At 34.4% G+C, this 115343-nt stretch carries 81 protein-coding genes, 1 tRNA gene and 1 pseudogene (2 of these 83 cut by a window edge); 53 read left to right on the forward strand and 30 right to left on the reverse strand.

What is annotated here, in order from left to right:
- The 7 genes from BW936_RS02055 to BW936_RS02085 all read left to right on the forward strand — a co-directional run.
- On the forward strand, positions 1 to 3643 hold the 3' portion of the coding sequence (locus BW936_RS02055) for a PAS domain S-box protein (protein WP_076546656.1). The gene continues 170 nt to the left of window position 1, outside the view; only the last 3643 of its 3813 coding nucleotides appear in the window; its start codon lies off the left edge, out of view; it ends in the stop codon at positions 3641 to 3643.
- Positions 3627 to 4046 (forward strand): response regulator, encoded by a 420-nt coding sequence (locus BW936_RS02060; RefSeq protein ID WP_076546657.1) that lies wholly within the window; start codon positions 3627 to 3629, stop codon positions 4044 to 4046. Before BW936_RS02055 ends, BW936_RS02060 begins: the two co-directional genes overlap by 17 nt.
- 159 nt (positions 4047 to 4205) lie before the next feature.
- Positions 4206 to 5066, forward strand: a complete 861-nt coding sequence (locus tag BW936_RS02065; protein WP_076546658.1) for an MBL fold metallo-hydrolase — start codon at positions 4206 to 4208, stop codon at positions 5064 to 5066.
- Positions 5067 to 5103: 37 nt separating this feature from the next.
- A complete protein-coding gene (locus BW936_RS02070) occupies positions 5104 to 6753 on the forward strand; it encodes a S8 family peptidase (protein ID WP_076546659.1) in 1650 nt (549 codons plus the stop codon).
- 16 nt (positions 6754 to 6769) lie between these two features.
- Positions 6770 to 8623: a M1 family metallopeptidase gene (locus BW936_RS02075; RefSeq protein ID WP_076546660.1), complete on the forward strand. Its 1854-nt coding sequence runs from the start codon at positions 6770 to 6772 to the stop codon at positions 8621 to 8623.
- Between the two features lie 73 nt (positions 8624 to 8696).
- Positions 8697 to 9080, forward strand: a complete 384-nt coding sequence (rnpA, locus tag BW936_RS02080) for a ribonuclease P protein component (RefSeq protein ID WP_076546661.1) — start codon at positions 8697 to 8699, stop codon at positions 9078 to 9080.
- A complete protein-coding gene (locus BW936_RS02085; RefSeq protein ID WP_076546662.1) occupies positions 9061 to 10689 on the forward strand; it encodes a S41 family peptidase in 1629 nt (542 codons plus the stop codon). The genes rnpA and BW936_RS02085 overlap by 20 nt, the downstream gene beginning before the upstream one ends.
- A gap of 6 nt (positions 10690 to 10695) precedes the next feature.
- On the opposite strand, the gene BW936_RS02090 is transcribed toward BW936_RS02085, so the two are convergent.
- Positions 10696 to 11568 (reverse strand): 3-keto-disaccharide hydrolase, encoded by an 873-nt coding sequence (locus BW936_RS02090; protein ID WP_076546663.1) that lies wholly within the window; start codon positions 11566 to 11568, stop codon positions 10696 to 10698.
- Between the two features lie 198 nt (positions 11569 to 11766).
- Between BW936_RS02090 and BW936_RS02095 the strand changes: the two genes are divergently transcribed.
- Positions 11767 to 13272, forward strand: coding sequence for a S10 family peptidase (locus BW936_RS02095; protein ID WP_076546664.1), 1506 nt, complete (start codon positions 11767 to 11769; stop codon positions 13270 to 13272).
- A 5-nt stretch (positions 13273 to 13277) separates the two neighbouring features.
- Here BW936_RS02095 and BW936_RS02100 read toward each other — a convergent pair whose 3' ends face one another.
- Complete coding sequence (locus tag BW936_RS02100) at positions 13278 to 13907, reverse strand: hypothetical protein (protein WP_076546665.1); 630 nt, start codon at positions 13905 to 13907, stop codon at positions 13278 to 13280.
- Positions 13908 to 14009: 102 nt separating this feature from the next.
- Positions 14010 to 15203, reverse strand: a complete 1194-nt coding sequence (locus BW936_RS02105) for a C40 family peptidase (RefSeq protein ID WP_076546666.1) — start codon at positions 15201 to 15203, stop codon at positions 14010 to 14012.
- A gap of 56 nt (positions 15204 to 15259) precedes the next feature.
- On the opposite strand from BW936_RS02105, the gene dcm reads away from it, so the two are divergent.
- Both dcm and BW936_RS02115 read left to right on the forward strand, forming a co-directional pair.
- Positions 15260 to 16489, forward strand: a complete 1230-nt coding sequence (gene dcm / locus BW936_RS02110) for a DNA (cytosine-5-)-methyltransferase (RefSeq protein WP_076546667.1) — start codon at positions 15260 to 15262, stop codon at positions 16487 to 16489.
- Positions 16490 to 16639: 150 nt separating this feature from the next.
- On the forward strand, positions 16640 to 17014 hold the full coding sequence (locus BW936_RS02115; RefSeq protein WP_076546668.1) for a hypothetical protein: 375 nt from the start codon (positions 16640 to 16642) through the stop codon (positions 17012 to 17014).
- Positions 17015 to 17062: 48 nt separating this feature from the next.
- Here BW936_RS02115 and BW936_RS02120 read toward each other — a convergent pair whose 3' ends face one another.
- Positions 17063 to 17506, reverse strand: a complete 444-nt coding sequence (locus BW936_RS02120) for a GNAT family N-acetyltransferase (RefSeq protein ID WP_076546669.1) — start codon at positions 17504 to 17506, stop codon at positions 17063 to 17065.
- A gap of 109 nt (positions 17507 to 17615) precedes the next feature.
- Entirely contained in the window at positions 17616 to 18047 is a 432-nt protein-coding gene (rpiB, locus tag BW936_RS02125; RefSeq protein WP_076546670.1) for a ribose 5-phosphate isomerase B, read from the reverse strand.
- A 646-nt stretch (positions 18048 to 18693) separates the two neighbouring features.
- On the opposite strand from rpiB, the gene rnr reads away from it, so the two are divergent.
- The 3 genes from rnr (at position 18694) to BW936_RS02140 (ending at position 22466) form a co-directional block, all read left to right on the forward strand.
- Complete coding sequence (gene rnr / locus BW936_RS02130; protein ID WP_076546671.1) at positions 18694 to 20886, forward strand: ribonuclease R; 2193 nt, start codon at positions 18694 to 18696, stop codon at positions 20884 to 20886.
- A gap of 182 nt (positions 20887 to 21068) precedes the next feature.
- Positions 21069 to 21746: a head GIN domain-containing protein gene (locus tag BW936_RS02135; protein ID WP_076546672.1), complete on the forward strand. Its 678-nt coding sequence runs from the start codon at positions 21069 to 21071 to the stop codon at positions 21744 to 21746.
- A 6-nt stretch (positions 21747 to 21752) separates the two neighbouring features.
- Positions 21753 to 22466 (forward strand): LysE family translocator, encoded by a 714-nt coding sequence (locus tag BW936_RS02140; protein ID WP_076546673.1) that lies wholly within the window; start codon positions 21753 to 21755, stop codon positions 22464 to 22466.
- An 11-nt stretch (positions 22467 to 22477) separates the two neighbouring features.
- On the opposite strand, the gene BW936_RS02145 is transcribed toward BW936_RS02140, so the two are convergent.
- The 6 genes from BW936_RS02145 to BW936_RS02170 all read right to left on the reverse strand — a co-directional run bounded on the left by BW936_RS02145 (position 22478) and on the right by BW936_RS02170 (position 31081).
- A complete protein-coding gene (locus tag BW936_RS02145) occupies positions 22478 to 22984 on the reverse strand; it encodes an OmpH/Skp family outer membrane protein (RefSeq protein WP_076546674.1) in 507 nt (168 codons plus the stop codon).
- Positions 22985 to 23222: 238 nt separating this feature from the next.
- Entirely contained in the window at positions 23223 to 24059 is an 837-nt protein-coding gene (locus BW936_RS02150; protein ID WP_076546675.1) for a class I SAM-dependent methyltransferase, read from the reverse strand.
- Positions 24060 to 24121: 62 nt separating this feature from the next.
- Complete coding sequence (mnmG, locus tag BW936_RS02155) at positions 24122 to 25990, reverse strand: tRNA uridine-5-carboxymethylaminomethyl(34) synthesis enzyme MnmG (protein ID WP_076546676.1); 1869 nt, start codon at positions 25988 to 25990, stop codon at positions 24122 to 24124.
- A gap of 5 nt (positions 25991 to 25995) precedes the next feature.
- Positions 25996 to 26415 carry an rRNA maturation RNase YbeY gene (gene ybeY / locus BW936_RS02160; protein ID WP_076546677.1) on the reverse strand — a complete coding sequence of 140 codons (420 nt, stop codon included), beginning with the start codon at positions 26413 to 26415 and terminating at the stop codon, positions 25996 to 25998.
- A complete protein-coding gene (locus BW936_RS02165) occupies positions 26408 to 29869 on the reverse strand; it encodes a DUF4175 family protein (protein ID WP_076546678.1) in 3462 nt (1153 codons plus the stop codon). The genes ybeY and BW936_RS02165 overlap by 8 nt, the downstream gene beginning before the upstream one ends.
- A 195-nt stretch (positions 29870 to 30064) precedes the next feature.
- On the reverse strand, positions 30065 to 31081 hold the full coding sequence (locus BW936_RS02170) for a fibronectin type III domain-containing protein (RefSeq protein WP_076546679.1): 1017 nt from the start codon (positions 31079 to 31081) through the stop codon (positions 30065 to 30067).
- Between the two features lie 434 nt (positions 31082 to 31515).
- Here BW936_RS02170 and gltX point away from each other — a divergent pair, with 434 nt between their 5' ends.
- Positions 31516 to 33024 carry a glutamate--tRNA ligase gene (gltX, locus tag BW936_RS02175; protein WP_076546680.1) on the forward strand — a complete coding sequence of 503 codons (1509 nt, stop codon included), beginning with the start codon at positions 31516 to 31518 and terminating at the stop codon, positions 33022 to 33024.
- A gap of 29 nt (positions 33025 to 33053) precedes the next feature.
- Here gltX and BW936_RS02180 read toward each other — a convergent pair whose 3' ends face one another.
- The 3 genes from BW936_RS02180 to BW936_RS02190 form a co-directional block, all read right to left on the reverse strand.
- Complete coding sequence (locus BW936_RS02180) at positions 33054 to 33449, reverse strand: ACT domain-containing protein (RefSeq protein ID WP_076546681.1); 396 nt, start codon at positions 33447 to 33449, stop codon at positions 33054 to 33056.
- A gap of 112 nt (positions 33450 to 33561) precedes the next feature.
- The gene (gene rlmF, locus BW936_RS02185) at positions 33562 to 34533 is read right to left on the reverse strand and encodes a 23S rRNA (adenine(1618)-N(6))-methyltransferase RlmF (RefSeq protein ID WP_076546682.1); all 972 of its coding nucleotides are present in this window, start codon (positions 34531 to 34533) and stop codon (positions 33562 to 33564) included.
- 42 nt (positions 34534 to 34575) lie between these two features.
- The gene (locus tag BW936_RS02190) at positions 34576 to 35154 is read right to left on the reverse strand and encodes a PepSY domain-containing protein (RefSeq protein WP_076546683.1); all 579 of its coding nucleotides are present in this window, start codon (positions 35152 to 35154) and stop codon (positions 34576 to 34578) included.
- Between the two features lie 360 nt (positions 35155 to 35514).
- Between BW936_RS02190 and katG the strand changes: the two genes are divergently transcribed.
- Both katG and BW936_RS02205 read left to right on the forward strand, forming a co-directional pair.
- Positions 35515 to 37758, forward strand: coding sequence for a catalase/peroxidase HPI (gene katG, locus BW936_RS02195; RefSeq protein WP_076546684.1), 2244 nt, complete (start codon positions 35515 to 35517; stop codon positions 37756 to 37758).
- A gap of 640 nt (positions 37759 to 38398) precedes the next feature.
- A complete protein-coding gene (locus BW936_RS02205) occupies positions 38399 to 39328 on the forward strand; it encodes an SPFH domain-containing protein (RefSeq protein WP_076546685.1) in 930 nt (309 codons plus the stop codon).
- A 279-nt stretch (positions 39329 to 39607) separates the two neighbouring features.
- On the opposite strand, the gene BW936_RS02210 is transcribed toward BW936_RS02205, so the two are convergent.
- On the reverse strand, positions 39608 to 41284 hold the full coding sequence (locus tag BW936_RS02210; RefSeq protein WP_076546686.1) for a glutamine--tRNA ligase/YqeY domain fusion protein: 1677 nt from the start codon (positions 41282 to 41284) through the stop codon (positions 39608 to 39610).
- Positions 41285 to 41509: 225 nt separating this feature from the next.
- On the opposite strand from BW936_RS02210, the gene BW936_RS02215 reads away from it, so the two are divergent.
- The 6 genes from BW936_RS02215 to BW936_RS02240 all read left to right on the forward strand — a co-directional run bounded on the left by BW936_RS02215 (position 41510) and on the right by BW936_RS02240 (position 63475).
- On the forward strand, positions 41510 to 43756 hold the full coding sequence (locus BW936_RS02215; RefSeq protein ID WP_084181957.1) for a T9SS type B sorting domain-containing protein: 2247 nt from the start codon (positions 41510 to 41512) through the stop codon (positions 43754 to 43756).
- A gap of 7 nt (positions 43757 to 43763) precedes the next feature.
- Positions 43764 to 45980 (forward strand): PorP/SprF family type IX secretion system membrane protein, encoded by a 2217-nt coding sequence (locus tag BW936_RS02220; RefSeq protein WP_076546687.1) that lies wholly within the window; start codon positions 43764 to 43766, stop codon positions 45978 to 45980.
- 1448 nt (positions 45981 to 47428) lie between these two features.
- Positions 47429 to 61930, forward strand: coding sequence for a T9SS type B sorting domain-containing protein (locus BW936_RS02225; RefSeq protein WP_076546688.1), 14502 nt, complete (start codon positions 47429 to 47431; stop codon positions 61928 to 61930).
- 17 nt (positions 61931 to 61947) lie between these two features.
- The gene (locus tag BW936_RS02230) at positions 61948 to 62898 is read left to right on the forward strand and encodes a PorP/SprF family type IX secretion system membrane protein (protein ID WP_449405327.1); all 951 of its coding nucleotides are present in this window, start codon (positions 61948 to 61950) and stop codon (positions 62896 to 62898) included.
- Between the two features lie 44 nt (positions 62899 to 62942).
- Positions 62943 to 63314: a dihydroneopterin aldolase gene (gene folB / locus BW936_RS02235; RefSeq protein ID WP_076546689.1), complete on the forward strand. Its 372-nt coding sequence runs from the start codon at positions 62943 to 62945 to the stop codon at positions 63312 to 63314.
- Positions 63315 to 63401: 87 nt separating this feature from the next.
- Positions 63402 to 63475: transfer RNA gene (locus BW936_RS02240), tRNA-Cys, on the forward strand.
- A 49-nt stretch (positions 63476 to 63524) separates the two neighbouring features.
- Here the strand turns inward: BW936_RS02240 and BW936_RS02245 are convergent.
- Both BW936_RS02245 and BW936_RS02250 read right to left on the reverse strand, forming a co-directional pair.
- A complete protein-coding gene (locus BW936_RS02245) occupies positions 63525 to 63923 on the reverse strand; it encodes a DoxX family membrane protein (RefSeq protein WP_076546690.1) in 399 nt (132 codons plus the stop codon).
- 6 nt (positions 63924 to 63929) lie between these two features.
- Entirely contained in the window at positions 63930 to 65090 is a 1161-nt protein-coding gene (locus BW936_RS02250) for a DNA polymerase III subunit (RefSeq protein ID WP_076546691.1), read from the reverse strand.
- A gap of 124 nt (positions 65091 to 65214) precedes the next feature.
- Here BW936_RS02250 and BW936_RS02255 point away from each other — a divergent pair, with 124 nt between their 5' ends.
- The 3 genes from BW936_RS02255 to BW936_RS02265 all read left to right on the forward strand — a co-directional run bounded on the left by BW936_RS02255 (position 65215) and on the right by BW936_RS02265 (position 69164).
- A complete protein-coding gene (locus BW936_RS02255) occupies positions 65215 to 66405 on the forward strand; it encodes a phosphoglycerate kinase (protein ID WP_076546692.1) in 1191 nt (396 codons plus the stop codon).
- A gap of 119 nt (positions 66406 to 66524) precedes the next feature.
- On the forward strand, positions 66525 to 68156 hold the full coding sequence (locus tag BW936_RS02260; RefSeq protein WP_084181958.1) for a LysM peptidoglycan-binding domain-containing protein: 1632 nt from the start codon (positions 66525 to 66527) through the stop codon (positions 68154 to 68156).
- A 12-nt stretch (positions 68157 to 68168) separates the two neighbouring features.
- Positions 68169 to 69164, forward strand: coding sequence for a DUF4837 family protein (locus BW936_RS02265; RefSeq protein WP_076546693.1), 996 nt, complete (start codon positions 68169 to 68171; stop codon positions 69162 to 69164).
- A 113-nt stretch (positions 69165 to 69277) separates the two neighbouring features.
- Here the strand turns inward: BW936_RS02265 and BW936_RS19695 are convergent, their stop codons facing one another.
- From BW936_RS19695 to BW936_RS02275, 3 genes are all read right to left on the reverse strand, one after another.
- Entirely contained in the window at positions 69278 to 69454 is a 177-nt protein-coding gene (locus tag BW936_RS19695; protein ID WP_167368343.1) for a DUF6747 family protein, read from the reverse strand.
- Positions 69455 to 69793: 339 nt separating this feature from the next.
- The gene (locus tag BW936_RS02270; RefSeq protein ID WP_084181959.1) at positions 69794 to 71914 is read right to left on the reverse strand and encodes an OmpA family protein; all 2121 of its coding nucleotides are present in this window, start codon (positions 71912 to 71914) and stop codon (positions 69794 to 69796) included.
- A gap of 334 nt (positions 71915 to 72248) precedes the next feature.
- Positions 72249 to 72434: a twin-arginine translocase TatA/TatE family subunit gene (locus tag BW936_RS02275; protein ID WP_076546694.1), complete on the reverse strand. Its 186-nt coding sequence runs from the start codon at positions 72432 to 72434 to the stop codon at positions 72249 to 72251.
- Positions 72435 to 72628: 194 nt separating this feature from the next.
- Between BW936_RS02275 and BW936_RS02280 the strand changes: the two genes are divergently transcribed.
- Genes BW936_RS02280 through purD form a run of 19 tightly spaced genes read left to right on the forward strand, consistent with a single transcriptional unit; the run spans position 72629 to position 92653 of the window.
- Positions 72629 to 73501 carry a M23 family metallopeptidase gene (locus tag BW936_RS02280; protein ID WP_076546695.1) on the forward strand — a complete coding sequence of 291 codons (873 nt, stop codon included), beginning with the start codon at positions 72629 to 72631 and terminating at the stop codon, positions 73499 to 73501.
- Between the two features lie 6 nt (positions 73502 to 73507).
- A complete protein-coding gene (locus tag BW936_RS02285; protein ID WP_076546696.1) occupies positions 73508 to 75004 on the forward strand; it encodes a GH3 family acyl-acid amido synthetase in 1497 nt (498 codons plus the stop codon).
- A 52-nt stretch (positions 75005 to 75056) separates the two neighbouring features.
- Positions 75057 to 76739 carry a DUF6909 family protein gene (locus tag BW936_RS02290; protein ID WP_076546697.1) on the forward strand — a complete coding sequence of 561 codons (1683 nt, stop codon included), beginning with the start codon at positions 75057 to 75059 and terminating at the stop codon, positions 76737 to 76739.
- Positions 76740 to 77735 carry a hypothetical protein gene (locus tag BW936_RS02295; RefSeq protein ID WP_076546698.1) on the forward strand — a complete coding sequence of 332 codons (996 nt, stop codon included), beginning with the start codon at positions 76740 to 76742 and terminating at the stop codon, positions 77733 to 77735. It abuts the gene before it with no gap.
- 3 nt (positions 77736 to 77738) lie between these two features.
- Positions 77739 to 78743, forward strand: a complete 1005-nt coding sequence (gene rfbB / locus BW936_RS02300) for a dTDP-glucose 4,6-dehydratase (RefSeq protein WP_076546699.1) — start codon at positions 77739 to 77741, stop codon at positions 78741 to 78743.
- A 4-nt stretch (positions 78744 to 78747) separates the two neighbouring features.
- Complete coding sequence (rfbA, locus tag BW936_RS02305) at positions 78748 to 79608, forward strand: glucose-1-phosphate thymidylyltransferase RfbA (RefSeq protein WP_076546700.1); 861 nt, start codon at positions 78748 to 78750, stop codon at positions 79606 to 79608.
- Positions 79605 to 80150: a dTDP-4-dehydrorhamnose 3,5-epimerase gene (rfbC, locus tag BW936_RS02310; RefSeq protein ID WP_076546701.1), complete on the forward strand. Its 546-nt coding sequence runs from the start codon at positions 79605 to 79607 to the stop codon at positions 80148 to 80150. The genes rfbA and rfbC overlap by 4 nt, the downstream gene beginning before the upstream one ends.
- Complete coding sequence (gene rfbD, locus BW936_RS02315; RefSeq protein ID WP_076546702.1) at positions 80147 to 80920, forward strand: dTDP-4-dehydrorhamnose reductase; 774 nt, start codon at positions 80147 to 80149, stop codon at positions 80918 to 80920. The genes rfbC and rfbD overlap by 4 nt, the downstream gene beginning before the upstream one ends.
- Before the next feature lie 55 nt (positions 80921 to 80975).
- Complete coding sequence (locus tag BW936_RS02320) at positions 80976 to 82262, forward strand: oligosaccharide flippase family protein (RefSeq protein WP_076546703.1); 1287 nt, start codon at positions 80976 to 80978, stop codon at positions 82260 to 82262.
- Complete coding sequence (locus BW936_RS02325; RefSeq protein WP_076546704.1) at positions 82259 to 83251, forward strand: nitroreductase family protein; 993 nt, start codon at positions 82259 to 82261, stop codon at positions 83249 to 83251. Before BW936_RS02320 ends, BW936_RS02325 begins: the two co-directional genes overlap by 4 nt.
- Entirely contained in the window at positions 83248 to 84351 is a 1104-nt protein-coding gene (locus BW936_RS02330) for a polysaccharide pyruvyl transferase family protein (protein WP_076546705.1), read from the forward strand. Before BW936_RS02325 ends, BW936_RS02330 begins: the two co-directional genes overlap by 4 nt.
- Positions 84352 to 84380: 29 nt before the next feature.
- Positions 84381 to 85466 carry a glycosyltransferase family 4 protein gene (locus BW936_RS02335; protein WP_076546706.1) on the forward strand — a complete coding sequence of 362 codons (1086 nt, stop codon included), beginning with the start codon at positions 84381 to 84383 and terminating at the stop codon, positions 85464 to 85466.
- A gap of 29 nt (positions 85467 to 85495) precedes the next feature.
- Entirely contained in the window at positions 85496 to 86890 is a 1395-nt protein-coding gene (locus BW936_RS02340) for a hypothetical protein (protein ID WP_076546707.1), read from the forward strand.
- On the forward strand, positions 86868 to 88019 hold the full coding sequence (locus BW936_RS02345; RefSeq protein ID WP_076546708.1) for an O-antigen ligase family protein: 1152 nt from the start codon (positions 86868 to 86870) through the stop codon (positions 88017 to 88019). Before BW936_RS02340 ends, BW936_RS02345 begins: the two co-directional genes overlap by 23 nt.
- 28 nt (positions 88020 to 88047) lie before the next feature.
- Positions 88048 to 88515 carry a PssD/Cps14F family polysaccharide biosynthesis glycosyltransferase gene (pssD, locus tag BW936_RS02350; RefSeq protein WP_076546709.1) on the forward strand — a complete coding sequence of 156 codons (468 nt, stop codon included), beginning with the start codon at positions 88048 to 88050 and terminating at the stop codon, positions 88513 to 88515.
- Position 88516: 1 nt separating this feature from the next.
- Entirely contained in the window at positions 88517 to 88999 is a 483-nt protein-coding gene (pssE, locus tag BW936_RS02355) for a PssE/Cps14G family polysaccharide biosynthesis glycosyltransferase (RefSeq protein ID WP_076546710.1), read from the forward strand.
- A 2-nt stretch (positions 89000 to 89001) separates the two neighbouring features.
- A complete protein-coding gene (locus BW936_RS02360; protein WP_076546711.1) occupies positions 89002 to 90354 on the forward strand; it encodes an exopolysaccharide biosynthesis polyprenyl glycosylphosphotransferase in 1353 nt (450 codons plus the stop codon).
- Positions 90355 to 90361: 7 nt separating this feature from the next.
- A complete protein-coding gene (locus BW936_RS02365) occupies positions 90362 to 91339 on the forward strand; it encodes a UDP-glucuronic acid decarboxylase family protein (protein ID WP_076547938.1) in 978 nt (325 codons plus the stop codon).
- A 42-nt stretch (positions 91340 to 91381) separates the two neighbouring features.
- Positions 91382 to 92653: a phosphoribosylamine--glycine ligase gene (purD, locus tag BW936_RS02370; RefSeq protein WP_076546712.1), complete on the forward strand. Its 1272-nt coding sequence runs from the start codon at positions 91382 to 91384 to the stop codon at positions 92651 to 92653.
- Positions 92654 to 92709: 56 nt separating this feature from the next.
- Here purD and BW936_RS02375 read toward each other — a convergent pair whose 3' ends face one another.
- Positions 92710 to 92931, reverse strand: coding sequence for a DUF6341 family protein (locus tag BW936_RS02375; RefSeq protein WP_076546713.1), 222 nt, complete (start codon positions 92929 to 92931; stop codon positions 92710 to 92712).
- A 40-nt stretch (positions 92932 to 92971) separates the two neighbouring features.
- Between BW936_RS02375 and BW936_RS02380 the strand changes: the two genes are divergently transcribed.
- Genes BW936_RS02380 through BW936_RS02390 form a run of 3 tightly spaced genes read left to right on the forward strand, consistent with a single transcriptional unit; the run spans position 92972 to position 95582 of the window.
- Positions 92972 to 93901, forward strand: coding sequence for a DUF6427 family protein (locus BW936_RS02380; RefSeq protein ID WP_076546714.1), 930 nt, complete (start codon positions 92972 to 92974; stop codon positions 93899 to 93901).
- A gap of 39 nt (positions 93902 to 93940) precedes the next feature.
- Complete coding sequence (locus BW936_RS02385; RefSeq protein WP_076546715.1) at positions 93941 to 94543, forward strand: DUF4254 domain-containing protein; 603 nt, start codon at positions 93941 to 93943, stop codon at positions 94541 to 94543.
- A 34-nt stretch (positions 94544 to 94577) separates the two neighbouring features.
- Complete coding sequence (locus BW936_RS02390) at positions 94578 to 95582, forward strand: glycosyltransferase family 9 protein (RefSeq protein WP_076546716.1); 1005 nt, start codon at positions 94578 to 94580, stop codon at positions 95580 to 95582.
- Here the strand turns inward: BW936_RS02390 and BW936_RS02395 are convergent.
- From BW936_RS02395 to BW936_RS02425, 8 genes and pseudogenes are all read right to left on the reverse strand, one after another.
- Positions 95579 to 96196 (reverse strand): TetR/AcrR family transcriptional regulator, encoded by a 618-nt coding sequence (locus BW936_RS02395; protein WP_076546717.1) that lies wholly within the window; start codon positions 96194 to 96196, stop codon positions 95579 to 95581. The genes BW936_RS02390 and BW936_RS02395 overlap by 4 nt on opposite strands.
- 249 nt (positions 96197 to 96445) lie before the next feature.
- Positions 96446 to 97501 carry an arsenosugar biosynthesis radical SAM (seleno)protein ArsS gene (gene arsS, locus BW936_RS02400; RefSeq protein ID WP_076547939.1) on the reverse strand — a complete coding sequence of 352 codons (1056 nt, stop codon included), beginning with the start codon at positions 97499 to 97501 and terminating at the stop codon, positions 96446 to 96448.
- Between the two features lie 320 nt (positions 97502 to 97821).
- Positions 97822 to 98157, reverse strand: a complete 336-nt coding sequence (locus BW936_RS19330; RefSeq protein WP_081819435.1) for an arsenosugar biosynthesis-associated peroxidase-like protein — start codon at positions 98155 to 98157, stop codon at positions 97822 to 97824.
- A 234-nt stretch (positions 98158 to 98391) separates the two neighbouring features.
- Positions 98392 to 99057, reverse strand: a pseudogene (locus BW936_RS02405) (metallophosphoesterase family protein); the annotation flags it as partial.
- A complete protein-coding gene (locus tag BW936_RS02410) occupies positions 99012 to 100352 on the reverse strand; it encodes an SLC5/6 family protein (protein ID WP_076546719.1) in 1341 nt (446 codons plus the stop codon). The pseudogene BW936_RS02405 and the gene BW936_RS02410, both read right to left, overlap by 46 nt.
- 53 nt (positions 100353 to 100405) lie before the next feature.
- Entirely contained in the window at positions 100406 to 101830 is a 1425-nt protein-coding gene (locus BW936_RS02415) for a SusD/RagB family nutrient-binding outer membrane lipoprotein (RefSeq protein ID WP_076546720.1), read from the reverse strand.
- Positions 101831 to 101840: 10 nt separating this feature from the next.
- On the reverse strand, positions 101841 to 105044 hold the full coding sequence (locus tag BW936_RS02420; RefSeq protein ID WP_076546721.1) for a SusC/RagA family TonB-linked outer membrane protein: 3204 nt from the start codon (positions 105042 to 105044) through the stop codon (positions 101841 to 101843).
- A gap of 50 nt (positions 105045 to 105094) precedes the next feature.
- Positions 105095 to 105781: a TIGR04282 family arsenosugar biosynthesis glycosyltransferase gene (locus tag BW936_RS02425; protein ID WP_076546722.1), complete on the reverse strand. Its 687-nt coding sequence runs from the start codon at positions 105779 to 105781 to the stop codon at positions 105095 to 105097.
- 373 nt (positions 105782 to 106154) lie between these two features.
- Between BW936_RS02425 and BW936_RS02430 the strand changes: the two genes are divergently transcribed.
- On the forward strand, positions 106155 to 107669 hold the full coding sequence (locus BW936_RS02430; RefSeq protein WP_076546723.1) for a Do family serine endopeptidase: 1515 nt from the start codon (positions 106155 to 106157) through the stop codon (positions 107667 to 107669).
- A gap of 170 nt (positions 107670 to 107839) precedes the next feature.
- Complete coding sequence (locus BW936_RS02435) at positions 107840 to 108613, forward strand: patatin-like phospholipase family protein (protein WP_076546724.1); 774 nt, start codon at positions 107840 to 107842, stop codon at positions 108611 to 108613.
- 58 nt (positions 108614 to 108671) lie between these two features.
- On the opposite strand, the gene BW936_RS02440 is transcribed toward BW936_RS02435, so the two are convergent.
- Positions 108672 to 109721, reverse strand: coding sequence for a ferredoxin--NADP reductase (locus BW936_RS02440; RefSeq protein WP_076546725.1), 1050 nt, complete (start codon positions 109719 to 109721; stop codon positions 108672 to 108674).
- A 240-nt stretch (positions 109722 to 109961) separates the two neighbouring features.
- On the opposite strand from BW936_RS02440, the gene BW936_RS02445 reads away from it, so the two are divergent.
- From BW936_RS02445 to BW936_RS02460, 4 genes are all read left to right on the forward strand, one after another.
- Positions 109962 to 110309 (forward strand): YciI family protein, encoded by a 348-nt coding sequence (locus BW936_RS02445; protein ID WP_076546726.1) that lies wholly within the window; start codon positions 109962 to 109964, stop codon positions 110307 to 110309.
- 5 nt (positions 110310 to 110314) lie between these two features.
- A complete protein-coding gene (locus tag BW936_RS02450) occupies positions 110315 to 111553 on the forward strand; it encodes an RNA polymerase sigma factor (protein WP_076546727.1) in 1239 nt (412 codons plus the stop codon).
- A gap of 119 nt (positions 111554 to 111672) precedes the next feature.
- The gene (locus BW936_RS02455) at positions 111673 to 115167 is read left to right on the forward strand and encodes a T9SS type B sorting domain-containing protein (RefSeq protein WP_076546728.1); all 3495 of its coding nucleotides are present in this window, start codon (positions 111673 to 111675) and stop codon (positions 115165 to 115167) included.
- 105 nt (positions 115168 to 115272) lie between these two features.
- A protein-coding gene (locus BW936_RS02460; RefSeq protein ID WP_076546729.1) for a DUF5687 family protein crosses the window boundary here: on the forward strand, positions 115273 to 115343 show its start. 1399 nt of this gene lie beyond the right edge of the window; 71 of the gene's 1470 nt are visible here — the first part of the coding sequence; its start codon is at positions 115273 to 115275; the stop codon falls past the right edge of the window.

The following is a 115343-nucleotide window of genomic DNA, read 5'->3' on the forward strand; positions in this document are numbered from 1 at the left end:
CCTACAAAATGTATTAGGGCAAAGTTTTAATGCCACACAAACCTTAGCCTTTATAATTGAACACTATGGTATACCAAACAATTTTGATAGTGTAGCACAACTACTTTTAAATAGCAATAAAGCTATTGATGCACTAGAGCTGGTAAATAAAGAAGGGGTAATTACCCATGTTTATCCAAAAAAAGGAAATGAAGTCATTGGAATGAATATCTTAAATGATCCAGATAATAAGTTTGGTGCTAAAACTACACTTGAAAGACAAGATTATTTCACCGCAGGACCTATTTATTTAAAACAAGGCGGTTCAGGCATCATTGGAAGAAGACCCTTATACAAAAAAGGACAATTTAACGGTTTTGTAGCCGCGGTTGTACGCTTATCTACAGTAATAAATGCTGCTAGGTTAAACGCTACCGACAATAAGCAATTCTCCTATCAATTAGTGAAGATAAATCCAGATAAAACGGAAGAAACCTTCTATGCATCTAAAAGTATCTCTAAAGAAGGTGTTACAACCTTACCGCTAACTACCAGTAAAGGAGAATGGAAACTTTATGTGTATTTAAACAATGACAAAACCAGTTCAAGTACCATTTTGTTTGGTGTTTTAGGCTTATTACTTTCTATGGTTTGTGGTGTTCTTTCCTGGTTTCTCATACGGCAACCTGTTAAATTGAATACTTTAGTTAAAGAGAAAACAGCACTTTTAAAAGATAGTACAGATCGGTATAAATCATTAATTGACGGAGCTTCTGATGGGATATTTTTAAATGATTTTCGTGGAAATATCTTAGATGTAAATCCATATGCCATAAAAATGTTCGGTTATACTAAAGAAGAATTCCTTAATAAAAAATTAATTGAACTTATTACTACAGAAGAAACGGTAAAACGACCAATTCGTTTCTCTGAAATGCGTAAAGGAAAAACCATACGCTCTGAACGAAGATTAATTAAAAAAGACGGTACCCTATTTTATGGAGAAGTAAGTGCTAAAATGCTAGATAATAATACAATAATAGGTATTGTTAGAGATATTACAGAAAGAAAAGAATTAGAGCTTATTGCTGAAGAAAACTTAATAAAGTTCAGTAAAGCATATAACAATAGATTTGTAGGCATGGTCATAAAAGACCACAACAATAATTTTGTTGATGCTAATCCATATTTTCTAGACTTAATAGGATATTCCCTTGAGGATATTAAAGGTAGGTCCATTAATGAACTAGGCCTAATCGATAAAGAGGATACTTCAAAAACAAATACAGCAGGCCATACACTTTCAAACTCTAAAAAAGTAGATAAAATTGAAGTTGACCTCATCGCAAAAGATGGGGATACATTACATTTAATTGCATCGATAGAACCTTTTGAATATTTAAGCGAGACATTTACGTTGAGTATGTACGTTGACCAAACCAAGGCAAAGCGATCAAACCTAGAAATCATTCAGAGCGAGAAAAAATACAAACAATTTACCGAAAGAATCTCTGATGCATTTGTGGCATTTGATCAACATTGGTGTTTTACTGATATTAATGCAAAGGCAGCAAAAATTGCTGGTTTGGACCCTAATGAAATATTAGGCAAAAATATTTGGCTTGAATTCCCAACATTTAAGGATTCTGAAGCATATGCTATTTTTAAAGGAGCTATGATCAAGCAAGTTTATACACATTTTGAACAATACCATGAACATGTTGATTTATGGATTGAACATCATCTTTACCCTTCCCATAATGGTCTTTCTATATTTTTTAGAGATATCACACATAAAAAAAGAGAGGAACAAGAGAAACAACAATTAATTTCGATTATAGAGAATAGTCCTGGTTTTATGGGGTTGGCCACACTTACTGGCGAGCCTCTGTTTTTAAATGACGCTGGTAAAAAAATGATTGATTTACCCAGTAATTATGACATAACTAACTCTAAGATCTTTGATTATTTTGAAGAAAATTATAAAGAAATTATACTCAATGAACATCTACCAGCTATAATGAAAAAAGGGTTATGGACAGGTGAGGTTCCACTTAAAAACCTTAAAACTAATAAAATTATTCCTTTAGAATTTTCTGCTTTTCTAATTAAAGATAAGAAAACAAATAATCCAATAGCCATAGGGTCTGTTGGTTTCGATCTTACTGAGCGCAAAAAAAACCAAAGAGAAATTCTTGAACTAAAAAGTAAAATGGATGCCGCTGTCCGTATTGGTAAAATTGGATATTGGCATTGGGACATGAACGGTACCATTGTAGAATGGTCTAAAGAAATGTACGCTATACATGAAATAAACCCAAATACCACCATAACACCAGATTTGGTCAGGGAAAGTATTTATTATGAAGATCTGCATTTAATGAATAATATTTTAGAAGCCAGCAAAGGGGAAGACCATTCCAAGCCAGGAATTTATAGAATTCTTTTAAATGATAAAACATTTAAATATGTTCTCGCTACATCTGAAGTGGTTTATGATATTGATGAAAACCCAATAGTTTATAGAGGTACTGCTATGGACATTACCCAAAATGTTCTTTCAGAATTAGCATTAAAAGAAAGTCAAGAAAAATTCTCTAAAGCTTTTGATAACAAGTTTGTTGGAATGTTAATTATAGATGAGAACGATAAAGTAATAGAAGCCAATACTACCGTTAGTAACCTTTTGGATGTAAAAAAAGAAGATTTAATTGGAACAAAAATAATGGATTCCAATATTGTACATTTAAATGAATTTTATTCCAAAAAAAGACACAAAATTATAGCAGAACTCCAAGAGAAAGGTAAAATAAGCAATGAAGAGTTTAAGCTTACCCTAAAAAATGGTCAGGAAAAAACCTTTTTGGTCTTTAAAGAAATTTTAAAAATAAAGGATGAATTAAAAGTCTTGGTTACCTTGATCGATGATACGAAAAGAAAAGAAACTGCTGAAATTTTAGCTTCTCAATTCTTAGAATTACAAAAAACCAACTCAGAGCTAGATAGTTTTGTCTATAGCGCTTCGCATGAATTAAGAGCTCCTTTATCCTCTGTGTTAGGTTTAATCCAATTAATACAAATGGAAGATGTTGACCCAAAACTGTATCAGCATTTAAGTATGATGGAAAAATCTATTGAAAGATTAGATGATTTTATCAAGGACATTATTGAATACTCTAGAAATAAACACATCGCTATTAATCTAGAACCCATAAATTTTACTACCTTAATTGAACTTTCAATTGAAAATTTATGGTATTTAGATAACACCCGTAAAATAAACATAGAAATAAATGTAGATGACAACATACATTTTGTCTCGGATAGTAAGAGAATTTCAGTTTTATTGAATAATTTTATATCTAATGCCATAAAATATCATGATATTAGTAATGATAATGCTACTATTTGGGTAAATGTAAAAACCACTAAAAAAGAGGCAGTCTTAATTATTAGAGACAATGGTGTTGGCATAGCAGAAGACCAACTAGAAAAGATATTTGAAATGTTCTATAGGGTATCTTCTAAAGTTATAGGGTCTGGAATTGGGCTATTTATTGTAAAAGAAGTATTGTCTAAATTGAAAGGAACCATTGATGTACAATCTATAATAAATGAAGGTTCAACCTTTACTATAAAAATACCAAATGAATCAAGTAGATAATACTATGGCCAAGGATATAAATATTTTATTAATTGACGATTCGGATGTGGATAATTTCATAAACAAAGCCATTATTTCGAAAGAAGATAATATTTCTCAAATTACTACCATGTCCTCTGGGCGTGAAGCTCTAGCTCATTTAAAGCATATTATTGCTACTACTGATGTGTACCCCGATATTATTTTCTTGGATATTAAAATGCCCGGCATGAGCGGTTTTGAATTTTTGGATGAATATATCACATTGCCCAATGATCTTACCAATCACTGCAAAGTTTATATTCTTAGTTCCTCAATGGATAACTTAGATTCCGAAAAAGGGAAAGAATACTCTGTGGTTAAAAAACATTTAACCAAACCGTTAGCACATCATGCTATCAGTAATTTATTGAATGACGACTAATTTCAGCCAATAATTATAATTTAAAAATGATTACTACTATTTATTAGTAATTTTATATATACACTACTTTACCCTAAAACGTCTTATAATCTATAGGTTAAATGATAATACTTTCTTAATAATCCTAAGATTACATACACTTTTATTATTTTGCCCTTTATGAAAATTTATCCTGTTGAAACCGGTAATTTTAAATTGGATGGCGGTGCTATGTTCGGTGTAGTACCAAAGACCATCTGGCAAAGAACAAACCCGGCAGACGATAATAATTTAATTGACGTAGCTGCTAGAAGCCTCCTAATTGAAGATGGCGATAGGTTAATTTTGGTTGATACCGGTATGGGCAACAAACAATCTGATCGGTTTTTTGGTTATTATTACCGCTGGGGAGATTTTACAATAGATGCTTCATTAAAAAAGCATGGTTTTCATAGAGATGATATTACAGATGTCTTTTTAACGCACCTTCATTTTGATCACGTTGGTGGGGCAATTCAATGGAACAAAAATAGAACCGGATATGAACCTGCTTTTAAAAATGCAAAGTTTTGGACCAATGAAAAACATTGGAAATGGGCAATAGAACCCAACCCAAGAGAAAAAGCTTCTTTCTTGACCGAAAACTTAATACCAATGAAAGAGAGTGGTCAATTATCTTTCATAAATTATTCTGGAGAAAGTTTCCTCAAAAACAGTACGTTAGGTTTTGACATTCGTTTTGTAGATGGTCATACAGAAAAGCAAATGTTACCACAATTTTCATATCAAGGAAAAACAATAGTCTTTATGGCAGACTTGATACCGACGGTTGGTCATATTTCACTACCCTATATAATGGGGTATGATACTAGACCTCTCATGACATTGACTGAAAAAGAAATATTCTTGAATGAAGCTGCTGATCATAATTACTACCTTTTTTTTGAGCACGATGCGCATAATCAACTTTGTACCTTAAAACACACAGAAAGAGGGGTTCGTTTAAATCAAGTATATACATTCAACGAACTCTTCAAATAATTATAAATAATAAACATTAATTAATAGTTGCCCATATATGACAAATTCATATTTAAAATCGATTTTTGCCCTTTCAATAGCTACAATATTAACCGGGTGCGGAAGCACTAAAACTGTTGGAGGAAGCGGGTTAATTCTTACTCCAGTAGAAAATATAGATGCTACTCCTTTAAAAATTTCTGATCTTACTACCAGTGAAAAAAATAACTGGGGACATTTAGACCTAGTTACCGATACTATACCGGGTATGAGCGTTGATAAGGCTTATGCAGAAATCATCAAGAACAAAAAAGGAACTAAAACAATTGTTGCCGTTCTTGATTCCGGTATTGATCTAACCCATGAAGATCTTGTTAATGTACTATGGACCAATACTAAAGAAAAAGCCGGTAATGGTATTGACGACGATGGTAACGGCTACATTGACGACATACATGGTTATAATTTCTTAGGCGAATCTTATAATGAACAGTTAGAATACGTTCGTATGCTTCGTTTAGGTATAGGTGACGCTGCTACCTTAGCAAAAGCAAAAACCAAATTAGATACCAAATATAATGAGGCTTTAGAGGGTAAACAACAATACGAATCTATATATCAGGCTGTTAAAAATGCAGATGCCGATGTAAAAAAATACTTAAAAAAAGAAACCTATACCAAAGAGGATTTAGCCAGTATTAATGCCTCTGATGAGACTATGCAACGTAATGTTGCCATTCTAAACCAAATGTTCGGTATTAATGAAACCATACCTGGTGTACTTGAGGATTTAACTAACGGACTAAAATATTACACAGAACAACTTAACTATAATCTAAATATAGATTTTAATGGTAGGGCACCTGTTGGTGATAATGCCTATGACCTTACAGATGTAGATTATGGCAACGGAAACCCTAAAAACAGAATTGACGATGAAAGTCATGGTACGCATGTTGCAGGTATAATTGCTGCAGAACGTAATAATGGTAAAGGTGTAAACGGTGTTGCCAATAATGTAGCTATTATGAGCATTAGAGCCGTACCTAATGGTGACGAATATGATAAAGATATTGCTAAAGGAATTCGTTACGCGGTTGATAATGGTGCACGAGTAATCAATGGAAGTTTTGGTAAGTCTTTTTCCCCTAATGCTGATTGGGTGTACGACGCCATAAAATACGCTGCAGATAAAAATGTCCTTTTTGTACACGCAGCCGGTAACGATGGTGCTGACCTAGATAATCCTGTTAATGCCAACTTCCCAAACGATCAAATTAATAACGGTCCTGAAATTGCCGATAACGTTATTACTGTAGGTGCCTTAAACCCAAAATATGGTTCTGAATTGGTAGCGAGCTACTCTAACTATGGGAAAATAAATGTTGATATTTTTGCCCCGGGTACAGACATCTATTCTACATACCCAAACAATGATTACGAGTATTCTCCAGGTACTTCTATGGCCGCTCCCGGTGTTGCCGGTGTTGCTGCTTTGGTAATGTCTCAGTACCCAAGTTTAACGGCCGCAGAAGTGAAAAAAGTTATACTACAGTCTGGATTACCAATTAAAACAAAAGTAGTATTGGGTAAAAACACAGGTAAAAGTGGCTCCTTAAACGAAGTATCCACTTCTGGAAAAATTGCAAATGCCTACAATGCACTAATTTTAGCAAGTAAAGTTGCTGCAGGACAGGTTAAACTATAATACTTATATTATTCATATGACTAGATCATTTTTTACGTTTCTAACAGCAATTTTCTCTATTGGCTTGTTAGCACAAAACAAAACCGATTACTGGCAACAACATGTAGATTATACCATGAATGTTGATATGGATGTAAAAACCTTTCAATATACGGGTACTCAAACATTGGTTTACACCAATAACTCTCCAGATGAGTTAAAACGTGTTTATTTCCATTTGTATTTCAACGCCTTTCAACCGGGTAGTGAGATGGATATTCGTCTGCAAACCATTGCAGATCCAGATAATAGAATGACCACCCCTGACAAGAAAAGTAGAATAGCTTTACTTACCGATAGTGAAATAGGATACTTACACGCTACCTCTTTAACACAAGATGGAAGCAAGGTTTCTTTTTCTGAAGAAGGTACCGTATTGGTGGTTGATTTGGCTAAGCCAATAGCAGCTGGTACAAAGTCTACTTTTAACATGGAATTTGAAGGTCAAGTACCCCTACAAATTAGACGTTCTGGTAGAAATAGTGAAGAAGGTGTTGCCTTGTCCATGAGCCAATGGTATCCAAAATTGGCGGAATATGATTTTGAAGGTTGGCACGCAGATCCATATATTGCTCGTGAATTTCAAGGTGTTTGGGGAGATTTTGATGTAAAATTGACCATTGACAAAACGTATACTGTTGGCGGCACTGGTTATCTACAAAACCCTAATGAGATAGGTCATGGATATGAAACACCAGGCACTAAAATCAAAAAACAAAAAGGCAAGACATTAACTTGGCACTTTAAAGCTCCAATGGTTCATGATTTTATGTGGGCTGCAGATCCAGAATATATTCATGATATTCAACAAGTGCCCAACGGACCAGTGCTTCATTTTCTTTATAAAGACGATGCTAAACTTGTAGAGAACTGGAAAAAGCTTCAACCTAAAACTATTGAGGCTATGCAGTTTTTCAGTAAGAATATAGGTACATATCCATATGATCAATATTCAGTTATTCAAGGTGGTGATGGTGGTATGGAGTATGCAATGTCAACACTTATTACAGGTAATAGAAAGTTTGGTAGCCTAGTTGGTGTTATGGTTCATGAAATGGCACACTCTTGGTTTCAACATATTTTAGCTACAAACGAAGCAAAACATGAGTGGATGGATGAAGGGTTTACCTCTTTTATATCTAAGCTCTGTATGAGTGAAATTATGGACTACGAAAAAGAGAATCCTTTCGAGAGCACTTATAAAGGCTATAGAAACCTAGCACTTTCTGGTAAAGAACAACCACAAGGCACGTATGCCGATCGTTATGCGCTTAACTTCGCCTACGGTATTTCTGCCTATAGTAAAGGTTCTATATTTTTATCTCAATTAGGTTATGTTATCGGGCAAGATAAACTGATGGAAACCATTCGTCAATATTATGAAGAGTTTAAATTTAAACACCCTATACCTAATGATATTAAACGCGTTGCAGAGAAAGTATCTGGTTTTGAATTAGATTGGTATCTAACAGACTGGACGCAGACTACAAATACTATAGATTACGGAATTAAAAAAGTTGCGGTATCAGAAAACAACACTAAGGTAACTTTAGAACGTATTGGTTTAATGCCAATGCCTTTGGATATTTTGGTTGTCTACAATGATGGAACCAGAGAAACTTTTTATGCTCCTCTAAGAATGATGCGCGGAGAAAAAGAAAACCCTTATGATGGTGTTAAAAGAACTGTTATTAATGATTGGGCATGGGCTTATCCAAGCTATGATTTTGAAATCAATAAACCAATGTCCTCTATACAAGCAATTGTTATTGACCCTTCTCAGTTAATGGCAGATGTTAATTTAGAGAACAATATTTGGCAAGCAGAATAGTTTCTTTAACCAAACTTTAAGATCTTTATGCCCCCAACTTGGGGGCTAATTTTTTTAAAAATCTTCTTTTGTAATGGATACATCCTTCGGTAAAAAGGAAAAACTGAAAAGTAAAATTCTCATTACCCAATTGTTTCAAGCGGGTAAGGGTATTTCTGTTTATCCGTTAAAATTAATATATCTATCCGTAGAGGAAAAAGAAGTACAGATTAAAACCGCAGTTACAGTATCTAAGCGCAATTTTAAAAGCGCTGTAGACAGAAATAGGATTAAACGTTTGCTAAGAGAGTCTTATAGACTCAACAAAGCACTGGTTTTTAACAATACAGAAGCAAACTTTGCGTTTCTATTTTTATACCTTGGTAAGGATATGCCCACCTTTGAGCAGTTAGATCATAAAATGAAGCTCGTTTTAAAAAAGTTTAAGCTACAGATTGATGAAAAAAATAGTAAGTAAAAAAGTACTTGTACCCATAATTGCCATCGCTTTTCTGTTTGTAGGAAGTAGTTACAAAAGTGACTTTTTCGAAATAGCCAAACAGATTGAAATCTTTACCACCTTGTTCAAAGAATTGAACATGAACTACGTGGATGAAACCAACCCGGCAGAATTAATGGATACCGCCATTAAAAACATGCTTGAGGAACTGGATCCTTATACCAAATTTTTAAACGAACAAGATGTTGAAACGTATCGTATAAACAACGCTGGTGAATACTCTGGTATAGGTGCTATGGTACGTTCTTTTGATGATAAGTTGTTAATTATAGAACCACATCAAGGATATCCGGCTGATAAAGCGGGGTTGAAAGCGGGTGATGAAATTATACAAATAGGAGATATCAAAGTTTCAGATTTTGAAGATAATGCCAGTGAGCTTTTAAAAGGGGCTAATGGATCTACCATTAACGTTACCTATAAAAGACAAGGAAAATTGAACACCACCAGTATAACCAGAGAAGGGATAGAAGTAGACGCAGTACCTTTTTTTAAAATGATCGATAACAAAACCGGATACATCGTTCTTGCTAAATTTAACGCTAAAGCAACAGAACAGACCAAATCTGCTTTATTAGATTTAAAAGGAAAAGGTGCCGAAAAAATTATCCTAGATCTTAGGGACAACCCTGGCGGATTATTATCTGAAGCTATTAACGTAACCAACCTCTTCGTTCCAAAAGGAGAATTGGTAGTGACCACAAAATCTAAAGTAAAAAAATTCAACCGAGAATACCATACCAACAACCAACCCATAGATGAAGAAATTCCGTTAGTGGTTTTGGTAAACGGTAGTAGTGCCTCTGCAAGTGAAATTGTTTCGGGTAGCTTACAAGATCTAGATAGAGCAGTAATAATGGGTGCTAGAAGTTTTGGAAAAGGTTTGGTACAACGCCCTCTCAAATTAACGTACGGAACACAATTAAAGGTTACTATTTCTAGATATTATACTTCTTCTGGTCGCTGTATACAATCTCTAGATTATTGGAACAGAGATCAAAGCGGTAAGGCTGTACGTAATACAACCTTCAATGATTTTACTACCCGTAATGGAAGAAAAGTACAAGATGGTGGTGGTATTTTACCAGACATTGAAGTTACTACCTCTAAAACAAATGATCTTACACTTGCATTACTACAAAATAATGTGATTTTTGATTATGCTACCAATTACCATTATACACATAAGTATAATGATGTTAACGAATTTAAATTCACAAATACTGATTTTAACGCCTTTAAAAACTACGTGAAACAAAGTAATTTCTCTTTTGAGACCAAGGCAGAACAAGCCATTAAAAAAGCGCTTACAGGCGATGAAAACGACTTTTTAGGCTCTGATGTAAAAGATAGTTACAAAACCCTGTTAGCAAACATTGAAAAAGGCAAAATCAACGCATTAGACAAATACCAAAGCGAAATTCAAAAGAATCTAGAAGATGAAATTGTAAAGCGCTATTTCTACCGAGATGGTTTATACCAATATTACCTAAATAATGATGATGCCATTTTAGCGGCTACTGAATTGTTAAACAACAACTCCAAGTACAATGCTATTTTAAAATAACTACCTTTAGTAGGTACAAGCTTCATTATCCGATACTTGGTAATACGCCTTAAAGTTACTTGCTTTTGGGTCTGTACATCCTTTTAAATTTCTAATTTTAATATTTCTAAAATCAATTGGCTGTCCTTCACTTTGTAGGGCTATAAAACCTTCTGTTAACAACTTGCCGTCTTGTTTCATTTTTGGATCATACCCTTTGGCTACACCACCACCAATTTGAGGTTTTGTGTATTCTAATACTGTTTTTCCGTTAATGATATGTTTAACCAATGAATCATGGTATACGATTAACTCTGCCGTTACCCATTGATCGCCATAATACGTGTTAGAGGTTGAGTTTATGCAATGTCTTGGGTCTATCTTACCCTCAAAAACCACATCGGTACCAGGTGAACACATATTGCCTGTAGGCCGTTCTTTACCTTCTTCAATCCCAGCTAAAAATTGCATTTCAACACTTATAGGCCAATCTTGTTCTTTTAACATTGTTCTTGGATCTTGTGAATGAAACATTATTCCACTATTAAGAATAGTATAACCAGGTGCACCTTTGTACAGTTCACCAATAAAACGATATTGCATTGTTAAATGAAAATCTGAAAAGGGTTTATCATAATACAAATGAGCATACCTGTTGTTGAACTCTCCTTCATACTTATCATACCTTACTTTCACCATATTATCTTCTGCCCTAAAGGTATCTGCATAGTTATCTCCAACCTCATAATGATGGACTTTGGTAGTCCATCCGCTTAAATCATTTCCATTGAACATGGTTTCCCAACTATCATTTGTTTCTTGTGATTGGATGACTCCGCATCCTACAAACAATAAAAGAGATGATCTTAGAAAATAGGATTTAACAAGTGTTGTTTTCATGTTGATTATGTTAGGTTGAATATATCTTTTAATAGTGCAACTAATGTAAAAAATACTATGCTAAATATACCCAATGTTAAGATATTTTATAAGATTCATTCTTGTAGAACATACTCCACTGAATAACAATACATCTGTTCATTTATAATCGTTACTTTTAGAGTACAAACTAATAAAACCACAAAAATCCTTATTTACATGAGAAATCTACTTTTACTAGTAAGTTGTCTTTTACTTCTTCAGATCTCGCAAGCTCAAGTGTCAAAAAAGGAATCTAAAAGAAAACAAATACCAAAGGCCCAATCTTTTGTAACCAAGCATAAGGGTATTTATGGTGGTAAAACTATTGATTATACTACAACGGCTAAAGAAACTTTCTTAACTAATAAAGAAGGAGATTCTATTGCTACATTTTGGTCTGTTGCCTACACCAAAACTAATATGGGAGATGTTACCAAAAGACCGGTAACCTTTGTTTTTAACGGCGGTCCCGGATCTGCTTCTATGTGGTTGCACATGGGTTTCTTTGGTCCAAAGATTGTAAAGGTAGATTCTGATGCCAAATCTGATGATGGTGCTGCACCATACCACTTGGTAAACAATGAACATGGTCTGTTAGATATTACAGATCTAGTATTTATTGATCCCGTAGGAACCGGATATAGCAGACTTGTAGGAAAAGGCGAAGAAAAAGATTTCTACGGTTTAAAAGAGGATGTAGAATCTTTTGCCCTATTTATTAGAAAATGGGTGACCGAAAACGAACGTTGGTTTTCACCTAAATATTTAGCTGGAGAAAGTTATGGAACTACCCGTGCCGCTGCTCTAGGAAAGGCTTTAGAAGGTTCTGGCCAAAATATGGCCCTCAATGGTATGATACTTATATCACAAGCACTGGATTATGCCGGCTCTACTTCTATTTCTAATAATATTACTTCATTTATTACTTATTTACCTAGTATGGCGGCCACTGCATGGTATCATAAAAAAGCAGGACAGGGAAAATCTTTAGATAGCTTTATTCAAGAATGTAGAGATTTTACATACAATACCTATATCCCATCTTTATATAAAGGCAATTCTTTAAGTGATGTAGAAAAAGATACCTTGGCTAAAAAACTTTCTTATTTTACAGGATTGGACAAAACGTATATTCTACAATCTAATTTGAGAATTTTAATGGGCCGTTTTCAGAAAAAACTATTAGAAGATAAAGGTTTGGCCATTGGCAGACTGGATGGAAGATTTATGGGCAACGAAGAAGATAAAGTAGCTGAAAATCCGCATTTGGGAGATCCTGCTAGTTATCAAATTAGTGCTGCATATACGGCTAGCTTAAACCATTATTTTGCATCTGAATTAAAGGTAAAAATGGATCGACCTTACATTACTTCTGGTGGTGGATCTAATTGGAGATGGAGAACGGTACCCGATGGTAAATATTGGGAGCCTATGCCTGTAAATACTGCACCCGATCTTGGTGAAACTATGCGTAGAAATACCGCAATGAAAGTAATGGTAGCAAGCGGTTACTATGATTTAATTACTCCGTTTTTTGATGCTGAATATACATTTGATAGAAACGGAATTCTAAAAGAACGTGTACAAATGAAATATTACCAGGCAGGTCATATGATGTATACACATGAACCAGATTTTATGAAATTGAATAAAGATATACGGGAGTTTATTACGGCAGACTAATGCTATTATTTTTTAATAATTTGTACTTGCTGATCTTTACATTTTAAATTATAAAAATTAACAATTTCTCTAACATGTTTTTTCTTGTATTGCTTATCCTGAATTTTCTGCACCAATGCCGGGCAATCAGAAAAATAAGATGAAGCTGCATTCTTGAAATTTTTACTAAAAAGCTGGTTAGACCCTAAGTGTGTAATTTTACCACGTACTCCTCTTCTAACATATAGGTTTTTAATATTGTAATTATTGCCGTGCGCTATGTTCACTTGATCATTTGAACTACCAACAAACATTGGTGCGGCATATCCAGTTTGTTCAAGAACATATAAATTGACCGTGCCAATTTCTAGTTCCCTAACTATATTAAAATAGCCTTTAGTAGTTTCTAAATATATATACGTAGAAGGTTTTTCCCTATCATTTATCACTACCTGTTCTAAATCTTCAAAATCATATTTAATTGCTTTATCCCCTTTAAACTTTTTAAATTTTACTTGATCTCCATGTATAAGTTTAGCTAAACCTTGAAGTTTATTACCATCTTTAAAATATAATGTTGCTGCATTGTTTTGGGCAATGGTAATAAAAGTTCCTATAAAACAGGAGATTAAAACTAAGAGTGTGCTTTTATTCATAGCATGAAAATAATAGATAATAATCCTAAAACGGGTAGCTTATTACTATGTTATAATTTTTATCTTAAAATCGATGAAAAACCTTTTATATAATTGAAAAAATTAATCGTTGATTGGCATTGAAATATTTAAATTTTGAAGCAATGGATCTTCTTCATTTAATAAACGCTGTGTTCTTAAATACCTACCTACATTGAATGCATCATAATTTGGTGAATCTTTATCTACGCTGCTTACACGTACCATTTCAGATGAATGTATAAATTGATTATCACCGATCCACATACCCACATGAACTACTTTTTCTGAAGTAGTTTCTGTAGCTTTTCTTCCAAAGAACAATAAATCTCCTTTTTTTAATTTACTGAAATCAGCCACTGAATCTATTGGCTTACCGGCATGTACCTGCTGTGAAGCATCACGTGGAATTACCATTCCGTTCAAATAAAAAATAGTTTTTGTATAACCACTGCAATCAACACCTTTTGTAGAAGTACCTCCCCATAAATAAGGTACTCCTATTAGTGTTTTAGAGGTTGCTATAAGTGAATCTGCATTAAAGTTTAAATTTGAAACCCACTTACTATATTCTTCTGCTTCGTCTTTTGAAATGTATGCTTGTCTACCATCTGGAAATTCAATTTTATAAAATTCTTCATCGCTGCTTACTAGTTTTAACAAGCTTCCGGCAACAATGTCAGATATTCTATTGTTTGTCTCTTTAGAACTAAATGCATGCCCATACGTATTTGTGTAAATGATTTTATCTGAGCTACTCCAATTTTCAATATTCTGGGTATTCATTAATTGAATTCCGCCCGCATCTACCCATGCCAAATACTTATCTGGTGTTTGTATCAAATACCAATCTCCTTCTTTTTTTAGAACCTTAACAACGGTACCTAAAATAGCCTGGGTAGCCAGTTCCGCAGCATGTTTAGGGTTACTTCTAAGATTGGCGGCAGAAATGTTAATAACTGCTTTGGTCTTACCTTCTAATTCATTTGCAGGCAAAATTTTTATATCATTGGTAACAGCAATTCCTTTTTCCTTTAAATAACTAATTAAAGAATCTATAGCTAACGGTAAATTGGTTTCACCTACCAAAGTAAAACCAGATGGACCATCTAATACTTCTAAATTAAAAAGTGCAGTACGTTTATCTGGTGCAAAAGCATTCCTTATAGATTCAATTTCTTTGACCAGCACTTTCTTTTCATCCATATGAAGCCCACATGCCGTATTTAAAACAATCAAAATCAGTATAAAAGCCCTCTTTAATAAAATTCTCTTCATCCGTAAAACAATTTCTAATAGTATTAGCCTTGTGAAATTATGTAATTTTATCGCAAATGAAAAAATTAAAAGTCATAGAACTTTTTGCTGGTGTCGGTGGATTTCGCTTAGGGTTAGAGGATACCGAGAACTACAAGGTAGTTTGGAGCAATCAATTTGAACCTAGTACAAAAACACAACATGCTTCAACGGTCTATGAGGCAAGATTTGGTTCCGAAAATCACAGAAATCAAGATATTTCTGAAGTACCTACCAAAGATATACCAGATGCCGATATTTTAGTGGGCGGTTTTCCTTGCCAAGATTATTCTGTTGCGGCTACACTAAACAATTCTAAAGGGCTTATTGGTAAAAAAGGAGTTTTATGGTGGAGTATCCATAGAATTTTATCGGAAAAGAAAAATCCGCCTAAATACTTATTTCTTGAAAATGTAGATCGATTATTAAAATCTCCATCTAACCAAAGAGGTAGAGATTTTGCTATTATGCTTAAAAGTTTAGATGACTTAGATTATGCCGTAGAGTGGAGGGTTATTAACGCTGCAGATTATGGAATGCCACAAAGACGTAGACGTATTTTCTTTCTAGGCTATCATAAATCTACACCCTTGTATAAACAATTTAAAAAAATTAAAGTTGAAGATTGGATTTTTAATAAAGGTACTATAGCAACGGCTTTCCCAATAACAAGCACTTCTATAAAAATGATTTCTTTTGGTATTACCGAAGACCTTGTATCACTATCCAAAAATTTTAATTTAGATAAAAAATTATCTCCATTTCAAAATACAGGAGTATTTATTAAGGGAAAAGTACATACCGTAAAAACTACTGCAAGCTATATTGGTAAAAGAACTGTCTTGGCAGATGTTTTACAGAAAGGACAAATTCCAGCAGAATTTTATATTCCTGAAGAAGAGCATGATAAATGGTATTATCTAAAAGGTGCCAAAAAAGAAACCCGAACTTCTAAATCTGGTTTTACCTACCACTATAATGAAGGTAGCATGATTTTTCCCGATGCGCTGGATAACGCTTCAAGAACAATTATAACAGGAGAAGGTGGTAAAAGTGCATCACGTTTTAAACATGTTATCAACACTGAAAAAGGATTACGAAGATTAACTCCCGTAGAATTGGAACGTTTAAATATGTTTCCGGATGATCATACCTTACTGGAAGGAATTTCTAATACCAAAAGAGCCTTTTTTATGGGAAATGCTTTGGTGGTAGGAGTAATTAAAAAAATAGGTGAAGTGCTCTCAGATAATATAAAGACCACTTAATACAACTTTCTCTTTTATAGTAGTATAGCATATATTTCCCTGTCATTTCATTTTAAAAAAATAGTTTTTCTAATTCCATATTTAACTCAACTTATTGTTAATCAACGTTTAAAATTAGGAATTGTCCTTTTTTTTGTTATTTTACTAGGTATGGTAAAAGTAGAAAAGTCAGAAAACGTAGAATTTTTAGAAAAGTCAATTCAGCATTTAGAAGCTACCGGTTTCGAGAATATCAAAGCTGATATTGAAGGTTATGAAACTCCAAAATCATACGCAAGAAAAGGAAAAGAAGATAACGTTACACCAGACATTGTTGCCATAAAAAATGGCAGAAAATACTATTTTGATATAAGCTTAAAATCTACAAAAACCAGGTTACTTAAATCTAAATGGTTGTTTTTGGATACTTTAAGTAGAATGAATTCCAATAGATTTAGAATTATAACTACCAAAGGGCATTATAAGTTTACAGATAACATGTTAGAGGATATTAACCTAAGTAACAAAACGCCTATCAAAATTTAAAAAGATAAATAAAACATATAAAAAAAGACTGCCTATGACGGTCTTTTTTTATTTTCTGATCATGGCTATATGTGGTATACCATCTTCCAAATACTCATTGCCAATAGCCTTAAAACCTAAAGCTGTATAAAACTTGATTAGGTATTTTTGAGCTGAAATTTTTATTTCATTTTCATTAAAATGTTCTTCTACAGCCTTAATAGAAGCTTGCATGATAATTTTTCCGTAACCAAATTTTCTATACGCTTCATGCACCGCTACTCTACCTATACTGGCTTGGTCAAAATAATAGCCTGGTTTAAATATACGCGTGTAAGCTACTACAGTATTATTTTTATATCCTATGACATGAATAGCTTTATCATCTTTACCATCTAAATCTTGATAAACGCAATCTTGTTCCACTACAAAAATTTGGCTTCGTAACTGCAACACATTATACAGTTCGTCAATATTAAATTCCTTGAAACTTTTTACCTTAATATCTAACATGAAATTGTTCAATTAACTAGTTATGTTCATATCTATCATACAATAACTAATTGATTAATATATGGTTATAATAACTATTTTAGGTTATCAACATTATTGTAATAACTAACTATTGAAGCGGAATCTTTATAATTCTACGTTCATGCCTACCACCATCAAAAGAAGTGTTTAAAAAGGTAGATACCATTTCAAGTGCTTGGGGCATTGCAATATACCTAGCGGGTAGGCATAATATATTTGCATCGTTATGTTCTCTTGCTAATTTGGTGATTTCTTTGGACCAACAAAGGGCAGCTCTCACATTTTGCTGTTTATTAGCGGTCATAGAAGCCCCATTACCACTACCACAGATTAAAATACCAAAATCTGCCGTACCATTTTCAATATCTAGGGCCACTGGGTGTGCAAAATCTGGATAATCAACACTATCAGTGCCATCAGTACCATAATTAATTACTTCAACTTGTTTAGATTTCAGTAAACCTATAATAGCCAACTTATAGTCTGTACCAGCGTGGTCGTTACCAATAGCTATTTTCATATGTGTAGTATTTAAAGGTTAAGAATTCATGCTTTTATTCCGTGGGGACGGAACAAAAACATGATAAAGGTACGATAATCAGACACTCACAACAAAAAAGTAAGGCTTCACAACAATTGTTATCAACTAACTAATAATAATTGTTAATTAGTATGTTATAAGCAAGATTACTCAATGCATAAATTGTTTAGAAAAAGATGCTTAAAAATTTGGTTATTACAGTTAACATCTGCTTACACTTTTAATCTTCTGAACACGAATTTAAATGTTAGAAACTATTAGAGGATTTTCATCAAATTAATACTCCTAGTTAACATTAAAATTACATTTAGTTATTAATAAATTCATGTTAATAGCACTTATAAACTATGTTTAATAACTTCTCAAAATACTGATTTTCAATTATAGATTAGTAAAACTTATTGTCAACAAGTATTAGTATCTCATAAAGACAAGTAAAATAGAAATAAGTTATTCTAGATATTAACAAGCTATAATAACCATTAATTTTTAATTTAATTTAAAAGAAAAAAAGTCTAATATGATATATATGTTAATAACAACTAGTTTACTTAACTTTTCAATAAGAAGTTGAATAACAGCTACTGGATTATAATTCGTAATTTTCCAATAAATTAAAAGTTGAATGTCAAAGAAGAATAAGAAGGCGAAGAACCATAGAAAGATCGAAATTACAAGAGGAATCTTTACTGTTCTTGAAAAAGAGCCAAATAAAAGTTTCAATTATAAGCAGATTGCTGCTAAATTAAATATAACCGATGCTCAAGATAGAAATACCCTTATTAAAAGGTTAACGGAGCTCAAAGAGAAAAAAAGAATTCAAGAAGTTGATAGGGGTCAGTACAAAGTACTAGAAAATACGAAATCTTATCATGAAGGTACTGTAGACCTTACAGGCAAAGGAAATGCATATATTATTATTGATGGTATGGAGGATGATATTTTTATTCCTGCCAATAATATAAATAAGGCTTTTCATAAAGATAAAGTAGAAGTTTATATTTATCCAAGAAAAAAAAGTAAAAAGCTTGAAGGTGAAATAGTTAAAGTACTAGAAAGATATAAAACAACTTTTGTAGGTATTGTTGATATGCAAAAGACTTTTGCATTTGTAAGACCGTCAGATTTTAGAATGTATACGGATATTTTTGTTTCAAAAGATAAATTAAACGAAGCAAAAGATGGAGAAAAGGTGTTAGTTGAAATTACAGATTGGCCAGATGATGTAGATTCTCCCTTTGGTAGAGTAACTGAAGTTTTAGGCATACCTGGGGAACATGATACAGAGATTCATTCTATTTTAGCGGAGTATGGTTTACCCTATTCTTTTCCTGCAGATGTTCAAAATTTTGCTGATGAAATTGATACCAGTATTAAAGAGGAAGAAATTAAAAAACGTAGAGACTTACGTAATGTACTTACCTTTACTATTGATCCAAAAGATGCCAAAGATTTTGATGATGCCCTATCTTTTCAAAAACTAGAAAATGGTAATTATGAAATAGGTATTCATATTGCAGATGTATCACACTACTTACAAAAAGATACGATTTTAGATGATGAAGCTTATGAAAGAGCAACATCTGTGTACTTGGTAGATAGAGTGGTACCTATGTTACCAGAGGTACTTTCTAATAATGCTTGTTCCTTAAGACCTAATGAAGAAAAATATACGTTTTCTGCCATTTTTGAACTGGATACAAATGCGATAATAAGAAATCAATGGTTTGGAAGGACTGTAATAGATTCTAATGAACGTTTTGCATATGAAGAGGCTCAATATATCATTGAGAACGGTACTGGTGACATACCAGAGGATATATCTATTAGAGAGGCTGCTTATACGGTTTCTAAGGATGTTGTGGAGGCTACGCTAGAAATGGATAGGCTTGCTAAAATTATGCGCTCTAAACGTATGGATCAAGGTGCGCTTTCTTTTGATAAAGTTGAAGTACGTTTCAATCTTGATGAGAATAGTGAGCCGATCGGAGTTTATTTCAAAGAATCTAAAGATGCCAATAAACTGATTGAAGAGTTTATGCTTTTGGCAAATAGAAAAGTTGCCGAATTTATAGGTAAACAAAAACCAAAAAAGACTTTTGTTTATAGAATTCACGATGATCCAGATCCAGATAAGTTAATGGCTTTGAACGGGATCGTTTCTAAATTCGGTCATAAATTAGATTTTAAGGATAAGAAATCTATAAGTTCTTCTTTAAATCAATTATTGCAAGATATAAAAGGTAAAAAAGAACAGAATATGGTAGATACGCTTACCATACGTAGTATGAGCAAAGCTATTTATACTATAGATAATATTGGTCATTATGGATTAGCTTTTGATTATTATACCCATTTTACTTCGCCAATTAGAAGATATCCAGATATCATGGTTCATAGGTTATTACAGCACTATTTGGATGGTGGTAATTCTGCTAATGCTGAAGAATTTGAAAAGAAATGTAAACATTCTTCAGATATGGAATATTTAGCGTCTAGTGCTGAAAGAGATTCTATAAAGTATATGCAGATTAAATTTATGCAAGATCATAAAGATGAAGAATTCCGTGGAGTTATTAGTGGTGTTACTGAATGGGGAATTTATGTTGAAATCATTGCTAATAAATGTGAAGGTATGATCCGTATTAGAGACATCAAAGGAGATTATTATATCTTTGACGAGAAGCAATATGCTATTGTTGGTGAACGTACCAAGAAAAAATATACCTTAGGTGACGAGATAACGGTAATGGTTAAAAGTACCGATTTGATCAAAAGGCATTTAGACTTTGCCTTAATTCCAGATAGCAACAAATAATTTGGAATAGAATTTGCTCTGCTATGGCTGAATTAAATAAACATTTTAATTTTAAAGTATTTATACGATAGTTCATAGTTTAGTAAACCAATGCAGGTGTAAAAATGTTATTTATGTTATAAATGTAATAACTATTGGTACTGTATTTGGTTTATTTGGTTATTAAAATTACACAGAAAAGAATGAAACAAGTTTTAGTTTTAATGTTTCTCTTAGGATGTCTTTGGGTAACTGCGCAAGATATTAAGGTAACCCAGAACTTAGATTCTTTTAAGGAGTTAAAGGTTTTTGATGGTTTGTCTATAAATCTTATTAAATCTACAGAAAATAAAGTTATCATTACTGGTGAAAATACTGGGAAGGTAGCTATTGTTAATAACGAAGGTGTTTTAAAAATAAGAATGCAAATAGGTAAAATATTTAGTGGCTATAAAACCTTTGTAGACTTATATTATGCTGGTGATATTGTTGTAATTGATGTTAATGAAGATGCTAGAATTGTTACAGAGGAAGTTATTCAACAAGATATCTTAGAATTAAAAGCACAAGAAGGTGGTGAATTGATTGTGAGTGCAGTGGTAGAGCAAATGTTGATAAAGTCTGTTTCTGGAGGTATAATTAAAACCGCTGGATCCTCTAATGTTCAAGATGTTCAGATTAATACAGGTGGTGTTTATGAAGGCAAAAATTTTGAAACCAATTTTTCTACTATTAACGTAAATGCTGGATCTAGAGCTGAAATCTTTGCTAAAGATTATGTGAAGGCTACAGTTAAAGCAGGTGGTGAAGTGTTGGTATATGGTAATCCAGATAAGGTAGAAGAGAAAACAGTATTTGGTGGTACTATTAAAAGAATGTAAGTATACATGTTAGAAGATATTCAAACGGCAATTCCCTTAGGTTTTTTCCTAAGTTTTATGGTTGGGCCAGTGTTTTTTGTCTTATTACAAACTAGTGCTGTTAAGGGGTTTAGAGCTGCAGTTACCTTTGATATAGGCGTATTATTAGCGGATATTCTTTTTATACTGGTTGCATATTTTAGTAGTTTTCAATTATTAGAAAATTTAAGTAATCAGCCGGGTCTCTATGTATTTGGTGGTGTTATACTTTTGATTTATGGTTTGGTGACTTTTTTCAGAGTTGACAAAAAAAAGATTCCTGTAGATTCTAAAAAGATTAAAAAATCGGATTATTTTGGTCTTTTTGTAAAGGGATTTTTACTCAATTTTATAAATATAGGTGTATTAGTTTTTTGGTTGGGAATTATTATAATAGTAGGTCCTACGCTTGATAATCAACCCAATCGTTTCTTTACGTTTTTTGCAACTGTACTACTCTCTTATTTCGTTACAGATATTTTTAAAATTCTTTTAGCGAAACAATTAAAGCGTAAGTTAACGGCAAAAAGAATTATTTATATAAAAAAAGTTATTGGAATTATATTGGTAATCTGTGGTATAGTTTTAATAATTAAAGGATTTCTGCCTAAAGATAAATTTAATATTGAACATGAATTAGAACGGTTTGAAACTAATGCTATAGAAAAAAAAAAGCCGGTCATTGACCGGCTTTTTACTTAGCAATGTTGAATTTATTTCTTGTACTTATCATTAAGTATTTTTACGATTTCATCAGTAAGGTCATTAGCATCTTTTCCGTAAAGTACGCTACCACCGTCACCGCCACCTAGAATATATGAGTATCCGTTAGTTACACCGTAAGCTTTAATTTCTTCTTTTACTTTAGAAACAATGCTATCCATTTCTGTTTGGCCTTCCATTTGTAATTGTTGGTCTTGTTGTTGAAGTTGTTGACCAATCATTTGTCCTCTTTGTTGCATTGCTGCATATTCTTCTTGAGCTTTTGATTGAGACATTTTTTGTGCTTTAGCTTGAAAAGCTTGTGCCTCTGATTGAAAAGCTTGTGAAATACTGTCTCTTGTTTTAGCCAATGCATCAGCTTTAACTTTAAACTTTGATTCAACATCAATTTTCTGTTGAAATTCATCCATCAATTTAACGTTATCTACGTATCCAATTTTTTCTTGTTGACAAGATGCAAGTAAGGTAATAGCAATAATTAAAATTAGGTTTTTCATTTTTTCATTTTTATGTGATGCAAAAGTAATAAAGCTTTTAGAATGAAAATATTTTAATATTTAGATAAAACACCATTAATTAGTAGAAATAGTAAAATGTTATGGTAATTAATTATATGATTGTTTTTACCTATTAATAAAGATTATTTTAAAGGATTTTTAAGGCTGTTTTAATTTATTGATGATATAATACTCAAGATTAATATATAAGAGTCTTAAATCGCTTTAAAACGTATATTTACTTATTTTTAAGTACATATATAAGGGAAGAATACTCTCCTGATGATTTTGCTCTCCAATTTGAGATAAAACCTCTATAAAAAGCTTTTAGGTAATTTGATGTTTCATTTTTATATTTTTCAGATAATAGGGAAACATAGTAAGAATCAAAAAACATAGGAATAGTTTCTGTAACGGTTAATTGTTCTTTAGCGAAAACTTCTTTAATTGCTTTTTGTGAAAAATGCCATAAATGTCTTGGTGTATCATACGCTGCCCAATATTGTTTATAATATTGAGCATCGTAAGATTTGTAGTTAGGTACGGCAATAATTAAGGTACCATTTTTTTTAAGAAGCGATTTTATTTTTGAAATTTGTTCTTCTAAATTCGGTAAATGTTCAAGTACATGCCATAGGGTAATTACTTCAAATTTTTGTTCATCTAATTCGGTTAGGCTTTTAAAAGTAGTTATATTTTTTGCGATAGCTTTTCTTCTAGCGTATTCGTTCACCTCTACTCCTATGGTTTTCCAATTTTTATTTTTAGCGTTGTATAGAAATTCACCTGTACCACATCCAATATCTAATAGACCTTTCCCTTGATTTGCATGTTTGTTTATGAGGTGTACTTTTTTATTTAGAGTATATTTTTTAACGAATTGATATATTTTTTCAAGTAAGGTATTGCCATTATCTGAATGAGAAATATAATTATTAGGATCGTAGTATTTGTCTAAATCTAAAGGGATAGGTTTTGTAACTAACATATCCGTTTTAGAATCATATTCTAATTCAAAGGTTTCATGAGTTACTAGATAATCCTTAGTTACTAAATGAGAAATTTTGTTTGGCATTTTTGAGTAGTAATGTTATTTAAGAAAAAAAATTTCTATTGTTCCACGTGGAACAATTTACCCTACCTTCCAAGATAAACTAAAAGTACGCTGATATCACTTGGTGTAACTCCGCTAATTCTTGATGCTTGAGAAATGGTAACGGGTTGAATCTTTGTCATTTTTTCTCTTGCCTCATAAGAAAGTGATTTCAGTTTAGAATAATCAAAATTTTCTGGAATCTTTACCGCTTCCAATCTATGAAGTTTATCAGCATTTAATTTTTCTTTCGCTATATAACCAGAGTATTTTATCTTTACTTCTGCTTGTTCTAAGATTTCAGGGTCAAAATTATTTTCTTTTACAAAAGTAGAAACATCATCTAATTGTAGCATATGATCCATAGTAACATTAGGTCTTGAAAAAGCTTTGTACATTTTATCTGATTGTTTTACTAGAGAAGAATTAATGCTTTCAAAAATTGGATTAATATCTTTTGGTAATACACTAGTTTCTCTAAAGAAATTAACAAGTGCTTCAGATTGTTCTAGTTTTTCTTCCATTCTTTTCATTCTAGCGTCGGTGGCAAAACCTATGGAATGACTTAAAGGAGTTAATCTTAAATCTGCATTATCTTGTCTTAGCAAGGTTCTATATTCTGCACGTGATGTAAACATTCTATAAGGTTCTTCAGTTCCTTTTGTAATTAGGTCATCTATTAATACACCAATATAGGCTTCGTCCCTTTTTAAAATTAATGGGTTTTCTTCATTTAATTTTAGGTGTGCATTAATACCAGCCATTAAACCTTGGGATGCTGCTTCTTCATATCCCGTGGTTCCATTTATCTGTCCTGCAAAATATAAATTTTCAACTAGCTTGGTTTCTAAAGTATGTTTCAATTGTGTTGGTGGAAAGTAATCATACTCTATAGCATAACCTGGTCTAAAGAATTTTACTTTTTCAAAACCTACTACGGAGCGTAGTGCTTTAAATTGAACATCCTCTGGTAAGGAGGTAGAAAATCCGTTTACATAAACTTCTACAGTTTCCCATCCTTCTGGTTCAATAAACATTTGGTGACTGTCTTTATCTGCAAACCTGTTTATTTTATCTTCAATAGACGGGCAGTATCTTGGTCCTAAACTTTTAATTCTACCGTTGAACATGGGTGATCTTTCAAAACCTTCACGCAACAAATCATGAACTTGTGCACTCGTATGGGTCATGTAACAATTACGTTGATGTGCTAAGGGTTTTGTATTGGTGTATGAAAATTTCTCGGGGATGGCATCACCAGGTTGTACTATCATTTTTGAATAATCTAATGATCTGCCGTCTACTCTTGGTGGAGTTCCGGTTTTCATTCTACCGCTTTCAAATCCTAATTCAACAAGTTGTTCGGTAATTCCTGTGGCAGCTTTTTCTCCTGCCCTACCTCCACCAAATTGTTTTTCTCCAATGTGTATCAATCCATTTAAGAAAGTGCCGTTGGTCAAAACAACAGCTTTAGATTTTATAGCTATACCTAAAGAGGTTTTTACACCAACAATTTTATGGTTTTCTATAAGTAAACCTGAGACCATTTCTTGGTAAAAATCTACATTGGGAGTGCGTTCTAACATTAATCGCCACTCTTCTGCAAAGCGCATTCTATCGTTTTGGGTTCTTGGACTCCACATTGCAGGACCTTTAGATTTATTCAACATCTTAAATTGAATAGCAGATTTGTCAGAAACAATTCCGCTGTATCCACCAAGGGCATCTATTTCTCTAACAATTTGTCCTTTTGCAATACCACCCATTGCTGGGTTGCATGACATTTGACCAATGTTTTGCAAATTCATGGTTACCAAAAGGGTTTTTGAACCCAAGTTTGCAGCTGCTGCTGCCGCTTCTGCACCGGCGTGTCCTCCGCCAACTACAATTACATCATATTCTTCTCCAAACATATCTTCTATTGTTCCACGTGGAACAGCTGTATTTTTTCTTCTTCTTTAGCGCGCATTTCGGCAGTAGCTGTATCCGATTTATCCGAATAGCCCATTAAGTGTAAAACACCATGAACCATTACACGCTTTAATTCATTTTCAAAAGAGACATTAAAATCTTCTGCGTTTTCTTTTACACGATCTATAGAAATGTATAAATCTCCAGATACATTTTTACCAGATACATAATCAAAGGTTATAATGTCCGTTAAATAATCATGTTGTAAATAATCTTGATTTATTTTAAGCAAGTATTGATCATCGCAGAAAATGTAGTTTAATTCTTGAACTGAAAAACCTTCGGTTTTGCAAGAATTTATAATCCATGAATCAAAATGTGTTTCTTCTACTATCTTAAAATCTGTTAGGTAGTTGTAATTAATCATTTGCTTTAAAGTACTCTTTAACCTTTGTTTGAAAATTTTGCCGCAAAGGTAAGCTTTGCCTATTTAAAATTTCTACTTCATTATGATAATTCTCTAATAATGAGGGTTTAGTAGTAATAGGATTTGTGAAGTCTTTGGTATTTCTATTACTTTCTCGCTCAGATTTCTCTCCTTGCTTTAATGCAGCGTCTTCTAGCTTCAATAATTCGTACTGTATTGTGTTGGCTTTGTTGATGGTACGTTGGGTTATTCCGTTTTCCAATAAATCATTCTCAAAATCCTCCATCTGTCTAATTAGTTTTTTACCCAATTGTTGATCTCCGCTATTGATCATGTTTTCTAGTTGCTTTTCTAGCTCATGGCGAATTTTTTGTTGGCTTTGGTAGATTTCATAAATTTCTTTTAGTTCTGTTTCGCTCATTTGTCTATCTCCCTGTGAGCCATTTTCATTGGATCCACTTTTTCCATTTCCATTTCCGTTTTCTCCTCCTTCACCACTATCGCCGTTTTTGCCATTTTTTCCGTTCTTTCCACTCTGACCATTTTCTCCTTCGCTACCGTTTTCTCCAGATTTTCCATTAGAACCTTGCTTTCCATTTTCGCTTTGTTTTCCACCTTCACCACTTTTTCCTTCTTCACCAGATTTGCCTTGTTGTCCCATTTTCTCACCAAGTTTTTGTTGCCCTTTAATGATATCCGGTAATTGAAAACCACCTTCACTTTGTCCGGATCCTTCTCCCATTTGCATACTCTCATTCATATTGTCCATAACCTTGGCAAGAAAATCTGCAAGGCTGTTTGCAGCGGTCAAAACATATTTTTGATGAGAAATTCCTTGAAACATTTGTCCGTCCGCCATTGTTTCTAAAGATTTATCTATATTATAATACACCTCAGTAATCTGTTCGTTCACAAATTCTGAGAGTTCTGCTTGCCTTAGTGATAGTGCAAAGAGACTATCATCAACATGTTCAAATAATCCTTTTAGTTCGTTTTGGTCGCGCACCGTTTCAGAATATTGACTAGCATCTTGGTCTTCTCTTGAGCTTAGCCTATCGTATAATGTTTCTTGTTTAAAGGAGAAGATGATAAGATTATCTAAAATTTGTCTTAGCATTTCTGCATCCTCGGCAACAGAAGAACCACCCCCACCACCAGCTGAAGATTTACCAAGTTGCTCACTCATTTCTTTCATTTTATCAGCTGCTGATTTTTGCTTCTTATTGGCATCAGAACTAGTTGGTTTATTTTGCTCTTGAGAGCCATGTTTTTGAAGTTGTTGTAGTGCTTCTTTTTGATCTTCTTTTATCCCCTGTTTTTTGTTTTCTTCAATGTTTAAATCAATTGGTTTTTTAAGCTTTTCATTGTCCATTTTTAGAGCATCTATCTCTTTAGAAAGTTCATTGAATTTTTTATTTAATTCTCCTTGCTTTTCCGCGGTATTTTCTTCATTAGTTTGTTTAGAAAGTTCTTCTTGTTGCTTAGCTAATTCTTCTAAATCTCTTGCAAGTTGAGATGCTTTTTCTGTAACATAATACCGTTTGGTTAATTCTAATAACTGCTCTAAATTACGTTGGCTGTTTTGCTGCTTTTTCCCCAATTCTTCAAGTTTTTTAGTAAGCTCTTCTTTTTTAATTTTATCAGCTACTTTGTTAAGTTCTTCAAGGAGTTGTTGGTTTTTTTGCGCTTGTTCTTCTTGCCGCTTTAGACGCTCTTGTAACAATTGGTTTAATTTGTCATCTTTATTTTCTTTACTTAGATTTTCTTTAAGTTCTTTACTGAACTTTTGCATGAGTTGTTCTTGCTGTTTTTGCTTTTTTAGATAATCTTTTATTTGATATTTGTCATTAAAATTTAGACGGTTTTTTTCTTTCTGACTCTTATTTATTTCTTCTAAAGATTGCTTTTGTTCTTTTGCTTTTTCTAAAGATTTATCTAAGTCTTTTATTAGAGATTGTTGCGATTCTAAATCCTTATTTTTAAGTTGATTGTTATCTAGTAATACTTGTTGGTATATTTGACTTTTTACAGTCTTACCATTATGTACGGCATCGTTGTCTGTTACCCCAAAATAGAAGCCATAATTTTTACCTTCTTCCAGTTCTAAGCCAGACGGAAAAGTGTAATAAAACTGTTGGTAACTAGAGGTAGGTTTTACAAGTGAGACTTTTGTTTTGGCGTTTTCGTTCTCTACTTCAAAATATACAATATCAATTTTTGTAAGTCCATAATCATCTGTGGCGCTACCGGTGTAATAAGAAACATTTGGATGTAGGCTATCAAGAACTTGGTTTACTTTTATAGTAGGATATGCGTCTTTTATGACCTTGAAATCATAAGTCAACTTTTCATAATCTTCAACATTTTTATTTGTAGTCGTTAATTGATAATTGAAATCTTTATAAATCCGCTTTTCTAATGTAAAGTTGTTATTTTCTTTAAGAAAAGACAAAATGGTATCCTCACTTATAATATTTATCTTATCTGTATGTTCTCCTTTTATGTTCCAAGTAACTTTAGTTCCTTCTGGTATTACGGCATTCCCTGTACTTTTTATGGTTTCATTACTTTTTTTTAAGTAGCTAGGGTAGGTTAGATTCATGGTAAAATCTATTATTGAAGGGGTTACTAAGGCTACTAAGGTGTATTCCCTTGATTTTACTTCGTTTGCAGAGAATTTAAAACGTGTGGTTTTAATTGGTGGTACAAATGTATATTCATACAATCCACTATTTTCTTGCAATAAAATTGGTTTACCATCTATCTCAATGTAGACATTTTCTGGTTTTATGTTACCTGTAGTGGCTACTTGTATGGTAAATGGTTGATCTTGTAAGGTGTTTAAATGGTTTGACAATATTTTAAATTGGAAAGGTGCCGGTTTTTCATAGGCCAATTTATAATTAACGACACGTTCATAGCTTCCAAAAAAGGTATTCCAATTTCCAGAAATATATAATCCTCCAATTATTAATAACGGTATGATCGCATACTTTATATTTTTGAAGGCATCTTTTAAATTTATGGCATTTAAAAAGGGAATGGGATCTAACTGTTTTGATCGCTGATGAATACTTGCCAGTAAAAGTTCAGATTTTTCGGTATCATTAGCTAAGTCCAATAAGTTAATGAGCTTATCTCCTACTTCAGGAAAATGTTTGCCAATCATGTGGGCAGCATCTTTTTTTCCTATGCCTTTTTTTAGTTGTAGTAAATAGAATATGGGAGTTAAAATATATCTAAAAAGCAGAAAGAGCTCTACCAAGATAAAAATACTAAAAAGGACCATTCTTCCTGTGGTGTCCATCCAAAGGAAAAATTCTACACTTAGTATTACTAAGAAAAACAATAATCCGAAGGCAAAAAATAATAATATACCTTTTAGTAGAACTTGAGAATAGTGTTTTTGAATAAATTGATTTAACCGCTGTAATATGTGTTGATAGTCTTGCAATTTTTCTTTTTTATACCAAGATAACGGTTAAAAAGACGGGTTGGTAGGAATTATCTGTTAAAAGGATCTCTTAACATCTAATAAATGAGGTGAATACTATAGGCTATTACTTCATTTATTTAAAAAAGTAAAGGGTGAAATCTGCATATTATTTACAGATTTCACCCTTAAGTGAATTTTAATTTTTACTCTTTTTTAATTTGTTTCTAATGTAATCTCATAGTTTAATTGATATACTACTCCGTCAACCTCTATAAGAATATAACCTGTTTTATCAGCTGCTAATGCGTTGTAATTTTCATTACTAAGTACACTACTGGATAGTGCCGAAGTATAAGTACTATAATTGCCTATTTCAAAATCTACAGCAACCCATTTGTTAATTTCAAAATTGGCTAATTCTTCTGAGAAAGTAACGTTTAATTGTCCCGGGAAGTACTGACTTTCTGGAGTAATTAATTTTGCCGCTGTTACCGTTATAGTTGGGTGTACAGGATAAGTGTTGGTGGTGGTGAAAGAAGCTGTTGATTGTTTAGTTTTAAAGGTATTTAGGGTTCTTGCGGTTACTACCACTTCATAGTCGGTATCCCTTTCAAGATCAGTTATATATTTTGTGGTACCATATCTAAAACGGTTTTCAGAAGGATAATCTACACCGTTAATTGTTAACAAGTATAAAACGGTATTACCGTCTGCAGATGTAGAAGGCGTCCATCTTATGGTAGCTGATGTTGCAGTTATGTCCGAAATTGTAATTTCTTCTTCTGTTTCTGCCCCACTATCACTAATGGCTACAACTTTAATTGTGTGTTCCTCTCCTTCAGTAACTACCATGGTAAAACTTGTAGTTTCTGTTGTGTAAGAACCGTAGGTCTCATGGTATTCCCCATTTATAAAAATTTTGTAATAATAATCAGATCCATCTTCAACAGTAGGTGTTTGCCAGTTAATACCAACTACGTCACATGTAATTTGTTCATATGAAATTGGAAAAGCAGATGGCGCTGTTCCTAATGTATGAAACTCAGAAGAATTAATACGCTCTTCTGCTTCTTCTGTAGATGCACTAACTTTTACTGCGTAGGTAGTATTCATCTCTAATTCATTAACAGTAAATTCTAATTCTGTAAGGTTTTCAGCTATAAGTTCCTCATTTAAAAATACACTGTAGGCAACCGTACTTTCCTTGGAAGCCGTAACTTCACTCCACATAATTTTAGCACTTGTTTGTGAAATTTCCTGGAACTCAATTTCAAAAGTTGACAGCGTAATTTCCTCGGGAATGTTTTCTACTTCAGGTATAGAATCGTCTGTAGAATCTGAGCTACATCGGTAATTAATACCATTAAAAATACGTAAAGGAATTTTAAATTATTTTTCATTTTTCTTGATTTAAGGTTTTTCATTAACGTCACTTAAATAGTATTCTTATACTTTTTTTTTATTTAAAAAATGCTTTTGTTTTTTGCTTCTCAACAAGTGTATTTGCTTGTTTTTTTGGGAAATAGAATTTTATACTAATCTTAATGAGAACTAGGTTCTTGAAGGTTAGGTATGTATGGGAAATTTTATACGATGTTATATTTCAATAAATTTATAATCCGCTGTAGATATATGGCTAAAGGTGTTTTTTATACCTTTGTGGCATGACAAAGAAAGTTCGTGTTCGTTTTGCTCCTAGTCCTACAGGACCATTACATATTGGAGGTGTTCGCACTGCCCTATTTAATTATTTGTTCGCTAAAAAACATGGCGGCGATTTTATTCTTAGAATAGAAGATACTGACCAGAATAGGTATGTTGAAGGTGCTGAACAGTATATTATAGATTCTTTAAATTGGTGCGGAATTCCTTTTGACGAGGGTATTAATAAAGACGGTGGTTTTGGTCCATATAGACAGAGCGAGCGTAAATCTTTATATAAAAAATATGCCGATGATTTAATTGAAAGTGGTCATGCATATTACGCTTTTGATACTTCTGAAAGTCTAGACGGCCATAGAAAAGATCATGAGCAACAAGGAAAAACCTTTATTTACAATTGGCACAATAGATTAAAGCTAGATAACTCGTTGTCTTTAATGCCAGAAGAGGTAAAAGCTAAATTAGATAATGGTGATGACTATGTCATTCGTTTTCTTTCTCCACCGGACGAAACCTTACATTTAAATGATTTAATACGTGGATCTATTAAAATTGATACCAATGTTTTAGACGATAAGGTATTATTTAAAAGCGATGGTATGCCAACCTATCATTTGGCAAATATTGTTGATGACCACTTAATGGAAATTAGTCATGTAATTAGAGGTGAAGAATGGTTGCCTTCTATGGCCTTGCACAAACAATTGTATGATGCCTTTGGATGGAATGCTCCAGAATTTGCGCATTTACCTTTAATTATGAAGCCCGTAGGTAAAGGAAAGTTGAGTAAGCGTGATGGCGAAAAAATGGGCTTTCCAGTTTTTCCACTTTCTTGGAATGAGTCTATTGGGTATAAAGAATCTGGATATTTTCCTGAGGCGGTAATAAATTTCTTGGCGTTATTAGGATGGAATCCTGGTACGGAACAAGAATTATTTTCATTAGATGAATTGGTAGAAACGTTTAGTTTGGACCGTGTAAATAAATCTGGAGCGCGGTTTGATCCAGAAAAAACCAAATGGTACAATCAGCATTATCTTCAAGAAACGGCTGATGCTGAACTAGCTAAGTTATTCTTACCAACAGTAGAGGAGCATACTTCTGATGATGACAAATTGAATCTAGAGTATGTTACCAAAGTAGTTGCGCTTATAAAAGAACGCGCAGTCTTTGTTTCTGATTTTTGGAATTTGAGCGATTACTTCTTTGTGGCACCTACAGAATATAATGCCAAAGCAGCCAAAAAGCAATGGAAAGAAGCTACTGCTTCAATCATGAACGAGCTTATTTCTGTGTTAAAACCTATAGATGATTTTTCTTCAGAAAATGCGGAAACCATAGTAAAAGCATGGATTGGAGAAAAAGAATTGTCTTTTGGAAAAGTGATGCCACCTTTACGCCTATTCTTAGTAGGTGATATGAAAGGTCCCCATATTTTTGATATTATGGCAATGATCGGTAAAGAAGAAAGTATTACTAGAATAGAAACAGCCTTAAACAAATTAGGATAAAATAGAATTTCAGGAAAATGAAGCAGTGTTTATTTTCCTGAAAATTTACTCAAAACTTCCATAGCTTTTTTGGTGTCTTTGGTCGCTATAAAAATATGGTCATGATAAAAAGCCGCAACTACATTACAACTGATATTATAACTTGTCAATTCTGTAGAAACAGCGGCTGTCAAACCAACAGCATTTAGTGCAGAATGAACGGTAAGTGTAATCCAAGATGCAACAAATTCATATTTAAAATTTAATTCATCGGCTTTTGCTTGTTCTAAGATAATTGTGATACCTTCTTTTTCTTTGAACTCGAATAAGATAGTGTCCCTAGAAATATGCTGAAAATCCTTCACAGATATAAAAACATAATTCCCTTCGTTCAAACTAGGTTTTAAACTCCTTAAAAGTATATTTAAATCGGTTTCTCCTGCCATTTTAGCGTATTTACTGAATTTTCAAAAAAAATTAGACCCTTCGGGTCAATTTACCAAAGAGAACTGCTTAAAATACCTTATTTGATAGTTAAAAAAGGTCCGAGGCTAAATTTTATTCGTTGTTCCATCTATCTTCTGCCCAAGATTTCATTTCTGTGGCCGATAAAAATGTCCAAGCAATAATTCTGCTCATCTTATTGCCCTGACCCATTGGTGTGGTTTTGTGCTCCACTACACCCACTTTTTCCAATCGGTCATAAAAAGCCCTTAGGTTTGATTGTTTAGAAACTAGGGTTGAAAACCAAGCGCAATTTTTAGAAAATTGGGCACTTTCGTTGATCATATTAAGTACAAATCGTTTTTCGCCACCATCCGTCCAAAGTTCTCCACCTTGTCCGCTAAAATTTAACTCAGGTTTCTTCACCCTTTTTTTCTTGAGGTTGCTTAATTTTCTAAGTGTCCCTGCTTCAGCTTCAGCTTGTGTTGCGTGAAATGGCGGATTACAAATAGTCAAATCGATCTTTTCATCAGTATCTATAATTCCAGAAAAAATATGCTCGGGTTTCGGTTGATGCCTACATTCTACTTTACCGTGAAGTGAAGGGTTTGAAGTCACTATTTTTTGTGCAATTTCAATTGCTTTCGGGTCTATATCAGAACCAATAAACGACCATCCGTAAGAACTATGACCAATAATTGGATACACACAATTTGCACCAACACCAATATCCAGGCATTTCATCTGATGTCCTTTGACCAAATTACCACTATTACTTACAGCTAAAATGTCTGCAATATGGTGAATATAGTCTGCCCTACCTGGTATTGGCGGACATAAAAAACCATCTGGTATATCCCAGTAATCTAAATCATATTGAGAAATTAAAATGGCTTTGTTCAGTGCTTTCACAGCTACTGGATTAAAGAAATCTATAGTTAGATTTCCGTATTTATTCTTTGCCACAAAAGGCTTCAAATCTGTATTTACTAACTTTAATGCCTTTAGATCGTAACGGCCGGTATGTTTATTTCTTGTGTGTAAAGTTGGTTTCTCTAAACCTTCTTTTTTCTTTTGGTCTGCCATAATAATTGCGCCTTATTTAGACCTCAAAGCTAACCCTAATTTTTATGCGTTTGTATTATTTCTTCGCATACGCTTGGGACCATACCATAACCAAAAGCCGGTAATTGTAAAAAGTAAAAGCGCTAGGCCCATTATCGATGTATAAAAAACTTTGATCTGTTTGTTACTAGTGCCCAAATAGTCATCTAAAATTGAACCATCATGTAGTTGTTCTATGAGGTCAGAATACCTTTGCTCTATATGAAGTAATTTACCTGTAGTACCGTCTAATTGCAATCCCCATAAATGATCAGCATATATAAATTTTACCATGCCTTTCTCTTTTCTAATGTCTATGCGGTCTATTTCAGTAGACAAATCTTTAGAAATTGATTCCAAAAGGTAGGTGTTGGCAAGCGTGTGTAAACTATCTATTGGCAACCAATCTCGTAGTTCAGTTGATGTTCCGGTATATGATTTAGACAAAATGACTCCCCCACTATGCTTTTTCCACCCTAAAAGTAATCCGGTAATAGAGATTATAAAGAAGAAAATAAACAAGGCGGCACCAGTAGCTCTATGTACTTTCCTGAATACTCTAAGGATTTTAGCTTGTTTTTTTCTTGAAATATTTTTAGCCATTGATACCATTGCTATAGCTAAGCAATATATGCAGATTTATACTTTATGGAAATAGGTATTCTGTTAAAAGAAGAAAGGATTTTTAGGAGTAGTATTATGGTTTACTGCGCATAGAGTTCTTTATTTGCTTATTTTATGTTTGTAATGGGCTGGTTATGAAATATCTGCTTTATATAAATTTGCAATTTTAATTAAACACCGGTTTTATAATCCGTATATTTAATTGGAGTTTTATAGCGTGTATGTAAGAACGGTACAATATTACGCAATAAGAATTATCTATTGTAAAGTGAAAAACGATAGATTTAATGTGTGTAGATTTACATTTGAAAATATGAAACAACTAAAAATTATATAATCATGAGTAGTACTAACGGAAAAGGGGAAGCTTGGGATGTAAATGAATCCGATGCAGCTAATTGTCCATTTTTAAATGGCGAAATGCATCAAGCTGCCGGAGGGGGAACAACAAACAAAGATTGGTGGCCCAATATGTTGAATCTTAATATTCTGAGATTACATTCTAAGATGGCAGATCCAATGGATGACGACTTTAATTATGCTGATGAGTTTAAATCTTTAGATTTAGCAGCTATTAAAAATGACCTGAGTAATTTAATGACAAACAGTCAAGATTGGTGGCCTGCAGATTATGGTCATTACGGTCCGTTCTTTATACGTATGGCTTGGCATAGTGCTGGTACATACCGTATTTCTGATGGTAGAGGTGGTGCAAGTGCGGGTAACCAACGTTTTGCTCCTTTGAATAGCTGGCCGGACAATGCCAATTTAGATAAAGCCCGTTTATTGTTATGGCCTATAAAACAGAAATATGGCAAGAAAATTTCCTGGGCAGATTTATTGATTCTCGCCGGTAACGTTGCTCACGAAAGTATGGGCCTGCCTATGTACGGTTTTGCCGGAGGTCGTGAAGATATTTGGCAACCAGAAGAAGATATTTATTGGGGATCGGAAACAGAATGGTTAGGTAACAAACAACGATATGATGAAGATGGTAATGAATTAGAAAATCCACTTGGTGCCGCCCATATGGGATTGATCTACGTAAACCCGGAAGGTCATAACGCCAACCCAGATCCTTTAGAAGCTGCTCATTATATTAGACAGACGTTCAAAAGAATGGCTATGGATGATTATGAAACTGTTGCTCTAATTGCCGGTGGTCATACATTCGGTAAAACCCATGGTGCTGCTAGTCCTGATGATTATGTTAGTGCTGAACCTGCAGCGGCAGATATTACCGAGCAAGGATTAGGTTGGAAGAGTAGCTATGGAACTGGTTCGGGTGCTGACACAATTACAAGTGGAATAGAGGGTGCTTGGACTCAAACACCTACAAAATGGAGTCATTATTTCTTTGAAAATTTATTTGGTTTTGAATGGGAATTAACCAAAAGTCCGGCTGGAGCTTGGCAGTATAAGCCTGTTGGAGATGCAGGTGCCGGTGAAATGCCAGATGCACATATACCTGGTAAAACGCATCAACCATTTATGTTGGTTACAGATATGTCTTTACGTGTAGATCCAGCATATGAAAAAATTTCTAGAAACTTTTTAGAAAATCCAGATGAGTTTAAGGATGCCTATGCAAAAGCATGGTATAAATTAACACATAGAGATATGGGTCCTGTGGATCGTTATTTAGGTCCTGAAGTTCCAAAAGAAGAATTACTGTGGCAAGATCCGGTACCAGCAGTTGATTTTGATTTAATAGATGCTGCTGATATTGAAGCCTTAAAGAAAACAATTTTGTCTTCTGGTCTTTCTACTTCAGAATTAGTTTCTACAGCTTGGGCTTCTGCATCTACTTATAGAGGGTCAGATAAACGTGGTGGTGCCAATGGTGGTCGTGTTCGTTTAGCACCGCAAAAAGATTGGAAAGTAAACAACCCAACTCAATTGGCTAAAGTTTCTTCAATGCTGGAAAAAATTCAGAAAGATTTCAACGATAGCCAGTCTGGAAACAAAAAAGTATCTTTTGCAGATTTAGTGGTTCTTGCCGGTACAGCCGCGGTTGAAAATGCAGCTATGCTTGCTGGTTTTGATACTACAATTGCTTTTAATGCAGGTCGTACAGATGCTACACAGGAAAAAACGGATATAGAATCTTTTGAAGCTTTGGAACCAATTGCAGACGGATTTAGAAATTATACAAAACAGAAATTATCTGTGCATACAGAAGAACTTTTAATTGATAGGGCAAATCTGTTGACACTTACCGCTCCAGAAATGACGGTATTAATTGGAGGTCTTCGTGTTCTTGGTGCTAATTATGACGGTTCTGACAAGGGAGTGTTTACTAATACACCAGGAGTACTTACCAATGATTTCTTTATCAATTTACTTGATATGGGTACTACATGGAAGGCAGCTTCTGATAGCGATACGGTATTTGAAGGTAGTGATCGTAAAACAGGGACAGTTAAATGGACCGGTACTAGAGCTGATCTAATATTTGGTTCTAATTCAGAATTACGTGCATTGGCGGAGGTTTATGGTACAGAAGACGCAAAACAAAAATTTGTTCGTGATTTTGGGAGAACTTGGACCAAAGTGATGAACTTAGATCGTTTTGATATCTAATAGATATATTGAATAATGATATAAAAGGGAACTCGTTGGAGTTCCCTTTTTTCTTTTACATAGAATGCTATGAGTTGAAAGATTCTCCAAAGGTAACTGATAGTTATCAGGTTCTTAAAGTGAATATTCTTTTTGCTCCAAGTCATTATTGATATGTTGGTATAGGGTTGTGTGCATAACATCATTTAATAACGATTGGTACAATGTGTTAATGTCATTGGTATTACTATATACTTGACCGTAATTTTCCTTTGGCTTAAGGGCTTTGGATTAAAAGAAATGTATTCCTACCCCATCTTTTTCTATCCTCAAATACTCAGGGTAATCAAGAGCATCTGTTTTATTAAATCCGTGGGATTTTTTATAGTACCATAGTGTATTTTATTCATTTCGAATAGTTAGTTTGTGGTGTATTGCTGTGACCATAGTTTATATATTAAGATATTATCTAAATTACTACAACTTTATTGAAAATGTGAGTGTTGGGCTATCTTCATATCGTAGGAAACAAAATTCTGTGTGGTCAATAAGTTGCAATAGTCATTTTAACGGTAGTGTTTTGTAACAAATGTGTTATACATCCTACTAATAATAGGAAGGCTTTTACTATCTTCAAATATTAATTTTAAAAGAAAAAAATATGGGCTCATTTATTTGGATTCCGGTTGTATTATTGGTGATTTTCACCATTCTATCGGGTGTATTTATTGTAAAACAGCAAACAGCGGTTTTAATAGAAACTTTTGGGAAATTTACTAGCGTAAGACAATCTGGTATTCAATTTAAAATACCATTTGTGCAGCGTATTGCCGCTAGAATAGGTTTAAAAATTCAGCAATTAGATGTAATTATTGAAACAAAAACGCTGGATGACGTATTCGTAAAATTGAAAGTATCTGTGCAATATGTCGTTATTAGAGAAAAAGTATATGATGCCTATTATAAATTAGAATATCCGCATGAGCAAATTACTTCTTATGTATTTGATGTTGTACGTGCAGAAGTGCCCAAAATGAAGTTGGATGATGTCTTTGTAAAGAAAGATGATATTGCAATTGCAGTAAAATCAGAATTACAAGAAGCCATGCTAGATTATGGTTTTGACATTATTAAGACTTTGGTAACGGATATTGATCCTGATCCACAGGTAAAAGAAGCTATGAACCGTATTAATGCTTCTGAACGTCAAAAAACAGCTGCGCAGTTTGAAGGTGATGCCGCTCGTATTTTAATTGTAGAAAAAGCAAAAGCTGAGGCAGAAAGCAAAAGATTACAGGGACAAGGTATTGCTGATCAACGTAGGGAAATTGCTCGTGGTCTAGAAGAATCTGTTGAAGTCTTAAATAAGGTTGGTATTAATTCTCAAGAAGCTTCTGCCCTAATTGTGGTAACACAACATTATGATACGCTGCAAAGTATTGGTGAAGAGACCAACACCAACTTAATATTGTTACCTAATTCACCGCAAGCTGGCAGTGATATGCTAAATAATATGGTAGCTAGTTTTACCGCTAGTAATATGATTGGCGAAAGCATGAAGAAAACCAATAAACCTAAGATTAAGGAATAACCTTTTTACTTTCTTATTATCTTTTATATGAATCCTGGAAACCTATGTTTTCGGGATTTTTTGTGTATAAATTGTTTTAATCCTTAGTCTTGTTCTTTTTAGAATTTCAGAATGACCTATTTCTTATTTTAAAGAATCTAGAAAGGTTTTTCATTATAAATAATACCAATAGGTCTAAATAAAAAAATCCACTTGTAAACGCTTTGTCTGCAAGTGGATTTTTATAATAAACCTTAATGAAGTTGGTTATAGTAATAAGAATTACTTATACTGTTTATTCTATTGAATTTTAGCCCAAGAATCCCGTAAGCCTACGGTTCTGTTAAAAACTAATTTATCGGTAGTGGTGTCTGGGTCAACACAGAAATATCCGATACGTTGAAATTGAACGCGGTCCCCAACTTGGGCTTCTTTAAGATGAGGCTCAACATAACCGGTAATTACTTCTAAAGATGCTGGATTTATAAATTCCATAAAATCCTTGTCCTTATGTGTGTCTGGACTTTCATCTGTAAATAAACGATCGTATAAGCGAACTTCTGCTTTAACAGCATGTTTTATGGAAACCCAATGTAAGGTTCCTTTTACTTTTCGCAAACTTTCTTCGGTTCCACTACCACTTTTACTTTTTGGGTCATACGTACATTGTACTTCTATAATATTCCCTTCAGTATCCTTTGTGCAAGATACTGCTTTAATAATGTATGCATTCTTTAAGCGAACTTCTTTGCCTAGTTTTAACCTAAAGAACTTCTTATTGGCTTCTTCTCTAAAATCTTCCCTTTCTATATAGAATTCTTTTGAGAAAGGAACTTTTCTAGAACCTGCACTTTCATCTTCTGGGTTATTCTCAGCATATAACCACTCTTCTTCACCTTCTGGGTAATTGGTAATAACTACTTTCAAAGGATCTAATACGCCCATAACTCTTGGAGCAACTTTATTTAGGTGGTCACGTACTTGAAACTCCAATAAAGAAACATCTATTAAATTATCTCTTTTTGCTATACCTATAGTGTCGGTAAAATTACGGATAGATTCTGGAGTATACCCTCTTCTTCTAAGACCTGATATGGTTGGCATTCTAGGATCGTCCCAAGAATCAACAACACCTTTTTCTACTAATTGTGCCAGTTTTCGTTTGCTAACTACGGTATGACTTAAGTTTCTACGGGCAAACTCTCGTTGTTTAGGTCTTACTTTAGTTGGTTCATATACCTGATCTAAAAACCAGTTATATAGCTCGCGGTGCATAGCAAATTCTAAGGTACAGAAGGAATGGGATACTTGTTCTATATAATCACTTTCACCATGTGTCCAATCGTACATCGGATAAATACACCAATCGGTATTTGTTCTGTGGTGTGCTTTATGTAGAATACGGTACATAATTGGGTCCCTCATCAGCATATTAGAAGAAGCCATATCAATTTTGGCTCTTAGTACGTGAGTTCCTTCTTCAAATTCACCGCTTTTCATTTTTTCGAAAAGCTCCAAATTCTCTTCTATTGATCTATTTCTATTTGGACTATCGGTTCCAGGTGTTGTAGGTGTTCCTTTTTGGGTGGCCATAGCCTCAGAAGATTGATTGTCTACATATGCCTTACCTTGTTTGATCAATTCAGTGGCCCAATCATATAATTGCTGAAAATAATCAGACGCATACCGTTCGGTATCCCACTTAAAACCTAACCATTCTACATCCTTTTTTATGGCATCTACAAATTCTTGCTCTTCTTTAGCTGGGTTGGTATCATCAAACCTCAGATTTACAGGTGCGTTATACCTAAGACCTAAACCAAAGTTTAAGCAAATAGAACTCGCATGGCCAATATGAAGGTAACCATTTGGTTCTGGAGGAAAACGAAAACGTAATTCATCTTTGGTATAACCATTTACCAAGTCCTCTTCAACAATTTGTTCAATAAAATTCAAAGACTTCGTTGTCTCGCTCATGTCATTATTTTTCAAGCTACAAAAGTAGCAAAATTGCCTTAATTGGTAGGTTTAAAAAAAGATCACCTTATATAAAATGTGTTTCACAACAGAAATCTTACTTCCGACAACATAAAATTCCCTTTCGTCCCGTTTAATAACATATTTGTCTAAGAAATGTTGGGAATGTAAAAAACTTATTAACCGACTTTTCAACCGTAGTGGCCCCCTTAACTACAAATACTTATGAAAACCTTGAAGAAACTTACCGTATTTACAGCACTATCCATGCTATTCTGCGCTTTTCAATTATCTGCGCAAGCAATTGTAATCAATGCTCCAGTACCTGCAGACAATCCAAATTTGTCTGGAAGTACTCCGTGGACAGCAATGTGTGCAGGAAATTCTGGATTTAATGAATATTTTGTCAATATTACTTGGATTGGTACCGCTAATGCCGGTAACAAATTTATTCTTGAATTATCTGATGCCAGTGGCAATTTTGATAATGTGCAAACATTACAAACCATTACCGATAAAAATGATGTAAAGGATTTTGATGTCAGTTTTGCCATACCTACGGATATGCGCGGAGATGGATATAAGCTGAGAGTACGTAGTACAGATCCTGAAAAGATAGGTAGTGAATCTCCTGCTTACAATATGTATTATATGGATGTTACTTCTAACCTTAATATTAGTGAGAAGGGTGATGGCGTACCTCCAGGAACTGTTTGTAGTACAGGTCCTATCACCCTGCAAGTTGACAATGTTACCAATCCAGAAACCTATCAGTATATTTGGTTTAGAAGTGGTACAGAATTAACTGGTGAAACCGGTCATACAATTAACGTAACACAATCTGGTATGTACAATGCATATATTGATTATGGACCTAGATGTACAGGATCTGGTAATACAGATTCTAATATGGTAGATGTTACTATTGGTGGTTCTGGAACTGGAATAGCTGTCATCGCGCCAAGCAAAACAGCATTGTGTAGTACAGATAATGAAACTTTAAGTATTGACCAAACAAACCCCGCTTGGAACTATCAATGGTTTAAAGATGATGTTGCCATTACAGGAGCTACCACAACTACATATACAGTAGATGCTTCAAATGTCGGCTTTGAAGGTGACTATGCCGTTGAAATATCCGGTACCGGAATGTGTAATGAAAGATCAGCCAGTGTTACCATTACCAATGCAGAGTTGTTTACGGTTACCGTAGAAAATGATGTCAATATGGTAATATTACCAACCCAAAGTCAAGTGTTGACCGTTAGTTCTTCTGCAAATATGCCGAGCTATAAATGGTTTAGAAATGCTATTGAAATATCCGGAGAGACTAGTAATTCAATTACCATTTCTGAAGAGGGGGAATATTACGCAGAAGTAACCCAAACCGGCGGAACATGTGCTATATCCTCTAAAAACTCTGATGCTACAACAGTTGTATCACCTGCTTCTTTTGAAATTTCAATTGATTATACCAATTCGTATACGTCTTGCCAATCTACCAGCAGTGTTCTTGGTATAGATGTAATTAATGCCGTCGCTGCAGATGGTACCAAGACAGATGTTACCAGTGCTTTAGTTGATGGTTTTACTTATCAATGGAAAAGGGATGGAGAAGTTATTAGTGGCGCAACAGCTAGTAGTATAAGTTTGGCATCCAATTTAGAAAATGGAGATTATGAGGTAAGCGCTACGGTTAATGGTTTCAATGCAAATTCAAACATGTTACCAATTCAATTATTGACAAGTGAAATCGTTACCATAACCAGTACTGGAACTGTATTTTGTACTGGTGGCGAAACCATAACATTAAATACTACCGCTGATTTAAGTACTTCATCTTACAAGTGGCAATTAGATGGTGAGACAATTAATACAAGTGATGCGGTATTAACAATATCTACACCGGGAACCTATACTTTGGCAGTAGACAGAGACGGTTGTCCTTTAATCTCCAATGAAATTACTATAAGTCCGTTGGATGAGAACTTAATTACATTAGATCCAGGTGCTGAAATGGTGATGCCGGAAGGTACTACAAGAACCGTTACGGCAAGTGGAGGTACGGCGTATAGATGGGTAGATGCCAATGGAGTGGAATTAGGCAATGCCGACAGCATTACGCTTACTGACGCTGGTAGCTATACCTTAATTGCGTCAATAGATAATTGTGAAATCATTAGACAGGTTGAAGTAACTTATTTGGACACCTTTAAAGTACCTAATGTTATTACAGTGAATGGAGATGGCATAAACGATCAATGGGTAATTCCTAATTCATACTCCAATAAGGCAGATGTTAATGTAATTATATACAATGAACAAGGTCAAGAGATTGTTAACGAATTTGATTATAAAAATAATTGGCCGCAATCAACTACGGCGTTCACCAAACAAAATATGGTATTCTATTATAAAATTAGGAGTGCCAGTGAAGTCCTTAAACAAGGTACTATCACAGTAATACGTTAAGCTCACCATGCTAAAGAAAAGTGTTTTATACCTATTGTTATTTGTGTTTGCTATCATGAAAGTTAGTGGGCAAGAGGAAAGTCCGTTCGTATCATACGATGTTCCTGCTCAGAACTTATTGAAGTACAACCGTTTTTTAATCAACCCAACGTTTTCAACGGTAAGGGAAGATAAATCCTATATCAATTTATTACACCGAAACCAATCGGTACAATTTGATGATAACAATCAAAACTATTTCTTAAGCTACAGTGGTCGTATTAGTGACAGAACCGGACTTGGTTTAAGTCTATATTCTCAAAGAGAAGGTACCCTTAGTAACTTTGGTGTACTTGCAAATTATGCCTACGGTATAAAGTTGAACGACAAAAGTAATTTTACTTTTGGAGCCAACGTATCTTATTATCAAAGCGGATTTGATAACGGTAGAGCATCTACTATTGAAGATGATCCGTTTTTGGCAGGTCTGCAAGATCAAAGCTTACTATCTTTTCAGCCGGGTTTCAATCTCTCATATGGAAAATTTGATGTAGGTATGTTCGCTGAAAACCTTTTTGATTACAACTTAAAAAATAGTGAGTCCGTAACTGAATTTAAGGATAAAACATATTCTGCACACTTGCAATATACCCATCAGTTTGAAAACAAAGAGGGTGTTTTTGAGCAAGCTAGGCTAATGCCTTTGGCCAGGGTTAGAAAGGTTGGTGAAGAAGATGTAACCCTGGGAGGAAGTTTAATTCTTGACCTTCCAAAATTAGGATGGATCCAAGGTGGGTATGATAGTTTCTATGGGGCAGCTGCTGGTGTAGGCTTCAATCTTAACCAACGAATTTCTCTTGGATATACTATGGAAAAAGGATTATCAAATAATTTTGATAATTTCGGACTTACCCATGAAATATCAGTAGCCTATTCCTTCTCTCCAAATCTTACAGAAGATAGGGTAATGTTAGAAGACGATTACGAAGATGATTTGGTACAAAGTAATGAGGAGCCTGAAAATATTGCCACGAATGAAGAGATTGAAGAGTTGAAAATGAAGTTGGCAGAAAATGATGCAATTATTGAAGAATTAATGTTTCGTCAAGATTCGTTGGAAGCTATTCGTCAATCTGATTTAGAAAAACGTTTTGCAATGGTAATGCGTATGGTACGTAACGAAACCAACGGGGAAAGACCAGACTTAGAAGATAAAGCAAAAGAGCTTTTCCTCGATGAGAATAGTATTTCTACTATTGCTTCTAACTACAATGCCAGCAATTCTGGTGAGCAAGAAATTATTTCTAATGATAACCCAAGTAGTTCTAGGAAATCAGTTGCACCTAATCAAACAAGAAAATCAACACATCAAAATAGTGTAGCGGCAGTTTCAAACGAAAAAAATAATTCTGATGCTAGTAAACAAGAGGTAAAGGAATTTACCAAATCAACTACAACTTACGTTGATCGTGGGTATCAGAATCAAGTACAACCAAAAGATGGAATAGCTGCCAATAAAAGGAGAACTACTATGACACCAGCTGCAACTATTACAGAAGTAGCTCTAGACGCAGTAAAAAGTCAACGATTTAAGAACTTGCCAGATGTTACAGATGGTTACTATATCGTGGCCAATGTGTACAAAGGGGGACAGTATATGAATAACTTTATAAAAAACCTAAGGGCTAAGGGTATTGATGCTGACTATATTGATAATCCAAATACAGGGTTAAAGTATGTGTACTTACAACGTTTTGGAACTTTTAAAGAAGCCGTTGCTGCACATGATTCTAAAATGAGCGGAGCCTATGATGGTGCTATGTGGATTATGAATGTTGATAATCGCTATACTAATGAGGCCTATGCAAATAATGTCAATAAGATTAAAGAAAAGTCATCTAAGTATGACGCTAAAGTTCTTACCTCAAAGGAGGTGGTTAAAGATAATGTAGAGGCTAGAGAGGGTGGTTCAAAACCTTATGTTTTAGCGGGTGGCGGCGCTAGTTATTACTTGATTGCAAATGTATTTGCCAACCCTAGTAATGCAAAAAAGTTTGTAGCGCTGTTAAATTCTTTTGGGTTAAGTGCTAGTTACTTTACCAATCCAAAGAATAATTATAAATACGTATATCTTAAAAAACATGATTCTTGGACCAAAGCTTTGATCTCTTATTACTCTAAGCTAAACGATGCTTATACAGATGAAATGTGGATCATGAGGGTAAATCAAAACCTACTGGTATAAAGTGACCGTATTTTAAAATTGCAGTTATATAAAATCTTCTATCTAATATGGTCTTAGCTTTATTTCTTAATTTAAATTGAAAATGCTTATTGAATATGAGAGTCAAAATACTCTATGGTATTTTACAGGGTACTCATATATCATTTTTATAGTATTCGTTTGTTGAATTTTTCTATAAGGAAAGGTCCGTTCGGTTTTAAATCAGCCTTCTCTACGTCCCTTTTTTCCTTAGAAATGATTACATATTTCTTTGAAAGTTGACTGGTTAGATCTTTTATCCATCAACTGAATTGCATTGGAATTAGAGAAAGGTGAAGTCACTTTTTATTTTATCAGTAGGGCTGTTTACTTTGTTGACAGTATTTTCATTACAAACTCCTGACTTAAGGATTTGAACTTTTACCATCTTTTATATATCAAGTAATTATTCTTATTTATCGAATACGTTTTAAGGTGTATTTCTATACATGTCTTAGCATAAACCATCTATTATTCTAGAGATTTTAATTTGTCACAGTTTAGTCGAACTTCATATTAGGAGTTGTAATTAAAGTCGCTACAAAGAAACTGATTTTTTAAATCTGTTGTTTAGATGAAAACTGCATTAGATAAAGGAACGTTATTCTTAGCACCTTAAATGTTGCTTTACATTATGAGCTCATTTGTCAAAAAAATCATGTTGAATGATTCAAATCATTTGTGGAATACGACCAATAGGTTTTAAAGATTGCTTTCTTTCTTTGGTAAAGTGGAGTACCATTTCGCTGCTTTTGCCTTTTCTAATGCCATTAAGACTGTTAAAACACAGAATTATAGGACAACCTAAACAAATAGTCATTTGTTCTTTAGAAAAGCTAATAGAACCTTAAAAACGACAAGGGACTATTAGCGTTAATTTTACTGGTCTAAGATTACAAACATTACAAGTCCTAATTACACCTTTTAAGAACTTTAATTTTAAGACAAAACCAATTTCATTGTTGTTATTAATATGCTTGTGGTAAATTTCATTTTTGTAGATATGAAATCATAATCTAATGGGTTTTGAATGTTTATTTCAAACATCATAACAATTTTTTTATATAAGGATTACAATACAGAAGAATCCTTTTTCATGAGGTGTATAACGCTTTCTTTTTATAAAATATGCTCTTTAAAAATCAAATACTTTTTAGGGAGATTTTTAAACTTTTAAAACGATGCTTTTACATGGTATTGAAAAGATTAAAATAGCAAAATAGTAGGATTGTCTGCTTTTTTGTTAAAATACATTCATTTATCTAAAACTCAAACCCAACCTATTTGCAATTTCACAACAGAAAGGATCGATACTACAACATTAAATTCTTTAGGTAAATAGTATAGTTAATATTTGTTATAGGAGAATTTCGTGTGCAACGATGCGAAATTCATATGGAATAAAGTGAAAGATTCAACAACATTAGAACATGACCGAACCTACTAATTTTTTAGATTTTATCAAATACATTTTTGTTAAGCGAAAACCTTACTCTAAATGTGTATTGTTCATTTTAGTTTGCGCATTAGGTGTACAATCTGTGGTTTCTCAAGTCAAAAATGATTTTGATGTACGGTACGAAGCTGATATTCGAGGAGAACTAACCTTTATTGCGAACAATATTGTGAATAGGCAGACTCCCGCAACAGAGGGTTGGGAATGGGTACTTAGAAATGGCTGGTGGGAATTAGAGTGGGTTACCACACCTAGCATTTCACCAAATGTACCTTATAATGATATTGGTAATTCATCAACTTCAAATGATTCATTTGACATGAATTATATTGATATAGATGGAGATACATCTACGTTCAGCTCAAGTAGTGCTACCCTTACAATACCTAATATTGAATGTGCATTGGTTAGATATGCAGGCTTGTATTGGTCAGCAGTATATACAAATGCCGACAGGAGTAACATTGATGATATTAAATTTAAATTACCGGGCGGCGCTTATCAAGATATTACCAATGCCGAGGAAATTTATGATGGTTTTGGAGATTCGGATTTTGGATATTATTCTCCTTATGTTTATTACAAGGATGTAACCTCTATGGTTGCTGCTTTGCCTAACCCAAATGGGGAATACGTTGTTGCCAACGTACGTGCGGATACTGGAAACGCTATACAGGGAGGGGTCTCTGGAGGATGGAAAATGGTTGTGGTTTATGAAGACCCAAACTTACCTGGGGACAAATTTATTACCACGTTTGATGGCTATGCAGGTATTGCATCTGGCGAACGTGTTGATATTCCAGTAAATGGTTTTACCACTTTGCCAGCGCCATTTCCCGTACAGGCAAATATGGGTGTTGCCGCTTTAGAAGGAGATAACGGTATTTTACGAGATGCGTTACAAATAAATGCTAACGGAACTTTTAGCACATTAGATAATGATCGTGGTGAATTAAATAATTTTTTCAATTCTAGTATTACTATTAATGATGCACAGTTTACGGATAGAGTCCCAAATAGTGTAAACACCCTTGGTTGGGATGTAGATTATTTTAGAATAGATAATGGCGGTACTAGTAATACGGTAATACCAAATGGTGCTACTAGTGCTACCTTAAGAGCTAGCTCTGGTCAAGACAAGTATGATATCTTCTTTGCTTCTTTTGACGTTGATATCATTGCACCAAATATTGTTTTAAAGAAAGTTGTAAGAAGGCATGGTAGTGACCGTAATGATGATAGCGGAATCATTACCGGACAAGGTGTAAACCTAGGTCAAATTATAGACTATGAACTTAATTTTGAAAATATAGGGAATGATGATGGCACGGGGTATACTATAAAAGATATTTTACCTGTCAATGTTGGACCACAGGGTAATCGTAGTTTTTTCAATGCTTCAGATTTTTCATTTCCAGCACCTATATGTGAAGGTATTCCAAGAACTTGTCATGAAATTACATATACCTACGATCCGGCAACAAGGGAGATTATTTTTAATGTTCCAGATGTTTTTGTAAATCAAGATGATGGAGACTATTCTATATTTTTTACGGTACAAGTGGCAGAAGATTGTTTTGATTTTATTGATGCCTGTTCAGATAAAATTGAAAATTTAGCATATGGTACATATTCGGGCGTGCAAAATACCGCAGTGGTTACCGAGGACCCTAGTGTTTCTGATTTTACAGCTTGTGGTTTTACTGTGCCAGGCGCCACCAACTTCCTTTTAGATGATCTTGCTGCTTGTAATTTTGAAAGGACAACAGAGCTTTGTGGTTTAGATACGGAATTAAATGCGGGTAAGGGATTTGATTCTTACGTGTGGTATCGTGATACGGATAATAACGGTGAACTTGATATTGCCATAGATATTGAAATTCATGATGGTGACCCAGACAATGACCCCAGTACACTTACGGTTTCTGAAGTGGGTACGTATATCGTGGATAAAATAGTTGCAGATCCTTGTAAAGGGTTTAAAGAAATTATAACCGTGGTACCGTTTGGTTCTGGATCATCACCGAATCCGATAACGGAATATTTTAATGAAGTAAATAGCGATACGGACCCAAATAATGATATACCCGGTGAAATAGCCCATTGCGTAGATGGTACCGAACTTCCAAAAATCTTTTTATGTGGTATTAACGATTCTCAACCACTTACGGTTAATATAGTTGATGCACAAAGTGTTTCTTGGGAATTGTTGGATGAAGGAAGCTGTGGTGAAAATGCAGAGCCAGGTGAAGATTGTGCCAACAGAGCCCTCACGTGTACATGGTCAGAAGTGGGCACAGGTAGCAACTATACCTTAAGTGCGCCAGGTGAATATAGGTTGTCAGTTATATATAATAACGGTTGTATCAGTCGTTTTTATTTCAAAGGATATCAAAATACGGTAGATTTTGGAGCGCCAACAAAACGAGATATTTTATGTAATACCAATGGTAATATTACTATACCGGCAGGCAATGGTTATGCATTTCAATTGGTGGAAACATTAACTAATAATATTCTTATTCCTTTTAGTGCCAATAATGGTGCTAGTTTCGATTTTGCACCTGGCGAAGGGGGTTCTTATAGAATTGAATATACTCCTGTAGATACTAATGGCGACCCCATTATAGATGCCTGTGTTTACTCCACAGAAGCTATTAGTATTCGTGAAAGAACAATAAGTTATGAGGTAAATGTTACTCCAGAAACTTGTTTTAATTTAGGTACGGTTAACCTTCAAATTTCAAATGCAGATCCATCTTATGCATTTGAGTTAAGAAGAAATGATGGAACCAATAGTGGATTGGGAACCTTAGTAGATAGTCAAAATGGCCATGGAGATAATAACTACACTTTTACAGATGTAAGTGCAGGAAACTATATCGCTTATTTTTCTACAGATGATGGTTGTACCTATAATGAAGAAGTTACCGTTTTAGACGAAAATGATTTAGAATTAACAGCAAGCGTAACGCAACATATCACTTGTGAAGATGGTGTTATTTTGATGGATGCTACAGGCGGAAACCCAGATTATACCTATGCCATTTGGTCCTATGTTGATGAAGGTGGTAATACAGTAATATCATATCCTGATTTTGCAGATATCCCGGCTACTAATTTTCGAAGTAACAATACCTTTAATATTTCTGGTGCGGGAGATTATACGTTTTTGGTTTTAGATGATAGAGGTTGTTATGTAGAATCTAACACGGTGACGATAGAATATCACCCTACTGCAGATTTTGATCCAATAACAGTTGTAGATGTGCTTTGTTTTGGAGAAGCTTCTGGTCGCATTCAATATAATATCGCCAACGCAAACGGGTACGCCCTATCATTTGCTTTGTTCGATGACACAGACCAGCCATTGGCAGACAATAGCACTGGTAATTTTCCAAACCTTGCTATAGGTAATTATAGGGTAGAAATCACCCAAACAATAGGTACCGCTGTTTGTATATCAGAAGAAACATTTACTATAGATGCACCAACGGCCGCTATTAGTGGAGACGCTATTTTGGTTCAAGATTATACGTGTTTACAAGAGGGTATTATTGAGGCGCAAAATGTAGTTGGTGGTACTGCACCTTTTGCTTACAGTATAGATGGAATTAACTTTATTCCGGATACAACGGCAAATGCAAACCGTTTTGAAAACCTAACAGATGGTTCTTATACCATTACTATAAGAGATGCTAACAATTGTACTTTTGCTACAAACCAAATAATAATCGACAGACCAAATCCACCAACGGATTTGACGATAACAGCGTCTCAAATCACCTGTCCTACCGGAACATCGAACTTAACGGTGAATGCTATCAACGGAACAGCGCCATACACTTATTCAATAATTGCGCCTTCTGCAATTGCACCAACGGGCACAACTGGAAACGAAGCTGCTTTTAATGATTTAATTCCTGATACGTACACAGTAAGGGTAACCGATACCGATGGTTGTTTTTATGATGAAAATTATACGATAAATGCCATTAACCCAATATCTGCCAGTGGACAAACGACACAACCAATTAGTTGCTTTGGTGCTGCGGACGGAGTCATCCGTTTTAATGTAAACTTCCAAGTAGGTCAAAACTTTACGTATTCAATTACTGGTCCTTCAGGAGTTGAAAGAACTGGTAGTACTGTAGCTTTAATTGATAATATTGATAATTTAGCGGCCGGTATTTATACTATTGCTATTGTAGATACAGATACCAATTGTACATATACCGCAACTCATGAAGTAGAAGGTCCAGCTTCAGCTATGACCATTTCAAATTTAACCGAAATACAACCTACCTGTATAATTAATGAAGGCAGTGTAAGTGTTCTTGCCACAGGCGGATGGGGAAGTTATATTTATGCATTGAATAATCCAGATAACTCGGTTTTTGGTTCTAATTCTACAGGTTCTTTTACAGGTTTAACACAGTCAGGAACTTATAACGGTACAATTACAGATGCAAACAATTGTAGCATTCCTTTTACTTTTAACATAGATTCAGCAGAGCCACCAATATTAGAAATAACACCTAATCAATATTGTTTTGATGATGCTGTATTACTAACCTTAACCGCAAGTGTATCTTCTGGTGGTGACGGCTCTTATGAATATAGCTTGAACGGTGGTACTTTTAGTAGTAGTAATGTTTTCTCAGATTTGTCTGCAGGAACGTATACTATAGATGTTAGAGATGGAAACAATTGTATAGACACTGATAGTATTACTATAGACCCTGCATTGACGGTAAGTGCGAGTGCAAGTAATATTACCGCATGTGGAACCGATACCGATATAAATATTTCCGCAGCTGGCGGAGATGGTAATTATGTGTACGCGGTAGTTGCTGACGGAGCTACCCCAAATGTAGGTGACTTTGACCCTAATACTACTGTGTCGATTACTGGTACAGGTGTTTATGATGTATATGTTAGAGATAATAATGGTACTACAGATTTCTGTGAATCTTCATATGAGATTACAATAGACCAAGATGACCCATTAGCATTATCTATTTCTAATACAGATATACTTTGTAGTGGTGAGAACCAAGCTATTTTAACGATAGTTGCTTCTGGTGGTGAGGCACCATTTAAGTACAGCATCAACAATGGTACTTCTTATCAATCTCAAAATATATTTAATAATCTTGGTGCAGGTACCTATAACATTCTTGTAAGAGATGTTAATAATTGTGAGGTAGGCCAAGCATATACCATATCGGAGCCTTTTACACTTTCTGCATCTGCCGCCGTAACACATTTAATAGAGTGTAATCCTACTGATGGAGCTGAGGTTAGAATAACAAATGCACAAGGAGGAACGGCACCTTATACCTATAGTTTTGATGGTGGTAGTACATATGATACCAGTGCAATAGGATATTTATTAGCAGGGTCGCATACGGTTTATATTCAAGATGCAAATAATTGTACCTACCCAATGGACGTTACTATAATGCAAGCCCCTACCCCACCAAATGTGGTATTGACACCTGAGGTTGATTATTCTTGTGACGGAACGGGTATAGTAACCATAGCTACAGATAATCCTAGTTTAGATTATACTTATAGTTTAAACGGCACGGCAAACTCACCTGTCAATTCTAATGTGTTTACGAACGTACCAGTAGGCACACATACAATTACCATAGATTATATTAGTAGTATACCACCTGCAAAAAGTGAGTTGTTAAGAGAGGATTTTGGTGTTGGTCCAAACGTCTCTATTCCTCAGATTGATACTGCATACTACTGTTATGAATCTCAAGATGCCTCTTTTGGTACCTGTTCGGATACTAATTTTTATATTAATGATTTAGAGTATAGTGTAACCAGTTCTATTGTTGCTCCTTTTGGTTCATGGGTAAGTCCCGTAGATAATTCAGGTAATCCTAACGGTAGATATTTAGCGGTTAATGTTGGAAATCCCGGTGTAAACACCATTGTTTATAGTAAAACCAATATTGAAATAATACCTAATAGAGATGTTGAGGTAGATTTGGATGTAATCAACTTAGTAAGACAAGGATCTGGATTGATCAGGCCTAATATTTTAGTAGAGATTGTTGATTCTTCTGGTAATGTAATTGATAGTGGTACTACAGGACTTATTGATGAGAATACAGGTGTAAATGATTGGAGAAATATAAGTATTCCACCATTAGATCCTGGTACAAATAGTACAATTGATATTGTAATTAGAACTATTGCTACTGGTACAAGTGGCAATGATGTTGCCATTGATAATATCAAAGCTTTTCAAAGTCCAGAACAATGTTCACAAACTGTTTCCTTGGATGTAACGGTTGAAGCTGGGAATGCTTTTGAAGCGGCACTGATTTCTTCTAAAGATTTGGATTGTAACGGGGACAACTCTGGCTCAATCACGTTTGAAGTTGATAATTATGGTGCAAGCGGATTTGAATATAGCTTAGATAATTTTGCTAGTGTCTTAGGAAGTACCACAGTTTCACCTCAAACAATATCAGGTCTTTCAGCAGGTAGTTATAGGGTGTATGTTAGGGATGCGGCCAGTGCTTTACCGGGTTGTACTACATTTTTTGACCATACTATTAACGAACCAACGCCAGTAGTTGTTAGTGCAAGCCTCACACAAGAGTATACCTGTAATAATGGTGGTGCAGAAATTACCGCTAGTGCCAATGGCGGCACCCCAGGATATGAGTATCAATTAGAAGATAATGGTGGTGCAATTATAACGGCTTACCAAACGGGAACAATATTTAGTGGGTTAACAGCTGGCACATACAATGTTCGTGCTAGAGATACAAATGGCTGTTCAGATTTAAGAGATACGCCAATTGTAATTACAGCTCCAGAAACACCGGCTTTTACCTTACAGGAAACCACTTGCTATAGCGGTAATAATGATGCATCTATTGTTGTAGATGTAACTGCAGGAAATGGAGATTACCAATTTAGAATTAATTCAGGACCTTGGCTTACACCAACGCCAAGCAATGCAATAACCTATACCTTTGCTAATCTTGCAAACGGAACTTATACGATAGATGTAAAGGATGGTTATGGCTGTAATTCTGCTCAACAAAGCATAACCATTGAGCCACAACTACAAGCTTTAATAGATGTCGTAGATTTAAGTAACTGTGCAGATGGTTCTATAACGGTAACGGCTACAGGTGGTGATGGTAATTATGAATATGCCTTTGTGCCAGCGACCAACGATCCTACTGGCTTGTTTGGATTATCAAATTCATACGTGGTAACGCCGGGCAATGAAGGAATTTATGATGTATATGTAAGAGATAATGGCGCTGTTACGCCTTTCTGTGAATATATTGAAACAGTAGAAGTGGATCCAGCTTTAGCATTAACATATACAATAACGGCAACAAATCCAGACTGTCATGATGGTTTTGGGATTATTGAGGTTAATGTCACTTCGGGTGATAATCCGTTTACCATTGAAATTATCGATTTAGACAATGGTGGTGCATCAAATCAGACTTTGACAAATGTGGTAACCTCAACAACTATATTTTACAATCTTTCACCAGGAAATTATACCATTAATGTAAGAGACGTGGATGGTTGTTTGGTTTCTGATAGCCCCATAAACATTGCCAATCCTGATGAATTAACAGCAGATACTGAACCTGTTTTACCTTCTGGATGTGACCCTGACCCAAACCAGTACGGCTTCAAGTTTATTGACTACCCGGCTACTTTAGGGCCTTTGGAATTTAGTGCAAATGGAGGATTAACATGGCAGCTTGGAGATGCGTTCGTAGGTGTGTCTTATGCTTCTGGTACAGAGATAGACCCTGCAATTAGGGTTGTTGGTACTAATTGTCGTATTGATCTGCCAAGATTGACCATACCCTACCCGTTAGATGATCTTAATATAGAACTTACCGCCAATCTTATTAGCTGTAGTGATCTTGAGGTTACCGTGCAAGGAACGGAAGGTTTAGCACCATACCAATATACATACTCTGATGATCCAGCAAATTTTGATCCTTCTACCGCTGTATGGACGGCCCAGACACCGGGAAATCATGTGTATTCGGGGTTAATTCCCGGACGTACTTATGTTTTTTACGTGCGTGACAGTAGTCCTTGTTTAAGACAAAGTAGTGTTAATGTAAATGATATTGTGCCCCCGCCAGTTCAGATAGACGCCTTGGTAACCCCAACATGTGACGGCCTTAACAATGGGCAAATTACTTACACTGTTACAGAAAATACGTTAGGGGAACTAGGAGGTTCTTTTGATTGGGATTTTTATAGATTAGAACCTTCTTTGCCACCAACACTTGTAGATTCGGGTACCATAACTTCATTTACTTCTGGGGATAGTTTTGTAGTACCTACGCCCGCAAATTTACCAGTAGGCGATTATTTTGTGGAAATAAGAGGTTCGGTTCCCAACAATTGTATTATTGGGGGTGAAAATATTCGTGTTAGAGAACTAGATCCAATAACGTACATACCTGCGGTTATAAGAGATATTACTTGTGCCAATGATGGAGTAATACAGATTCAGAACATTCAAGGCGGCGGTGGAACGTATACTTACACACTTAGTAGTAGTAATTTCTCAGCAAACATAGTAACAACGTTGAGCTCCATAGATGTTCCTATGTCTAATGTAATAGATGTTACGGCAACTCCATTTAATGTAAATATTGATGTAACGGACCAGTATGGTTGTACGGTAGTAACCCAGACCGTTTCAATGACTATTTCTCAAAGCCCGTCAATTGATAGTATTTCAATTTCAAATTGTGCAACTCCACTGAGTTTGACGGTAAATGCTTCTGGTGGAACGGGATCATATTTATATTCTATTGATGGAGGCTCTAATTACTTGGATAATGGAGGCATATTTAACAATATAGTCCCAGACAGTTATGATGTATCTATTATTGATGGAAATGGGTGTACAGATACCGATACGGTAGATGTTCATCCTGTTTTAGAGGCCGATGTTAGTCTTACTAAATTATTGGATTGTTCCATTTTACCGGATGCACAGATTACGATTGATGTGAATTTTGGATCTGGTAATTATGATTATGAGATTTCTAATGGATTGGGAACGGTAGTGACAAGGACTAATCTGCCAAGTAACCCATATATCTATAATACCTTAGTGCCAGAAGATTATGTCATTACTATATATGACAATGATACTTCATTGCCAGAATGTAAGAGAGAGTTTACCATAACAGTACCACCGGCCGTAAGGCCAGTAATAGCCATTGATGCTTATGTGGATGCTACTTGTAATGATGCTGATGATGGAACTATAACGGTATCTGCCATAGATAATGGTATAAGCCCCTTCACTTTTGAAATTATTTCAGGACCGGGAAGTAGTGCAACCTTTCCAATTGCGGCAACATCGTCTACCGCTACACGGGCTACGTTTAACGGCTTGGAGGGTGCAGTAACAACTGGAATTACATATACTATCAGGGCAACTGCAGCTAATGGTTGTTTTGAGGACATCACCCAGATCATTTCTGAACCAGACACCATTAATACTATAAATGTATCGGTAATAGAGTTTATGTGCGCTATTGGTAACAATGATAATAATGCTTCTATTACTATTGATGATACCCTTATAAACGGAGGTTCTGGTAACTATGTTAGGTATGAATTTATTGAAGAGGACGACCCCAATACCGTTACGGTAGAGGCGCCAGTCGTTGTTCAGTCAGGATCCAATCTTGTGTATACCGAAACTGATAGTGCTGGTGGAGTTTATACTATCAATGTTTATGACGATAAAGGCTGTGTTGGTAGCACAACCGCAACAATACTTCCTTTTGATGAGATTACCGATGCAGTTGCCAATGTGACCAATACAGTTACTTGTAATCCAATTAGTGATGGAGAATTGACAGTAGTTGTAACTTCAACCTTAAGTGATGCTACTAAGTTTGAATATAGTATTGATAATGGCGTAAACTACCAAACATCCAACATTTTCGGCGGGTTGTCCGTAGGATCGTATACGATTCTTGTGAAGCATTTAGATACAGGTTGTATTGTTTCTGCAACACAAACTCTCGTAGAGCCAAATACATTTACCATAAATGTGGTAAAAACAAGTGATGTTATTTGTTATGGCACCGCAACAGGGGCTGTGAATTTTGCATTAGTTGATGCTACATACCCTGGCGGATTTACGTGGACTATTTATGACACTGAAGGTACGTTAGCAAATACTGGCGACGATACTATTGTTATCTCTGGTACAGAAGCAACTACAAATGGTCCTACAGCAGACATCAGTTTAGAAGCCGGTAGTTATTATGTTTCAATAAGACAAGACAATAACCCATTCTGTACAAATACAGAAGCATTCACTATAAACGGACCAACAGCTGATATCAGTGGTGATACCGTTGTAACTGAAATTACTTGTAACCCTGGTGATGATGGTTCAATTACAATTATCGATGTTGTCGGTGGTTGGGGTGGCTATACATACTATGTAGGTGTAGGTGTTCCTGCAACTGTAGATTTCGTGGCAGGTGCTACTTTCGATTCACTTACAGCTGGAACTTACCAAGCTTGGGCTCGTGACGCTGAAGGTTGTGAGAAATTAATTCAAGATAATATTGTACTTGATGTTCCAGACCCGATAGCGGCAATATTAGAAGTAAACATAGAGAACTGTACAAACTTACAAGGAGAAATTGAAGTTAGTATGCCTACTGGCGGACAAGGAAGTAACTATACCTATCAGTTGAGATTAAACGGTACTGATTTCCGTGCACCACAAAACACGAGAGTATTCACAGGTCTTGGTGCTGGTAGTTATGATGTAAGTATTATAGACCAATGGGGATGTCCATTTATTACTAATGCTGTGGTGCTTTATGAGCAAATGAATATTTCTACGACAGTGGACAAGCCTATAGATTGTACGGTAACTCCAGGCGGGGAAATCACCGTTAATGTTAATGGCGGTTCAACAAACCTTGAGTTTGAAATGACAACTCCATCAGGTAGTGTGCTTACTCAGACAACAGGTGTATTTACCAACTTGATCGAGGCAGGAACATACACTTTTGAGGTTAGAGACTTAGATACAACAAACCCTGTTTGTAGAAGAGAAACGACCCAGACATTAGATGCACCGGTAGCTCCGGTATTATTAGATGCAACTATTATAAACGTAAGTTGCTTTGGGGGCACTAATGGTAGTATTAGGGCTAATATTGACCCAGCTACAGCCGATAACCCTATTTATCAATATGAATTATATGATATTGCTGATTTGGTTAATCCAATTGTTCCGGCTCAAGATGCTCCATTGTTTACAGGTTTAGCGGCAGGAGAATATCAAATACGCGTAATTTCTAGTAGAGGTTGTGATGGCGTTAAAAACGAGACAATCACAGAACCAACAGCTTTAACGATTACTGCAACGGCATCAGAATTTAGTTGTGCGGCAGATAACAGTGTTAACACCGCAACGATAACGGCAACTGCTGGTGCAGGTACCCCACCCTACTTATACAGTATTGATAATAGTATTTTCCAAGCGTCAAATACATTCAATGTTACTGATACTGGAACTGTACAAACCATAGATGTATATGTAAAAGATGCCAATGGCTGTACTACACCTACGACTGCTACAATTCAACCAATAAATACATTTACGGCTACAGTAGCTCAAGATGTTGCAATTTCATGTACAAACGATGAGACAATAACAATTACGGTTGTGGATAATGGTTTGGCACATAACTACGGTTATGAGCTGTTACCAATTGGTAATGCAGCAGCTACATTCGTTAGCGATACGCCAACTTCTGCAACTTACAATTTAAATACTGTAGGCTCCTATGTGTTTAGAGTTACAGATTTAGATACGGGTTGTTATGTAAACACAGCAAGCTACACGGTTGCCCCGTTCGATTTTATCACGGCGACGGCTACACCAGTTTCAGAGGTTACGTGTTTTGGTGATGCAAACGGTAGCCTGGAAATTGATATTGATGGCTATACCGGTAATTATACGTATGAGGTGTTCAATATAGCGGGTATATCTGTTATTCCTGCAACAGCATCAAATACTAGTATTAACCCAAGAGTTATATCAGGGTTATCTGGTGGTAATTACTATGTTACCATTACAGAAACCGATGTTCCTTTCTGTTCTGAAGATACGAACAGTGTGACTATAATTTCACCAGACATTGCATTAAGCGCAGTGGTTACTCCTTTAGCGGAAGTAACATGTACAGATGACCAAGGTGTTATTAGAGTTGCCGTTGAAGGCGGATATAAGCCTTATGATTTGGTAGTAACAAACACTACCACTGGTGATGAATATACAATGGATGATGTTAATGAGGGAATATTTACTGATTTAGCCGCTGGTGATTATACAGTAAGCATTACCGATGATGCCGGATGTATAGTTCACTATACGGAAACATTGTCCCCTGCTGCTCCAATTGTGGCAAATGCTACTCCGCTTGTAACAGATTTGGCTTGTTACGGTGATACGGGAGCTGTGGTTACCGCAAATGTAACCGGTGGCGGTAGCGGTACGTATAGCTATCAGTTGAATTATTATGATGAAACCGGTACTACGATAACCACTACTACGGGGGTACAAACGAATCCTAATTTCAATGATTTAGGTGCAGGTTTCTACAGTATTACCGTTGTTGATGGTTGGAACTGTGATACCACAACAAATACCGTTGAGGTAAGAGAGCCAACTGAAGTACAGGCTAGTTTAATTAGAACAGATGCATTAACATGTGTAGACGGCGCAGAGTTTGAGCTTACGGCAACAGGTGGTAGTGGAACTTATGAATATAGTGTGGATAGCATTAATTTCTTACCAATGACCGGCAACGTAGTTTACTTGCCAGAAACAGGTACGTATTTAGCGGGTAGATACCAATTTTATGTTCGTGATGCGATCAACGGTTGTGAATCTGCAATATCTAATGCTATAACCGAAAGTGAAATTCCACCCTTAGAATTGACCGTGGATACTACGGCAGCGGTACTTAACTGTACTGGCGAAAGTACTGCAATCATTTATGCGACGGCTGATGGCGGATTAGGAAACTACCAGTATGAACTGTTTACAGATAGTTCTTTAAGCGTAACTTCTAGAATTGCCGGTCCTCAACCGCAAGGTGTATTTAGAGATTTAGGTGCAGGTATATATTATGTAACTGTAATTAGTGATGATTGTACCACAGCACCTGAAGAGGTCATAATTATTGAACCAACACCATTGTCATATACTGAAAGCGTAATAGATATTACGTGTGCAGGTGAAAATAATGGTGAGATTACGGTTACACTTTCTGGTGGTGCAGGTGGTTATCAATATGCAATTTCTCCTAACCTAAATCAGTTCTATGATGAAAATACGTTTACGGAATTGGCTCCTGGTGACTATACGATTATTGCACAAGATCAAAATGGTTGTTTTGAATACTTAACGTATACCATCTCTGAACCGGCAAACTTAGCGGTGACGGCAGAAACTACGCCTGAAATTTGCGTGGATAGTCAAGACGGAACTATAATTCTAGATATTACCGGAGGAACAGCGCCATACAGTACAGCATTGAACTCTAATGATGACGCAGACTTTGTATTGAACAGAAGGGAATTCTTGAATATGGCCGCAGGAAATTATTTAATCATGATCAAGGATGCTAACGGTTGTGAAACCAATATTGTAGTGGATATTGAAACTGGGGTAAACCTTAATGCTACCGTGGTGCCTGTATATGAATGTTCAACCGATACACCAGATAATTTCGTGAACATTACCCTAGATGACGATACTGTTATAGGTGATGTACTCTATGCCATTGATTCTGTTGATCCGTCCGATTTGCAATTGAATCCTGATTTTAGAAATACGGCTCCGGGTAACCATTATATTACTATTGTGCATTCTAATGGATGTTTACAGACTGTGGACTTCGTTATAGAAGATTTTCAACCATTGACCCTCGCTTTAGAGCAAAATAACATGAACGAGATAACTGCAATTGTAGCAGGTGGTAGAAAAGATTATACGTATTATTTTGATGGAATTGATAATGGAGATGACAACACTTTCTATATTTCTAGAACAGATACTTATGAAGTACGTGTTGTTGATGAGAACGGATGCTCTACCATTGCAAACATATTTATGGAGTTCATAGACATTGAAGTGCCTGATTTCTTTACCCCTGACGGTGATGGAAAAAACGATTTATGGATACCTAGAAATATTGAACAATACCCAGAAATACTAATAAAAATATTTGATCGTTATGGTAGAGTGGTTTCCGAACAATCCGTTGATTCTGAAGGATGGGACGGAACATACTTGGACAACGAATTGCCAACCGGAGACTACTGGTATGTAGTGAAGCTGAACGGCGATCGAGATGAAAGAGAATTTGTTGGACACTTTACTTTATACCGTTAAAAACTTAACCTAAAATGATGATGCGGAACAGTCTATTGACCCTAGTATTATTTATAAGCATATTTTCCTTAAAAGGTCAGGAACTTACAATACCTCAATTATCTCAATATCTTGCCGATAACCCCTTTGTTATGTCCCCAACATACGCTGGTATCGGTGATCATGTTAAAATAAGACTTAATGGTCTTACACAATGGGTAGGTATTAAAGATGCACCCGATACCCAATCTCTTGCAGCAGATATGCGAATAGGTGAAAAATCCGGTATTGGTATGTTATTATATAATGACAGTAATGGAGAAACAAAGCAACAAGGAGCTAGATTTTCATTTGCCCACCATTTAACTTTAGATCGTTATGATGATGAGTTTTTATCCTTTGGGATCTCTTATAATTTTAACCAGTTTAGAATTGATAACACAAACCCTGATTTAGTAGCCGATCCTGCTTATGTAGGTGATAAAGCTACTACCAACCATAACTTTGATATTGGTGCCTTATACAGGTATGACAAGTTTTATTTTAGTATAAACGCATCTAATGTCCTAGATAAAGACTTAAGTAACTTTAACGCCTTATATGAGCCTAATAGACTAAGAAACTATTACGTATATACGGGTTATAGGTATATGAAGAAAAGAACCAGTAAGATGGAGATCGAACCTTCTGTGTTGTTTCAATTGTTTGAGAGTGACGGGCGATCTGTTACAGATTTAAACCTGAAATTCAGATTTTACGATTTTGAAGATTACTTCTATGCAGGTGTCAACTATCGTTTCTTGAACGATCAAATTGGTAATCCGCTGTATATAGCTCCTATTGCAGGTTTAAAGAAAAGTAATTTTTACTTCGGATATTCTTATCAAGTAATTCTTAACGAACTTCTTGGGTATAGTTCCGGTACGCATGTAATCACCTTAGGGGTTGATCTATTTCAAGGTATCAGTAATTGTCGTTGTACGTATTAATGCTATTTGGAGATTCATTAAATTTGCTCTCCAGAAAATAGATAATGGGAAAAGTACAATTAGAGAATATAAAAGCATATGCCCACCACGGGTGTTTGCCTCAAGAAACCAATATTGGAAGTGATTATTTGGTCAACGTTTCTGTAGATACCAATTTATTGATCGCCTCAGTTTCAGATGAATTAAAAGATACTGTTGATTATGTTCATATCAATAGAATTGTAAAGCAAGAAATGGCAACCCCTTCTAAACTGTTAGAGCATGTTGCCAAAAGAATAATAGATAGAATATTTATAGAGCTTCCAACGGTAGATACAGCTATGGTTTCCGTTTCTAAGATCAATCCGCCAATAAACGGTGATGTGGAAAAGGTAACGGTCTCATTACATTTACAACGGGGAGAATCTGTTCAGTAATCCACCATACCTTAAATAAATATAAATTCTTAGCGGTTAATGCAGCTTAAATTAGGAATATTGTTTATTTTTGCTCTCGCTAAAAATGGCATCGTGGCCGAGTGGCTAGGCACAGCTCTGCAAAAGCTTGTACAGCGGTTCGAATCCGCTCGATGCCTCCAAGACCCTCCTTATTAGGAGGGTTTTTTGTTTTCAATATTTTTCTATTCCTTAAGCTTGAAGTAGAAACACAAGAAGAATGGTCGGTATAAAGTATACGGCTATCGTTTTAGCACCTTCATAATCCTTGGCAAGTCGCTGTCCAAACAATAGCATAAGTAATGTTATAGCAGACAAAACTGCCCCATATAGCGCAATATTAGTTTCACCGGTACTTAATAGCTGATATATCCCTACTGCACTTAATAAACCGGCAACAACTTCGGTAACCAAAATAATACCCACCAATAGCGGAACTATGTTTTTAAAAGGGGTTTTAGAAAAGTGTTCTTTTAGCCAAGAGATATTACCGTTCCAATCGGTAATTTTATCCAAACCGCTTTGTAAAAAGGTGATGATTAAAAATAAAAGCAATAAGATTTCAGTAGCGTTGTTCAATAGTGTATTCATGGAGGTTTATTTAAGTTCAGACTTTTTTCTATGAAGAAGCCTAGTTAGTTTAATTGAAAGATCCGTAAAAATAATTTTAGAATTTCCATTTCTTTCTACATGGTAAATAGCATCTTCTAACTCTTTGGTGATGTCTATAATGTTGTTTTCATGAACAAACGGTGCAAATTTCTTCAATTGAAAACCTTCTGCATGTATTTTAAGATAAGCAAGTTCTTCTGCACCATAATTGACCATTAACGCCTGTCTCATAACGGTAATACAGTAGCTTAGAAAGTTCTTCTGTGTTTCTCTTCCAGTTTTTGCAACCTCTTCGCTCCACAATAACAATTCGTGAATGGCAGCCTTATTGCCTTTTGCCTTAAAAGCTGTACGAACCCATTGCACAAACCAATTTTCAAAAACCAGATCTTCAGAATCCTTATTTAAAAGATCTAATGCCTTGTTATAATTACCATTTGCTTCATGAGCCAGAAGCATGGCTTCTGCCTTGCTAGCTCCTTTTTCGCTTAATGCGGTTGCTATGGCATCTTCTGCCAGTGGGGGAAAATGAACAACCTGACATCTAGACTTAATGGTTTGTATAATTTGCTCTTCGTCTTCACAAAGGAGTAAAAAGATTGTTTTATCTGGCGGTTCTTCAATGAGTTTTAATAATTTATTGGAAGCAGCAGTATTCATCTTTTCCGCCATCCAAATTAGCATGACCTTATAACCGCCCTCATAAGATTTTAAGGATAATTTTTTTACGATATCCTGTGCTTCATCAACACCTATTTGCCCCTGTTTCTTTTCAATTTCTATGTGACGATACCAATCAAAAAGATTTCCGTAGGGTTGTGCTGTTATGAACTCACGCCATTCTTTCATGTAGTGGTTACTTACGGCGTGAGATTTTACCTTGTCAGAATTTGAAACCGGAAATGCAAAATGAACATCTGGGTGGGCAAATGACTTAAATTTTATATTACAAGCTTCATTACCTCCATTATTCTCTGCATTTGTATTTTGACAGATAATATATTGGGCATAAGCCAATGCCATAGGCAAAAGACCACAGCCTTCTGGACCAACAAATAACTGTGCATGTGGTATTCTACCGGCATCGGCACTAGAAGACAAGTGTTTTTTAATATGAGAAAGTCCTAAAATATCATTGAATAACATAGATTCAAATATAGTTGTTTAAAGCACAACAAATTTAATGGTATTGACGGTAAATTATCCTATTTAGCACTTTATCACAAGCCATTTAATCTTTACATTTGTTATCTAACAAAAGGAATATTACATGAAAGTATTGAATGACTTTAATTTTGAAGATAAAAAGGCGTTAATTAGAGTGGACTTCAATGTTCCGTTAAATGACAACTTTGAAGTTACGGATACCACTAGAATACAGGCAGCTAAGCCTACAATAATAAAAGTATTGGAAGACGGAGGAAGCGCCGTTCTTATGAGTCATTTGGGACGTCCAAAAGGGGAGCGAAATGCAAATCTTTCTTTAGGTCATATCGTAGATGCCGTTTCTGATGTGATCGGAGTTACCGTAAAGTTTGTTGGAGACTGTGTTGGTGAAGAAGCTGAAAAAGCAGTGGCAGAATTGAAAAGTGGAGAGGTACTATTATTGGAGAACCTTAGATTTCATGGTGAAGAAGAAAAAGGGGACGAAGCTTTTGCGGAACAACTTTCTAAATTAGGTGATATATATGTTAATGATGCCTTTGGTACGGCTCACCGTGCACATGCATCAACCACTGTAATTGCTAAGTTTTTTCCAGAGGCTAAGTGTTTTGGCTATTTGTTGGCAAAAGAAATAGAAGCAATAGATAAAGTAATGGCTACTGGTGAAAAGCCGGTTTTAGCAATTCTTGGAGGAGCAAAAGTTTCTTCTAAGATTACAATTATCGAGAACATACTTGATAAAATTGATGATTTAATCATTGGTGGAGGTATGACATATACGTTTATTAAAGCTCAAGGAGGTAAAATAGGAGATTCTATCTGTGAAGACGATAAAATGGAACTTGCCATGGAAATTCTTGAAAAGGCAAAACAGAAGAATGTCAGGGTACATATTCCGGTAGATGTTATTGCTGCAGATGCTTTTGATGCGAATGCAAATACACAAGTAGTAGACGTAGACAAAATACCAGAGGATTGGCAAGGACTAGATGCCGGACCAAATACCTTGCAAAACTTCAAAAAAGTAATTTTAGCTTCTAAAACTATTCTTTGGAACGGACCAATCGGCGTTTTTGAAATGGAAAAATTTGCAGCTGGTACCATAGCCGTTGGTGATTACATTGCAGAAGCTACAAAAGCAGGTTCTTTTTCATTAGTTGGTGGCGGAGATTCTGTAGCCGCAGTAAAACAATTTGGCTTTGAAAGTAAAGTGAGTTATGTGTCAACAGGTGGTGGTGCAATGTTAGAAAGCTTAGAGGGTAAAACATTACCAGGAATCGCCGCTATATTAGATTAAACAAGGGGAGATAGACGTACAGAATTTAACGAAAATTTGTACATTTTAAGAGAATTTATTTTATTCTCACTAAAAAATGTACGATTTTCGTTTGTTACGTTAACATATTTTACCCCATTATGAAGAAAGTAGCCTATAACTGTTTTTGTTTATTAGGATTAAGCTTGGTTCCTGTTTTAGGATCGGCTCAACAAAAAGATCGTGTTGCAACTGTGACAGATTCTTTGACCGACAATGCTATAGTTGTAAATGATTCACTAAACAATGGATCTCAGTTAGGTCAGTTAAATAGTATACAGAAATTAAAATCAGAAGATTTAACGCTATTTAAACCAACAGAATCATCAACATATAACCTTAAGGATAATGCATTGGCCGCCAAGTTCGATAGTCTATGGATGAAAGAACTTGTGGAAGCGGCACCTCTATACAACGAGATGCATGAGGAAATTATGGTAGGGCCAGATACGGCTTCTACATTCGTTTTAGACTTGCCTACGGATACATTGAAGATGCGTTTAGCCAAAATGAACGCAAAAACACCCTTCAATGTTGAGTATAACAAGTCTTTAGAAAGTGTTATTAAATCATTTCTTACTAGAAAAAGAGGGTTAATGGAGCGTATGCTTACCCTTAGCCAATTTTACTTTCCTTTATTTGAACAAGAGTTTGATAATAAGAATATTCCATTAGAAATGAAATATTTGTCTATTATAGAATCTGCATTAAATCCAAAAGCCCGTTCCAGGGTCGGGGCAACAGGTCTTTGGCAGTTTATGTACGGTACCGGTAAAGAAATGAAGCTAAATATTAATAGCTATGTAGATGAGCGTAGTGATCCTATTAAATCAACTGCCGCCGCAGCTGATTATCTCAATAGATTACATAGAATATATGATGATTGGGATTTGGCGCTTGCAGCATATAACTCTGGTCCTGGTAATGTAAATAAAGCTATACGTAGAAGTGGTGGGCAACGTAATTATTGGAATATTAGAAGAAATCTGCCAAGGGAAACTGCTGGTTATGTTCCAGCTTTTCAGGCTACTATGTATATTTTTGAATATGCAAAAGAACATGGTTTAAAATCAAAAAAGGCAGATCGTGCCTATTTTGAAACAGATACTGTTCATGTAAAAAGCCTAATAACTTTTGACCAAATTTCAGAATTGACAGCTATTGACAAGGAAGAATTAAAGGTGCTTAACCCTCATTATAAATTAGAAGTTATCCCTTTTATAAAAGGACGCTCCCATGCCTTAAGGCTACCTGTGCATAAAATGGGAAAATTTGTTGCTAATGAAGCGGCTATTTATGCTCACGTTGAAAAAGAGTTGAAGGAAAAAGAAGGGCTAATTGCAGAAATAGAAAAGAAAGCGCAGGCTAATAGTATTAGATATAAAGTTAGAGATGGTGATTTTCTTGGTAAAATTGCTGAGCGTTACGGAGTGCGTGTAAGCCAATTGAAACAATGGAATGGTTTGCGAAGCAATAATTTACGCATTGGTCAACGTTTAACCATATACCCAAAAAAAAACGCTAGTTCTTCCATAAAACCTAAGAAAACCCCTTCTAGAACAGCGGTTGCAAGTAATTCTAAAACTCACGAAGTAAGAAGTGGAGACTCTTTATGGACGATTTCTAGAAAATATCCGGGGGTAACTATTGAAAATTTACGAAAGTGGAACGGTATTAGTGGTAATAACTTAAAACTGGGCACAAAACTTAAATTGTGCGACTGTTCATCGTAAATTAAAACACCAATGAAAAAAAGAATTTTACTTTGTTTAATGGCAATTTTAGGATTGTCCAATGCCTGCAAAGAGAATGGTAAAGCAGATTATTTACCAGAATCTGTTGGCGCAATGAATACCTTAACGGTTGTTATTGATAATGATCTGTGGAACAGTAGTGTAGGTGATGCCATACGTGAAAACTATACCGCCGCAGCCCAAGGTTTAACTTGGGATGAAGCTCTTTTTAGCGTAACACAAATTCCACAACAGATTTTCAGTGGGGCAATAAGGAATACGAGCTCTGTGCTATATGTTATGGAAGATACGCTTAACATAGCGCATATGAAATCTAACATGTACGCAAAACCGCAAAAAGTAGGTGTTCTTAAAGGACGGAATAAAGAAGAGTTGATAGCAAATATCAAAAAAACGGCACCAGAGTTTATCGCTGATTTTAAAGCATTGGAAATTGGTAAAGCACAAAAGCGATTTGAAAAATCCTTGAATAAAGAGAAAGCCTTAGAAGATAAGTTTGATATCTCAATGAAAATACCTTCAATTTATAGAGTAGGTAGAGAAGAAGATAATTTTGTATGGATCGATCGTCAAATTCAAAAGGGAAACATGAATATAATTGCCTATACCATGCCCTGGGATAGTTTTCAGAACGATTCTACCTTTGTACAAGATATTATAAAGATGCGCGATTCTATTGGCGGACTCTATATTGGTGGAGAGGATATTCCTGGTAAACAAAACCATATGATCACTGAAAAAGCTTTTTCTCCATATGTCTTTCCTGCTGAGGTTTCTGGAAAAAAGGCAGCAGAAGTAAGAGGTATTTGGGAAATGTCGGCATATCCCATGGCAGGACCGTTCTTGACCTATATTATTAATGACAAAGAGAATAATCGTAAAGTAATACTTGAAGGTTTTGTTTTTGCTCCTGCAACGAAAAAGCGAGATTACATGTTTGAGTTAGAAGCTATTTTAAAGTCTGTACGGTTCAACATAAAAGAATAAAGCAAGTTAGGATTAGCTTTAAGATATTATAGAATGCAAAAGGCTCAGGAATTACCTGAGCCTTTTTTGTGTGAATAAAGTATGTCTTTTGCAAACCGTTCTTAAGTTACATATTAGAAATTACCGAAGCTAAAACCTGTTGATATTCTAAAAATTAAAGCATAAACGGCTGTGCCAATCAATACCAAACAACACCATGAAAATACCTTAAAGTAATGTTCTAAAATGATACTTTTCCAATCTTTAAAGGCTTCTCTGTATATTTCTTTTACTAGCGTAATTTTTTCCATGTTCAATAATTTTATTATTGCATGGAGTAAAGTTCCTCATTATCAGTGGTATAATAGGAAAGTTTAGGTAAATGGAAAAAATTATACTATAAATAGTAAACGGTTTTAGAAAGTTTCTATGAAAGAACAATTAGTTGGTTAAATGACCAAGCTCTTATGTATTATAAAATCGGCAATTAGTTGGTATTTATAGATAAAGTGAATTAGCAAAGCCGCGTTAATAGATTTAACGGTATATGTGTAACGTAAAAAGTACTTACATCGCTATTACTTGTGAAGCACTGAAAATAGAAGATCCTGCCCATGGGCAGGATCTTCTATTATGAATATTTAAATTAATTACATAGCTACGATAATAAATTCTGATCTACGGTTTAGGTAATGTTGTTTTTCTGTACAATGAATGGATCCGTCACATTCATTAATTAACTGTTCTTCACCATAACCTATGGCACTTATTATTTTGCTTGGATCTATGCCTTGTGAGATAATATAGTCCCTTGTAGATTTGGCACGTTTGTCAGACAAGTATTTGTTATAAACGGCATCGCCTCGAGAATCTGTATGAGATTCAATTTTAATGATCATGTTGGGTGAATTTTCCATAACCGCTACAAGTTTATCAAGCTCTAAGGCAGCGTCTTTACCTATATATGATTTATCAAAATTAAAATGAATCATCTCTGTTTTAAGCTTTTTAATACCGTTTTCAATAGCGATCATATTGTCAAGTTTTCTCATTGACACGTTACTATTAACAAGTTCATTAGCTTTCGTTGCAACTTCTTTTGTATCATCAAAATAATCTTCCTTGATGGTCTTTATGACATATCTGGTATCTGCATCTAGATCTTGGAATACAAAGTGACCATTTTCATCGGTATGCATTTCTTTAAGTTTGATGTTGTTTTCATCAAGCAATTCAACCAAAGTACTTGGCATTAGTTCACCATCTATCAAATCTGTTACAATACCTGAGATAGCACTGCTACTCGCTGGTATATCTTCTACCTGTAATGTAGTAAATGAATAGAGGTCATCATCTCCTTTTCCACCATCACGATTAGATGCAAAATAACCCTTTTGAGTATTTTCATCAATGATAAAGGAAAAGTCATCTTTTTTGCTGTTGACAGGCTTACCCACATTACGCACTTCTAAAAAGCCTATGTTATTATCAAACGCTACTTCATATACATCCAAGCCACCTAAACCTACATGACCTTCAGAAGAAAAGTACAATTTCTTATCACTTATAAAAGGAAACATTTCTTTATGTTTCGTATTAATTTCTGGACCAAGGTTTTTAGGAGAAGAGAAGGAACCGTCTACTAATATATCTACAACGAAAATATCTGTTTCCCCCATAGTTCCCGGCATGTCAGACACAAAGTATAATTGTTTTCCATCTTTACTAAGGGTTGGGTGCCCGGTAGAGTATTCATCGCTGTTAAATGAAACCTCTTCAGCTTCTGCCCATTCACCATCCACTTTATGAGACCGGTATATTTTTAAATTGTTTATTCCGTTCTTATCACGCTTTAGTTTTTTACCATAATTATTTCTGGTAAAGTACATAGTCTTATTATCTGGCGAAAAAGCAACAGATGCTTCGTGATATTTGGTGTTGATCTTTTTCGAGAATTTTATGGCATCTTTAAGTTTTTGAGACTCTTCGTTGATTTTGGCTACATATAAATCTAAGTAGGGTTGATTGTTCCACTTATATCTTCTGGTATTATAGATGGAAGAATCTTTAGCAGATGCATAGGCCAATTTACCAGTACCATAATACATTGGTGAGAATTCAGAGTATTGAGAATTAATAGAAAGGTTAGCTATATGGAACTTTTCTTTCATGCGCAAAAGTCCGTCCAGCACAATTTCATTTTGCTCTGTAGTACGTTCTATTTCTACGCCTGCACTGTTTTTATGGAATAGTTTTAAAAGGCGCTTTGATCTTTTATAATTGCCTATACCCTTAAGAGAATGCGCATATTTAAATAAATAGTCCGATCCCATGTCAGACCCATATTTTTCATAAAGTACGTTGTACCATTTGTAGGCCTTTTCCATATCAGTATTGAAATAATGTGCGTCTCCCGCCTTTTTCAATACATCATAAGAATAATATTTTTCACCTTTAGATAAAGCCTGCTCATAAAGTTTAGCAGCTTCTGCATACCACATTTTATTAAAATATGCATCTGCCCTTTTAATTAGTTTAGTTTTGGTTGCAGGCGTTGTTTGCTTGGTATTTTCTACTTTAGAAAAAGTAAGGTAATTAACAGGAATAGCACTAGCGGCTATCTGGAACTCTAATTGATTTTCTTCCTTAAATTCAGATTCAATACTTGAAGGGTAAGTATTTGTCCCCTGAGGATCAAGAATATTTTGTAAACTTTGTGCATGGGCAAAAAGGGCGAATATTAGAAAAAATAAGTTTAATACACTTTTCATAGATATAATTCTTGGCTAAACCTAATACTCAAAAAAGAAGTTTAGCTGTGATAAAATGATAGGCTAAAGGTTTTAGTATCATTCAGCTAACGAAATTAACAGTATTGAGGAATTTTGAATAGTAATTGTTGTGAACAAGGGGATTTTTGTCGTGAATACAAACTATTAAGTAAATTCTGAACCAGAACTCAAACCAATTATCACATATTTCAAGCAATTAATGAACTAATTTGAGCATTTTAATCAAAAATTTAATTGCTCCTATTCTATAGTGTATAAAAAAAAGCCTTGATTTACAAGGCTTTAAAAATAGATAAAAGAACTAAATTAAAAATTAATCCTTTTTGTTTTCTTCTAATTGTTCATCCTCTTTGGAGGCATCTTTAAATTCTTTGATTCCACTACCTAAACCTCTCATTAATTCAGGAATCTTTTTCCCTCCGAATAATAGTAGAATTACGACTACCACTAATATTATTTGTGGTGCGCCAATGGCCAAAAAAGTTGATAAAAATGTCATAAGACTTTAATTTTATAATGGATTTCAAATATAGTAAAAGTACTATAGAAATGCTTAATAAAACCAAATTGGTTTATCTTAAATATTAATTTAACTATAAATTAGGTAGATAGAACTCATTGACAGGGTTTAATACTACTATATTTCATCTTTTAAAGGGAAAAAATTTAAATTCTAAGTTTATCTTTGTTATGATGGCCAAGAAAAAAGTCAAAAAGAGAAAGGAGATAAGAAGAAAATTACTTCATAAGTATCGTTTGGTAATACTAAATGAGAATACCTTTGAAGAAAAAATTTCTTTTAAGCTTAGTAGGTTAAATGTTTTTGTCACAGGATCTTTATTTATGATCGTCTTAATAGGACTTACTACATTGCTCATTGCCTTTACGCCTCTTAGGGAGTATATACCGGGTTATTCATCAACCAAACTTAAAAAGGAAGCAACAGAACTAACCTATAAGACAGATTCATTAATTAGGACCCTAAACTATACCAATAAGTATTTAGATAATATTCGTATGGTTTTAAAGGGTGATATTGAAAATACTGTTTTTAATAGAGATTCGCTTTTTCAACAGTTTAAGTTAGACCCGGAATCTGTTGATCTAAACCCAATAAAAGAAGATTCTTTATTGCGTGCAGAGGTTGCTCTTGAAGATAAATACAACTTATTTGAGCGCACGATAGACAAGAAAAATTTGGTATTGTTCACTCCGGTTTCCGGATCTGTGTCCATGGGCTTCGACCCAAATGAAAAACACTATGCAGTAGATATTACAGCTGTTACGGATAGCCCGGTCAAGGCCATTGCCAACGGAACGGTAATTTTTTCTGAATGGACGGCAGATACGGGTTATGTGATAATTATAGAACATGAAGGAGGGTTGTTAAGTGTATATAAGCATAACGGGTCTTTATCTAAATACCAAGGTAATATAGTAAGAGGTGGAGAAGTTATTGCCAAGGTGGGTAATACGGGAGAGCTCACCACCGGACCACATTTGCATTTTGAAATTTGGGACAATGGTACACCTATTGACCCCTTAGATTATATAGACTTTAATTAACAACAAATGTCGCTAAAGACCATTGCAGCTAAAATATTTGCACACCGTATCGCTAAAAGAACAGATACGTGGGTCAATACCCCTATTGAAACACAAGAAAAGGTTTTTAAAAAGCTAATTGCGAAAGGAAGCGAAACAAAGTTTGGGAAAGACCACGGTTTTAATACTATTAAAACACACAATGACTTCATAGCACAAGTCCCTATAAGAGATTATGAAGAACTAAAGGATTATGTAAATCTGGCCGTTGATGGAAAAGAGAATATTCTTTGGCCAGGAAAACCGTTATATTTTGCAAAGACTTCTGGTACTACTTCTGGAGCAAAATATATACCTATTACGGAAGGCAGTATTAAAGAACAGGTAAAGGCTTCTAGGAATGCTATTCTAAATTATATTCACGAAACAGGAAAAGCTGATTTCGTATCTGGGAAAATGATTTTTTTACAGGGAAGTCCGGTTTTGCAAGAAAAAAATGGAGTGAAATTGGGCAGGTTATCTGGTATTTCTGCTCACTACGTACCTAATTATTTACAGAAGAATAGAATGCCCAGTTGGGAAACAAACTGTATTGAAGATTGGGAAACCAAGGTCAATGCCATTGTGGAAGAAACCAAGAATGAAGATATGACCGTCATAGCAGGTATACCTTCTTGGGTTCAGATGTATTTTGAGAAACTTAAAGAAAATACCAATGAGTATGTTGGTGATCTATTTAAGAATTTTGAACTATTTATTTATGGAGGGGTCAATTACGAACCCTACAGAAAGAAGTTTGAGTCTTTGATCGGTAGAAAGGTAGCGAGCATAGAATTGTTTCCTGCAAGTGAGGGTTTTTTTGCATATCAGAATTCCCAAAAGGAAAATGGTATGCTACTTCTTTTAGATGCAGGAATTTTTTATGAGTTTGTTCGGTCTAATGAGTTTTTTGACGAACACCCCAAACGGATTACCTTAAAAGATGTAGAGGTAGGCATTGACTACGTTATGATTATTTCTACCAATGCTGGTTTATGGGCGTATAATTTAGGTGATACCATTCGGTTTATTTCTGTTTCTCCTTTTAAAATTGTAGTTTCTGGTCGTATAAAGCATTTTATTTCTGCCTTTGGTGAACATGTTATTGCCAAAGAAGTGGAAGAAGCCATGTTGGTCGCCACAAAAGCAACGGATGCTAGTGTAAGCGAATTTACCGTGGCACCACAAATAAGTCCTAATGAAAACGAACTGCCCTATCATGAATGGTTTATAGAATTTGAAAAATTCCCATCTCATATGGACGTTTTTATACAGGAATTAGACTCGGCACTACAAAAACAAAATAGCTATTATTATGACCTTATTGTAGGTAAGGTGCTGCAGACATTGAAAATTACACCGGTAAAAAGTGGAGGTTTTTTAGAGTACATGAAATCAATAGGTAAGCTAGGCGGACAGAACAAAGTGCAACGTTTATCTAACGACCGAAAAGTGGCAGAAGGCTTATCAAAATATAAGAGCTAGAATAACTAGCTTTTAAATAACAGATTATTAATCGTAATTTCGTTTGAATTCCATGGGAAAAGCAATTACAACAACAAGAGCGCAAGAGTCTACAAATGCCATAGAACGCATGTATATAACTATGCGTCACCTTTTTAATAGAGGCTTTTATAAGCCAAACGGGGTTTCCGGGGAAGCACTTAAAAACGCCTTACTACAGTTAAGACCAGAAATTTATGGTTCTGTAGGTGAAGAGAAGGCAGAGTTAAATGGACTTATTTACGTTTTAGAAAGATTACCAGAAGGTATAGAACAATGTTCGTTTATTAATTTGACCTCTGATGAAGGATATGGGATTTCTCATATTAACCCAATAATTCCGCCCAAAAGAAGAAGAAACTGTTATCGTATAGACGAAGAGCAGATGAATATTGAGATTACCAGAGGTCGGTCAGACATCTATGATATTCTCACCCACCTTACCTTTTTGTTCATAGAATCTGAAAAAATATGCAAGCGTGTTTTAATAACGGATACAGAAAAAACCATCAGAGATTGGACAAAGCTTGAAGTAGCCGTTGAAAAAGAAGACCTGTCACAAGATGAGCGTGAAATTGCGCTTATACATACCGCTAATATTTTAGGTAGATCTTTTGAAGAAATTTTAGAAGTCTATAAGAAGTTCAGTACAAAAAGTAATCCTGACCGATTTTTGAATGTTATTTATTGGTTAGGTAAACTAGCCATAGCCGAAGAAATCTCAGGGGAGAAAAGAGCGGTAACATTCAGCGCATTACTAAGAGAACGACTTGGTCACCATATTCATGGAGAAAGATGGGCAAATAACATAAAGGAAGTTTTAACCAAAAACAACCTTATGCATAGGCCCATTCATATTATTTCTGCCAATATGCATAGTGTTATGAATTCGCTATTTGCAAAAGCAGCCTTAAAAACGGAGTTTCCCAATACAGACTCATTAGAGATTTTTGAAGCTCTAAGTAGCTCTGGAAATGCGGTACTTAGAAAAAAAGTGACAGACTTGGCAGAGAAGAACGGTATGATCATTATGGATGATACCTCTGGCACAAATATAGATGTACAGATATTTGATACGGCTAAAATAAAAATCAATAATTGTTCGTACGAATTTTCAACTAAAGAGATTGATAAAAAACCTGTTATATTTGTAATGGATTACGCATTTGGCGAACAGGCATATGAAACAATAGATGAGTTGTTGAAACCGTATATTACCAAAAAGAAGGATCCTACTTTAATAAATGTAGATTCAGTATCCATTATGGGAAAAGCAGGTATTCTTGAAGGAGGAAAAGGAGATTTAATGATTCCCTCAGCACATATTTTTGAAGGTACCGCTGATAATTATCCGTTTAAAAATGAATTGTGCGCCAAAGACTTTGAGGGATACGGTTTAGAAGTTTTTGAAGGAACCATGGTAACTGTTTTAGGGACCTCTCTTCAGAATAAGGATATCTTAAAGTTCTTTCATAAATCAACTTGGAATGTTATAGGATTAGAAATGGAAGGTGTGCATTATCAAAAGGCCATACAATCTGCTTCAAAAATAAGAAAAAGTATAGGTGAAGATGTTAAAGTACGTTATGCATATTATGCTTCAGATAATCCATTAGAAACAGGTAGTACATTGGCATCAGGAGGGTTGGGTACCACTGGTGTAAAACCAACATACCTGATTACAGATAAAATTTTAAAGCAAATATTTTCTTCATAAATGGCAAGCAATCAATCACCATCTACTCAAAACAATTCTGATGAAATTGACTTGGGACAATTATTTCAACTAATAGGACGAGGTTTCAACGCCATATTTCGTTGGATTTTAAGGGTATTTCTATACCTTAAAAAAAACATACTTTTACTTGTTGGTCTTGTTGTAATAGGTCTGGCCATTGGTTATGGTTTAAATCAAATTATATCAAAAAAATATAAGACAGAGGTAATTGTAAAACCACAAATAGAAAGTAAAAATTACTTGTATGATGTTGTAAATGAGATACAGTCTAATATAGGAGCAAGAGATACCTTGTTTTTCAAATCAATAGGTATTGATCCTATTGATTTCAATGGTTTAAATATAGAAATTACCCGAGTTGCGGAGGTGGGCAATTCTGAAAGCGATCTTCAATATTTAGAATTGCTTCAAAGTTTTGAGAATACTGATGCTATTGCAGATATTGTTAGGGCTGAACTTCAGAACAAAAGTTCTTTTAATCATAGAATTACATTTTATTACCAAGACCCTGCAGTTGGTAAAGTTTTTGCTGAAAAGGTTTTAGAATATATCAATACAAATACTTATTTCAATAGTCTTTTAGATGTGTATAGAAGCAATGCTACAGCTAGAATACAAGAAAATGAGAAATTGTTGGTTCAAGTAGATGAGATCATAGTAAATTATACGAAAGGATTAGCATCAAAAGGAAACAACACTTCAAGTGATAAAATTATATTGGACAATCAAGAGCAAGTTAATATTGCTGATATCTTTGAATATAAAACAGGCCTTATTAGAGATATTGAGACTAAGAAACTAGAACTTGAGGAGCGTTTGGTCCCAGTTAGTATAATCAATTTGGGCCAGACACAAGTAGAACACCAATCTTTCTTTGGCAAAAGCATTGTGTTGATCCCTATCATATTTATTTCGGTATTTTTTATATTATCCATACTGGTCTATTTAAATAAAAAATCAAAATCTATAATCTAGTTTATGGCAAACCACCATTCTAACGAAACTATTTTAATTACTGGTGGAGCAGGTTTTATAGGAAGTAATTTTATCCCTCACTTTTTAGAAAAACACCCAAACACCAATGTGGTTAATTTAGATTTGTTAACCTATGCAGGCGATATACGCAATCTTAAGGAAGTTGACAACAACCCTAATTATAGATTTGTCAATGGGGATATTTGTGACTACGTTTTGGTCAAGAAATTATTTGAAGAGTTCAATATTTGTGGGGTCATTAATTTTGCTGCAGAATCTCATGTAGATAATTCAATTAGCTCTCCAGGGCAATTCATAAAAACGAATATTCAAGGGACTTTTAATTTATTGGAAGTGGCCCGGGTTTTATGGAATGGCAAAAAAAATAGATTTCATCATATTTCTACTGATGAAGTTTATGGTTCGTTAGGCGAAGAGGGTTTCTTTACGGAAGAATCAAACTATCAGCCCAACAGTCCCTATAGTGCATCTAAGGCGTCTTCTGACTTTTTAGTGAGAAGCTATCATCATACGTACGGTATGAACGTGGTAACCAGTAATTGTTCTAATAATTATGGACCAAAGCAACATGATGAAAAGTTGATACCAACAATTATAAGATCTGCCATTAAAAATGCGAAGATTCCAATATACGGTAATGGAAAAAATGTAAGAGATTGGCTGTTTGTAAAAGACCATTGTGAAGGTATTACTGCCATTTTTAATAAAGGAGAATCTGGTGAAACCTATCTGTTAGGTGGAAACAATGAATTTGATAATTTAACAATTGCTTCGAAAATCTGTGCTATTCTGGACATTAAACGCCCTAAAGCTAAAGGGAGTTATAAAGATCAAATAGAATTTGTTAAGGATCGGTTGGGACATGATTTTAGGTATGCAATAGATGCATCAAAAATTTCTAAAGAATTAGGTTGGGAAGCTTCAGTAGCGTTTGAGTTAGGATTGGACGAAACTATTGAGTGGTATTTAAATAAATATCAATTGTAATATTATGAAAGGAATTATACTTGCTGGAGGTACTGGATCTCGTTTATGGCCATTGACAAAAGCGTTGAGCAAGCAATTAATGCCTATTTATGATAAGCCAATGATTTATTATCCGCTATCCACTTTAATGACCACTGGTGTACGTGAGATTTTGATTATCACCACACCTGAGGATTTACCATTATTTAAGAAACTACTTTCAGATGGAAGTCAGTTAGGATGTATATTTGAGTATGCCGTACAATCAGAACCTAAAGGGTTGGCAGAAGCGTTTATCATAGGGAAAAAATTTATAGGTACCAGTAAAGTTGCTTTGATACTTGGAGATAACATTTTTTATGGTAACGGTCTTGAGAAATTGTTAAAGGATAACTATCAGCCAGATGGCGGTATTATTTATGGCTATCATGTAAACAACCCAAAGAGATATGGTGTTGTTGAGTTCGATACCACAGGAAAGGCAATATCAATTGTTGAAAAACCTGATGAACCTAGATCTAATTATGCTATTCCAGGTATTTATTTTTATGATAATGAAGTAGTTGCAATTGCAGAAAAGATAAAACCTAGTAGTAGAGGTGAATTAGAAATCACAGATGTAAACATTGCCTATTTAAAAAGAGAAAGACTAAAAGTAAGTGTACTTGATAAAGGAATTGCATGGTTAGACACCGGTACATTTAGTTCTTTAATGCAAGCATCTCAATTTGTTCAAGTTATTGAGGAGCGACAAGGGCTAAAAATTGGTTGTATAGAAGAAGTAGCTTTTAAACAGGGTTTTATAAATGCAAAACAACTTACGAAGTTAGCAACGCCTTTATTAAAAAGTGGATATGGAGAATACCTAATGAATTTGATTAGATGAATATAATTGAAACTAAATTAAAAGGGTGCATCATTTTAGAACCTAAAATTTATAAAGATAATAGAGGTCTTTTTTTTGAAGTATTCAAAAAAAGGGAATTAGAAGACTATTTACAATGTGAAATTGATTTTGTACAAGAGAATACATCCATATCTAAAAAGGGAGTTTTAAGAGGTCTTCACTTTCAAACAGGAGAGGCTGCTCAGGCCAAGTTGGTGTCTGTACAGAAAGGAGAAGTCGTTGATGTAATTGTTGATGTTAGACCTGACAGTGAAACTTTTGGAGAGCATATTAAAGTGATCTTGTCAGATAAGAACCATAAGAGTGTTTTTATACCAAAAGGTATGGCTCATGGTTTTGTCTCAATGACCGATGATGTAGTATTTAATTATTTATGTGATAACTATTACAATCCTAAAACGGAGTCCGGAATCTTATACAATGATCCTGATTTGGCTATAGATTGGGGATATCCTTCAGCTGAACTTATAGTTTCAGATAAAGATTTAGTTTTGCCTAGTTTCAAAGAATTGATAAAATGAAGAAGGTTTTAGTAACAGGAGCAAACGGACAGCTAGGGCAATGTTTGCAGAAAATTGCCCCTTTATACAAAGATTTAGATTTTTTATTTCAAAGTTCTAAAGATTTAGATATCACCAATGATGTGGCAGTTGAACTATTATTTGAAAAAGAACAGTTTAATTACTGTATTAATTGCGCAGCCTACACCAATGTTGAGCAAGCAGAGAAAACTCCTGAAATTGCATTTAAAGTCAATGCTGAAGGGGTAAGAACACTGGCTCTATTTTCTAAAAAATATAATGTCAGCTTAATTCATATTTCCACGGATTATGTCTTTGATGGTGAAAAGAAGGAGCCCTATACCATAGATGATATTCCAAACCCAATTAATGAATACGGAAAATCTAAATTGTTGGGAGAAAAATACATCCAAGAGATTATGGAAAATTATGCTATCATTAGAACCTCTTGGTTATACTCTGAAATTGGCAAGAATTTTTATACTACTATTTTGAAGAAGGCGAAAGCGGGGGAAAACCTGGCTGTCACCAGTAATCAAACCGGCTGCCCAACTAATGCGAATAATTTAGCTAGATATATATTAGAACTGATAGTTCAGAACAAGAAAATTGTCGGAATATTTCATTTCACTGATGGTAAATCGATGACATGGTATGACTTTGCAAGTAAAATCTTATTAGAAAATAACTTGCAGAAACAGGTTAAACTTGTTGACCGAAGTAATTATCTTAACTTTGCCCAAAGACCAACTTGTTCTATTTTGAAATAGTACAAATTCTGAGTTAATAAATTTTACTTCATATTAATACATTTACCACATTCTAATGAGCTATATTAAAGCTTTTAAGTCTATTTCTCTTTTATGGCTAAGTAGTATATTAGGAAGTGGTAGCACTTTTATTCTTTATGCAATATTGGCTAGAAGGTTGGGTCCGCAAGATTTTGGATTATTATCAAATGCCTTAGCAATAATTTCGGTTATCTTATTAATTTGTGGATTCGGTATTTCCAAAACTTGGCTTAAATTATTTGGTAAAGAAGGGTGGGTCGGTTTAAGGTGGATAAGACCATCATTAAAATTATTAGGTCTTAATTTAATTGTATTTAGTATTTTAATAATATGTATTGACTATACATCATTAATAGATGAAGTTTCTTCAAATCTTTTTAGAATAATGCTTTTTCATATTTATGGATATTGTGTGATTGAATTAATTATATCTAAATTACAATTAGAAGAAAAATATATTGAAATGGCAATTTGGCAATTAATACCAAATTTGTTGAGATTAATTACTGTGATTATTATAGTCTATGTTTTTAATTTATCAATAAACGTTCAAAAAGTTGGTTTTATATATGGGATTATTGGAGCAATATTAACATTTTTTGGATTTAAACAGCTTATTGACATAAACGAGAATAACTTCAGCCTAAAAGGCCATATAAAACCTCTTAAAATATCTTATTCAATTCCAAAAATAAAAGAACTGTTTAATGAATCTTGGCCTTTTGGTATGGCAGGTTTATTTGCGTTTATTTATCTACAAAGTGATATTATTATGGTTAAATATATTTCTGGTGACATGGCAACAGGGCACTATAATGTAGCTTTTATAGTCCTGTCTGCAGTATTTGTGGTTCCCGTAGTAATTTTCAGTAAATTTTTAATGCCGAAATATCATCGATGGTCTAATCAAGATATGTCAAAGTTGCATAAGGCCTATATACGGGGGAACTTATCAATGTTAATTATAGGATTTATTTTGATGATAATTATATTTTGTTTTGCACCATATTTTACCCCGATTATATTCGGTATAGAATATGAACCTGCTGTTCAATTATTGCAAATTTTATCAATTACAATTCCAATTTATTTTGTAGCATATAGCGTAGGTGCCATGTTAATTACCAGTGAGCAAATGAAATTGAAAGTGAAATTAATGGGTGGGATTGCAGTAATTAATGTTATTGCTAATTTAATATTAATCCCATTGTATGGTAACATAGGTGCGGCTTCAGCCACAATACTAAGTAATGCTATTCTTTTACTTTTATATTGGATATTTGTAAATAAAAATGTTTTTAATCAAATAAATTTAAAATGAGATTGTTGTGGAAAAAGTTTAGACCTCTCGCAAGAGGAGCGTACAGAATATTTGGAGGTTTAAGAGGTTTTATGTATGATTTTCAAAGATATCTTAGATTTGGTGGGTGGAGAGAAAATTTAAATGATAAAAGCTTAAGAAATTATAAACTTGCTATGGCTTATCACGGCTTAGAAAAGAGTTTAAGCTTTAAAAAAAGAAAGCCAAATTCTGGCTGGAGTAATGCTGAAAGAGTTTATAGAAAATTAAAAGTTGCGAACAATATAATGAATATAGGTTTTCACGATAAGGCCGGTAAGGAGGTATTACTACAATTTTTGAATTTACCTGAAAATAAGAAAACAAATCGTGCTAGTAAAATGATTAATGATGTCACTAAATTTGATTTTAAGGATGATTTCCAGAATCATGGATCAATTAGTTTTAAATCCGAAGATTATGGTAAGGGAATTCTTGAAGATCCAGAAAGTTTCTTTTTAAGTAGGTATTCATTAAGGGATTTTCAACAGAAAAATATAAATCCAAAGGATATAGAAAGAGCCATTAAGATGGCTATGAAAACCCCTTCGGTATGTAATAGACAAGCTTGGCATATTTATCACAGTAATAAACCTGAAATAATTAAAAAAGTTTTAGAATATCAAAATGGAAATAGAGGTTTTGGAAATCAAGTTCCAGAATTGTTTATTATTGGTGTAGATTTAAGAGCTTTTTTTGTAGGACAAGAGCATTATCAACATTGGATTGATGGAGGGCTTTTTTCTATGTCATTAATTTATACTCTTCATGCTCTTGGAATTGCTTCATGTGCTTTGAATTGGAGTCAAACACCTGATATTGACAAAAAAATAAGGAAAATAATTACTATAGATAAGCATCATACAATTATAATGATGTTAGCAGCTGGGTATCCGAATACTGAAAATAAAGTTTGTAGCTCCAAGCGAAAACCAATTGAAGAAATTTATAGCCAAATAGAATTAAAATGAAAATAGCCCTTATAACTATTCATAGAGTGACAAATTATGGAGCAATTTTGCAAGCCTTTGCTACCAAAGTTGTATTATCAAAATATGGTGATGTAACGACCATTGATTATAAAAATCGTTTTTTAACTAGACATATGGATTATGTTAGATTTGAACCTTCTTTTCATGGTTTAAAAATGACTGTTCATGATATTTTAAATTTCAGATCGCGATTTAAGCTAATTAGGAAGTTCGAAAATTTTTTGTTTTCAAACATGAATTTATCAAAAACAATGGACAAAACGGATTTAGAATCTGGAAAAGCTAATGGGTTTGATATCTATGTTTGCGGTAGTGACCAGATTTGGAATCCGCGTATTATAAGTCGTAATACGTCTATTGATCCAATTTTTTTCTTATCATTTGTAGATAATTCGAAGACTAAGTTTTCTTATGCGTCCAGTATTGGAAATCATGAATATAGTGAAGAGGAAAATAAAATTATTACAGATTTACTTTTTAGTTTTAATAGTATTTCTACAAGGGAAAAAAATGGTGTAAATAAGTTAAATAATTTAGTAAAGGATAAAGAAATCCACCACGTATTAGATCCAACTTTGTTATTTGATAAACAAGAATGGATGAATATCTTTTCTGTCAAGAAATCTAATATTACAGAAAAGTACATATTAGTTTATTCTGTTCCAAGAACAGAACTTTTAAAAAAAGCTATAAAATATTATAGACAAATATTGGGTTATAAAGTTGTTTCTGTTGATAAGGTGATGTTATCTCTACCTTTTGTGGATACTCATGTTAAAGATGCTGGACCTAAAGAGTTTATTGAGATTTTTTCCAATGCGAGTTTTGTAATTACAGATTCCTTTCACGGAACATGTTTTGCCTTAAATTTTCAAATACCTTTTGCCTGTATATATATTGAAAACAAAACGAATCGGCAAGAAAGTCTACTTGGTCAGTTACAGGTAGGCAATAGAATTATTTATAAAGAAGAGGATTTTTCAAATTTAACCTTAAATCAAGATTTTTCTAAAATTGAGATGGAAATATCTAAACTTAGAAAAGCTTCATTAGACTATATTGATAGAGCCTTTAACTAATATTAAGAAGAGTAAATAATTGAAAATAAATGAAAATATTCTTGGTTTCCAATATGTATCCTTCAGGCACTGATCCCGATTATGGTATTTTTGTAAAGAACTTTAAGGAAAATTTTGAATCTTTACATGGGGTAAGTTTTGTTGAAAGTGTTATTAAAGGGCGTACAAAAGGTTTGTTAAGTAAAATACTTTCTTATTCGTCTTTACTCCTATCAGTAATTAAAAATTATTTGAAAGGAAATTATGACATAATTTATATACATTTTATATCCCATACAGCACCAGCCTTTTTTTTGCCCCTACTTTTTTGTCCAAATAAAAAACCTATTATTGTTAATGTTCATGGCGCTGACGTTATAAAATACAATAAAGGATTATATAAGTTTTTTAATGATTTTTTATTAAAAAAGTCTTCTTTTTTAGTAGCACCATCAAATTATTTTAAACAGATATGTATAAATGAATTTCCTTTTTTACCCAAGGATTCAATATTTGTTAATCCTTCAGGAGGGATTGATTCTTTAAAATTTTCGCCTAAATTTTTAGGTAAAAAGAATTATAAGATAGTTAATTTGGGGTTTGTATCAAGAATAGAGGAAGATAAAGGCTGGAAAGATTTTATTGATGTAATTCAATTTTTATTAAAAAAAGGCTATAAGGTTAAAGCAATAATGGCTGGTACAGGCTCTCAGGTTAACGAATTGAACAAAATAATTAAAGAAAACAATTTAAAACAAAATATTGATTATAAAGGTTTAGTTAATCATGATAAACTAGTTGAAATTTATCAAGAACTTGACTTATTTATTTTTTCTTCAAATAGAATTTCGGAAAGTTTAGGCTTAGTTGGTTTAGAGGCAATGGCTTGTGGTATACCGGTAATCGCCTACGACATGGCTGGTCCGAAAACTTATATTATTAACCAGTCTAACGGATATCTTGTTAGTCCAGGCAATTCTTCTAAAATTGCAAATAGTGTTATTAATTACTTAAACTTAAATGTTGAAGATAAATTAGAAATGCAAAGAAAGGCTATTTTAACTGCCAAAAATTTTGATAGTATTTCAGTTTCAGAAAAGTTATATGAAAAAGTAAAAAGCTCAATAGCTTCGTAATTAATGAATTGTTAATCAGATTATACATAATGGGTTTAAAATTCAGGAAAGATGTTGTTTTATGGAGTATAATTGCTTTTATTTTAAATTTAATAATTTTTGGTATTTTTACATTTAATTTTGCCGTAGGCCTAATAGTTTTTGGTATTGTTGGGCTAAAAATTATTTTTTATCCTAAATTATTTTTTTCTTTTTTTATTCAAATTATTTTTTTTCAAAACTCCTTCATTGCTTTTTTTTCAGGTTATATAGAATCGACAACACATTTTAAAATTTTACATGGCATAAATTATGCAGTACCCGTTTTGTTAACGGTTCTAGTATTTAAAAATAACACACATTATTTTTACAAAAATTTTTATTATAAATCTTTGGTATTACTTGTGTTGCTTTTACTGTATACATTATTTGGTGCTTATCATTTTGGCTTACTTAATAGTATTGTATATTTAAGATTATTTTCCACTCCTTTAATTTTATTTTTAGCAGGTATTTATTTTGCTAGAACTACAAATATTAAATTTATGAATAACAGTTTATTCTGTATATTTTTTATTTGTGCTTTGGTAACTTTACTTCAATTCTTATTTCCATTCTATTTGAGTTTTATATTAAATGATTTAGACTATTTTGAATTAAAAAAGAACATTTTATCATGGGACGATTTAATGGCTTATTATAGAAGTAAGCCTCTATTCAATTTGTCTTGGATGCAGATAAAATTAGTTAGAATAGGATCTTTAATTAAGAGTTTTATTTCTTTAGGTTATTTTTTGACGATTTTAGGAATATACTTTTATTGGCCTAAGAAAAAGTTATATTTTTTTTTAATTGTAATTTTAACTTTGATATCGGTTAATTCAAAGGGGGCACTAGTTTTTGCGTTTTTTACGGTCTTCATGTATTATCTTTTATACAGAACTAATTTGTCTAATGGATTATCAATGGTTCTATACGGAATCTCTAATTTATTATTTATTTTAATTGGTTTGAATTCTCAGAATGAGCACATTCTGGGTTTTTTCCATGGTTTGAATTATTTATTTACATTAGGCAATGGTCTTGGTTTTGGAGGTAATCTTTCTAATTCTTTGGTAGCTGATTATATGGGAACTCCTTTAAAAGATTTAGGTTATTATACAAGATTTCAAAATGGTAGTGAAAGTGTATTTGGAGTTTTATTTGCAAGTCTTGGCATATTTTCAATTTACTATTTGTACTTTTTCTTTAATTTTTATAAAAGAATAAGTCAAAAATTTGGAGGATTAAATGCTAGGTTTAATGTTTTAAAAATTTTAACGATAATTCTATTTATTCAAGGTATTTACCAAGAAGAAGCTTTTTCTCCTTATGCTTTTGGTTTGGTGATGTTTTTAGTGGGGGTTAATTATAATAAAACATATGACCAGACAGAAATTATATAGATATAGTCTCAATCTATTTTCGTTTTGTTTATGTTTTGATCCAGATTGGTCTGCTAAAGCTTTAATGTTATGTGTTTTCATTCTGATTTTGAATTATAAATCTTTCAACTTCAATTTTCCAAGTAAGTTTTTTACTTTCTTTTTTATAATAAGTATAACTTATTTGTTAGCTAATCAGTTACTTATCGGGAGTTTAGATGATTTAAGATTATTGAAGTATATTGGGCTTTTAATTTTGTTATATATTATTTGGGCTAATTATCGTGATGCAAATGAAAACATCAGTGTTTTCTATTATTTTGTGGCGGGTGTTTATATTGTGGGATTGTTGAATATAACAATCGGAGTTTATTTCAACTTAGAGAATATACAGGGTTTATATAATTCTTGGGAAATTATACGTATTATCGATATACAAAAAATTTATTATGGTATGTACCTTAATATGGCTTATATAATATTTTTTTTTAGTGGGAAAAGTATCAAATTACATTATAAGTTTTTGCTCTTTATTCTAATCTTAATTTTGACTATTGCGATTTTATTTGTTGTTGGCTCGATGGCATCAAATATTGTTTTTCTACTTATTAATATTTATTTAATTATTGTATTAATAAATAAACGGCTTTTGAAAATTTTAACCCCCTTTTTCTTACTTGGTCCTATAATAGTTTTATTAATACTTCTATTGCCTAGCGCTCAAGATATATTTTCATCTATCGATGGTGAAAAATCCCGAATGCGTAACTTTAATATTAACAAAAACATTATATATGAAAATCCTTTTTTTGGTCATGGTATTGGCAATGAAAGAAGGATTATGCAAATGTCTCGCGGTGAAAAAAGTTGGGAGTTTATAAATAATTATCACGCTCACAACGAATTTTTCGAATTACTAATTGGTGGTGGAGTGTGCTTATTAATTCTTATTTATGGTTATTTTATTTATCTCGTTCGCTTTTACAGTGAAAATACCATTAGATATTTAGCTATATGTTTTGTTGTTATTATTTTTTACTTTTCACTGATTGAATCAGTTTTATTAAGATTTCATGGGATGATATTTATAGCGTATTTCTTATCATTCTTTCTTAATAATAAATTTTTAAAAACTAATTATAACCGTTAGTAACCATATCTTTGTATAAAATTGATAGATGAAAAAAGTTTTATTTATGTCCAGTTTAGGTGGGCACTTAGAACAATTGTTAGCTTTACAGCCTACAATGGATATGTATGATTCATATATTGTGACAGAAAATAACCCATCTACCTTGAAGTTAAAAGACAAGTATAAAGAAATATATTATTTACCTTATATTTCTAGAAGTTCCTTTTTTTCATTCGTTTTTTCTTTTGTGTCAATTTTTTTAAAATCTTTAAGGTTGTTTGTTAAATTGAATCCGAATGTGATTATATCTACTGGGTCTGGTTGTGTTTTACCTATGTTTATTCTTGGTAGAATTTTCGGTAAAAAACTTATATTCATTGAAACTTTCTCTAGAATTGAAAGCAAAACTTTGACAGGTAGTTTTTGTTATTATTTAGCAGATGTATTTATTGTACAGTGGAAGGAATTAAAAAAACTATATCCTAAAGCTATTTATTTAGGCTCAATTTATTAATATGATATTTGTAACATTAGGAAATCAAAACTTTTCTTTTAAACGATTGATTAAATCAATTGATAGGTTAGTAAAAACGGACGTTATAAATGAAGAGATTATTGTTCAGTGTGGATATACAATCTATGATTCGGATTCATTGAAACTGATTAGTTTTATGGATAAAGATAGTTTTATGGAAAGTATTAGTAAAGCAAGATTTATAATATCACATGCTGGTACAGGTTCAATTATTAGTTGTTTAAAAAAGAATAAGAAAGTAATTGTTGCACCAAGAAGAAAGATTTATGGTGAACATATTGATGATCATCAACTTGAGATTGCTAAAACTTTTGAGAACAAAAATTTAATTATAGGTTTAAAAGAAGACTTTTCCGATTTACCTGAAAAAATATTATCACTAAATACGATAAAGCTTGATCAATTTGTATCTAATAACCATAATTTTAACATTGATTTAATTAAATTAATTGATTCTATTTAATTATGCTTTTTAAGCAAGGTAGATTTTCCGGTTTCATCACACCACTATCCTATATCCTGGATTTATTGGTGATAAATTTATGTGTTAATTTCTTGCCTATAAATTTTCAAAACCCTTGGTTATTTCATTTTTACATTTCATTTACATGGGTGGTACTTTCGTTTAAGAATGATTTTTATGTAATACAGAGGTATTCTAAAGCAGTGGTGCTATTTAGAAAATTATTCACTCAATTCGTTTTCTTTTTTTTAATCCTATATGCTTTTATTGGTTTTTTTAAACAACCATTAATGAGTAGGTTGGCGTTGGGTCAATATTTTGTCTTAGTATTCATTGGAATAAGTTTTTTAAAGATTTTAAATTTTTTCCTTCTACATAAATATAGAGAAAGAGTAAAAGGTAATCTTAGGAATGTTGTTGTGATTGGTAGAAGTAAAAAAGCCAATCAACTTATAGAGGTTTTTAAAGAAAGAAGAGAGTTTGGATTTAACTTTATGGAGCAATTTGGTCCAAAAGATGCCGACTTTGAATTGCTTAAATGCTTTCAGTTTATTGCTAATAATAATGTTGATGAAATCTATTGTTCGGTATCTGAATTGAAGAATGAAGAATTAACTGCATTTATAAATTTTGCTGATAATAATTTAAAAACCCTTAAGTTTTTACCTGACAATAAAAATATTTTTTCTAAAAAATTGAAGTTTGAATATTATGATTATTTGCCAATACTGTCGTTAAGGGATATTCCCCTACATAATTCGTTGAATGCTATTTTTAAAAGATCATTCGATATTGTTTTCTCTCTTTTTGTAATTTTTGTAATTCTTATTTGGCTAGGACCTTTATTGGCTCTTTTAATTTCTTTGGAATCCAAAGGACCTGTGTTTTTTATTCAAAAACGTACAGGTTTTGATAATAATGAATTTCAATGCTTTAAATTTAGATCTATGGCCGTGAACGATTTGTCAGACGATAAACAAGCCGGTAAAAATGATATGAGAGTCACAAAAATTGGTCGCTTTATTCGAAAAACTAGTATTGATGAATTGCCACAATTTTATAATGTACTTTTTGGAAATATGTCTGTAGTTGGTCCTAGACCACATATGCTGAAGCACACTGATGAGTATGCAAATCGGGTAGATAAGTATATGCTTAGACATTTTGTTAAACCGGGCATAACGGGTTTAGCTCAGGTTAGAGGTTATAGAGGGGAGATTGAAAAAGATAGTGATATACAGAACAGAATAAAATTTGACATCTTTTATGTAGAAAACTGGTCATTTTTTCTTGATCTTAAGATAATTGTAGAAACTGTTGTAAATGCTTTTAAAGGTGAAGAAAAAGCCTACTAGAATTATTATGAAAAAAATATTAATTACAGGTGCTGCAGGATTTTTAGGTTCTCATCTTTGTGATCGTTTTATTGCTGAAGGTTTTCATGTCATTGGTATGGACAACCTTATAACTGGGGATTTAAATAACATCGCTCATCTTTTTCCTTTAGAGAATTTTGAATTTCACCATCACGATGTTACTAAGTTTGTTCATGTATCCGGAAAACTTGATTATATACTTCATTTTGCTTCACCGGCCAGTCCTATAGATTATTTAAAAATTCCAATAAAAACCTTGAAAGTTGGGTCCTTGGGTACATTAAATTTGTTGGGTCTAGCTAAAGAAAAAGGAGCTAGAATTTTGGTAGCATCAACATCAGAAGTGTATGGTGATCCATTGGTTCACCCTCAAAATGAGGAGTATTTTGGTAATGTCAACCCTATTGGTCCACGCGGAGTATATGATGAAGCTAAGCGCTTTATGGAGTCCATTACAATGGCATATCATAGGCACCATGGGTTAGATACACGTATTGTTCGTATATTTAATACCTATGGGTCTAGAATGCGTTTAAACGACGGTAGGGTTGTCCCTGCGTTTATGGGGCAGGCATTACGTGGCGAAGATTTGACCGTTTTTGGAGATGGTTCTCAGAGTAGATCTTTCTGCTATATTGATGATCAGGTAGAAGGAATATACCGATTGCTTTTTAGCGATTATACGGATCCTATTAATATTGGTAATCCGCATGAGACTACAATTAAGGAATTTGCTGAAGAGATTATTTCATTAACCGGAACAAAGCAAAAATTGATTTATAAGCCCCTTCCTCAAGATGACCCTACACAACGCCAGCCAGATATAACCAAGGCCAAAGAAATTTTGGGATGGCAGCCAAAGGTTCATAGATCGGAAGGGTTAAAAATCGTATACGATTTTTTCAAATCGTTGTCTGCAGAGGATTTACAAAAGAAAGAGCATAGAAATTTTTCTACTAAATAATATTTTTCAAAAGCAAAACGTATTTTTGCAAAAATTCAAAGAATGAACATTTTAATACTAGGGTCAGGAGGTCGTGAACATACTTTTGCTTGGAAATTGGCACAAAGCGATAGATTATCAAAACTTTTTGTAGCACCCGGTAACGCGGGCACTGAACAAATAGCTACAAATGTACCAATTGGTGTAAATGATTTTGAAGCGATAAAAAAATTAGTTTTAAAAGAGAATATTCAACTGGTTATGGTGGGACCGGAAGATCCTCTGGTTAACGGAATTCATGATTTTTTTCTTGGAGATCAGGAATTAAAAAATGTGGCTGTTATCGGTCCTGAAAAATTGGCTGCCACCCTTGAGGGTAGTAAGGAGTTTGCCAAGGAGTTTATGATGCGCCATCAAATTCCTACCGCTCAATATAAAAGTTTTACTTCAGAAACTGTTGAAGATGGATTCAGGTTCTTGGAAGAATTAAATCCACCTTTCGTTTTAAAAGCAGATGGTTTAGCGGCCGGTAAAGGGGTGGTAATCCTTAATGATCTAAATGATGCCAAGATCGAACTAAAATCAATGCTGGTAGACAAGAAGTTTGGTGCTGCGAGTACAACGGTAGTTATTGAAGAGTTCTTAGATGGTATAGAATTAAGCGTTTTTGTACTTACGGATGGTGAGAATTACAAAGTACTTCCAACGGCAAAGGACTATAAAAGAATAGGAGAAGGAGATACGGGATTAAATACAGGCGGTATGGGTGCTATTTCACCCGTTCCTTTCGCAGGAAAGGTCCTAATGGATAAGATAGAGCAGCGAATTGTAAAACCTACCGTAGAAGGGCTTAAAAAGGATAATATGCCTTATAAGGGGTTTATCTTCATCGGACTTATAAAAGTTGGTGATGATCCTAAGGTTATTGAATATAACGTTAGAATGGGGGATCCTGAAACCGAAGTGGTTTTACCGCGTATTCAAAACGATATGGTAGAATTATTAAAAGCTGTTGCGGATCAAAAGTTATCTGAGATTGATCTGCAATTAGACGAAAGAACGGCTACTACGGTAATGACCGTGTCAGGTGGTTATCCTGGTTCTTATGAAAAAGGGAAAGAAATTACAGGTATTGATGCTATTACTGAATCTTTAGTATTTCATGCGGGAACTACACTTAAAGATGGTAAAGTGGTTACTAATGGTGGTAGGGTAATGGCAATTACTTCTTTTGGAAGCGATTTTAAATCTGCACTATCAAAATCCTATGTTAATGTAGAAAAGCTTTCCTTTGAAGGAATGAACTATAGAAGAGACCTTGGTTTCGATCTTTAGGTACTAGTATTTCATCGGAATTTAATAGTTGAATTCCGATGAAATATCATTTTGTATTATAGGTAAGTGTGAGAAGTACTTGATGTATCCTCTTCTCCCTTATCATTGTATTTTTTCAATTCAAGCATCCAGTAAACAAACGCTACTGAACCTATCAACATAAATATCCAGTTTAAGATATTTGCTAATGCCCAACTATCTGTAAAACGTAAAAAATCTAACGGGGCAAATAGAACATTTACGAACAAATCTGCGATACCTTCAAAAAATGATTTCATCTTATTACTATATTTACTGGCAAAAATATAAAAAGCTTAGATGATTTCAAGCATTTTTGAGAAAACAAAACCGGTGAATTTTATCATTCTTCTGGTTTTTTTATTTCTTTTCTACTGGACGGTTCAATTTTACCTATTTGATTTATCGGTTAGTAGGGTAGAAATTGTTCCATCTATTGGTATTTTAACAATTTTATCTTTTAGTGTATTTATTGTTGATTTTGTAGTAAAACGAAACAAACTCACGAGAACAAATTCATTTGCAATTTTGTTTTTTATTCTGCTATTTGTAGTGTTTCCTGAAACTTTAGGTGATACAAATGCTATATTCACTAGCTTTTTCCTTTTACTCGCCATGAGGAGGATATTAAGCATTAGATCTCTAAAGAATATAAAACTTAAAATTTTCGATGCTGGGCTCTGGATCTGTATTTCAAGTATCTTCTATGAATGGGCTTTATTGTATTTATTATTGGTTTTCGCCGCTATTTATATTTATGACCCTAAAAATATTAGGAATTGGCTGGTAATATTGTCTGTAGGTTTTTGCTTTATTATGATACTTTACGGTATATTAGTGTTGCTTGATAAACCCAATTTTATTCAGCAGCATTATGATTTTGCTATTGACTTTAACGCTATACTGCCTATGAAATGGTGGACAAGTCTTAAAATGTCTTTGTACGCCTTGGTCAATATGATTCTTGCATTTTCTGCATTTGTGCATTTAAGTAAATCTGGGGTTGGTAAAGTCATTATCATGAGACTGATCGCTTTTTCATTTATAATTGGCTTAATTGTAAATATTTTGGTGACCTCAGAAAACAATAATGCGGTGATGATTACCTTTTTTCCTTCTGTGGTATTTGTAGTTAACTACTTAGAAACCATTAAAAAGCCTAAATTCTTAGAGCTTATACTTTTTGTTAGTATCATAGTGCCCATTATAGTTTTTGTAACAAAACTATAGATTACCTCTTTAAGCTTTATCTTTGTAAAAAAGGCATATATGTTTAGTGAATTAGCATTTAATATATTTAATAAAAGTATACAGAAGTATCATGTCAAAGACGATGTATATCAAGATTTTGAAAATCCTTTTTCTAAAGAGGATATTGAACACTTGTTATATAGAAAGAACTGGATAGATACTGTGCAGTGGCATTATGAGGACATCATTAGAAATCCTGATATTAATCCGGATGATGCGTTGGTGCTAAAACGTAAAATTGATGCAAGTAATCAGGATAGAACTGATTTGGTCGAATTCATAGACAGTTATTTCTTAAAGAAATACCAAACGGTAGATGTAAAGTCAGATGCTACTATAAATACGGAGAGCCCTGCTTGGGCTATTGATCGTCTGTCTATTTTGGCATTGAAAATTTACCATATGAAGGAAGAAGCAACTAGGGTAGATGCTTCTTTGGAACATAGAGAAAAATGCCAAGCGAAATTAGAGGTGCTACTTGAACAGAAAAACGATTTATCATTAGCTATTGATCAACTAATTTCAGCTATTGAACATGGTGATAAGTATATGAAGGTGTACAAGCAAATGAAAATGTATAATGATGAGGAACTAAACCCCATCCTTCGTGGTAACAAATAGGCCTAAACATATTCTGGTCATAAGATTATCCGCAATGGGTGATGTGGCTATGACCGTACCGGTTATTTTAGGTGTTATCAGTAAGTATCCTCAGGTAAAGATTACAATTTTAACCAAGGCATTTACTGCGCCTATTTTCAATGATATTCCTAATGTTTCCATTTTTAAGGCGGACGTTAAAGGGAGACATAAAGGAGTTGTAGGGCTTTGGAAATTATACAAAGAATTAAAAACCTTACAGATTGATGCCGTTGCCGATATTCATAATGTACTCCGCAGCACAATCTTAAAACAGTTTTTTAGGTTGTCATCTATTCCGTTTGTACAATTGGATAAGGGTAGGGCGGAGAAAAAGGCATTAATAGACCCCAACAGAAGTACATTTAAGCCTCTTAAAACCACTTTTGGTAGATATGCCGATGTCTTTAGTGCTTTAGGCTTCTCTGTTACCCAGAGCGAGATGAAAACGCTTCTGCAAAAAAAGGTCCCAGATGCTTTTTCTGATTTTACATCAATAGGGAGCCAACAATTGATTGGGATCGCACCCTTTGCCGCTTTTAAAGGTAAAATGTATCCCTTAGCATTGATGGAAACTGTTATTGATCAATTAGATAAAACTAATCAGTATAAAATAATATTGTTTGGTGGCGGAGCGAAGGAAGTAGAAGTGTTGGGGAATTGGGAAAAACAATTTGAGAACTGTACCAATGCAGCAGGTAAACTTTCGTTTTCTGATGAACTCGCCTTAATATCAAACCTAAAGTTAATGTTGGCAATGGATAGTGGAAATGCCCATTTAGCTGCCATGTTTGGCGTGCCAACCGTAACTATTTGGGGAGTAACGCACCCGTATGCTGGTTTTTCCCCTTTTAATCAGCCTGAGGAAAATGCCCTCTTATCAGACAGAAATAAATATCCTGCCATACCAACTTCCATTTATGGAAATAAATTTCCTGATGGTTATGATAGGGTAATGGAAACTATTACACCTAATACTGTCATTCAGAAAATTACCGAATTATTAGATAGAAAAGCTTAAGTCGTGATCACTTTTGCCTCAATACTTTTAAAGTATTGTTTCAACTGAGACATGAATCGGTATTTTTTAGCTGCTGGTGCCGCACTCGTCATTAAAGTTCTAATTCCAAAATAGGAGCTCATTAAAAATGTAGCAGCAGCTTCACAGTCCACATGTCGATCTAGATAACCGTTGAATTTCCCTTTTTGTAGCGTAGTTACCAAGTTCACTTCCCAAACGGTTACAATTTCATTTAAGTGACGCATAATAACATCGTTCTTACCATTAAATTCTGTCAAGAAATTGCTTAGAATACACCCATAATCCATTTCATTATGTACTGCCGTTTCCATAGCATCGTCAAAACACTTTGTAATTAGTGTTATCGGATTATCATGCCCTTCAATTGGTGCTATCAACGTGCTATATATTTTACGCGCTAATAAATTTTGAATGATTTGAACAAAGAAGTCTTCTTTAGAGTCGAAATGATAATAGAACGCCCCTTTTGATAGACCTAGTTTCTTAAGAATATCATCCACACTTGTGTCATAATAACCTTTGGCATAAAACAATTCTAATCCGGTAGTCTGTAAACGTTGCATGGTAGCCATGCGTTTTAAACTCTTGTTCATACTATTGAGATTTGGGTAAACCTAACCATATGGTCTTTTTATAGAACTTGTGTTTTGTAAAAAGCTTCAGAATTTATAGATAAGATGCATTATTTTTCGATAAACGCATCTTTTATCCTTGAAAAACAATCATTTAGAATTGGTTTGTAGACTAGGTGGTTGGTTATATTTTGTTACTATTTACATCGTATAAAATAAAAAACCGCTCAATGTTTACACTGAACGGTTTATTATTAAATAGTTTTTTTGCTAAGCTACCGTACCCTGGCAACTACTACCGGCACCTGCGGTACAACCATAACAATGTTGTGATATAATGATGTTTCTATCGTTTAAGATATCTTCATTATAATCTTTTATATGTTTCACCTTACTAGCGACCTTTAGATCTAGCATTTGGTTAAAATCACAATCATACAACCAACCGTCCCAACTAATAGAAATGGTATTGGTGCACATTACGCTTGCTACGGCAGATGGGTTATAGGCTTCTACCAATGCATACATGTAATCTTCGTAATTCTCCGATGCAATCAAATAGTCCAAGAAACGTGCAATAGGTAAATTAGTAATGGCAAAAAGATTATGGAATTGAATATTAAAATCCTCTTTCAATGCTTTTTTAAAATCCTTCTCCATGGCTGCTTGATCGCCTGGCAAATACGCTCCAGATGGGTTGTAAACCAAATCCAACTTTAAATCGCTACCCGGCATACCATAGCCTCTCTCATTTAATTCTTGCAATGCCTTGATCGACTTGTCAAAAACTCCGTCACCTCTTTGCTTATCCGTTTTACCTCGGGTATAGTGTGGCATTGAAGAGATAACATGTACGTTGTGTTTTTTAAAGAAATCTGGTAGGTGATAATATTTTTTATTGGCCCTAATTATAGTCAGGTTAGATCTAACAATAAAGTCTTTAATCCCAGCTTTTGCCGCCTCTTCTACAAACCACTCAAAATCAGGATTCATTTCTGGAGCACCACCGGTTAAATCTAGAGTATGTGCCCCAGTATTTTTAATGACTTCTATACATTGCTGCATAGTTTCACGTGTCATTATCTCTTTACGGTCCGGACCTGCATCTACATGGCAATGCTCACAAACCTGATTGCACATGTAACCGACATTTATTTGTAAAATTTCCAGCTTTTTAGGTCGTAACGGAAAGTGACCAATTTCGGCAATTTTATCCTTAAAATAGGGTAACTCCCCATCAGCAAATATGCCTCCGTTCAATATTTCTAATTGCTTGTTGGAAACTGCTAATTCGTTCCCTTTCGCTTTTAATGATTTTGTAGCCATTTTTTTTTGTTGTTGGTTGATGGTTGTTTGTTGTTCGTTTATTTTATTACGAATCAACAAACCCTTCAGCCTATTTTAATTTCTTTTTTAATAGATAGCAATTTCTATTTTGTAATATTTTGGAAAAGTAGTCATTGGCGAATATTGAGTAAAACTAACAACCGACAACGAACAACTATCAATTAATATTACAACATTTAATTTCTTTTTTTACATGGATATTCATAGTGAATATTCCATTTGCAATATTTTTTAAACCAGCTTTAATTTCATTGTATTGATTATTGAAGAAGGCTGTTACGAACAACCAACAACGAAATTTACATGGATAATTTATTATACTTATTCATCATCTGTACACCATGTACCAATGTGGCGCCACTTTCAATGGCGGCACCTACATGAACGGCCTCCATCATCTCTTCTTTTGTAATTCCCTTTTGCAATCCGTCTTTAGTATAGGCATCAATGCAATAGGGGCACTTAACTACATGAGAGACAGCAAGGGCAATTAGTGACTTTTCCCTTGCACTTAGTGCGCCTTCTTCGAAAACCTTACCATAATAATCAAAAAATTTGGTCCCAAGCTCTTCGCTCCATTCTGTAATTTTTCCGAATTTTCTTAAATCTGCTGGATCATAGTACGTATTTGCCATCTTTTTTTGTGTTTTAGGTTTTATTGAATTCTTTTCTTCTTGTTTAAAATAAATAGGGATTCCCTGTCCCATTTTTTCTAGTTCGGGAAGTATTTCCATATTGTCCCAAATACCAGAGGTTAGCGTATCGCCATAAGCTTCTGGTAAATGGTTTTTATACATTAATTTCTGCGCGGTTTCAGCGTCATATTCAAAGGAGTGATGTGCGTAGGTAACTTCCCCATTTTCAATATCTAAAATCATATACCAAACCCGGGAGGTACCGTCATTTGCCGGCATACCTATTACACCAGGGTTCAGCCATAAGTTTTCTTTTATGGTTTGATGAAATGGCAAGCCACAATGTCCCGCAACAATGATATCACTTTCAGTGGTTGTAAAACAACGTTCTTTACTTACCGTAGCGTTTGACTTAAATACAAATTCTGAAGTATTGCCGTAATTTCCATGAACTACGGTAACGTTTTTTCCTCCATAATCAAAACTGATGTATTCTGGAATTTGCTTCATCCAATCTAAAGACTGTTGTGATAAATGCCCTTTGGTATATGGAAACCACATTTTAGAGAAATCGTCGCAACGGCTACCACTTTTAAAATCGCACCCACAATCTTCGCTATCATTGGCAAGTTGCAATTCTACATTGCCAGCAATAGTAAGTGCTCCCCATTTTTGAAACAGTTGCACCGTTTCTTCGGGCTGTGCGCAGTAACCGGTAAGGTCACCGGTACTTATACAGTTCTTCGGTGAAATTCCAACTTCATTAGCAATGGAAATCAATTTCTCCAAAGCTTGAAGGTTACTATACACTCCTCCAAAAAGCAATAGCTTTCCGTTCTTGGTGCCCATATGTTTTATTTCTTTATCCATGTAGGTATTATATAAACGAGTAGGCAACATAAAATGCCCCAAAAATTAATCCATAATAAATTGGCATATTTGCCGGTCGTAAAAATTAAATCACTTGGAAACCAGTTGAAAATTAAGAGGAAACCAAAAATCAATCCGCTGAATACACTTAAATGAAAACTGATTTTAGGCGCATTACCTTTCCAAAAAAGGAAAACGGGAGTTAAACCGATGACCATGGTACCACTAATAGTTGTTGCCGATAGAATTTCTGCATCTAAAAATACCGGAACCGTACCCAAAACCGCAACAGCTACCATAGACCACCGACCAAATTTTAAAGTGTTGCCAAGGTTTAGGTCAAGCGCCAATAACTTTGAAAATGATGAAAAGGTAGAATCTAATGTTGACGCTGCCGAGGTAATCATAATAAAATTGATGACCAATAATATCATTGTTCCAAATGCCTTACCAACTTGTACTGCTGCCTGACCTTGCATGCCTTGAGATTGGGCATAAACACCAATGATGCTAAACAGAATAATACAAATAGCACCAAGAACACTTGCCCATAAAAAACTTTTCAATGTTACTTTCGGACTACTGATAAACCCTCTGTCCGTTAATACGGGATCATGAAAGGGATAACTGAAAGATTGCAATAAGGCTGCGAACAATAAATTCAAACCTGTTTCAAAGGACCAAATGCCAGAATTTAATACCTCTGTCGTGCTTATAGCATTGTCATTTCCAAAAATAGTGAACAATATTACCGCTAATAACACTGAGAAAAGTCCCATTTGGACAACATCGGTAAAAATGGAGCTGCTCATGCCTCCTTTCAATACATAGGATAAAGTAAGCGCGGTAAATATTAAAATGGACCAATAATAAGCGCTGGTACCCATATCACCAAAGTACGAGCCTATGACCATAGTGTTGCTCCATACTTCATTGAACAAACGAAATGCAATCAAGATAGAGAATATGGTTACTGCAGTTTTACCAAATTTAGAAGATAAGAAATGATGGATACTGGTGTATTTACCATGCAGCCTCATTTTATAGATGACGATACCCGCTACGGCAAATGATAGATAATATCCTGCATAGGCAACACCACCCACAATACCGAAGTCCAATCCTAAGTTTGCGGCGTTGGTTATACTCTTGGCGAATATCCAAGAAATAATCAAACTACCCATTAACATGAACGTATTGGGTGCTTTTTTCTTTTGTACCGCTTTAAAAAACTGATTGGTATCTTTAGCCCATGGAGACATAAAGAACAACATCAAACTTGATGCTATCACTAATCCCCATTGCCAAATTTGTACTTCAGTCATAAATTTATTTTTATTCCTAACTCCTAACTCCTAACTCCTAACTCCTAACTTTGTTACTCATCCCACCAAACAGCCACATTTATACTATTGCCTTCCGTGTTATTTGAAGCTTCGGTATAATTCGCATTATTTAAAGCTTCTTCCTCAGCAGGATAAGGCATGCGTATGGGAATTAAATCATTGTTCAAACTAGCGGAAATTGTTTTCAATTTTGGGAAACCTGTTCTTCTATATTCTATCCATCCTTCATAACCGTTTATACTATTTGCAATCCATTTCTGAGTGATGATGTTTTGTAATGCATCTCCATTAGCGAAATTGGCATCCACCGTTAAATATTCTTGAGGAAGGTCTACTTGCCAATATTCAAATGCTTGGGTTATTCCCGTATTATAAAGACTTTCAGCTTCGGCAGTAATCAACCCTTTTTGAGCAGCTTCTGCCAATAAAAAATGCGTTTCCATACTTGTCATGAAGTTGGCGTCTAAAAGCCCTGTATTCTCTCTGAAAATAGTACCCAATAAAGAGTAATCAGCTAACGATACACCGGCAGATGCATCTATTCCGTTTAAAAGCCCATTGTATTCACCATCTAGACTGTTGGCAAAAGGTTGGTATAAGCGTGCGATACGTGGATCGTTTAAACCGGTCAAAATTTCATCCATCGTTTTAGAAAGTACGTAATTATTAAAATCACCAACCCTAAGTTGTGCAAGTCTAAAACTATTGGGCTCGCCATCGGTAAAGTTGAAAATGGCATTTTCCTCATTAGTATCAATGAAATTACCTTCATTTGCTATGGTCTGTAATTGAGAAGCCACATCTATCTTGTTAGATACACGCATTAAATATTTGATCTTTAATGAATTTGCAAAACGGATCCATCCGTCTAAATCGCCATTAAATAAAATATCACCTTCTAACGCTATGGTTCCTGTATAGTTCTGTATGGCTAAAATTCCTTTATCTAGATTATCGAATACACCACCTTCATCCATATAAATAGATTCTTGAGTGTCGTAGGTGGGAGTCACGGTTTCTGTATCTCCTTTAAATGCTTCTGAATAAGGAACGTCACCAAATAAATCGGTTAAACCAGCCGCCATGTACGCTTTCATAATTCTTGCGGGACCTTCATAAACGGTATAAGCAGCATTCTCTTGAGACAAATTCAGTATAATTTCATTATCCCTTAAATTCTGATAGAATATAGGCCACGGATTTCCTCCCAGTTGCGGTGATTTTAAATCATGCCTGTCAAATAAGTTAAAATCAAGAGCCGTGCTGTATTGACCTAACAGATTGCCTGCCGTAAAACCTTCATAAGACATTTGTTCACCGTAGTCATAGATAACCTGTCTCAACAATAGACTGGGTTGTACCGTAACCGGATCGTTAGTGTTCGTATTAATTTCTTCAAAATCTTTTGTGCAGCCAATGACCAACAATAAGATTAGAATGCTATATATATGTTTCATCATCTTTTTCTTAAAAATTAAATCCGGCTTTAAAACCTATACTTCTTGTGGTAGCGTATGACATGTCTTCAACACCACTTATAAATCCTTGTCCTTGTACCGCTAACTGCTCTGGGTCAAAATGTGGATTCTCCGTAATGGCAAACAAGTTCTTGCCAATTAGAGATAAACTCAACCTGGCATCTTGATTGAAAAAACTAAGATTATCAAACGTATAACCAATGGATACTTGCCGTAGTTTTAAAAAGGAAGCATCATAGGTATTGTTTTCCTCATGGTTTCTGTCATAAAACTGACGATAGTAACTTTCTGCAGTTACAGCAACGGTATTTGGAATATATTCAGGATTAGCAATAGTACCAGTATTTACAACGCCTTCTGGTACAATTCCTTCTTCTGGTCTGTTTGCAGTTTCTGCTAGTTGACCACCAACATTACCCAATGCCCTTGTTCTAGAAACAATGATACCGCCTTGTCGCCAGTCGAAAAGGAAACCCATATTCCAGTTCTTATAATTAAATTGATTGTTGAAGCCTAGCATAAAATCAGGATTGTAATTCCCTAATTTTTGCAATTCGTTATCAGGAATGTATCTGCCTTCATCCGTTAAGATAAAATCACCATTTTCATTCTTAAGGTATCCTGTTCCGTATAGATCACCCACACGACCACCTTCTTCTGCCTGTAAAAATACCGTTTGGTTTTGACTGTCGTAAATTCTAGAATATGCCAGAGTTAATCGACCTTCGTCTTGTGGTAGGCTTTCTACCGTAGATCGGTTGATGCTAAAATTTAAGGTGCTGTTCCATTTTAAATTCTGACTTATAACCGGCGATATGCCCAAAATAATTTCTACACCTTTAGAACGAACTTCACCACCATTGACCACTTGTTGTGTATAACCTGATGAAATACCAATAGGCAAAGAAATGATTTGATCTTTGGTTAATGCGTTATAGTAAGAAACATCAAAACGAACCTGGTCGCCAAACAATCTTACATCTGCACCTACTTCAAATGAAGATGTTAACTCGGGTTGTAGATTCGCATTTGCAATCGTGTTTGAGTTACTAAAGGTTGGCTGACCATTAAAAGGAGTTTGCGCTACAAAAGCACCTGTAGTTTGATACGGATTTGTATCATTACCAACCTGCGCCCAACTTGCTCTTAGTTTTGCAAAGGAAATTGCTTTAGGTAACTCAACCACTTCTGATAGTATAAAACTACTAGATACCGATGGATAAAAGAACGAGGTGTTATCTACCGAAAATGGAGTGGCTAAAGCACTGGACCAATCATTTCTTCCGGTTATATCTAAGAAGAGGAAATTTTTATAACCAAATTTTGCTAGACCGTAAAAACTATTGATTCTTTTATTAGATTCAAACTCGAATACTTCAATTGGTGAAGCTGCATTAGATAACCTAAAAATACCCGGTTGTGCCAAACTTGTAGTTTGTGATTGTGATGTAAATGCTTTTTGATCTAATCTATTTCCTCCAAAGGAAACATCCACTTTAAAATCATTGAATTGATTGGTATAGTTTAAAAGAAAATCAGTATTCACTTCTCTAAAGAAAACATCATGTTCTGCATACCCTCCATTTGCAAATCGGTTAGAACTGTAGGCTCTGCGCAATTGGCGTAGCTCGCTAGAATAATCCATTCCGGTACGGATAGATGCTGTTATATGGTTTGTAATATCATAGCTGGCCGAAATATTTCCAAAAACACGATCTCTATTAAAGGAGTTTCTGTTTTCATTAAGAATGAAATACGGATTATCGAAAAAGGTATAGTTATACGAATACTGTTGTGTACCCTCTAAACCGGGTTGCCAGTAATTTTTTAAATTTTCAATGTTTAAAGAACGCGGACCCCAAGCTACTAAAGAGTAATTAGCATTTTCAGATCCATAACCATTAGAAGGTCTATTGTCGCTATTAGAATTAATGTAACTTATAGATGAATTGATGCGTAATTTATCAATCGGTTGAAAATTTAATCGAGTACTTATAGTTTGTCGGTCTAAATTAACCCCTGGTATTATAGATTCACTTCTTAAATCGGTAAATGAAAGTCGAAAGCTTCCTTTATCAAATCCGTTAGAAATAGCGATATTATTGATTAACGTTGTTCCGGTTTCGTAGAAATCTTTCAAATTATCAGGATTTGATTTAAACTCCGTCGGTGTTATGGTATTCCCGTTGTAAAGAGCAGTATCTCCACCTCGAACAATGGTACCATCTGCCAATGTCACGGGACTATCATATTGAGGAATAAGATTACCAACATCTAAACGTGGTCCCCAACTATACGTAATCAGGTCATTTGTTCCTCCACCTAATCCGTCTACAAAAGCAAATTCACCGGAGTTTCCTTGTCCGTATTCATTTTGAAAATCGGGCAGTTGAAAAGCTGAATCCACAAAAAAGCTAGTGTTGTAGCTTACGCCCAATCCTTTCGTATTCTTCCCGCTTTTGGTTTCTATGATGATTACACCGTTGGATGCTCTTGTACCGTAAAGTGCAGCCGCACTTGGTCCTTTTAAAACCGATACTTCGGCAATATCATCGGGATTTACCTCCATTGCACTGTTTCCAAAATCTATTTCCTGAAATCCGGCTGCTGCCTCATTGGTAAAATTGAAGACCGAGTTATTATTGATAGGAACTCCGTCTACAATAAACAGGGGATTGTTATTAGAGAAAGATGCTTCGCCACGAATGGTGATTTTTGAAGAAGACCCCACGCCGGTTGCACCTTGGTTTATGGTTACACCTGCTAATTTCCCCGAAAGGTTGTCTAAAAAGTTCACTGATTTTACTTCAGTAACTCCTTTGGCATCTAGACTTTGCACCACATAACCCAATTCTTTGGTTTCTCGTTTTAAGCCTAATGCGGTTAGTACCACTTCATCTAAAACTTCAGAAGAATCATTTAAAGTAATATTGATGGTTATGCGATTGTTGATTGAAACTAATTGAGTTTCGTATCCTAAAACTGAAAATTCTATTTCACCGTTAAGGTTGGGAACATCAATGGTATAAAAACCATTTTCATTGGTTATAGTTCCGGTTATGGTACCAGTTAATATAATGTTTACGTACGGTATGGTATTTCCATCGGTATCGGTAACAATACCTGTAATTGTTTCTTGAGCATTGACCATGTTTATCATAAACACCGTCAACACTAGTAATAAGTGTTTCATATATAGCTTTGGACTGAGTTTTTAATTATCCAACTTTTGGATAAAGAGGGCTAGATAAATGAAAGTGCCGGAGAGCCTTTGTTGTACGGAAAGCTATTTGGAAAGAGCGTGGAGTAATTCTGGTTAGTAGCGTATATATTTCTGTTTATATTTAACAGACTTACAATTAATGATAATAAAGTTGAAGATAGACCGGCGGAAAACGATAGTATGGATCGTAAATCCCGTTCGTTGTCCAAATCTTGAAGAACAGGTAATTTTATTAATTCTGACGCTTCTTCTTGTAAACACAAGGAAATTTGCTGGTATAAGCTAAAACGTTGCCACGGCAATTTTTTAAATTCAGCAACTGTAAAATTAGATTTTTGCAAACCTAATAAATAGAAACCACCGTCAATAGAAGGACCAATTACGGTCTTGCCCATTGCCAGTTGTTTGGCAGTATGTTTAAGATGCTGGGTTTTTAAATGTGGCGTATCATTACCAATCGTAATAATATTAGAAAAGCCTTTGTCAAAAACACTAGCAATGGCATTGGTAAAACGTTCGCCAAAAGAAGCACCAACTTGATTTTCATCTGAAAAATGAAAAACAGGTAAACCTGTTCTTTTGGCCTTTTTAAGAGTAGTTTGGGTTAAAGCATCAAATAATTGCTCACCTTTAAGAATGTGCTTGTTCGCCAAATCTTGTTTGGCGGAGTTGGCAAATACTAAAATTGCAGTAGGCAGTGAATTCAATTAATTGTTCTTTCTCGTTGTTAAACTTACGTAAAAATATGGCAATGGTTTTTTAAGTATACATAAATTGTATCTTTTAAAAACAAGAATTGCCTTACTTTAAGTCAAAATGTCAGTTTTAAACCAAGTGGTTGGTTTTTAGTACGCATTAAGGAAATAGTATCGTTTGAATTATCCATAAACAGGATGTAAATTCAGACAACGAACCTATTTTTTATGCTAAATCTGCTCATTTTTTATGGTTACAGACTACTTAGTCTAAAAAAAGCCTTAAAATTTCAAAGAGATTTAAATATTTTTTAGCATTGGCAGGTATATTCATGGTATAGCTATTGCTGCTAGGACATTAGAAGAATTCTAAAAATTTAAATATATGAAATCAAACACAAATATCAGTAGTGCTTGGAAGGTTTACTTCTTCTCAGCGGTTATTGCCGTAGCAGTTAGTTATGGAGTAATACAATTGAATAAACAAGATGTAAAAGAAACGAGCGGGGTTACCGTAGTAGAATCTGTACCTGGTGCACATGCTTTGTATACGAAGGATAATGAAGGAAATATTAAGCCTTTAGATTTTACCGAAACTTCTGAAAAAGTTTTAGATGCCGTAGTGCATATTAAATCTACTCAGACAGGATCATCATATCATAACCAAGGTGCGCGTGAATTGCCAGATCCTTTTAAAGAGTTTTTTGGAGATATGTTTAAGGGGCAATCACCAAATGGTGCTCGGTCAAGACCTAGGATTGGAACAGGATCGGGAGTGATTATTAATGACAAAGGCTATATCGTTACCAATAACCATGTAATAGATAATGCAGATGAGGTTGAGGTTACCTTATATAACAACCAATCGTATAAAGCGACGGTTATTGGAACTGACCCAACTACAGATTTGGCACTAATACAGATCAAAGCAGATAACCTAAAAACAATGTCTTTGGTAAATTCAGATGATGTGGAAGTAGGAGAGTGGGTATTGGCCGTTGGTAATCCGTTAGGGTTGAACTCTACGGTTACTGCGGGTATTGTAAGTGCAAAGGCAAGAAGTATTCATATTAATACAGATAAGTTTGCGGTTGAAAGTTTTATTCAGACCGATGCGGCAATAAACCCTGGTAACAGTGGTGGTGCTTTAGTGAATTTAGACGGAAACCTGGTTGGTATCAATACGGCTATAGCAAGTACAACTGGTACGTATACGGGCTACGGATTTGCAGTTCCTAGTAACATTGTTACCAAGGTGGTAGAAGATTTGTTGAAATTTGGTAACGTACAACGTGGTATGTTAGGGGTAACTATTAGAACTATGGATAGTAACTTGGCAAAGGAAAAAGATGTAGATTTTACCAAAGGTGTATGGGTAGAACAAGTAGGTGAAGATAGCGGAGCGGATTTGGCAGGTTTGGTATCTGGTGATATTATTGTAAGTGTAAACGGAAAAGAAACGGGTACATCACCAAGACTTCAAGAAATTATTGCGGGTAAAAGACCTGGTGATAAGGTAGCCATAGTTGTTCATAGAAACGGAAAGGAAAAGGAGTTTGAGGTAGAGCTTCATAATTCTCAAGGCGGAACAAACATTATCAAGAAGGAAGAAAAAGAAGTTTTTAATCTTCTAGGTGCGGACTTTGAAAATGTGGATAAAGAGATGGCCAAAAAATTTAATTTAGATGGTGGCGTTCAGGTTACCAAATTATATCCTGGTAAAATCAAGAAGGAAACTCAAATGCGAGCAGGATTTATTATCACACATATTGATGGTAAACGTGTAAAGGATGTTGATGATGTCGCTGTTATTTTAGAGAACAAAAAAGGCGGGGTGATGTTAGAAGGAATCTATGAAGACGGTTCTAAATATTATTATGCCTTCGGATTGGATTCATAGTCTGCTTTAATCCCTCCAGAGGGTTATATTACATTATGTTCTGGTCGGTTGAAAAGTATTTATTCCAAATTACACTTCTAGGCTTGTACCTAGGTAGTTGATTGATTAATTTTATGCCAAGCGGATAATAGTATTCGCTTGGCATTTTTTTTGAAATTAATTCTAGATAGATGCAATTAGGTTCAAAGTCTATAGGTTTGGTACTTTCGGGCGGAGGTATTAGAGGCATGGCACATATTGGTGTTATTAAGGCAATGCAAGAGTTTGGTCTTGAGGCTAACGTAGTTTCCGGAAGCAGTATTGGTGCTTTGGTAGGTGCGTTGTACGCAGCAGATAAACCCGTTATAGATATGCTTAGATTTTTTAAGGAAACACCGCTTTTTAAATACAATTACTTTGCGGTGGCTAAACCGGGTTTATTGAATAGCGAGAGTTATATAAATTCTTTTAAAAAGTATTTTCCAGAGGATAGTTTTGACGCATTAAATAGAGAACTTCATGTAGTTGCTACTAATTTGCAGAAAGGAGAAGAGCTTTTCATCAATAAGGGTGAATTGATAAAACCTTTATTGGCATCGGCTGCATTACCTCCTGTCTTTAGCCCTGTTGAATATAAAGGAGAATTATATGCCGATGGCGGAATCATGAATAACTTTCCGTCCGAACCTGTGTTGCCAAGGGTAGATTATGTAATTGGTAGCAATGTATCTGTAGTTTCTCAATTAGAGAAAAAACACCTGAACAATTCGTTTCAATTAACAGGTAGAGTAACCGGGTTGATGATTTACGCTATCAACCGACAGAAAATTAACAATTGCCACCTTGTGCTAGAATCTAAAGAATTAGAGCATATTGGTTTATTAGACAGAAGAGGAATTGAAAAAGCGTATGCCATTGGGTATGAAGCTGCCGTTAGAAAATTTGATGAAGTCTCTACTATTTAAATAAAAAACGGCCGGTTGATACAATTCAACCGGCCGTTTTATTGATTATTATATTAGCTTACACATCATCATAATCTACTTTAATAGTAGGTGTAGTTGCATGAGCTTGGCAGGTAAGAATAAATCCGTCTGCTATTTCTTTATCGGTCAAAATTTGGTTCATGACCATTTCTGCTTTTCCTTCCGTTACTTTAGCAATACAACTACTACATACTCCGCCTTGACATGAGTATGGTGCATCAATATTTTCTTTCAAAACAGCATCTAAAATAACTGTTTTCTTGTCCATGGTAAATTGAAATTCTTCATCGTCAACAAGAACGGTAACCGCAGTTTGACCATCGGCCTGTATAGGTAATTCTTCTTTTATCTCTGTAGGAGTAAAAAGCTCAAAATGGATTTTATCCTTATCCACTTCATTTTCTATTAAAGTGTCTTGTACCAAACGGATCATCTCTTCTGGACCACATAGATAGTAACCATCGAAATCGACATCCTTATGTTTGTTCAGCAATGCATAGTTAACTGTTGAGGTGTCTATTCTACCAAATAATGCCTTGTCTTCACGAGTTTGGCTATTGGTGAAATATACAAAAAACCGATTGGCATATTCTAGTTCTAGTTTCACTAAATCTGTATAGAACATGGTCTCTTCGTAAGACTTGTTACCATAAACCAAAACGAATTTGTTCTTAGGGTTACTGTCTAAAACGGATTTTACAATACTCATGATTGGTGTAATACCACTACCCGCAGCAAAAGCAGCTATGTTTTGAACGTCTTTCTTTGTATTAAAAACAAAACGACCTTCTGGCTCCATTACTTCTAAGGTATCACCAACCTTTAATTCTGAATTGGCGTAGTTAGAGAACCCGCCATTATCTACTTTTTTGATACCTATAGTAATACCATCTTTTTCGGTAGATGAACTAATGGAATATGCTCTTCTAAGTTCTTTACCTTTTATTTCCTTTTTTATAGTAATGTACTGACCTGCAACAAAGGTGAAAGTCTGTGCCAATTCTTTCGGTATTAAAAATGTAACAGCAACAGAAGTTGGCGTTAATTTCTTAATATGTTTTACCGTTAATGGGTGAAAATGTGACATATGTTCGTTTCTTTAAATCGATTTACAAAATTAAGCATGCTTTTGGGATATCATATGACATTTGTCAAAAAAGTGAATTTCTCTATGCTTTTGACAGGTATTTCAGTTTAAATAATCCTTAATTTTTCTTTTTTAAAAATATATATCTAAAAATTGTCCCTAATTTGATTTCGGTAACGTCATGGGGTTAACAATAAGAGCTTAGAGCGAGTTCTATGTAAAAACTAAAACAGTTAAATTATGAAAGATTTTATGATGATTTTTATTGGTGCAGATTACCAAGAATTAGGTTTGTCGCCAGAGCAGTTGCAAGAACGAATGGGAAAATGGTTCGCTTGGAATGAAAAAATGATGTCTCAAGGTATCGTGAAAAGTGGTGACGCTTTAGTTCCGCATGTAAAAAGAGTTTCTGGTCCGAAGCGCACTGTAACCGATGCTCCTTTAATAGAAGGAAAGGAGTTGATTGGCGGTTATTACATTGTACAAGCTGAAAATGCTGATGCAGTTGTTAAGATAGCAGAAGATTACCCAGATTATGATTTAGACGGTACCGTAGAAATTAGAGAAGTAATGGTGTTTGAGCAGTAAAATATATGGAACATAAAATAGTTGACCATCTTTTTAGACATCATTACGGGAAGATGGTCGCTATTTTAACCCGTTTTTTCGGATTGTCCTATATAGAGACCATAGAAGATGCCGTACAGGATACGTTTATAAAAGCAAGTTCACAGTGGCGGAACAAGATTCCCGATAATCCGGAAGCTTGGCTGAACCGAGTTGCCAAGAACAGGACAATTGATATTCTGCGGAGTATACAAGCAGAAAAGAATAGAAATCTTACTATTTCAACAGGAGCTTCTTCATTACAAATAGATGAACTTTTTCTAGACCATGAAGTAGCCGATAGTCAGTTACGCATGATTTTCGTTGCCTGTCACCCCAATTTACACCCTAACGAACAAATTGCTTTTGCGCTAAAAACAATTTCAGGTTTCAGTACTAAAGAAATTGCCTCAGCATTGTTAACCAAAGAAGATACAATTGTTAAGAGATTAACCCGTGCTAAGAAATCTATTGGAGAGAACAACATTCAATTTAAATACCCAAATCCCGAAGCTGTTCATGACCGAATGATCCAAGTAATGGAAGTCATTTATTTGACCTTCAATGAAGGTTTTCATTCTACTAATCAAGATAGACTTATCAAGGAAGATTTGTGTGGTGAAGCTATTCGCCTTTGTCAACTTCTTTTGAAAAAAGAGCAATTTAGAAGCGGAAGTTTGTATGCTCTTTTTGCCTTGCTATGTTTTCATACGGCACGATTAGAAAGTAAAATATCTACTGATAATCAAATTGTTAACCTTAAAGATCAAAATCGTACCAAGTGGTATTTTTCCCTGATAAAGATGGGGAATAGTGCTATGCAAAAAGCGGTAGAGTACGAAGATACTTCGGTTTATCATTACGAAGCAGCTATTGCTTCAGAACATTTAAATGCTAAGACTTTTGAAGAAACCAATTGGAAAAAAATCTCTTATTGGTATGAACAACTGTATGCGTTCGAACCAAATTCATTTACCTTATTAAATCATGCTACAGTATGTATTCAATTGAGTGATTTTGAAAAAACACTTCGCCTATTAAATAGTATAGATGTTTCTGATTTAGGGCAAAGAGCCTATTTATATTATGGTTGTTATGCGGAATATTATGTTCAAATAGGGGAAAAAGAATTGGCGATTTCTTTTTTAGATAAAGCATTGATGAAAACTACGAATAGGTTGGAGCGAGAGTTTATGATACGGAAGAGGGAAGGATTACTTGGTTAACTTCATTGATTTTAAATAAAGAATGCTCCTTATCGACATTATAAACACTATGAAGTATTTTACTTACGCTATATGTTGTAATTCTTATATTAGCGCAAGACCAACAAACCTACTTATACTTGAAAAAGTTCATTTCGATTGCCCTCATTATTATTTCTACGTTTGGCTTACACGCCCAAAAAGAAGCCGCTATATGGTATTTTGGCGAAAATGCGGGTCTTGATTTTAATTCTGGAACTACCGTAGCCTTAACGGATAGTGCGATGAATACCGAAGAAGGGTGTTCTACGGTATCAGATTCTAACGGTAACTTACTTTTTTATACAGACGGATCAACGGTTTGGGACAGAAACCATAATGCTATGCCAAATGGTACAGGTTTATTTGGTGATGTAAGTAGTACTCAATCTTCAATCGTAGTACCCTTACCAGAGTCACCTAATTTATTTTACATATTCACTGTTTTTTCTAGCGCTATTTTGCCGGGTTTAAACTTTTCTATTTTAGATATGAATTTAAATGGTGGTTTAGGAGATGTTACAACGCAAAAGAATTTGCAATTAGAGCCTATGGTTTCTGAGAAATTGACTGCGGTATTGCATGAAAATGGAAGAGATATTTGGGTACTTGCCCACCGCTGGGACAGTGATGCATATTTAGCATATTTAGTTACTCCGGCAGGTTTGAATCCTATTCCTGTAGAATCTAATGTGGGTGAACCCCACAGAAGGACTTTTCCTGACGGAGATTGGAATTTTGCCGGTTATTTAAAAGCTTCACCCGATGGAAGAAAACTGGCAGGTTGTATTCCAAAAATGGGACTTGTCGAACTTTTTGATTTTAATACAACAACTGGTGTTATTTGTAACCCTTTAAAATTAGATGAAGATCTTTCCAAAAAGTATTATGGTGTTGAATTTTCTCCCAGTGGAAGATTTTTGTACGTAGTGGATAGTAGACTCGGTCTTCCGAGATATAGCAGATTGTACCAATACGATATAGAAGCACCCGATATACCCGGTTCACAAGTGCTGGTCCATGATAATGGTGGCAATTTGCTTGTAGCACTGACAAGCCTGCAATTGGGTATCGACGGTAAGATATATGCCTGTAATTTCAACAACCTGTACATAAGTTCTATCGAGAATCCAGATGAGAAGGGTGTGGCATGTAATTTTATAGGTGAAAGTGTTTGGCTAGGTGGACAACGTGGGCTTAGTGGTTTACCACAGTTTATACAATCTTTTTTTCTGGTGAACTTAGAAGTAGAGAACCTGTGCTTTGGTAATACAACGGAATTTAAAGTAAAGAGTACGAAGACTATAGATGCTATTACTTGGGATTTTGGAGATGGTAATACCTCGGTTATAGAAGAGCCAACATATGTTTATACCACACCAGGGGTTTATACTGTTTCAGTAGAAGTTACTACGGGAGCCGACACGGAAATTAGTACTAAGGAAATTACTATAGAAGAAACTCCTATCGCTGTCGCACAAGCAAATATTGAGGTATGTGTTACAGAGGATAGCTATACTTTAGATTTAAGCACACTTAATACTGCAATTTTAGGAACTCAAAATCCATCAGATTTTACGGTCACCTATTTTTCATCACAAACTGATGCAGATGCAAATAGTAATCCGTTAGCATTGAATTATGATTTTCCGCTAGGAAGTACGGCAGTTTATGCACGAGTTTCCAATAGGAATAATACAGCTTGTTTTGATACAACCCAGTTCAATATCCTTGCCCAGCAAGAACCAACATTAGGAACTATATCCGATTGGACTATTTGCGACGATAATCTTGACGGATTTTACACATTTGATTTAACTGAAAAGAATACTGATATTTTTAATGGTCAAGATGAGGCTGTATTTGATGTAGCCTATTTTGCTTCTCAGGCCGATGCTGATGCTGGCACCAACCCTCTGCCGCTTAACTATACCAATTCTTTAGCTGTTGAAGAAATATTTACTCGTCTACAAAACACCTCACATACCGATTGTTATAAAACTGAGAGTTTTACCATAGAAGTAAGTGCAGGAGTCGTAGTGAATACGCCAAATAATTTAGAGTTGTGCGATGATGACAATGATGGTTTTGCAACTTTTACTTTAAGTGATACGGAAACAGAAATCATAGGAACACAGAATTCAAGTAGCTTAGCAATATCATATCATACTACGTTGGCTGATGCAGAAAGTGGTTCAAATGAAGTCGATAATGATTTTACAAATACAACTGCTTACATTCAAAGTATGTATGCAAGGGTGCAAAATACATCGGATTCGAGCTGTTATGACATTACAAGTTTCGATTTAATTGTTTTTGATTCCCCTCAAATACAGATAGTCACAGATTGGAATGTTTGTGATGATGATAACGATGAATTGTCTTTATTTGATTTGAATCAAAAGAGTGCAGAAATCTTAGGAAACCAAAATGCAAACGATTTTACGGTTAATTATTATGAAACTTTAGCCGAAGCGAATTTGGCTCAGAATGATATTAATGATGTATATCAAAACACGTCCAATCCTCAAACTATATATTATAGTATTGAAAATAATAGTACCGCAACTTGCCGGGTTACCGATAGTTTTGAGATTACCGTAAATGATACTCCTTTTGCACAAGCTCCATTATCAATAATTCTTTGTGATGATGAAACTGGTAATCAGTCAATAGATTTAACCCAAAAAGATGTTGAGATTTTAGATAGTCAGGCAGCGGCTGATTTTAATGTTCGCTATTATACGTCGCAAGCAGATGCCGAAAACGATTCTAATGCTGTTAATGGCGAAGTGTATTCTACTTCACAAGCCCAAGAAACCATATATGCACGGGTAGAACGAACCGATTTACAAAGTTGTTTTGCAATTACATCCTTTGAAATAATCATAAACCCTTTACCGCAGCCCAATTTGGATGAACGTTATGTTATTTGTCCCGATAGTCCAGCTTTAGTTATTGATGGCGGTGATTTTGAGTCTTGGTCTTGGCAAAATTCTAGTGGAATCGAGCTTAACACTACCAGAAATTTTAATGTTTCTGATTTAGGTGCATATCAATTAACAGTAAGCCAAACTGCAAACGGGGTACGTTGTGAAAATTCCCAATCATTTGAGGTATTGTCATCTGGTGCACCTGAGACTATGACCGTTGAGATTAACGGATTTTCAGATCAGATAGATATCACAATTAACGCGACAGGAACAGGACCTTTTGAGTATTCGGTAGATGGCAAAAACTATCAAACCAGTAATGAGTTTGTTGTTTTTCCTGGTGAGCATACCATGTTTGTGAGAGATTTATTAGAATGTAGAGTCTTATCAGAAGAAGTTGTAGCTATTGGTTACCAGCGATTTTTCACTCCGAATGGAGATGGCAGTAATGAATATTGGAATATCATCGGTGGTGAACTGCATCCAGAATCTCAAGTGTATATTTATGATAGATATGGTAAACTTTTGAAACAGATTAGCCCAAATTCAAAAGGATGGGATGGAACTTCGAACGGTATCTTACTACCAGAATCAGACTATTGGTTTAAATATGTGTATTCTGATAATCAAATAATTACAGGGCATTTTACTTTAAAACGATAAATTAATTACGGTCTATTTTAAGTAGTTTAGAAATATAATCTTCAATTATCTTGTAACAAACTCAAGATTTTTCTTACTTATATTCTGAATACTAAAACCAACCGAATGTTTAAACGTTTTGCTTCCTTACAATGGAAATCCTTTTTTAGGTCCGCTAATCTTGGCAAAAGTTTAGG

The organism is Maribacter ulvicola, from assembly GCF_900155985.1.
Classification (GTDB): Bacteria; Bacteroidota; Bacteroidia; order Flavobacteriales; family Flavobacteriaceae; genus Maribacter; species Maribacter ulvicola.

Coding starts and splice junctions, on each gene's coding strand:
- BW936_RS02255 (WP_076546692.1), top strand. CDS start 65,215: ATGAAAGTATTGAATGACTTTAATTTTGAAGATAAAAAGGCGTTAATT.
- BW936_RS02295 (WP_076546698.1), top strand. CDS start 76,740: ATGGCAAGCAATCAATCACCATCTACTCAAAACAATTCTGATGAAATT.
- BW936_RS02375 (WP_076546713.1), bottom strand. CDS start 92,931: ATGAAATCATTTTTTGAAGGTATCGCAGATTTGTTCGTAAATGTTCTA.
- BW936_RS02060 (WP_076546657.1), top strand. CDS start 3,627: ATGAATCAAGTAGATAATACTATGGCCAAGGATATAAATATTTTATTA.
- BW936_RS02285 (WP_076546696.1), top strand. CDS start 73,508: ATGTCGCTAAAGACCATTGCAGCTAAAATATTTGCACACCGTATCGCT.
- BW936_RS02095 (WP_076546664.1), top strand. CDS start 11,767: ATGAGAAATCTACTTTTACTAGTAAGTTGTCTTTTACTTCTTCAGATC.
- BW936_RS02340 (WP_076546707.1), top strand. CDS start 85,496: ATGGGTTTAAAATTCAGGAAAGATGTTGTTTTATGGAGTATAATTGCT.
- BW936_RS02320 (WP_076546703.1), top strand. CDS start 80,976: ATGAGCTATATTAAAGCTTTTAAGTCTATTTCTCTTTTATGGCTAAGT.
- BW936_RS02445 (WP_076546726.1), top strand. CDS start 109,962: ATGAAAGATTTTATGATGATTTTTATTGGTGCAGATTACCAAGAATTA.
- BW936_RS02365 (WP_076547938.1), top strand. CDS start 90,362: ATGAAAAAAATATTAATTACAGGTGCTGCAGGATTTTTAGGTTCTCAT.
- pssD (WP_076546709.1), top strand. CDS start 88,048: ATGAAAAAAGTTTTATTTATGTCCAGTTTAGGTGGGCACTTAGAACAA.
- BW936_RS02385 (WP_076546715.1), top strand. CDS start 93,941: ATGTTTAGTGAATTAGCATTTAATATATTTAATAAAAGTATACAGAAG.
- rpiB (WP_076546670.1), bottom strand. CDS start 18,047: ATGAAAATAGCTATTGGTAACGACCACGCTGGTACAGACTATAAGTTG.
- BW936_RS02210 (WP_076546686.1), bottom strand. CDS start 41,284: ATGAGCGAGACAACGAAGTCTTTGAATTTTATTGAACAAATTGTTGAA.
- folB (WP_076546689.1), top strand. CDS start 62,943: ATGGGAAAAGTACAATTAGAGAATATAAAAGCATATGCCCACCACGGG.
- BW936_RS19330 (WP_081819435.1), bottom strand. CDS start 98,157: ATGGCAAATACGTACTATGATCCAGCAGATTTAAGAAAATTCGGAAAA.
- BW936_RS02065 (WP_076546658.1), top strand. CDS start 4,206: ATGAAAATTTATCCTGTTGAAACCGGTAATTTTAAATTGGATGGCGGT.
- BW936_RS02395 (WP_076546717.1), bottom strand. CDS start 96,196: ATGAACAAGAGTTTAAAACGCATGGCTACCATGCAACGTTTACAGACT.
- BW936_RS02440 (WP_076546725.1), bottom strand. CDS start 109,721: ATGTCACATTTTCACCCATTAACGGTAAAACATATTAAGAAATTAACG.
- rfbB (WP_076546699.1), top strand. CDS start 77,739: ATGGCAAACCACCATTCTAACGAAACTATTTTAATTACTGGTGGAGCA.
- BW936_RS02260 (WP_084181958.1), top strand. CDS start 66,525: ATGAAGAAAGTAGCCTATAACTGTTTTTGTTTATTAGGATTAAGCTTG.
- BW936_RS19695 (WP_167368343.1), bottom strand. CDS start 69,454: ATGGAAAAAATTACGCTAGTAAAAGAAATATACAGAGAAGCCTTTAAA.
- rfbD (WP_076546702.1), top strand. CDS start 80,147: ATGAAGAAGGTTTTAGTAACAGGAGCAAACGGACAGCTAGGGCAATGT.
- BW936_RS02105 (WP_076546666.1), bottom strand. CDS start 15,203: ATGAAGAGAATTTTATTAAAGAGGGCTTTTATACTGATTTTGATTGTT.
- BW936_RS02145 (WP_076546674.1), bottom strand. CDS start 22,984: ATGAAAAACCTAATTTTAATTATTGCTATTACCTTACTTGCATCTTGT.
- BW936_RS02120 (WP_076546669.1), bottom strand. CDS start 17,506: ATGTTAGATATTAAGGTAAAAAGTTTCAAGGAATTTAATATTGACGAA.
- BW936_RS02390 (WP_076546716.1), top strand. CDS start 94,578: ATGGGTGATGTGGCTATGACCGTACCGGTTATTTTAGGTGTTATCAGT.
- BW936_RS02220 (WP_076546687.1), top strand. CDS start 43,764: ATGCTAAAGAAAAGTGTTTTATACCTATTGTTATTTGTGTTTGCTATC.
- BW936_RS02280 (WP_076546695.1), top strand. CDS start 72,629: ATGGCCAAGAAAAAAGTCAAAAAGAGAAAGGAGATAAGAAGAAAATTA.
- BW936_RS02115 (WP_076546668.1), top strand. CDS start 16,640: ATGGTAAAAGTAGAAAAGTCAGAAAACGTAGAATTTTTAGAAAAGTCA.
- BW936_RS02420 (WP_076546721.1), bottom strand. CDS start 105,044: ATGAAACACTTATTACTAGTGTTGACGGTGTTTATGATAAACATGGTC.
- BW936_RS02250 (WP_076546691.1), bottom strand. CDS start 65,090: ATGTTATTCAATGATATTTTAGGACTTTCTCATATTAAAAAACACTTG.
- BW936_RS02140 (WP_076546673.1), top strand. CDS start 21,753: ATGTTAGAAGATATTCAAACGGCAATTCCCTTAGGTTTTTTCCTAAGT.
- BW936_RS02430 (WP_076546723.1), top strand. CDS start 106,155: ATGAAATCAAACACAAATATCAGTAGTGCTTGGAAGGTTTACTTCTTC.
- BW936_RS02325 (WP_076546704.1), top strand. CDS start 82,259: ATGAGATTGTTGTGGAAAAAGTTTAGACCTCTCGCAAGAGGAGCGTAC.
- BW936_RS02085 (WP_076546662.1), top strand. CDS start 9,061: ATGAAAAAAATAGTAAGTAAAAAAGTACTTGTACCCATAATTGCCATC.
- katG (WP_076546684.1), top strand. CDS start 35,515: ATGAGTAGTACTAACGGAAAAGGGGAAGCTTGGGATGTAAATGAATCC.
- BW936_RS02230 (WP_449405327.1), top strand. CDS start 61,948: ATGATGCGGAACAGTCTATTGACCCTAGTATTATTTATAAGCATATTT.
- BW936_RS02170 (WP_076546679.1), bottom strand. CDS start 31,081: ATGTGGAGTGAAGTTACGGCTTCCAAGGAAAGTACGGTTGCCTACAGT.
- BW936_RS02205 (WP_076546685.1), top strand. CDS start 38,399: ATGGGCTCATTTATTTGGATTCCGGTTGTATTATTGGTGATTTTCACC.
- BW936_RS02270 (WP_084181959.1), bottom strand. CDS start 71,914: ATGAAAAGTGTATTAAACTTATTTTTTCTAATATTCGCCCTTTTTGCC.
- BW936_RS02180 (WP_076546681.1), bottom strand. CDS start 33,449: ATGGCAGGAGAAACCGATTTAAATATACTTTTAAGGAGTTTAAAACCT.
- BW936_RS02245 (WP_076546690.1), bottom strand. CDS start 63,923: ATGAATACACTATTGAACAACGCTACTGAAATCTTATTGCTTTTATTT.
- BW936_RS02360 (WP_076546711.1), top strand. CDS start 89,002: ATGCTTTTTAAGCAAGGTAGATTTTCCGGTTTCATCACACCACTATCC.
- mnmG (WP_076546676.1), bottom strand. CDS start 25,990: ATGTTTGGAGAAGAATATGATGTAATTGTAGTTGGCGGAGGACACGCC.
- BW936_RS02135 (WP_076546672.1), top strand. CDS start 21,069: ATGAAACAAGTTTTAGTTTTAATGTTTCTCTTAGGATGTCTTTGGGTA.
- rlmF (WP_076546682.1), bottom strand. CDS start 34,533: ATGGCAGACCAAAAGAAAAAAGAAGGTTTAGAGAAACCAACTTTACAC.
- ybeY (WP_076546677.1), bottom strand. CDS start 26,415: ATGATTAATTACAACTACCTAACAGATTTTAAGATAGTAGAAGAAACA.
- BW936_RS02150 (WP_076546675.1), bottom strand. CDS start 24,059: ATGCCAAACAAAATTTCTCATTTAGTAACTAAGGATTATCTAGTAACT.
- BW936_RS02290 (WP_076546697.1), top strand. CDS start 75,057: ATGGGAAAAGCAATTACAACAACAAGAGCGCAAGAGTCTACAAATGCC.
- BW936_RS02410 (WP_076546719.1), bottom strand. CDS start 100,352: ATGACTGAAGTACAAATTTGGCAATGGGGATTAGTGATAGCATCAAGT.
- BW936_RS02090 (WP_076546663.1), bottom strand. CDS start 11,568: ATGAAAACAACACTTGTTAAATCCTATTTTCTAAGATCATCTCTTTTA.
- rnr (WP_076546671.1), top strand. CDS start 18,694: ATGTCAAAGAAGAATAAGAAGGCGAAGAACCATAGAAAGATCGAAATT.
- BW936_RS02345 (WP_076546708.1), top strand. CDS start 86,868: ATGACCAGACAGAAATTATATAGATATAGTCTCAATCTATTTTCGTTT.
- BW936_RS02215 (WP_084181957.1), top strand. CDS start 41,510: ATGAAAACCTTGAAGAAACTTACCGTATTTACAGCACTATCCATGCTA.
- BW936_RS02415 (WP_076546720.1), bottom strand. CDS start 101,830: ATGAAACATATATATAGCATTCTAATCTTATTGTTGGTCATTGGCTGC.
- BW936_RS02100 (WP_076546665.1), bottom strand. CDS start 13,907: ATGAATAAAAGCACACTCTTAGTTTTAATCTCCTGTTTTATAGGAACT.
- BW936_RS02380 (WP_076546714.1), top strand. CDS start 92,972: ATGATTTCAAGCATTTTTGAGAAAACAAAACCGGTGAATTTTATCATT.
- purD (WP_076546712.1), top strand. CDS start 91,382: ATGAACATTTTAATACTAGGGTCAGGAGGTCGTGAACATACTTTTGCT.
- pssE (WP_076546710.1), top strand. CDS start 88,517: ATGATATTTGTAACATTAGGAAATCAAAACTTTTCTTTTAAACGATTG.
- arsS (WP_076547939.1), bottom strand. CDS start 97,501: ATGGCTACAAAATCATTAAAAGCGAAAGGGAACGAATTAGCAGTTTCC.
- rnpA (WP_076546661.1), top strand. CDS start 8,697: ATGGATACATCCTTCGGTAAAAAGGAAAAACTGAAAAGTAAAATTCTC.
- BW936_RS02335 (WP_076546706.1), top strand. CDS start 84,381: ATGAAAATATTCTTGGTTTCCAATATGTATCCTTCAGGCACTGATCCC.
- BW936_RS02225 (WP_076546688.1), top strand. CDS start 47,429: ATGACCGAACCTACTAATTTTTTAGATTTTATCAAATACATTTTTGTT.
- BW936_RS02275 (WP_076546694.1), bottom strand. CDS start 72,434: ATGACATTTTTATCAACTTTTTTGGCCATTGGCGCACCACAAATAATA.
- dcm (WP_076546667.1), top strand. CDS start 15,260: ATGAAAAAATTAAAAGTCATAGAACTTTTTGCTGGTGTCGGTGGATTT.
- BW936_RS02330 (WP_076546705.1), top strand. CDS start 83,248: ATGAAAATAGCCCTTATAACTATTCATAGAGTGACAAATTATGGAGCA.
- BW936_RS02190 (WP_076546683.1), bottom strand. CDS start 35,154: ATGGCTAAAAATATTTCAAGAAAAAAACAAGCTAAAATCCTTAGAGTA.
- BW936_RS02265 (WP_076546693.1), top strand. CDS start 68,169: ATGAAAAAAAGAATTTTACTTTGTTTAATGGCAATTTTAGGATTGTCC.
- rfbC (WP_076546701.1), top strand. CDS start 79,605: ATGAATATAATTGAAACTAAATTAAAAGGGTGCATCATTTTAGAACCT.
- gltX (WP_076546680.1), top strand. CDS start 31,516: ATGACAAAGAAAGTTCGTGTTCGTTTTGCTCCTAGTCCTACAGGACCA.
- rfbA (WP_076546700.1), top strand. CDS start 78,748: ATGAAAGGAATTATACTTGCTGGAGGTACTGGATCTCGTTTATGGCCA.
- BW936_RS02435 (WP_076546724.1), top strand. CDS start 107,840: ATGCAATTAGGTTCAAAGTCTATAGGTTTGGTACTTTCGGGCGGAGGT.
- BW936_RS02070 (WP_076546659.1), top strand. CDS start 5,104: ATGACAAATTCATATTTAAAATCGATTTTTGCCCTTTCAATAGCTACA.
- BW936_RS02075 (WP_076546660.1), top strand. CDS start 6,770: ATGACTAGATCATTTTTTACGTTTCTAACAGCAATTTTCTCTATTGGC.
- BW936_RS02450 (WP_076546727.1), top strand. CDS start 110,315: ATGGAACATAAAATAGTTGACCATCTTTTTAGACATCATTACGGGAAG.